Raw genomic sequence first — 109,201 nt, 5'->3', positions numbered from 1 at the left:
CGCCGCGCCACCCCCATCGCCACCGGTTCCCCCGTGGCCTTGTCCGGCTTCCGCCGTGATTGCCTGTCGTCGCCCGGAGGGGCGACAGACCGGCTTACCCCCAACCCGGCACATTCAACGTGCTGAACGTGCACGGCGGCACCGGCTATCCACAGGTTATCCACAACCTGTGCACTCGTCGGCGGTCGCTCCCCGGCCGGATGGTCGGCAGACTTCCCGGAGCCTGTGCTGGCGCGGGAAAACAGGCTCACCGTGCCGAACGATTTACCGCCTCGTCCGGTTTTGGCCGACTCGAAGCAGTACCAGCTCGACGCGGTGTGCGAACAGCGCTGAAGACCAGCAAACGGGCACGCTAACAGCGCGGCGGCTCCCGCATCAACCGCCGGTACCCACCCCGGGTCAGACCTGGCACGAAAAGATTCACTCCGTACGCAGGAGGGGCAGCCTCGGTGACGAAAAGCAGCCAGAGGCAGAGATCCATCGGCGTGCCGACCGGCCGAATGGTTGACCACCCCGGTGGCCGTGCGTAGGGTCGGGCGGTTGCTCCGCCGCGCTCTGCTAAAGTGGCGTCTTGCAGCTTTGATGCCCCCTGGACGCCCGCGGGTGGTCCGACGAAGACGGAGTTCTGACGTGAGCAAGCGCACCTACCAGCCGAACAACCGCCGGCGCGCCAAGACCCACGGTTTCCGGCTGCGCATGCGCACCCGTGCCGGTCGCGCCATCCTGGCCACCCGTCGCTCCAAGGGTCGCGACAAGCTGTCGGCCTGAGCCGACGCTGGTCGGGCCGGATGCCCAGGTAGTCGTGCTGGCCGCAGCGCAACGACTGCGGCGTAGTTCCGACTTCGCCGCAGCGATTCGCGGTGGCCGCAGGGCGGGCCGTGGCACGGTTGTCGTCCATCTGCTTATCGATGAGCCGGTGCACGCCTCTATGGCGCGCGCCGGCTTTGTCGTGTCCAAGGCCGTGGGCAACGCCGTCGTCCGCAACAAGGTCCGGCGGCGGCTGCGGCACCTCGTCCGCGAGCGCCTGGCCGACCTCCCCGGCGGCACCACTCTGGTGGTCCGCGCGCTGCCCCCCTCGGCAGCTGCGACCTACGAGACGCTCGGCACCGACCTCGACTCGGCCCTCGCGGCCGCCCGATCATCCCGGCGGCGGCGATGACCGCGCCCGTCACGCCACGCGGGCCGGTTGCCCGGGTGCTGACAGGGGCGGTCGTCGCGTACCGTCGTTACTTGAGCCCGGCACTGCCGGCCCGCTGTCGGTTCTACCCCTCGTGCAGCGCGTACGCCCAGGAGGCGCTCGCGAAGCACGGCGCTCTCCGAGGGACCGCCCTGGCGATCTGGCGGCTGTTGCGCTGCCACCCCTTCCACCCTGGCGGGTTCGATCCGGTGCCTGACCCGATCCGTCACCGTCCTGCTGATGTGACTGGAGCATGAATTGAGTCTCGACTGGATCTACTACGCCATTTCGTGGATCCTCCTCCGTTGGCATGACCTGTGGGACACCATCGGCATCCCCGACGGCCCGGTGCTGGGCACCAACTGGTCGTGGATCCTGTCGATCGTCTTCCTGGTGGTGACGCTCCGGGTCATCCTCTTCCCGGTCTTCGTCAAGCAGATCAAGTCCCAGCGGGCGATGCAGGCACTGCAGCCCAAGGTGAAGCTGCTGCAGGAGAAGCACAAGGGTGACCGCGAGACGCTCCAGAAAGAAATGATGGAGCTCTACAAGGTCGAGAAGGCCAACCCCCTCATGGGTTGCCTCCCGATGTTCCTGCAGATCCCGGTCTTCCTGGGCCTGTTCCACGTTCTGCGGCGGCTCTCCCCGACCAACAGCCAGCAGACCCTGTACGGCTGGACGGTCGAGCAGTTCGACAGTGCCACCCACGCCTCCCTGTTCACCGCGCCGCTGGCCTCGAAGTTCGGTTCCTCCGCGACCGAACTGCAGCTCCTGGGCGCGAACGGCGTCACGGTCAAGATCATCGCCGGCATCCTGGTGCTCACCATGATGGCGACGACCTACCTGACCAGCCGCCAGATGATCCTCAAGACCGGCTGGGCCGAGGACCCGCAGCAGAAGATGATCCAGCGCCTGATGCTGTACGGCATCCCGCTGTCGCTGCTCGTCTCCGGCTCGCTGTTCCCCATCGGCGTGGTCATCTACTGGGTCACGAACAACCTCTTCAGCCTGGGCCAGCAGCAGTGGGTGCTCCGCAAGTTCCCGCCGCCGCCGATGGCGAACGCCAAGGCCGGCAGCACCCCGGCCCGCTCGAACGGCTCGAACGGCACCAAGCCCGGCGCCAAGGGCCCGCAGAGCCCCGTGCGGAGCGGTCGCACCGGTGGCCTCTTCGGCCGCAAAGCCGCCGCCGAGCCGGAGCCGAAGAGCCCCGTCGTGGACACCAAGGCGCTGGCCCCCAAGCCCGGCGCCAAGCCGGTGAACCCCAAGAAGGGCGCCAGACCCGCCAACAAACCACAGGGATGACGCAGCCGCGGCCCGGGCCTTGACCCGGGCCGCGCGCGCCCCTGACGTCAGGTGGCGACAAAGACCTCCCCGCACCGGGCTGCGCTGAGCAGCCCCGGAGTGGGAACAGCGGACCGAGCAGGTCCGGCCCGAGTGAGTACGGAGATGAGACCGTGACCGACACCAGCACTCCCAGCGCAGAGCAGTCCACCGAGGAGACCGCTTCCGCCACCGCCGCGGAGTCCGCCGGTACCGAGGAGACCAAGAAGTCGGAGACCGTGACGACGGACTCCGACCTGTTCCGGCAGAGCGAGATCGCCGCCGACTACGTGGAGGGGCTGCTCGACATCCTCGACTACGACGGTGACATCGACGAGCTCGTGTCGGCGGGCCGCCCGATGGTCGAGGTTGTCGGCGGCCGGCTCCAGCCGCTCGTCGGCCAGCGCGGCGCCACCCTGGAAGCCCTCCAGGAACTGACCCGCCTCGCGATCTTCCGCGCGACGGGTTCCCCCAGCCGCCTCCTCCTGGACATCGGCGGATACCGCGCCACCCGCCGCAAGGAACTCACCGCTGTGGCCCGCAACGCCGTCGAAAAGGTCAAGGAGCACGGCGACGCTGTGCGCCTCGAGCCGATGTCGGCGTTCGAGCGCAAGTGCGTCCACGACGTGGTCAACGCGATCTCGGGTGTGCAGAGCGAGTCCGAGGGTGTGGAGCCGAGTCGCCGCATCGTGGTTCGGCCGGCTGACTGAGCTATGACTGACCCTCGCTTCGGCGCGGGGGACAACGGCCCGGGAGAAGTTGTACCCGGGCCGTCGTCGTCTCCGCAGCCTTCCGTGTCCCCCTCACCTTCTTCTTCCTCCGCGCCTGGGTCTGGTGATCCGGCGCCGGCTGGTCCGGGGGTGTCTGCGGGATCGTCGGCCGCTGCCGGTCCGGGCACTGCGGGTCTGTCGGCCCCGGCTGGTCCGCAGGCCTCTGCCGATCCTGGCTCTGTGGGCTCGTCCCCCGCTGCGGAATCCCCTGGCTCTGCAGGCTCGTCCCCCGCCGCGGAATCCCCTGGCTCTGCGGATGCCTCGACCTCAGCGGACGTCTCTAGCTCTGCGGCCTCTGCGGACTCTCCTGGATCTGGGGATGGCCCGACCTCTGCGGACTCCTCTAGCTCCGCGGACTCGCGTGGCCTTGCGGACGCCTCGACCTCCGCAGATTCTTCTGGCTCTGCCGGCGCGTCGGACCGTTCGGGACTTCCGGGCTCTGCCGCCTCCCCTGGCTCTGCGCGTTCTTCTGGTTTTGTGGGTTCGGCTGGTCCGCCGGCTGAGTTTCTGGCTGCGGCTGAGCGGGTGTTCGGTGATCGGCTTGCGCTGGCGGCTCGGTATGCCGAGCTGCTCGTCACCGACGGCGTCGTGCGCGGCCTGATCGGCCCGCGGGAGGCTCCCCGAGTCTGGGAACGGCACCTGATCAACTGCGGCGTTATGTCCGAGATGATCCCTATCGGCGCTTCGGTGACTGACGTGGGGTCTGGCGCCGGTTTGCCCGGTATCGTGCTGGCAGTGGCCCGTCCCGATCTCACGATCACGCTGGTCGAGCCACTGGCACGACGAACCGCTTTCCTGTCCGAGGCGGTGACAGCGCTCGGCCTCGACACGACCGTCACGGTCGTCCGGGGCCGCGCGGAGGACCTCGTCGGTGGACCCCCCGCCGCTGCCGATGTCGTCACCGCGCGCGCGGTCGCGCCGCTGGACCGGCTCGCTGGTTGGTGCCTGCCACTCGCCGCTGTCGGCGGCCGGCTGCTGGCGCTCAAGGGCGCCTCGGCCGCAGAGGAAGTGGCGGAGCACCGCGACGCGATCGCCCGGCTCGGTGGTGCCGACCCGGTCGTCCGGCTCTGCGGGGCCGGACTGATCGATCCGCCGACCACGGTCGTCGAGATCGTGCGGGAACGAGCGGTCGTGGCACCAAGGCCCAGGCCGTCCGGAAGGGCGGCCGACCCGGGCCGCTCCACCGGCTCAGCCGGCGGCCGCGGCTCCGGGAAAAGGAGATCGCGGAGGGGATAGATGGCCAGGCGGGGCGTGCGGAAACGAACAGGGAAACTCCCACGGCCCGGCCGAGGCCCCGGCTCAGCGGATCAGTCGCCGAGGCCGGATCCCGAAGCCGCCTCTCCGGACCAGGCCCGTCAGCGGGTCGAGGCCGGCGCTGCTCGACGGGCAGACCTGTCAGGAGTTGTCTCGGGTAGGCCTGGCAGCGCGCCTTCGAGCCGCCGCCAGGCCCCTCAACTGCCCCACCGCGGCTCAGCGCAGGCGCCGCCCAACAGCCGCGCAAGTGCCTCCGACCGTGCCCAGCCGCCGCTCACTGCAAGCCCCAGCGATCCCAGCAACCCCGACTCGGCCATCCCCGGTCCGGCCGCCCTTGGCGATGGGTCACCGGCCGTTGCCCCTTCCGGGTACGCCGGCAGATTGCGACTCGTACCCGGATTCATGGTCTTCGAGACGCCCGAAGGGTTGTTGACATCGACTCATCAGGCGGACAACCGTGGCGACGCTCGCCCGGCGGCCGTAGGCTGGCCGCGCGTCGATAGTGTGGACCGGACGGTGGGAGAGCCAGGCGCCCCGCCGCTTCCTGCCGGACCGCACGCTCGCGGTGCCGACCCACTCCAAGCAGGCAGGGACAAGACGGTGCATGAGTATGGCAGGGGCCCCGACGGCGCCCCAGGCTGGGACCGTGTTTCACGTGAAACAGATCCACACGGCGACTCCGATCGAAGCGCGAGTTTGAGTGTGAGCTTCGAGAGCGGTGAGCAAAGCGTGCCTCAACCACGTGCAGGCAATGGCGGCCAGGTGTATGGCACCCCGTTGGGCGATTCTGATGTCTCGGTCTCCGAGCCGCGTCGGCCCGCGCCGGCACCACGCTCGGGGCCGTCGTCGGCGCCTGTTTCCGGTTCTGCGGCCGTACCGGCATCGGCTCCTCCGGTCTCGGCGCAGCCGGTCTCTGCTCCTCCGGTCGGTGTGGCGGCGGAGCCGGCGCCGAACGGTGCGTCGGCAGACGAGCATGTTTCACGTGAAACGCCGGACCGGGATGAGGTCGATCCACCACTCGCCATGGAAGCGTTGCGTGCTGTGCAGATCCTCAACCCGAGTGGCGAGATCATCATGCCGCGCCCCGATCACCCGCGCGTTCTGTGCGTCGCCAACCAGAAGGGCGGCGTCGGCAAGACCACGACGACCGTCAACCTGGCTGTGGCGCTGGCCCTGCACGGAAACCGCGTCCTGGTCGTCGACCTGGACCCGCAGGGCAACGCCTCCACCGGCCTGAACGTGCCCCACCACGCGGGCGTACCCGACGTCTACGACTGCCTGATCGACAACGTCCCGCTCGCCGACGTGGCGCAACCGGTCGAGGGCATCCCGAACCTGTTCTGCGTGCCGGCCACCATCGACCTCGCCGGCGCCGAGATCGAGCTCGTCTCGGTCGTCGCTCGTGAGTCGCGGCTTCAGCGCGCGATCACGGCGCATCCGGAGAAGTTCGACTACGTCTTCATCGACTGCCCGCCGTCGCTCGGCCTGCTCACGGTCAACGCCCTGTGCGCGGCGCAGGAGGTCCTGATCCCCATCCAGTGCGAGTACTACGCGCTGGAAGGTCTGAACCAGCTCATCAACAACATCAACCTGGTGCGTCAGCACCTCAACCCGACGCTGGACGTCTCCACGATCCTGCTGACGATGTACGACCGCCGCACCCGGCTGGCCGACGCCGTCGAGCAGGACGTCCGGAACCACTTCGGCTCGAAGGTGCTCGAGGCAGTGATTCCGCGCAACGTCCGGGTGTCCGAGGCTCCGAGCTACGGCCAGTCCGTGATGACCTACGATCCGGGTTCGCGGGGCGCCACGAGCTACTTCGAGGCAGCTCTGGAGATCGCGATGCGCGGGGTCAACACGGGAGGCGCGGCATGAAGAACCGTCCACGGGGCGGCCTCGGCCGCGGCTTGGGAGCACTGATCCCCACCGCGCCGCCGGCCGGTGCTGGAGTGACAACGACGGAAGAACCACCGCCGTCGCCGACTCCCGCTGAGCACGCGCCGACCCAGTTCACTGCGCCGGCCGAGGCTCCTCCCCCGCCTGCCGCAGCTCCGGTCACTCCCCAGGCCGCCGCGGCGCCGGTCGAGGACATCGACGGTCTCGCGCCGGTCCCCGGCGCGCGCTTCGCCGAACTCCCGGTCACCGCGATCGAGCCGAACGCCAAGCAGCCGCGCCACGTCTTCGACGAGGAAGCCCTGGAGGAACTCAAAACCTCCATCCAAGAGGTCGGTTTCCTCCAGCCCATCGTCGTACGCGACCTCGGCGACGGCCGGTACGAACTCGTCATGGGCGAGCGGCGCTGGCGTGCGGCACAGGCAGTCGGCAAGGAGACGATCCCCGCGATCGTCCGCGACACCCGCGACGACGCCATGCTCCGTGACGCGTTGCTGGAGAACATCCACCGCGCCAACCTGAACCCGCTCGAAGAAGCAGCCGCCTATCAGCAGCTGCTCGAGGAGTTCGGCGCAACACACGAGGAGCTCGCGCGGCGCATCGGTCGCAGCCGCCCGCAGATCTCGAACACCATAAGGCTTCTGAACCTGCCGGCCCCGGTCCAGCGCCGGGTCGCGGCGGGCGTGCTGTCGGCCGGACACGCGCGAGCACTGCTGGGCCTCGAGGACAGCGAAACCCAGGAAAGCCTCGCTCTGCGAATCGTGGCGGAAGGGCTCTCGGTCCGCGCGACCGAAGAACTCGTATCCCTCGCCATCGCCGACGGCCCGGTCAAGAAGTCGGCCCCGACCCGCCGCGCGAAGGTCCACGCGCCGGCGCTGAACGATCTGGCGGATCGCCTGTCCGACCGCTTCGACACCAGAGTCAAGGTCGACATCGGCCGCAACAAAGGCAAGATCACGATCGAGTTCGCAACGGTCGACGACCTCGAACGCATCGTCGGCATGATCGGCGTGGAAGAGGAAGGCGCCGACTCGGACGACGAGTGACCAAAAACCGGACCCGGATGACTACCGGGACGGCAGAACAAGCGAAAGCAAGGCACGTGATGCAGCAGATCACGTGCCTTCTTCATATCTACGGTTTGATCTTGGTTTTTGGAGGGTTGTGGCGGCGCCTGCGGGGGCAAAGAACACGAGGTCAGAGGCCATGTGGTGATCCCGAGTTCTGTCAGAGCCATTCTCCTGGGATTTCTGATTCCTGAAGATCTTCAGTCGGGTTGGATTTTGACGCCCCAAACGCCCTGCTTTGTCGCTTCGAGGTCTCTCGGCCGGCAAATTGACCGCCAAACGTGAATCCAAGACGCGTTTGCTGCTGTCGAGGCGCTCCCGACGGCCTGCAGAGGACTGATGATCTAGGTCGCTCGCGTTGCGGTTTCTGAGTTTGAGGGCGGCGGGCAGTGATCGCTTCGCCGGTGTAGTTCAACTACCGGAGTTGCTGGTCCTGACTCACCGCGAATCATCTGTCTTGTGGTGAGCGGCTTAACGACTCGGCTTGCAGGTGTCCATTGGCCGCGACCGAACCATGTGGCCGCTCGGCCTGTTGCTCTGTGCCTTCCGGGTTCGAGCCAGTTTCTCGATGCTGGCTCTCTCGTCGTTCGATCCAGTTGGGTGGGGAGGCTGCACCTAGGCGGTCCGTCTGAGACCGTCGGCCCCCCGGTTTGTCGGTGCCGGCTCCTTGGACTTGCCGGCACCGACTCCATGCGAATCTGGCGATCCAACTCCACTCGACACGACGCTGGATCCATGCGCGACGGTAGTCCGGAGTCCTTCTCGGCAGAACGACGTGGTCTCGTTTCACGACGCCGCTGGGGCAGCGCCCAACGTCCTGGCAGCTCGTTTTAGACGCGCTCGCGGTTACTGCTCGCCACAACGCCACCCTCGGGCCAGCCATGTTCGTTCAGAAGATCAAGCCCTCAGGCGTCCTCGGTGGGGGTCGATTGTGACTGACCTTGTGCCAGTAGTTCGCCAGGCCCTCTTGGAGCCCAAGTACCGGCGACCGTGCCGGCGACTTTCTGGGATGGCTGCAACGTCAGCACCCAATGCCTGCGAGATGTTCGGCTGTGCCAGGCGAGAGCGAGGCTGCTGCGGTCGAGCAGCGCCTGGACTTCCTACGGGAAGCACCACGACCGACCGACGAGCTGTTCAGCAAGTGTGGTTCACGGGCCTCGCAGTGTGCCTGGATCTGAGTGGAGGTTCGAGTTCCGACCGGTCTGTTTCACGTGAAACAACTTGGCATCGGAGGTGGCTGCTTGGATCAAGAATCCCGTGCCCGGTGCCCGGTGCCCGGTGCCCTTCCCGGGTTGCAGTTGACGACTCGATCGTTCGCAGTAGTCCGTGGCCGTAGGGACGTGCGGGTCTCCGGCCGGCCACGTAATGGGCTCGGAATTGTCGGACGGCCGCCCGAGCTCAGTCGAAGTCAGCGCGAACCAGCGAGCACCCAGGTGAAGCTATTGGGGCTTGTTCGCCACTCGGCTCGTCGTTCGCGCCCACTCTCGTTGGGCGAAGTCGACGATAGGTCTTCTTTCGTCCACCGGTCAGCTCAGCCTTAGCTGGACCGCAAGCTCTACTGGGCACCTTCTGTGGCACCGCAACTAGAGCATCAGCCGTGATGGTGCGCTTGGCGGGCGGTGCTCTTCGGCGGCTCCTATCAACGGCGACCGGGGCGTAGGTACCCAAGCCAAGTTCCAGCTCGGATCTGCGGGTGCCAATGACGAGACCACGAGGCCACCGCCTACTTCGACTTGGCTTGTGTGCTCCTTGCCGGGCCGCCGGAACGATGAGCCCGCGTCGCTAGTGGCCGGGGCGGAATCCAGGGAGCCGGACCGTCGCCCTGCAGACAGGCGGTGCTCTAACTGAGCCGGCGTTGGTGTCTGTCAGGCGCTGCGATTGCCCATGGAGGATCAGCCGACCTCGGATGTGCATGCCGGTCTGGCCAACTCTGTGAAGGCGTCGATCGCCTGCCTCTGGCTCGTGGCCTGTCGCGCACGAGTGCACCCTGGACCTGCGTCCGCTGGGCACGTTCATCCCACGCTTGTGTCAGCGGCCGGAAGCTCCGTCCGACGCCGACTTCGTCAGCCACCTCGCGTGCATGGATCCGTGCCGCCGTGCATCGTTCTCAGCCTTCTTAGGCGAGGAGGCGGCGAGGTGATGGGGCGTTGGGCCGGGATGGCGCAACCCCCATAGGGAGTTTGTCTCGCTGCTCGAAAACCAGTCCGGGTGACTCGACTCCGCGACAAGTTCGATAGGCCAGTCGCCTTGTGCTGACCATGCCGCGGACACTCCATGGGTTCGGGCCGTCGGAAAGTGGTCACCAGCTCTGCGGTCTGTGGACGACAGCACAGGTCCGCCGATGGGCACCTGGCGAGTTTCGAGATGCTCGCCTGGTCGACACTTCGTTTCACGTGAAACAGGGAGCAGGGCCTCTGACCCGAAGACGGCCGGGACCGAGGAAAGTCGAGTCCATGTTCCCCGGGAAGTGAATATCGCTCGTTTTGTGGGACTGTTCATCCTGAGGGTTGGCGGTGCCTCGTTCAATTCTTGTGGGCCTCCACCGAGATTCTGTTGCGGCTCCGTCCGGCTTGGCCGAAGGATCGGTTCTTGACTTCGGGGGCCTACTTCACGGCCGGCGACCGTCAGCCCAATACTCGCTGACTATCGCCGGGGTCTCGTTCCTCCCCCCCACACCTTCTAGAACGCCAACCTCGGGCTAGTCAGGTTCCACGTGAAACCGCCCAGCCGATGACTGACAATCCTTCGGAGCCCGGAGCCCGGAGCCCGGAGCCCGGAGCCCGGAGCCCGGAGCCCGGAGCCCGGAGCCCGGAGCCCGGAGCCCGGAGCCCGGAGCCCGGAGCCCGGAGCCCGGAGCCCGGAGCCCGGAGCCCGGAGCCCGGAGCCCGGAGCGTTCCACGTGAAACGGCGCGAGAGATGTGGGGTGGGTTCCACGTGAAACGCTGAAGGGCCCGGTGGTTGTGAGTGACGCCCGGCCAGACGGCCCGGCCGTCTACGGAACCATCGCTTAGAGCGCTGAGGGGTCCTGCTCGGCTTGAGTAGCGCGATCGGCCCCAGAGGGGCACGCATGCAGGACTGTGCCCTGTGGGGCGATCTCACACGCCCGCAGGGGATGAGGCGATGCGTCGCTCGCTGAGCTTGTCGTAGCCGCTAGAGACACAGCCGTTTGGAGAGGGCCAGCTCTCAGTCCTTGACTGCCTTCCGGAGACCTTCAGCTCGCTGTCGGTCAACCAGGGCTCGCGGAGAGGGCGAGGCCCAGTTCCAATCCTCGGAGGGGGTAAGTACATGTTTCACGTGGAACTCCTCTTGCTGGCTCGCTGCCCTGCGCCACTCGGTGTACTGCCTCGCTCCCGCTCCAGATCCGTCGCGGGTTGGGGCGGCCCTGGAGCGGCGAGCAACTACGGCGGCGGCGCTGTGAGCCGGAGTTGGAACTGGAACTCCGGGTTGATCGGGCCCCGGCGGTCGCCATCAGCGCCGACGATCATGCTGTGGTGGCAGATGCTCGGGGCCTTGAGAAAGGCAAAGGCTGCAGGCATCAGATACTCGCTTCCGTGGTGATGCCTTTCGGTGTGGGACCGCCCATGAGCCGCTCGGCCCGGATCGATCCACACCTCGTCCGGGACCAAGCGCCGGACGCCAAGACCGCGGCGCTCGGCTGCGAATGCCCACGATGGCCGGCGGATGCCCGGCCAGCGACCTCGATCCAGATGAGCTCCGACGCCAAACGCCGGCGCGACGTTCGGAGCCTCTGCACATCAGCTTTCGCGATGTAGCGAGTGGCTTGGGTCCCTCCGTCTCCCCCACGCCGAGCTTCGCCCGGGGGTGGCATGACCCGAATCAACCATGCCGGCGACCAAGACCGACCATGCGGTACCGGGAGAACGCCGGTTGCGTCTCCACCCGCCGTCCCTGTCAGAGACTCGTCACCCAGTGACGGCATCGGAGCGCGTATGCCTCCACGCGCTGAAGGCTGGCTCTTGCTGAGCTGGCATGGCCATCGATGTGGCTGGGTCTCTACTAGCCCCGTCGCCCACCATTGGGGGTCGCCCGGATGGGGGTTCCACGGAAGGAGGAGTTTCACGTGAAACGGGGGTGCCGGGAGGCGGTTCCTTGGACGCTGAAGGACCGGTCGGCAGCTTGATCAGCAGGACCAGTTGGCAGGCTCTAGGGGAGGCGGAAGGACCCAGCTGAGATCGGCGAGCAGCAGTATCCACAAGCTGTGCGCACAGCCTGTGTGCAACGGCCCCGTTTTCCGTTTCACGTGAAACATCGCCGATGGATTCGGGGTCTTCCACTGCTGTATCCACAGGGGGTACAGGCGTTCTACGTCGTGTTTCACGTGAAACTGGGCTGCCTGTGGATAACTCCTGTGGATAACGTGGCGAGTGCTGATGTGCCCACCCAACGTGATGGGCGTCGACGTTTGGGGCGTTGGCTGAACGGTTGAGGGGGCCTCGGCGGCTTCGCTGGAAATTGACCCGGGACAGTGCCCTGTGAGCTGGGCTAGGGTCAGCGTCGTGCCCCAGAACACCCCCTCGCTTCCTGACTTCACGCGCTGGCCTTCGTTCCCCTTTGAGGGCGACATGCGTGTCAAGAATCTTGCCGATCCGGTCGAGGTGGAGCCCCCGCGAAGCGGTGAGGATGCCGCTGACTGCGTTGCCTGCAACACGCCTGACGACGCGTACATCTGGGTCAGTGAGCGGTGGCGGGTCCGCGGCATGGACCGGCCGACCGGGCTGCCGATTGTTCTGATCCTCGAGTGCCGTTCGCATCTCGACATCGGTGATCTCCCGAACCTCCTGGCGGCGGAGCTCGGGGTGATGACGGTACGGCTGGAGCGAGCGATGCGGTCGCTCGACGGCGTGGCCCGGGTTCACGTGAATCGCTGGGGCGACGGTTCAGCCCACCTGCACATGTGGTTCCTGGCGCGCCCCTACGGGCGGCTGCAGCTCCGCGGAACGTTCCTGTCGCTCTGGGACGACATCCTGCCGGTCATCTCGGAAGATCTGTGGCTCGAGAACCTGGCGCTCGTCGCTGCGTGGCTCGGTGAGTTCGGTGGCCGGGCGATCGCCGAGCCTCCCCACATCCACTGGCAGTCGCCGTCCACGTTCAGCAACGAGCCAACGGCCGGAGCGGACACGACCGCTGCGGCCGGCACATGGGCTGCCGACGGTGTCCCGGACTCCGAGTCCGCCACTGCAAGAAGTGGCGTCATGGATGTTGCGGCCGAGACCCGGGACCTGTCCGCCTACGCCGCTCAGGTGGCTGCTCTGGCGGCGGCCGATGAAGCGATGTCGCGCGGCAGTAGCCACCCGGCCGCTGCGCCGAGCAAGGATGCATCGATTGGCGTGACGGACTCGGAGTCCGAAACCAGCGAGTTCGCGAACACCGAGCCCGCCGGAAACGGCACCCGGATCACGTCTGATGGAGACACGGCAGAAACTGAAGAAGGCAGTGACGACGTCGCTGTGAAAGATCAAGCCGCCACGGATTCCGGCACGGACCAGGCCGGCTCTGATCCGGACCAGTTTGCATCGAGGGCTCAGCACCCGGACAGCGAGACAGACAGCGACAGCGGCGCGAACAAGCGCTCCGCCGCTATCCCGCTGCAATACCGTCCGGCTGGCGACGGGGAGACCGACGCCGACAAGACGGCAGCGACAGCAGTTCCAGAGAGCCGCTGAGCCAAGCCAAGTTCCGTAGGGCCGGGGTGGCCGGTGGCGGCGGCCTCGGCGATCTGCCTGCGGCGCGAAGCCGGGCTCGGCAGGCCTGCGGCGGTAAGCCAGGTTCCGTAGGCATGCGGCGCGAAGCCGGGTTCGGCGGGCCTGCGATGCGACGTCTAGTTCCGCAGGCCTGCGATGCGATGCCAGGTTCCGCAGGCCTGCGATGCGACGGGAAGTCCCGCACGCGTGCTCCGCGCAGCCAAGTTCCGTAGGCCCTCTCCGCGAAGCGAAGTCCGTAGGCCCGTTACGCGGAGCGGAGGTCCACAGGCCCTACGCGAAGCAAAGTTTTTGTAGGCCCGCTATGCGAAGCCGAGGTCCATAGACCAGCTGGGCAAAGCGGAGTTTCATGGGTCCGCTCCGCGAAGCCGATTTCCGTAGGCGGCTACGCGTAGCGAAGTCCCGTAGACCCGCTACGCGAAGCGCGGTTTCATAGGTCCGCGCCGCGAAGCGAAGTCTGTAGGCCCGCAATGCGAAGACAAGGTCCACAGACCCGTTGGGCGAAGCCGAGTTCCACAGGCCCGCAACGCGAAGTGAAGTTCCGTAGGCCTGCCACCGCGAAGCCGAGGTCCGCAGACCCGCTGGGCAAAGCCGAGTTCCACGGGCCCGCTGGGCAAAGCCGAGTTCCACGGGCCCGCTCCGCGAAGTCGAGTTTCATAGGTCCGCTCAGGGAAGCGAACTCCGTAGGTCCGCTACACGAAGCGAAGTTCCATAGGCCCGCCACGCGGAGCAGGGCCCGCTATGCGAGGCCAAGTGGAGTAGTGGGTAGTGAGCCGGGCCCGCTAGGCCTAAGCCAAGTTCCGCAGGCCCGGCTGAACCAAGCCGCCCAATGACAGACAGCAACGCCGGCCAAGGCCAAGAGCCTGAAGGCCTCAGCCAACCCCGCGAGTAACCGCCCGCCCCACCAACGCGGCCATCATCTTCCCGAAGTCCAACCCCTCAGCCTGCACAGCCAACGGCAGCAGCGAAGTCTCGGTCATCCCCGGCGACACATTCACCCCGAGCACCTGAACCTGCCCGCCCTCATCAACAACCAGGTCCACCCGCGAAAGATCCCGAAGCCCCAAGGCCCCGAACGCCGCCAGCGCAGTCTCAGCCACAGCCGCCGCGGCGACAGAGGACAACCGCGCCGGCGTGTGCCAAGTCGTCAACCCAGCCGTGTAGCGAGCCGCATAGTCGTACACCCCGTCGCGCGGGACGATCTCCACCGGCGGCAGCGCCTGCGGTCCGGAGCCCAGATCAACCACAGAGACCGCAACATTCGTACCCGGGACGAAGCGTTCCACCAGCGCCGTCGAGTCGTACGCGAAACACCCGACCATCGCCGCGGGCATTGCGCCGGCCTCGCGGACCACCGCAGCGCCCAGCCCCGAGCCGCCCTGCGCCGGCTTGACCATCAACGGCAACCCCAGCCGCGAGACGATGCGGTCGAGCACGGCAACCGCCCCCAACTCCGAGAAGCGGTCGTGGGGCAGCGCCACCCAGTCCGGTGTCGGGATTCCGGCCTCGCGGAGCATCGCCTTCGCCGACGGTTTGTCCCAGGCGAGTCGTGAGGCGCGTGCGCCGCTGCCCACGTACGGGATGCCGCAGAGGTCGAGGACCCCGCGCAGCGAACCGTCCTCGCCGGTTGCGCCGTGCAGGGCGATCACGACCGCGTCCGGCGGGTCTTCCTCGAGGGTCGGCAGCAGCGACACGTCCGCGTCGCGCATCTCGGCCGACAGGCCGGTGGCGCGGAGGGCGTCCAGCACGCGGCGGCCCGAGCGCAGTGACACGTCGCGTTCGTAGGACAGGCCGCCGGCGAGGACGAGGACGTGCGTTTCGGAAGGCGTACCCATGGCGGTGATCATGCCAAGTCGGGGCCGGGAGTGTCGGCACCGGCGTGCCCACGACGGCGAGGGGCCGCGGTCGGTCCGAAAACCGCGCGCAGGGCCAGCTCCTGCTCCATCACCCCGGCCAGCCTGCGTACGCCCTCACGAATGCGTTCCGGCGGCGGGAACGAGAAGTTCAGCCGGATGTTCCCGGTGCCTGTCCCGTCGGCGTAGAAGCCGGTGCCGGGCACGTAGGCGACGCGGGCGGCGATGGCGCGCGGCATCATCGCCTTCGAGTCGAGGCCTTCGGGGAGGGTGGCCCACACGAACAGGCCGCCCTTCGGCTCGGTCCACGTGGTGCCGGCGGGCATCAGGTCGCGGAGGCTGTCGAGGAGGGCGTCCCGGCGTTCGCGGTAGATCTCGCGGTAGGACTTGATCTGCTCGCGCCACGGCATGGTCGTCAGATATTGCGTGACGGCGCCCTGGGCGAACGCGCTCGGGCACAGGATGTTCGCCTCGCTGGCCATCACCAGCTTTTCGCGGACGGCATGAGGGGCCAGGACCCACCCGACCCGCAGGCCCGGCGCGAAGGTCTTGGAGAACGTGCTGACGTAGATGATCCCCTCGCGTTTGCGGGCACGCAGCGGCCGCGGCGCCTCACCCTCAAAACCGAGCATCCCGTACGGGTCGTCCTCGACGATCAGCAGTCCGTGCCGTTCGCAGATGGCCAGGATCTCGTCGCGGCGTGCATCGGAGAGGGTGACACCGGCCGGGTTCTGGTACGTCGGGATCGTGTAGAGGAACTTCACCCGCCCCGCCGCTGCAGCTATGGCCGCCTCGAGTGCTGCCGGGATGAGCCCGTCTGCGTCCATGGCCACGTGCCGCACCTGTGCCTGGGCGGCCTGGAACACGCCGAGTGCGCCGACGTAGGTCGGCCCCTCGGCGAGCACCACGTCACCCGGGTCCAGGAACAGCCGTGCCACCAGGTCGAGCCCTTGCTGGCCGCCGACGGTCACCACGACGTCGTCGGGCGAGGCGCCGTCGATGCCGGAAAGGCTCATGACCTCGCAGATGCGTTCGCGGAGTTCGATCGTGCCCTGGCCGATGCCGTACTGAAGGCTGGTCGTGCCGAGCTCGGACGCCAGGCGGCCCATCATCTCGCCGACCGCGTCCAGGGGAAGCGCCGCGATGTACGGCGATCCGCCGGCCAGTGAGACCACCTCGGGACGGCTGGCGACGGCGAAGAGAGCGCGGATCTCGGACGTGGTCATCCCGCGGACACGCCGCGCGTACCGATCGGTGTAATCGTCTTGAGTAGTGCCGGTCATAGCGGCTTCACCTCGAAAGTTGGCTGGTCACATCGGCGTCCATGCTAAACGTCAGATGCATGCCCGCGCCCGGGGATAAGCACCGATGCGCTCCCGTTCAAGGCCATTGCGGCGTAGTATCCCTGCGGGGGCGCGGACGGCACGTGAACAGGACCGTGCTTCGAGTCCGGACAAATCACCGATCTTTCAAGGGGTCCCGCATGTCGCGACGCCTGGTCAATCTGACCCTCGACACGCTCGAAGACCTGCCCCGGCCCTGCCGCCAGTGCGTCTACTGGGAGCTCGACCCGGTGTCCGCCGAGCGCGCGTGCGCCTCCGGCGATCCTGGGCTCGAAAAGGAAGCCTGGGTGTCACAGACCCTCCTCGAGTGGGGGTCCTGCGGAAAGCTCGCCTACGTCGACGGCATGCCGGCCGGCTTTGTCATGTACGCCCCACCCGCGTACGTCCCGCGGTCCATGGCGTTCCCCACGTCCCCGGTCTCGGCCGACGCGGCGCTGCTGATGACCGCGCACGTCGTGGCGGCGTTCGCGGGCGGCGGTCTGGGCCGGATGCTGGTGCAGGGTGTGGCCCGTGATCTCACCAAGCGCGGCGTGAAGGCCATCGAGGCGTTCGGTGACGCGAAGTTCGGCGAGGCCGGTGAGGGCGAGGAGGGCTGCGTCGCCCCGGTCGACTTCTTCCTGTCGGTCGGCTTCAAGACAGTCCGCCCGCACCCGCGCTACCCGCGGCTCCGGCTGGAGCTGCGCACCGCGCTGTCCTGGAAGTCGGACGTCGAATACGCGCTGGAGAAACTCCTCGGCTCGATGAGCCCCGAGACGCTGCTGCGCCCGGTCCGCCCGGTGCCGGCCACCACCTCCACCGAAAGCTGAGCCGCCGGCAGCTCGCCGATCGAAGCCGACACGCCGGCACCTCGCCGGCCGAAGCCAGCACGCCGGCACCTGGCGGCGGCATTTCGGCCGGAACGGAAACGGCGGCCCCGAAGGGCCGCCGTTCACCGAGCTTGAAGGTCAGGCGTTGCGCGAGGCCAGAGCCAGGCGCAGCTGCCGCACGTCGATCGAGCCCGTCGGCACGTCCGCCTCGACGGGGAAGTACATCCGCTGCACCGCCGCCAGGATCGCCTCGACGATCTGTTCGCGGAAGGACGGATCGATCAGCCGCTCCCGGTCGACGGGCGAGGTCAGATAACCCAGGTCCACGCGTACGGCGGGCATGCGCGTCAGGCGCAGCAGCTCCCACGTCTTGGAGTGGATGCGGCAGTCCCGCATGCCCGTCCGCACGACGATCTCGCGCTGGACGAGGTTGGCCAGCCGCTCCCCCACCGTCGAGGTGAGGCCGTTGCCGGTGCCGTAGTGGTAGCTCGCCACGCCGTCGGCGGCCGGTGACTCCTGGCCGTCGAGGTGCAGGGAGATCAGGAGGTCGGCGCCGAGGCTGTTGGCCAGTGCCGCACGTTCCTGGCCGGTCATCGGCTGGGCCGGCGACGGGCCGCGGGTCAGGTGGACGCGCATGCCGGCGGCGAGCAGCCGGCCCTCGAGCCGCGTCGCGATGTCGAACGACAGGTCGGCCTCGGTCCAGCGCAGCTGCCCGTCGGGCACGACCACACCGAGGTCCTCCGCGCCGCCGTGGCCGGGGTCGATCACGATCGTCTTGCCGACCAGGCTGGAACCGGACTGGCGGAACGCCTCGGCCTCGCGCAGCCACTGGGGTCGGCCACCGACGACCTTGCGGCCGAGCCGGCGTAGCCCCTTCATGGTCTGCGGTCCGCACGAGCCGTCCGGGGTCAGGCCGACCTCGCGCTGGAACTGCGCCACCGCCCGGGCCGTCCGCGGTCCGTAGATGCCGTCGGCGCGGCCGCTGTCGAAGCCCATCTCCAGGAGCCGCTCCTGCAGCGCCCGGACATCCTCACCGACCAGTGACGTCGGCACCGAGTGGTAGAGCGTCCGGGCACCGAGCTTCCAGCGGGCGCCGTCGAGGGCCTGCCAGGTCTCCGGGCCGACCATGCCGTCGACACCGATGCCGCGGCTCTGCTGGAAGGCTCGGACGGCATTCTCGGTGGCTTGGTCGAAGGTCTCGCCCGGAGCCGGAAGCAGCTCCAGGCCGACCAGGATCGACTGGATCTCCTCCACGGCCGGTCCGGTGTCTCCACGTCGGATCGAACGCACGCGCGGCTCCCTAACGACTGAGGGGTAGAGCAGAGGGCAACTAACGGAGCGTACTCCTCGGCGTCCGGGGTGGCCGGACGTCGATGGGCGCTCCGTGCGGGGAATCACGAGCGGGGTGGACAACTACCCCGGCAAAGAACAACGCCCCGCATCCGGATCGATGCGGGGCGTCATCAAGAGCAGGTCAGAGCGCCGACTCGATGAAGTTCACCAGGGCACCCTTGGGCTTGGCGCCGGCGACGGAGTTGACCGCCTCGCCGCCCTTGAACATGGTCAGCGTCGGCACGGACATCACCCGGTAGGCGCGGGCGGTCTCCGGGTTCTCGTCGATGTTGACCTTGACGATCTGCACCTTGTCGCCCATTTCGGTGGCGATCTCGGCGAGCAGCGGGTCCACCTTTTTACAGGGGGCGCACCACTCGGCCCAGAAGTCCACCAGAACCGGCTTGTCGGACTGCAGCACGTCGGTGACGAAAGTCGCGTCGGTGACCGCCTTGGTTGCTCCCACGGAAACTCCTCCTGATTTACAGCTCTACGAACGAGGCGATGAAGCGTTCTGCGTCGAGGGCGGCGGCACAACCCGTGCCGGAGGCCGTGATGGCCTGGCGGTACGTGTGGTCGACGAGGTCGCCGGCGGCAAAAACACCCGAGAGGTTGGTGCGCGTGCTCGGCGCGTCGACCTTCACGTAGCCCTCGTCGTCCATCTCGACCTGACCCTTGAACAGCTCGCTGCGGGGGTCGTGGCCGATGGCGACAAAAACGCCGGTGACGTCGAGAACCTTGGTCTCGCCGGTCTGCAGGTTACGCAGCCGGGCGCCGCTGACCTTGCCGTCGTCACCGAGGATCTCCTCGACGACGCTGTTCCACTCGACCTTGATCTTCGGGTTGCTCTGCGCGCGCAGCTGCATGACCTTGCTGGCCCGGAACGAGTCGCGGCGGTGCACGATCGTCACGGTCTCGGCGAAGCGGGTGAGGAAGGTGGCCTCCTCCATCGCGGAGTCACCGCCGCCCACCACGATGATGTGCTGGTTGCGGAAGAAGAAACCGTCACAGGTGGCACACGACGAGACACCGTGACCGAGCAGCTCCTGCTCGCCGGGCACACCCAGCGGACGCCACGCGGAGCCGGTGGAGAGGATGACCGCGCGGGCGAAGTATTCCTTCTCGCCCACCCAGACGGTCTTCAGACCCTCGGTGCCGGCCTCGGTGGGCCGGTCGCCCAGCTCGACGCGGGTGACGTCGTCGGTGATGAACTCGGCGCCGAACTTCTCGGCCTGCTTGCGCATGTTGTCCATGAGCTCGGGGCCCATGATGCCGTCCGGGTGACCCGGGAAGTTCTCGACCTCGGTGGTGGTCATCAGCGCACCACCGGACTGCACACCCTCGATGACCAGCGGCTTGAGGTTCGCCCGGGCCGCGTAGAGCGCTGCGGTGTAACCGGACGGACCCGAGCCGATGATGATCAGGTTTCGGACCTCGTCCACTGCCGACTCCTCAGTCTGGTTTCGCCGGTTCACCGGCGACATCGCATGCTGGAACGTCATCGTATGAGGGCGCATTCCCACGCGTCACGGCATGTGTGGGAGGGCATAGGTGGCCGACCTCACGCCGGGCGGGACGCCGTCTGCTCAGCCTACCTGCACGGAACCGAGCTTGTCGGCGCCGACTCCGCGCGTGCCGCACTCGGGACCGACGGCCCAGACCCAGGTGCCGCCGGTGGAGGTGAAGTTGACGATCACGGCAGGCGCACCCCGATAGCGCGCGAAATCCGCACTCTGGGCGGTGATCGGCGCCAGCCCGCTCTCGTCGGCGATGGCATTGATGCAGGCGAGCAGCGCCTCGTTGACCCGCAGCCGGCTCAGTGCGTCCTTGGCAGCGGTATCGGACATCACACCGGCGGTGGGCTCGCTCTTGCGGACACTGCCGGCGTCCTCGGGCAGTGACGGTGCAGCCATCGCCCGGGCGCCGGCCTGGCCGAGAGTCTCCAGCGTGTAGTCGGTGCCTGTCGCCTCCAGCACCGCGACCACGCCGGGAACAGCAAGATCCTTGCCCGCCGCGGCACGAGGCGCCGCCTCGTCCGCCGCCGAACCGGCCGACGAGGTCTGCGTGTCGTCCGAGCCGCCGGTGAAGCCCTGAGCGCCGAAACCGATGAACGCGATCACCCCGGCGGCGATGCCGATCGGCGCGGCCCACCGCAGCCGGCGGGCACGCTTCCGAGGAGCCTCCGACGGTACGGCGACCAGGCGCGTAGCAGGCGCAGCACCGGCATCACCGGTCCCCGTCTCCTTCCGGGGCGCCGTGGCATCCCGGAAAGCCCGGTCGATCGGAATGACATCGGCGGGCGCATCAACAGCAAGCAATGCGGCGTCGAGCCGCGCGATGACGTCGGCGGGCATCGGCTCGGGTGCCGACCCGAACTCAGCCAGCTGGGACGTGACCGTGACGACGCCACCGGAGAGCAGCTCGTGCGCCTCGCGCCAGGCGGGATCGTCCGCGATCAGTGCCGCGACCACAGCCTCGTCGGGGGTGCCCTCCAGCGCGCCGCCGACATAGTCGGCCAGCAGGTCGACATCGACCCCGCTGAACTCTGCCCCGGTCACTGCTGGTCCCCTCTGTCAGGCACGGACGGGTGCTGCGCTGCCGCTCCCGACCCGGATGGGACGCGCGCGGCAGCCCCTCGGTTCCCGGCGTGACCACCGTCTCCCCTACCCGGCGGCTCGTCGGAACCCGTACGCAGGTGTCCGAGAGCCAGAGCCATCCGGGCGCGGCCGCGGGCGCAGCGACTCTTGATGGTGCCCTCGGCGACCCCGAGGATCTCGGCGGCCTCGATCACCGGGTAACCCTGGACGTCGACGAGCACCAGGGCGGCACGCTGCTCGGCCGGGAGGGCCGCCAGCGCCGCACGCACGACCAGAGCGGTGTCATGGTCGGGCGCCGGGGCGGTGGGCTCGGTCCCGCCCACGCCGCCGTCGTCGGAGTGCCGGCCGTCGGGCAGCGGGACGGTGGGGTGAGCCTGCCGCCGGCGGATGCGGTCCAGGCAGGCGTTCACCACGATGCGGTGCATCCAGGTCGTGACGGCCGAGTCGCCGCGGAACCGCGCCGCACCGCGGTGAGCGGAGAGCAGCGCGTCCTGGACGGCGTCGGCGGCCTCCTCGCGGTCGCCGATCGTGCGCAGGGCCACCGCCCAGAGACGGTCACGATGCCGGCGGACCAGCTCGTTGAAGGCGTGCGGATCGCCGTCGACGTGCGAGCGCAGCAGCTCGGCGTCGGTCGGCTCCGGGCTCTCGCCCGGGCCGGTCGCGTCGGTCTGCGCGTCACCCGTGGTCACGCCAGCAATCTAGCCGAACCGGGCGACAGCACGCGGACCGCCGCCGTCAGTTGCCGTAGACCTCGACCTTGCTGATCTCGGCGCGGTACTTGCCGTCGGTGTCGCGGGGCAGCTCGGTGATGAAGACCAGGATGTACTGGTACTTCTGGTTCTCGTCGAAGACCGGGAAGACCGCGTTGGTGCCGTCCGTCTTCTCGGTGTCGCCGTCGCCGAGCTTCTTGTAGTTCTTGACGATCTGGTCGTCGCCGTCGGAGCTGTTGCCCGGGTCGCTGGTGCCGGTCCGGATGTCCATCGCGATGCCCGGCGCCGAGGTCTCGACCCGGACGTCGGTGACGGTCCGCGGGCTACCGAGGTTGATCAGCAGGCCCATGCCGGGCTTGTTGTAGAACTTCGACTCGCGGAAGCCCGAGGTCTTCCAGACGGTGTCCTTGTTGTCGTCGACGGTGTAGGCGGCCTCACCCTCGTCGGTGCGGTCACCCTCCGGCGGGTCGACGATGCGGACCATGTCAGAGGTCAGGGCGATCTTCTTCGGCGCGGCGGCGGGAGGTTCCTCACCCGTACCGGTGCCGCTGCCGTCGTCTGACGTGTTGCCCTGAGGTGCGGTGTTGGCCTGCGTGGTGTTCTGCGGGGTGTCCTTGCCCGAGTTGCTGATCGCCTGGATGCCGAAGATCAGGCCGAGCACCGCGATGACGGCGAGCGCACCGACCCCGATAACGATCTTGCGGGTGCTGCGCACCGGCTCGGACGACGTGCCCTGGGCGAACCGCAGCGGGCCGACGTCCTCGTAGTCGTCGTCGGCCGAGTCCAGGCGGGCGAGCTCGGCGGCGAGCGCGTCGGCCTCGGGGGTCGCCACCCGCTTGTCGAGCAGGTCCATCGTCAGATCGTCGAGATAGGCCGGGATGCCGGCCCGGATCTGCCGGGGCGCCACGATCGCGTCGTTGCCGTCACGCCGGGCGTCGGGCAGCGACGAGCGGCCGATCTCGGTGTGCGGCCAGTGACCGGTCAGCGCGAAGTAGAGGATGCCGCCGACCGCACGGACGTCGGTCTCGGTGCTGTCGGCGGAGTCGGCGCGCGCGTCGGCGAGCACCACCCGTCCGTCGTCGCCGATGAGCGTGGTGCCGGGGTGCACGTTGCCGTGAACCATCCCGGTCGCGTGGACCGCGGCCAGTGCATCGGCGATGGAGTGCGCGATGGACGTGGCGCGGGCGGGGTCCAGCGGACCCTCCTGCGCGATGAGCTCCCGCAACGCCTCGCCGTCGACCCACTCGCGGACGACGTAGGCACGGGCGTCCTCGTCGATCGCGTCGTAGACGCCGACAAGATTGGGGTGGATGACGCGACTCGCGTCGACCGCCGCCTGCAACATCTCGGTGGCCGAATCGCCACCGGGGTGCCGCAGCACGACCGCCACGGGGCGTCGCAGGATCACGTCGATGCCGCGCCAGACCTGTCGCCCGGCGCTGTCGTCGTTGACGTGTTCCTCGAGCTGATAACGCTCGGCCAGGATCTCACCGACGGTGGGTGCACCGAAGGTGATGACCGGTCCGGCCTCATCGGCCGCGGTCTCGTGGCCTTCGCCGACCTGGGTCACCCGTCCTCCCTCGGTGAGTCCGCACGTGTCGAGCACGACCTTACCCGGCCCGGGCCAGCGACCTACAGGTCATCCCCTGGCGCGGCACCCGTCCGGGGCCGCCCGCCAGGACTGTTTCCGCCGGTCGGCGGCCATTAATTACCTGATCAGAGATTTATCCACAGGTTTTCCACAAGATTTAGCGGCCGAGCTTGCGGCGAACCATGCCGACCACCTGATTGACCTCGTGAACCCGCAGCAGCGCCGCCGTGAGGAGGTACACAAGCATGATCACACCGCCGCCGACGACCACCTGAAGTGCCGCTGTCAATCGCCCGGGCGTGTCACCGCCGGGGAGCAGGAGCATGACGAGCAGCCCGGCGCCGGCGGCCACTGCGGCCGCCACCAGCACCTTCATCAGTCCCTTGGCCACCGAGCCGAGATTGAGGCGGCCGATCCGGCGGCGCAGGACAGCGAGCGAGATCACCGCCGAAAGCAGATAGGAGACCGCGTTCGCGGCGGTCATGCCGGCCGCCGCAAAAGAATCCGAAAGAATTTCTGCGAGGACGAAGTAGCCGGCGATCCGCAGCAGGACGACCGGGATGTTGATCAGCGCGACCGTCTTGTTGCCCTGCAGCGCGTAGAAGGCATAGGTGCACAGGTAGCTGATCGACAGCGGGATCACGGCGAAGGAGGCCACCACCAGCACTGTGCCGGTGTTGAAGGCGTCCTGATAGGTGAAGGCGCCACCCTGGAAGAGCGTGACCGCGATGGGTACGCCGAGCACGCCGTACGCGACTGCGATCGGGGCGAGGGCTGTGGTGGTCAGGCGGATGCCCCGGCTGAGGTCGGCGCTGACGTCGGCGAACCGGCCCTCGGCCGCGGCTGCACTCATCTTGGGCAGCAGCGCCGTCATGACCGAGACGCCGATGATGCCGTGCGCCATCATCGTCAGCAGGTAGACGTTGTTGAACGCGAGCACGCTGGCGTTGTTCTTGCCGGAGACGCCGTTGAGCACCCGGACCACGACGAACACCGCGAGCTGGTTGGCGCCGACGTAACAGAGCATCCAGCCCGCGAGGCGGCCCACCTCACCCAGGCCGAGCGCCCGCGGCGCCCACTTCCACCGCCAGGCGAAGCCGACCTTGCGCAGCGCCGGCAACAACCCGGCGGCCTGCGCGACGATGCCGAGCAGCGTGCCTCCGGCGATCAGCGCGACCCGTCCCGGCGTCATGTCCTCGGGGCGGAAACCGTTGGTCGTGCCGAAGACCACGATGAAAACGCCGCAGGTGGCGATGACCACGAGGTTGTTCAGGATCGGCGCCCACATCGGCGCGGCGAAGTGCCCGCGCACGTTGAGCACCGCACTGATCATCGCGGACAGGCCGGTGAAGAAGATGATCGGCAGGATCAGGTACGCGAACTTCGTGACCAGATCCCGGTACGCCTCGGGCGTACCGCTGCTGGACTGGATCGCGGTGATCCACGGGGCGGCCGCCACCACCAGCAGCGTCGCGGCGCCGAGGGTCACGACGGCGAAGGTCAGCAGCCGCTGCGTGAAGAGCTCGCCGCCGTCGGGATCCGCCTTGCGCCGCCGCACCAGCAGCGGGATGAGCACGCTGGAGAGGATGCCGCCGAGCAGCAGCTCGTAGATCTGACCCGGCAGGAACTGGGCACTCGTGTACGCGTCACCGATGCCGGCGCCCAGCGTCATGCCGATCAGCATGTTGCGGACGAAGCCGATCACCCGGCTGACGAGGCTGCCGGCCGCCATGATCGCGCTGTTGCCCGCGGTGCTGCCGCCCTCGGTGCCGCCACCCGTCGGCGGCACGTCCTCCGGCGGCAACGCCTGGTCACCGGCCGCGGTTGTCCCCGGGGCGTCGTCGACCGAGATCAGCATCGCGCCGTCGGACTGCTGGGGGGCACCCTCGCTCCCGGCGTGCGCGCTCCGGTACAGGCCGCCGTTCACAAGACCTCCCAGGGGTACGGATTACAGACGTCACCCTAGCCAGGCCGCGCCTCAGAGGTGACGGCGCAGCAGGCTCCCGGGCACCGCCCCGGCCAGCGTCTCCACCATCCAGCACGCCTCGATGGGCACCAGCGGCTCGCTCAACGCGTCCAGCACGGTCGGGTGATCACAGCCGGCCTCGGTCAGCACACCGAGCAGGTCGTTGACCGGGCGCAGATCACCCGTGTCCGCTATGTGCCGGGCCAGCGGGCGGACCTCCGCGTACAGCTGCTCCTCCGGGAGGCGGGACAGGCGCTGGGCTGCTTGCCGTACCAGCTCGGTCAGGCCCTCACGCGGGAAGCGGGAGCCGCCGCGGACCTCGAGCTGCACGGGCGCCGGGACGGTGTAGGCCGCCACCGCGGCCTCGTCGATCACCTGGGGTGACAGGGCCGGTGGCCGCGGCCACCAGGCCTCGGCCGTGAAGAGCGGGAGCGGCGCCTGCTCCGGACCGGCCGCCGCGACGGGCGGCACTTCACGGCGCAATGACCGGTACGCCGCCTCGCGCACCGCCGCGACCGCGTCCACGTCGTCGTCGGGTGTCAGCGGCGCGAACGGGGACAGCAACGCCACGACCAGGCCCGGATGCGGCAGGGTCGGGTCCTCGAGGGCGATCACCCGGGCACAGAGCTCGAGCTCGTGCCAGCGCAGTGCGGCCGGGTAGGGACGGCCGGGACCGGTCCAGCCCAGCTGGACCGGCTCGCTGCTGGCCGGCTCGCGCAGGCCGAGGGTCTGCTCGCCGGTGACCAGGTCGAGGTCGAGCACGAGGCCGTAACCACCGGTGACCGGCAGGCTGACACGCACCTCGGCGGGATCGGGGTCGGGATGAGCGCCGTCGTTCACGAACAGGAACGACCAGAACCGCGGGTCTTCGCTGAGGCGACGCAGCGCCTCGGAAACGGGCACGACGACCATCCTGCCCGCTGAGCTGCCGAACCGCCACGGCGGCCATCCGACCACCCTGCCCACCACCCATGACCGGACTGAAGGCAGATAGGCTGGTCGTCCCATGTCTGAGTTGAACAAGGCCCAGCGCAACGCCGTCGCGGAGCTGCTGCGGGTCTCCCCTGTCGCCGACGAGCTGGGGCGCCGTTTCGGTGCCGCCGGCCATGAGTTGCACCTCGTCGGCGGTTCGGTGCGCGACGCGCTCCTCGGGCGGCTCGGCGACGACCTCGACTTCTGCACGGATGCCCGGCCGGAGCAGACGCTTGCCCTGGTCAAGGGCTGGGCCGACGCGATCTGGGAGACCGGCCGGGAGTTCGGCACGATCGGGATCCAGAAGGACGGCCTGCGGATCGAGATCACCACGTTCCGGGCCGAGGCGTACGACGGGGTGACCCGTAACCCGGTCGTGGAGTACGGCGACAACCTGCTCGACGACCTGCGCCGGCGCGACTTCACGATCAACGCGATGGCGGTCAGCCTGCCGGGTCACGACTTCACGGACCCGTTCGGTGGACTGGAGGACCTCGCCGCCGGAGTGATCCGCACGCCGGACTCCCCCGCGCTCTCCTTCGGCGACGATCCACTTCGGATGCTGCGCGCTGCGCGTTTTGCCGCCAAGCTGCGCTTCACAGTGGACAAGCCGGTCGTCGAGGCGATGACCGAGATGGCCGCCGACCTCGACCGCATCACCGCCGAGCGGATCCGCGACGAGTTCACCAAGCTGCTCTGCGGTCTCGACCCGATCGCCGGTCTGCGGCTGCTCGTCGACACCGGGCTCGCCGACCGCTTCATCCCGGAGATCTCCGGGCTCAAGCTGGAGATCGACGAGCACGCCCAGCACAAGGACGTCTACGAGCACACGCTGATCGTGGTCTCCAACGCGATCCGGCTCGAGGGTGACGCCGGCCCGGACTTCGTGCTGCGGATGGCCGCCCTGATGCACGACGTCGGCAAACCGGCCACCAAGGCGGTCGGCCGGGACGGGCGGGTCAGCTTCCACCACCACGAGGTGGTCGGCGCCCGGCTCACCAAGCAACGCATGAAAGCCCTGCGCTACCCCAAGGACGTCACCTCGGAAGTGGTCGAGCTGGTCGCGCTGCACCTGCGCTTCTACGGGTACGGCCGGGGTGAGTGGACCGACTCGGCCGTCCGCCGTTACGTCACCGACGCCGGTGAGCTGCTCCCCCGCCTGCACAAGCTGACACGGTCCGACTGCACGACCCGCAACAGGCGTAAGGCGGCCGCGCTGTCGGCCGATTACGACGCCCTGGAGGAGCGGATCGACCGGATCGCCGCCGAGGAGGACCTGGCGCGCGTCCGCCCGGACCTGGACGGCAACGCGATCATGGAGCTGCTCGGCGTGCCGCCGGGACCGATCGTCGGCCAGGCCTGGCGCTTCCTCAAGGAGCTGCGCCTGGACCGGGGACCGCTGGACCGCGACGAGGCCGAGGCGGAGCTGCAGCGCTGGGCCCGGGAGCACGGTCACATCTCCTGACCCCGGGCACGGTCACATCTCCTGAGCTCAGGCACGGTCACATCTCCTGACCTCAGGCCGGGCCGACGGTGAACTCGCGCCGGGCCAGGAAGGTCGGCAGGATCACCTTCTGCAGGGCTCGGCCGGACGCGTCGTAACGGGTCACGGCGCCGTCGTCGAGACCCAGGATCGAGCCGTCGCGCAGGAACTGCCCGGACCAGGCCCGGAACGTCCCCAGCACCCGACCGGTCTCCACCTCGGCGATCCGCAGATCGCTGGAGTCGAGCCGCTCCGGCTCGATCAGCACCAGCCGTCCGTCCGGTGACCAGGCGTCCTGTCCGACGGGAGCCCCCGGCACCGGAACCGTCCGGACCGGAGCGCCCGTCGCCGCGGCGAAGATCGCCAGCCCTTCGACCCTGTCCCGCTCGGCCTCCGAGACATGACCGGCGGTGAGGGCGATCGCCACCTGATCGCCCTGCGGCAGCCACGAGTATTGGCAGCTGTCCGTGCAGGCGAACTTCGACTGGTCGACGGAGTGCGTCTTGACCGCGGCGGTCGCGGCAGTCACGACGGCGAATCCACCCTCCTCGGTCGTCAGCAGCAGCCGGTCGCCGTCCGGCGACCACGCCGGACCCGACAGCTTCTCGCCCGGCAGCCACTGGATGTTTCCGGTGCTGACCCGGCGCACCCCGATCTGCCCGGCCCGTTGGTCGTCCTGCACCGCCACCCACCGCCCGTTCGGCGAGGGCCAGCTGGCCGTTGTCGAGGCCGGCAAGGCCTTGTACTGCTTGGCGTTGCGCTCGAGCACCAGACTCTGGCCGGTGCCGGTCTCGGTGCTGACACCGCCGACGCCGGTGATCACCGTGCCACCGGGCAGGCCGAACGGCTCCTTCGCCGACCACCGGGAGGTCTGCGGCACGGGTGCCGACGAGATCCCGGTGCTCGGCGGCAGCGGCGGAAGAGCAGTGTCGCGGAGCACCGCATAAGGAACAGTGGTCAGGGCCGCGAGCAGGACAACCGCGACGACGTAACCGGCCTGCCTGCGGCGACGCAGGCGACGACCACGGACCCGCGCCCCCGTGGCGAGGTCCGTGGCCGTCCTGGCCTCTCCAGCGAGGTCGTGCACGGTCTCGCGGAGCAGTTCTTCCATCGGGCGGTTCATCGCAGCACCTCCGCGGCCTCGTCCGCCGAGCCCAGCTCGGGCACCAGCTCACGGAGCTTTCCCAGGGCCCGGGAGGCCTGGCTGGCGACCGTGCCGGGCCGGCAGCCCAGCACCTCCGCGGTCTCCTCCACCGAGCGGTCCTCCAGATAACGCAGCACGAGGACGGCACGCTGGCGGGGTGGGAGCGACAGCAGTGCCTGGCGCAGCACGAGTCGCAGAGCGGTGTCGTGATCGTGGTCGCGGGACTCGGCGACCTCCGGCACGTCGGCCATCGGCAGCTCACGCTGCCGGGCCTGGCGGCGCCAGCCGGAGACCTTGTCGTTGTAGATGATGCGGCGCACGTAGGGCTCGGCGTCGCCGTGGATCCGGGACCAGTGCGAATAGGCCTTGGCCAGGGCGCCCTGGACCAGGTCCTCCGCCGCCCGCTGATCGCCGGTCAGCGTGTAGGCGACACGGATCAGCGCATGCGAGCGTTCAGCCACGAATGTGGTGAACGCTGCCTCCACCGTTTGCTCCACCGGCCACCTCCGCCCCCATAGACGTCGATCGAGCCGGAATGTTTGCACGGGGCTCCGACAGTTTTTTCGCACTGTCGTACCCGCGCGGCAGAATCGGGGCATGCAGCTGCTCGTGGAGTCACCCATCGGCCCGCTGGGCGTCCGGCTCGACGGTGATGTCGTGGTCGGCGTGCGCTTCGGCGCCACCACGGGTGAGACCGGCGACCATCCGGCGGTCCAGCAGCTCGAGGCCTACTTCGCCGGCGAGCTGACGGACTTCACGGTGCCCGTCGAGCTGCCCGGCGGGTCGGATTTCGAGCGGTCGGTGTGGGGACAGATCGCGCAGATCCCGTACGGCGAGATGCTGACCTACGGGGCGATCGCGATTGCCTTGGGCGATCCGGGGGCGGCACGTGCGGTCGGCACGGCGTGCAACCACAACCCGGTGCCGGTGATCGTCCCGTGCCACCGGGTCGTCGGTGCGGGCGGCAAGCTGACCGGATTCGGCGGCGGGCTGCCTCGCAAACGGCAGTTGCTCGAGCTGGAGGCCCGGGTGGCGCTGCAGCGCGCCTGGAGCTAGCCGACCAAGAGACAGGTGCCGTCCGGTGACTGCGGCCCGATGCTCAGCTCCGGACCGTCTGTGCTGAAAGTGCCATGAACGCAGGCGTCGCCGATCGCGCCGGCGAAGGACGAGCGGGTGTCAGTCGTCACACCTGTCAGGCCCTTCGCGGTCAGGAGCCGGTGGACGGAGGAGCTGTCGGGCACATTGCCGGCGTTCGCGGCGAGCAGCTTCAACTCGAGCGAGAGCGCCCGGGCGCAGGACTCCGCCACGACGGCCACGTCCTCCGGCAGCGGGCCACGGCGCGGCAGCGGTGGGTTGGCCGCCTCCAGCGCCCGTCGGGCCCGAGCCTGGGCTTCCGGTTCGAGGCCGGGATTTGTGATCACCGACTGGGGCCGGCCGGCCTGCTGCTTGTCGCAGGTCCAGCCGCGCGGTGCGATCGCCACTGCGCTGCCACCTCGTGGGGCGGGGACGGCGGTGATCTGCGCGGCCGGGCGGGACTGTGCTGTGGGCGTACCGGAAGGGGTGTTGCCCGGGCGGGCGCAGGCTGTCAGGGAGACGGCGAGGCCGAGCACGACGGCGGCCGGGTAGGGGCGCACGTCGATGAGTTTAGAGCAGGAAGGCCGGACCGAGGTGCGGTCCGGCCTTCCGTCGAGAGCTGGATCAGCGCTCGATGTCGCCCTTGATGAACGCCTCGACGGCGTTCTTCGCGTCGTGGTCGTTGTACTGCACCGGCGGGGACTTCATGAAGTACGAGCTCGCCGAGAGGATCGGGCCGCCGACGCCGCGGTCCAGGGCGATCTTCGCCGCGCGGACCGCGTCGATGATGACGCCGGCCGAGTTCGGGGAGTCCCACACCTCGAGCTTGAGCTCCGCGTTCAGCGGGGTGTCGCCGAAGCTGCGGCCCTCGAGGCGGATGTAGGCCCACTTGCGGTCGTCGAGCCACGGCACGTGGTCCGACGGGCCGATGTGCACGTCGCTCTTGACCATCTCGTGCGGGATCTGAGAGGTCACCGACTGCGTCTTGGAGATCTTCTTGGACACGAGGCGCTTGCGCTCCAGCATGTTCATGAAGTCCATGTTGCCGCCGAAGTTGAGCTGGTAGGTGCGCAGCAGCTCGACACCGCGGTCCTCGAACAGCTTGGCGAGCGCGCGGTGCACGATCGTCGCGCCGACCTGGCTCTTGATGTCGTCACCGACGATCGGCAGACCGGCGTCGGTGAACTTCTGCGCCCACGCAGGGTCCGAGGCGATGAAGACCGGCAGCGCGTTGACGAAGGCGCACCCGGCGTCGATGGCGGCCTGGGCGTAGAACTTGTCGGCCTCCTCCGAACCCACCGGGAGGTAGGACACGACGACGTCGACCTCGGCGTCGCGCAGTGCCTGCGCGATGTCGACCGGCTCGGCGGACGACTCCTCGACCATCTCGCGGTAGTACGTGCCCAGACCGTCGAAGGTCGGTCCACGCTGGACGGTCACGCCGGTGGGCGCGACGTCGGTCAGCGTGATCGTGTTGTTCTCGCTGGCGACGATCGCCTCGGCCAGGTCCATGCCGACCTTCTTGGCGTCCACATCGAACGCCGCGACGAACTTCACGTCAGAGACGTGATAGTCGCCGAAGGTGACGTGCATGAGACCCGGGACGCGGTCGTTGGGGTCGGCTTCACGGTAGTACTCCACGCCCTGCACGAGGGACGAGGCGCAGTTACCCACACCGACAATGGCGACGCGGACGGAGCCCATCGCGTTTGCCTCCTTGTTCATCACGGCCGGTCCTGATGAGGACGCGGGTCTTCGGGGGGTGTCTCCCCTGCTGGGGAGCGGCCGGAGCGCTCGTTGGTGATGAGCTCCTCCAGCCAGCGGACCTCGCGCTCGCACGCATCCAGTCCGTGGCGCTGCAACTCGAGGGTGTAAGCATCGAGGCGGTCGGAGGCGCGTGAGAGAACCTCACGCAGTCCTTCACGACGCTCCTCGATCCGGCGGCGGCGACCCTCGAGGATCCGCAGCCGCGTCGCCCGGTCGGTCCGGGAGAAGAAGGCGAAGTGCACGCCGAAACCGGCGTCGTCGTACGTTTCCGGGCCGGCCTGGGCGAGCAGTTCGGCAAAACGCTCCTTGCCCTCGGCCGTGATTTTGTAGACAACCCGGCCCCGGCGACTGGTCATCGGCGGAATGATCTCTTCGTCGGGCGTCTCGGCCGCGCCGATCCAGCCGACGGTCTGCAGGCGCTTCAGCGTCGGGTAGAGCGTGCCGTAACTGATCGCCGCCCGGATCGTGCCGAGCTTGGTGGCGAGCTCCTTGCGCAGCTCATAGCCATGCATCGGGGATTCCTGGAGCAGGCCGAGGATCGCCAGTTCCAACATCGTGCTCACCCCCTTGCCGACTTTCCGCGATGTATCGGGCCGATACATCGTCACCGTAGATCGGGTTGCGTCCGGCCGCAAGGGGAGTCATGGTTGTGCAGTCGCCGCGCCACGCTGCGTGATGGCTGTCGCCGTACCGGTGTGGACCGCGTACTCTCTTCGCCATGCGCACGCAGCGGCAGGTGGTCGACTACTCGCTTCAGAAGCGAGCTGTCCTGCGTGACGTGCACAACGGCAAGGTCGGGACCCTCGAGGTCTGCGATGCGTCGCCGTACCTGAAAAACGCAGCTAGGTTCCATGGCGAGCCGACCGACGACCGTTGTCCGGTCTGCCGTCGCGACAATCTCACCCTGGTTCACTACATCTACGGTGATGAGCTCAAGCAGTCTGCCGGGCAGGCCCGCAAGCTGGCCGAACTCCCCGTGCTGGCGATGACGCTGCGTGAGTTTCAGGTGTTCGTGGTGGAGGTGTGCCAATCCTGCGCGTGGAACCATCTGATCGAGCAGTACCTGCTCGGCCGGGACGCGCTCAATGCCGACGAACTGGACCAGGGCGGGGCCGTTGCCTCGTCCGCCTCGGGCCGCCACCGCGAGACAGGGTCGTCGTCGCAACGCCGGGAGGGCCGACAGTGATCGGCCTCAACGTCGCTAACGTTGACACGACCTCGACCGATACGGGCATCCAGCGCCGCAGTCGGTCATTCTTGACATCCGACAGGGCGGCTGCGGAGATGCAGCCCAGAATCGTCCGCCCGTGGCGCAGCCTCCGAAGCCCCTCCAGGGCTTCTCTGGCGCGCCACCGCGACCGGTAGGTGTGACCGAATGAACTCGTACGGCGATCCGCAGTCTGCGCGTGCCCGGGCCCGAGTGCCCGGGCCGTCCGCTGCATCCACGCCTGACGACGACCAGTCCGGCTACGACGATCGACAGGCCCCGGACGCTTACCGGCGTCCGGCCGGCGGTCGAGCGAGCGTCGGCGGCTCCGTGCCGCGTGGCGCCGCCTCTGTCGGAGCTGCACCGGTCGGCGGCCGTGCTTCCGTCGGCGCCGGACGTGCCTCCGTCGGAGCGGGGACCGGCTCTGTCGGCTCCGCCCGGGTGGGCGGCCGCGCGTCGGTGGGCGGGCCCGAGGCCGGCCCGGCGTACGGCGGTGGTGGCCGTGCTGCGGTCGCCCGTGCCGCGGTGCGCCCGGTGTCCCCGGCAGTCGGTGGCCCCGACGGACCCGAGGGGCCGGAGCACGGCAAGCGGGGCAGCGCCGGCAAGATCCTCAACAAGTCGGCCAAGCGCCGTCGCCGCACCAACATCCTCACCGCAGCGGCGGCCGTACTGGTCATCCTGCTCGGTGGCGGTGTGGTCGGCGGCACCTACTTCTTCGACAGCGTCAGCTTCGAGGAGCCGGCCGCCGAGTCGCAGACCACGCAGCTGCTCGCGAGCGACAAGAAGACGGTGCTGGCCTCGCTGGGTCAGTTCAACCGCTCGATCGTCCCCGACGCCAGCATCAACCCGCTGATCAAGCTCGCGGTGGTGTCGGCCGAGGACAAGGGCTTCTACAAGCACAACGGCATCGACATGAAGGGCATCGCCCGCGCCGCGTGGAACAACTTCACCGGCGGCGACACCCAGGGTGCCTCGACGATCACCCAGCAGTACGCCAAGTACGCCACGAAGCGTAAGGAGATCACGTACAACGTGAAGCTCCGCGAGGCTGTGATCGCCCGCAAGATGGAGGACGAGTACTCCAAGGACCAGATCCTGGGGCGCTACCTCAACTCCGTGTACTTCGGCCGTGGTGCCTACGGCATCGAGGCCGCGGTGAAGGCGTACTTCGGCCCCAGTCGTTCGGCGCTCACGCCGCCCGGTCAGAAGGGCGCGATCACCGCCGGCGAGGCAGCCATCCTCGCCTCGGTCATCAAGCAGCCCGAGCCGACGGCCACACACCGGGGATACGACCCGCAGAAGAGCCTTCCCGACGCCACCGAGCGCTGGAACTACACGGTCGGCAACATGCGCGAGCTCGGACTTCCTGCCGGCAACGCTGATGCGGGTGTGCCTGCCGGCATCGCCCCGCCGACGGCGTACCCGACGTCGTGGAAGAAGTTCAACCCGGAGAAGTGCCTCACCTGTAACAACAACACGCCCAGCGCCAAGATCGTCAAGTACGTGAAGCGCGAGCTGCGTGACATGGGCATCACCGACGCCCGGCAGAACCAGGGCGGTCTGCAGATCCTGACCACGATCGACCCGAAGGTCCAGGAGGCGGCGGAGAAGGCGGCCAACCGCGCCAAGAAGTCGTCGCCGCTCCACGACATGGCCGAGACCTACAAGTCGGCCCTGGTCTCCATCGATCCGGACAACGGCCGGGTCCTGGCGTATTACGGCGGACCCGACGCGGCGAGCTGGGACTACGCGGGCCCGAACTACGACGACACCGGGCAGAAGTTCCTCGGCGGTGGACGCCCGCCCGGCTCGACGTTCAAGATCTACACGTTGATTGCGGCCCTGAGTGCGGGCTACGGCATGGACACCATCTGGGACTCCACGCTGAAGAAGGTCGACGGCGGCGGCAAGATCAGCAACTCCGGCCGTGAGGGCGGCAGCCTGCAGTGCCCGGAGAAGGCCTGCGACCTCGAGACTTCCGTCGAGCAGTCGTACAACTTCACCTTCTACTGGCTCGCCGACGCGCTCGGCCCGGAGAAAGTCATCGAGCAGGCTCACAAGGCCGGCATCCAGCTGATCGGCGACCCGGAGACGACCGCCCGCTACGACCTCAACAAGCTGAGCGAGTCGGACCTGAAAGAGAAGAACTACGGTCGCGAGGTCGGCTTCGGTCAGTACGCCATCACGGCGCTCGACCACGCCAGCGGCGTCGCGACGATCGCCAACAACGGCGTCTACAACAAGGCGCACTTCGTCCAGAGGGTGTCCGAGCGCGACCCCAAGACCGGTAAGTTCACCGCGATCAAGGGCAAGGGCGAGAAGCTCAAGGGTGTCGAAGCGTTCACGCCGGACGTGGCGGCCGCCGTGCAGAACGTCATGCAGAAGATCCCCGGCATCAACGGGATCTCGCTCGACAACGGCCGCAAGGCGATCGGCAAGACCGGCACCTGGGAGTTCACCGGCAAGGGCGGCAAGAGCGGTGACAACGGTGACGCCTGGATGGTGGGCGGCACCAAACACCTCGCCACTTCGGTCTGGGTCGGCCGGGAGAAGGTCAACAAGAAGACCAAACAGATGGACCTGCTCCCGATCTACAAACCCGGTGGCAAGCCGATGAACGGTGGCTCGGTCCCGGGCCAGATCTGGAAGCAGTTCATGGACGCGGCGTCCAAGGCGATCGATGCCAAGAACGACGACTTCCTGCCGAACTCGACGGCGTTCGTCGACCCGTCCAAGCAGGGCAACGGCGTCAAGCCGCCGCCGCCCCCGCCGGAGCCGGAGAACCCCGCCTGTCAGGGCATCCCGCTGCTGTGCCAGGACAACGGCGGCAACGGCAACGGTGACAACGGCGGCAACGGCAACGGCGGCAATGGAAACGGCAACGGGAACGGCAACGGCGACAACGGTCAGGAACAGGGCACGCCCGGCACCTTCCCGACGTTCCCCGGCGGTGATGCCGGCAACGACACCGGCACCGGCGGCGGGGAGAACGACGGCGACAACGCCGACGACGGCGGCTGACCCACAGGCATGACGGAACGGCGTCCTCTCCTCGCGGAGACGGGCGCCGTTCCGGTTTTATGACCTTGTGGCCGGACTGTGCCGGAGGGTGTCGCCTGTCCGGGCCGGCGATGCGGCATGATGCCAAAGCATGAGCGCGCCTTCGTCCCCGGAAGCCGACCGGCCTGACCTGCCCGCCGAATCGGACGGCTTCGTCCGGGGGCTGTCACAGGCGATCGGAGGACCGCTCGGCGACCACGCCGTCCGCCCCGGACCCCGGCCCGGCCGGTTCTGGAACGCACAGCGGATCATCCTCGCGCTGGTGTGCATGACGCTCGCGCTGAGCTGGGTGCAGAAGTCGCCCTGCCAGGACGGCGACTGGCAGAAGAACGTCCAGTACACGAGGTTCTGCTACACCGACGTGCTGGCCCTGTACTACGCCGAGGGACTCAACGAGGGCAAGGTGCCCTACAAGGACCACCCCGTCGAATACCCGGTCGTCACCGGGTACTTCATGGGTGCGCTCGGTCTGCCGGTCCACGCCCTCGGCGAGAAATACCCGGACATCAACCAGGGCAAGTGGTTCTACAACATCAACGCCCTGGTCCTCTCCATCCTGGCGGTCGCCTCCGCGGCGATGATGCTCGCCCTGCGGCGCCGCAGACCCTGGGACGTGGCGATCTTCGCGCTGTCACCGATCCTGCTGGTCACCGCCACAGTGAACTGGGACTTCCTCGCCATCGGCCTGGCCCTGTTCGGCCTCTATGCCTGGGCCAGACGCTGGCCGATCCTCGCCGGCTTCCTCCTGGGCCTGGGCGGCGCGGCGAAACTCTGGCCACTGTTCATCCTGGGCCCCCTGCTGGTCCTCGGCCTGCGCTCCAAACGAGTCCCGCAGTTCCTGCTGGCGACCGGCGCGGCGATCGTGGCCTGGCTGGCGGTCAACCTCCCGGTCGCGATCCTGTACCGCGACAGCTGGGATCGCTTCTTCAACCTGAACCGCGAACGGCCGATCGACTGGGGTACGTCCTGGTACATCGGCCGCTACCTCGACTCGAAATGGAACACCGGCGTCGCCGGAGACCAGGGCCCCTTCCAATGGCTCAGCGACCACGTCCCGGTCCTCAACAACATCTCGTACGCGCTGACGTTCCTCGCCTGCGCCGCCATCGGCGTCCTCTGCCTGCTGGCACCCCGCCGGCCGCGCCTCTCCCAGGTGGCGTTCCTGGTCGTCGCCGCCTTCCTGATCTTCAGCAAGGTCTGGTCCCAGCAGTACGTCCTCTGGCTTCTGCCCCTGATCGTCCTGGCCCGCCCGCGCTGGGGGGCGATCATCGCGTGGTCGGTGGCGGAGATCGGCTACTTCACGGCCTTCTACGCGGAGTTGCTGGGCGCCGGCGGCAAGCCGGTGATCCCCGAGGGCACGTTTGTGCTGGCCTCCAGCCTGCGCCTGATCACGGTGGCGATCCTGTGCGGTCTGGTCATCCGCGAGATCTGGCGGCCTGAGCTGGACCCGGTCCGCCAGACCTACGCCGACGACCCCGACGGCGGGGTGTTCGACGGGGCGCCGGATGCGGGATGGTTGTCGTCGCTGCGACAGCGGCTGCGTCTCGAACCGCGGCCGGCTGCTGTGGAATCGGCGTCGGAGAGTGCGCCGCCGCCTCCCCCGCCGCCGCCTCCTACTCCGGCGCCGGTCGGCTGATCAACGCTGGTTGGCTTCGGTCAGCGTGCGGCGGTCTTCACGCCTCGCCTCCCCTTTGCCCGGCCTGGCCTGGCGCTGGCCGGGCATGGCGGCTGCCTCGGGTGGTGTCCTTGGGGGCGTCAGTTCAGGCGGAAGACCACCGAGTTGTCGTCGAGGTCTTCGCGGCGGATGCCGAGAGCGTCGACCGGGACATCGCCGGCGCGTTCCCAGGGGGTGCCGGTGACCTCGGAACGCAGCAGCAGGACCGTGGTGATGCCGAGAGCTCGCAGGTACTGAACGCTGGCGGCGTCCGGGAACGCGGCGACGGAACGGCGTAGCTCGGACTGGCGCTGCGGGGCAAACCCGCCGCTGCCGTTCGCCACCTGCTGGAAGCGGGAGGTGGACCAGAGCATGACGGTCTGATCGGTCAGGCCCGCGGTCGGCAGGACGAGCATCGGGCCGGTGACCGTCCGCATCGAGGCGGGCTGGTCCGGCACGACCGGATGCGCGGTGGCGTTCCAGGTCTCGACCAGGACCAGCAGCAACGGAATCAGCGTCGCCAGGCGCAGCCACGGGCCCGGCCACGGCGGCATGCGATGCGCGGCCAGGTGCTCGGCCCGGCGGACGAACTCGGCGACAGCCCCGGCAGCCAGGATGGCGAGCAGCAACGTCACCCACACCATGAGCCGGCCCGGGATCCGCACACCGAACGAGGCCGGCAGGTGCCCGAACAGCGGCAGGTAGGTCCAGCGGCCGTCGAAGAACGTGGTGCCGAGCGTGAGCAGCACGCCGAGGATGACCGCCGCGAGCAGGATGAGCCGCTGCCAGATCCGCCAGACCGAAAACACCAGCCCGACCAGCGCGAACGCGTAGAGGACAAAGCCCGGCAGCAACGCCATCTCCGCCGGCCAGCCCAGCGATTCGCGCGGCACGGCATGGGGAGCGCCCCAGATGCGTGACTCGGCCGGGCCGATCAGCAGGCTTCGCAGCGGCGGTGAGAAGAATTTGATCTCGGTCCCGGCCGGGCCCGTGTCCGGCACCCGCAGGTACGGGAGCGCGATCATCGCCCCGACACCAGCGAAGATCAGAAGACCCAGCCCGTCGGTGACCAGCAGACGCCACCCGAGGACAGGGCGGGGCGAGCGGCGGCGCAATCGGCGAACCAGGACGGCGGCCGCGACAACCACAAAGATGGCGCCCAGCACGTAGGCGAACGGCAGACCCAGCGAGAACCCGAGACTGACCTGCCAAGTGGCGATTATCCAGCCGGTCGCCGCCCACCCGGCATGGCGGCGGTCCGGGCGGAACCCGTACCGCATGGACCAGCCGTGCCCCCGCGCAAGCATGGCCAGCGCCAGGGGAATGCCGCCGGCCGAAATGATGTCGAGGTGGCCCTCCTGCGCCAGGCGCCACGGCGCGTACGCGAAAGCCACCGCACCGACCAGCGCACCCGTCCGCCCGGCGCCGAGCTGGCGAATCAGGGCGTACCCGCCGATGGCCAGCAGCGCGTGCGCAAGGACAAAGAGGATGTTGTAGCGCAGGACCGCCGCCAGCGGTCCTTCACCGATCATGCCTGCGGGTGCGTAACCGAGCAGGCTGTTCCCGAACGCGAAGCTGTAGGCCTCGGGGAAGAAGGCGTTCGACTGCCACAGCCGGGCCGGGTCGGTGATCAGGATGTGCCCGGCCCAGGACACCTGCCACGCCTGCCGCGACGGATCCCAGTTGTCCTGCGGGAAGGTGTGCAGCGGGTAGCGCAGGGTGGGCCAGGTCAGCAGCACCGCAAGCAGCAGCGAACCGTAGACGACCAGGGCGTATTCGTGAATCAGCCCGCGCCCGGTCGCTCGTGTCGCCCGGCGGATCCGGCCCGGGGCGCGCTCCGACGTCTCGGCGAAGGCGGTCCAGGGATCCGGCGGGGCGCCGGGCGGACGGGTCGAGGGCAACTTCGACTTCCGGCGGCGGCCGGGCGGCGTTGCCTTCTTGTCCTCGCCGTTCTTCTCACCGGGCGTCGCCGGATCAGCTTTGGCCCCTGCAGGGTCGCCGGCCTTCGGGCCCGCGGCGCCAGCTTTGAGGTCCGCGCCGGCCGCAGCAGCAGCTTTCGGGTCTGTGGTCGAGGCAGTGCCGCTCTTCGGGTCCGCGCTGGCCGCAGCAGCGACCTTCGAGCCTGCACTGGTCGCGGTGACGGCCTTCGGATCTGTGCTGGTTGCGGTGCCGGCCTTCGGGTCTTCGCCGATCGCAGCGCCAGCTTTCGGGTCTGCGCTGGTGGGAGGGCCGGTCTTTGGGTTCGTGCTTGAGGCAGCGCTGGTCTTCGGGTCCATACCGGTCGCCGAGCGGGCGGCGGGGTCAGTGCCGGCCTGAGAGGTGGAGCTCGCCGCCAGATCTGTGCTGGTCGCGGTGTCCGTCTTCGGAGACGTTCCGGAGGTAGCAGCTTTCAGGCCTGTGCCGAGCGCGGCGGCTTCGGACGCCGCGGCGGAACCCGGATCGCTCTTGGGGGCGAGGCCAGGGCCGTTCGCAGCACCGGAAGCGGGCGCCGGACCGCCGGGCATATCGATCGTCGAGCCGTTGGAAGGAAACTCGGTCTCTGCCGCGGTCGCGCCCCCGGCGGAACCTGGCTTGTCCTGGTTGGACAAAAGAGCCGCATCGGCACCCTGCGGGACTGCCGGGCGCAGCGTTCCGGGCGTCGGCGGTGTGGCCTTCGCAGCACGGCCACGGCGGAACCCTGCCCACCTCCGCACCCGCTTGGGCACCGCCTCGTCCTCGCCCACCGCCGAAGAGCCGGCCGCCGTCACAGAACCGCCCACCGCCGGAGAGCCGGACGCGGCCCGCGAACCCGTCGCGCCCGGAGGCCTGACCGCCGCCGAAGGGTCGGCAAGCGGCGAAGGGCCGGCAAGCGGCGAAGGGCCGGAAGTGTCCGGAGAGCTGACCGCCGGCCGAGAGCCGGACGCTTCCGGAGAGCCATCTGCCGGGCGAGAGTCGGACGCTGCCGGAGGGCTGCCCGGCGATGCGGATTCCGAGGACGCAGCGGGCATGACACCGGGAGCTGCCGTGGATTCGGCAGCCGGCACGGGCTCAGTGGCGCCGGCTTCGGTTGCCGGGACCTCGGAGGTCGGGCTGGCGGGCCCAGGCGGCGGAGTCTCCCGGGATGCTGCGGGATCGGCGCCGACCTGCGGCTGCTCGGTCGTCATGCTGCTCCCTCGTGCCGGTGGCTAGCTGCCCGCCTTCTCGCGCAGGAGAGCGATGTCGGCGGTCTGACCTTCCACTCCGCCTGGCGTCTCGACGATTGCCGGGGCGTCCGCGGCGCGGATCGCGGCCACGACCAACTCCGGGTCGATCTTGCCATTGCCGAGGTTGTCGTGCCGGTCGCGGCCCGAGTCGAAGGTGTCCTTGGAGTCGTTGGCGTGGATCAGGTCGATGCGGCCGGTGATGGACTTGACGCGGTCGACGATGTCCAGGAGCTCTTCGCCGCCGGCGTGCGCGTGGCAGGTGTCCAGGCAGAAGCCTGCTCCGAACTCACCGACGGCGTCCCACAGCCGTTTCAGGTTGTCGAAGCGGCGGGCGATCGCGTGGTCACCGCCGGCCGTGTTCTCGATCAGGATGGGGAGGGGCAGGCCGCCTTCTTTTTCCGCGTACGCGAAGGTCTTGCGCCAATTGTCGAATCCGACGGCGATGTCGTCGCCGGCGTTGACGTGGCCGCCGTGCACGATCAGGCCTTTGGCGCCGACCGCGGCGGCTGCGCGGGCGTGGGCGAGCAGCAGTTTGCGGCTGGGGATGCGGATGCGGTTGTTCAGCGTCGCCACATTGATCACGTAGGGCGCGTGGATGTAAACGTCCACGTCGGACGTCTTGAGCGCCTCCGCGTCCGGGCGGGCCGCCGGGGACTTCCAGCCCTGGGGATCGGCGAGGAAGAACTGGACGGCGTCGGCGCCGCGTGCGGCTGCCGCGTCGAGGGGTTCGGCGGGGTCGACATGGGCTCCGATGCGCATGGGTCCGAGCCTACGACGTGGGTACGACGCTCACCCGCCGTTGCCGTGCCGCAACGGTCCGCGTCACCGTGCTTGTCGGCGGGTCGTTAATCGAGAGGATCACACATACCTACGTACCGGTGCGAATCGGTCGAGCAGGGAGATGGTGCATGTCTCGGCAAGTCCGACACCGTGTGACGGCGGTGGCGCTGGGCGGGTTTCTGCTCGGTGCCGCGCTGCTGACGACCGGCACGGCGAACGCCGATCAGCTCGAGGGCGGCGCCCGGCAGGTGGTTTTCGCGGGCGGCGGGGTGCTCGGCCTCTCCTGCAAGTCCACGCCCTCCGTGGAATCGATGACGGTTCCCGCCGATGGCACCGTCCGCGTCGTGAACCGGACCGGTCACGGCGCAAAGTTGCTGATCAACGGCACTTCGAAGGGTTCCATCCCGGACGACGGTGCGACCGAGGTCGTCTTCCGCCGGGGCACCACCGCGGTCACCCTCGACCCGAACTGCACGATCGCCGACCAGGCCACGCCGGTGCTGGTCACGGCGACGCCGTCACTGACGGCTCAGCCCGATCCGATGCCGGCGCCGACCGACACGGCTGCCGCCGAGACGCCGTCGGCACCCTCGAACACCCCGGCGACCTCGGACGGCAGCGGTTCCTCCCTGCCCGACTCCGTCTCGCCGGCGACACAGCCGCAGCGCCCGTCGACCTCGGTCGCGGGCCGGCCTTCCGAGGTTCGGCCGCAGACCTCCCGGGTCAACAGCGTCGCCGCCCAGGCCGCGACCACGGCCGCGCAGGCGATGCCGCACGGTGGTGCGGCCCCGAGGGTCAAGACCAAGGCCACCACCCTTCGGGGTACGGGCGCAGCAGTCGCACCCGCGTTCTCCGGCATGCCACCGGGGGACGAGAAGACGATTCTTCCCGGCGTACCGAGTCTGGAACTGACCCCGCCCGAGACGCAGGCTGCGCCGGTTGTCCCGGTCGTGCCGCCCACGGACGTCGTGGCGGCGGAGCCGGTGGCGGCAGTGCGGCCGATGCCGGAGTCGCAGCCGATCGGGCTGCTGGCTCTGATCGCCGGCGTCAGTGTGGCGGGCGTCGCAGTAGCCGCAATTCGGGCAATTGTGTCGCAACGTGCATCTCGGGCATCTGTCGCGTAGACTTCTCGGCAGATGCTCCGCGGGGCGGCCGTTCCAACCTCATCGGTGTGGTCGTTCCTCCCCAGGTCCCACCCAGCGAATGCGGACCGGACGCCCCGCGGCTTCCACCTCGAAGGGCCTCGTCCACAGGACGGGGCCCTTTTTGGGCACACGGTCGCTCGCGGGTATGCTGACTCGGTTCGCAGTGTGTCGACCGTGGGCTTCAGCTCACGGTTTTCTGCTGCGAGCGACACAAGACCTCCTGCCACGGAAATCCCGTGGCCGCCAAGCCCACAGGAGGTGAGAACGTCTTGCGTCATTACGAACTCATGGTGATCCTCGACCCCAGTCTCGAGGAACGCACCGTAGCCCCGTCGCTCGACACGTACCTGAACGTCATCCGCACCGCGGGTGGCTCGGTCGAGAAGCTCGATGTGTGGGGCCGTCGCCGGCTCTCGTTCGAGATCAACAAGAAGGCCGAAGGCATCTACGCCGTCGTCGACCTGCAGGCGACGCCGGAGGCCGTGGCCGAGCTGGACCGTCAGCTCCGTCTCAACGAGTCCATCCTGCGTACCAAGGTCATCCGGCCCGAGACCCGCTGACGGTCGTTTTTTGTCAGGGGGCTCTGGGAGCCTCCTTGCAGAAACGCATGAAGCGGCGAGGAGAAGATCATGGCAGGAGAAACCACCATCACGGTCGTCGGCAACTTGACCGACGACCCTGAGCTGCGCTTCACCCCTTCGGGGGCGGCAGTCGCCAAGTTCCGCATCGCTTCGACGCCGCGGACGATGGACAAGCAGTCGGGCGAATGGAAAGACGGCGAGCCACTCTTCCTTGCGTGCAACGTCTGGCGTGACGCTGCCGAGCATGTCGCCGAGTCGCTGCAGCGTGGCGCTCGGGTGATCGTGCAGGGCCGGCTGCGCCAGCGGTCTTACGAGACGCGTGAGGGCGAGAAGCGCACCGTCTATGAGCTCGAGGTCGACGAGATCGGCCCGTCTCTGCGCTACGCCACGGCGAAGGTGCAGAAGATGTCCCGGTCTGGCGGCGGCGGAGGTGGCGGCTTCGGCGCCTCCGGCGGCGGCGGTGGTGGCAACCGGCAGCCCAGCAACGGCGGCGGGGGTGGAGGCGGCAACAACTCCAACTTCGACGACCCGTGGGCGACGGCGGCCCCGGCTTCCGGTGCTCGTTCCGGCGGTGCCAGCAGCAACTCCTCGTTCGACGACGAGCCACCTTTCTGAGCCCCCGCGGGGCTTCGTGATTTCAGGAGTTAAGAGCTATGGCTAAGGCTGCGGCACTTCGCAAGCCGAAGAAGAAGGTGAACCCGCTCGACAAGGACGGGATCACCTACATCGACTACAAGGACACCGCGCTGCTGCGCAAGTTCATCTCCGACCGCGGCAAGATCCGCGCTCGGCGGGTCACCGGTGTGACCTCGCAGCAGCAGCGGCAGATCGCCCGCGCGGTCAAGAACGCCCGTGAGATGGCGCTCCTGCCGTACACGGCCACGGCGCGCTGAGGGGAGGCACCGATATGAAGATCATCCTCACGCAGGAGGTGTCGGGCCTCGGCACCCCCGGCGACATCGTCGAGGTCAAGAACGGCTACGGCCGCAACTACCTGCTTCCGCAGGGCTTCGCGATCCAGTGGACCAAGGGCGCCGAGAAGCAGGTCACGGTCATCAAGCGGGCGCGTGACGCCCGCGAGATCCGCGACCTGGGCCAGGCCAACGAGGTCAAGGGCCAGCTCGAGGGTCTGAAGGTCACCCTGACGGCGCGCTCCGGCACCGGTGGCCGCCTGTTCGGGTCGATCACGCCGGCCGAGATCGTCGACGCGGTGAAGACCGCCGGTGGTCCGGTCCTGGACCGTCGTCGCCTCGAACTGCCGACCACGATCAAGACCACGGGCGCTTACAAGGTCCAGGTCAAGCTGCACCCCGAGGTGACCGCGTCGTTCCCCGTGAACGTCGTCGCCGCCAAGTAACACGGCTCACGAGAAGCGCGCCGGCCCTGCGGGGTTCGGCGCGCTTTTTCGTTCTTCTGGTCTGTGGCTTGATTTTGCCTGTCAGCTGAGTGATTGGCCGGTGATGGCCGAGGTCAGCACCGTTGCGAGGCCGCCGCCCATGACCGCCGCCGCCAGGCCGACACTGGCCGCCTTCCAGGCCCCGCTGGCCCGGCGCAGACCCACTGCTACAAGCATGCTCAGCACCAGTGACAGGCCGAACTGCGGTGCCGCTCCCGCGAGCGTGCTCAGCGCGTGCGCCTGCTGAGCACCGTTCAGCACCAGCATGTAGAGGACAAAGAGGACGACCGGTACGCCGTACCAGACAACGGTGTAACCCACGGCCGCGAGCGGACCGCCGGTGTCCTCCTCGATGTCCTCATCGGGCTCAAGGAGATCGTTCTGCCGTGCCGAAGGCGACGGCAGCGTGCTGACCGGCCGACGCTCGTAGGTGCCGGCGGAGGAAGCCACCGCACCCCGCGGCGGCCAGGTCGTGTCCGGCGGATCCTGCCAGCGCGCCCCGGTGCGCTGAATGACCTCGGTGGCACCCTCGGACGCCGAGTTGGCCGCCGGGACCTTGACGGAGGCGGCAGCACCGTTCTTGGACGGCGGCCGGAACGGGACGAAGTCCGACGTGCTGATCCGCCGCGACTCACCGTCGGCAAGATCGCTGCCCGTCTGAAGCTCACGCCGCCAGTCACCGGTGTTGCCCTCGCGGTAGGTCGCCGAGCCGCCGGCGCCCTCTTCGCGCTCGGCTTCCCGCCAGGCGCCGGGCTCGATCCGCTGCCGAATCTCGGTGGTGGCCGCCTCGGCGGGCAGTGGGGGCTCGCCGGTCTCGGCACGGAGCTGGTTGCGCCAGGAGTCGGTGCGTTCCGCGGCCTGGGCCTCGGCGCGCCAAGCGCCGGGCTGGGAGGAGACCGGTCGCGTCGGCGTCTGAGGCTGCGCGGAAACCGGCCGCTGGTCCTCGTCGCGCTCGACGTAGCCCGTTTGGCCCGCGCCGCGCTCGGCGTAACCGGGACGGTCGTCGTTGCGCTGAGGGAAGCCGGGTTGTGCCGAGACGGGACGGTCGTCGTCGCGTTGCCAGGCGCCGGGCTGCGCCGAAACGGGCCGAACCTCGTCGCGTCGCCAATCCGCGGCCGGCTGGGCCGAGACGGGTCGGTCGGTGTCACGCCGCCAGTCCGCGGCCGGCTGGGCCGACACCGGCGCGTCAGCCGTGGGCTGCCATGTCGACGGCTGGGCCGAGATGGGCATGTTGGCTTCGCGCTGACGGGCGGCCGGCTGCGGGGAGATCGGCCGGGTCGGGGCATCACCGTCGAGCCGCCACACCTCGGGGTCGAGCGCAGGCTCGGCACTCGCCGTCAGCTGCAGACGGGCCGGACCCGGCTCCGGCGCACGACGGCGACCGCCGCCACCACCGGTGTCACCGGGCTGGTCGATGCCCCGGCGCATGCTCTCGTCGCCGTTGCGACGTGCGACAGCTTCGCTGCTCTCGATGGCAGCGCGTCGCCCGCTACCACCTCCGCGAGGGCCCCTGCGAGGGCCTCGGTCATCGTCCTCGTCTTCGTCGTCCTCGAGCTCTTCGCGATGCCACTGGCCGGTGTCGCTGTCGCGCAGCCAGACGTCGGACTCGGGATCACGGTGCCAGGCACCGGATTCGAGCTCCCGCTGCCAGCTGGTGTCGCGCTGCCCCCGCCGGGCGCCGTAGTCGCGGCCGGTCTCCGGGCCGCGGTCGGAATCCGGACGGCCGCGCTGCACTTCGGGACCACGCGGCATCCCACCGCTGCGCTGGCCGCCTTCCACGCCGCGGCGCGGTTCGGGACCGCGAGGCATACCCTCGCTGCCGCGTCGTGGCGGCAGATCGGATTCCTTGCGCCGCGGCGGCATGTCCGTCTCGCCACGCCGAGGCGGCATGTCGGTCTCACCGCGCCGGGGCGGCATGTCAGTCTCACCGCGCCGGGGCGGCATGTCCGTCTCGCCGCGCCGAGGCTCGGGTCCTCGGAAGGCCTCCGGGCCGCGGCGGGGCTCATCGTCGCGCGGTGCGCCCTGCCACCGCTCGATCTCGCCGCCACGCTGAGGTTCGCGGAACGTCTCGGGCTGCCGGAACTCCGGCTCTCGCTGCCAGGACCCGGTGTCGGACCGCCGGCCGGACCGCGTGCCGTTCTCAGCGTCGCGCTGCCAGGAGGCCGCGCCGCCGTCGGCGTCGCGCTGCCAGGGGGCTGAGCTCGCGCCGTTCTCGGATCCCCGCTGCCAGGGCGCCGCGCCTGCACCGTTCTCGGCGTCGCGCTGCCAGGACGCCGGCGCTGCGCCGTTGTCGGGCTCGCGTTGCCAGGAGCCGGTGTCGGTTCGCCGGCCGGGCTCGGCGTCGCGCTGCCAGGAGCCGGTGTCGCGTCGGGCGCCGCCGTCGGGCTCGCGCTGCCAAGATCCGGTCTCGGTGCGACTGCCGAACTCCGGCCGTGCCGCGGCGTCGGGCGGACCGCCGATCTCCGGGCGGCTGCCGATCGCCGGGCGCCCACCGTTGGCTCCGCGTTGCCACGAACCGGTGTCCGGCAGTCCGCCGTTCTCAGGCTCCCGCTGCCAGGAGCCGGTGTCGGTTCGCCGGCCGGGCTCGGCGTCGCGCTGCCAGGAGCCGGTGTCGCGTCGGGCGCCGCCGTCGGGCTCACGCTGCCACGAACCGGTGTCGGAGCGCCTGCCGGGCTCCTGCTCGGTCTGCCACGAGGGCGGGTCGATCCGGGACTGCCGGGCGCCGCCCACCTCGGGCTCGCGCTGCCAGGAACCGGTGTCGCTGCGGCTACGCCGGCCGCCGGTCTCGCCCGCCGGCGGACCACTGGGCGTGCCGGTCTCGCGCTGCCAGCTGCCCGTGTCGGTGCGGCTCTGCCAGCTGCCGGCGTCACGCTCACGCGGCTGCAACGGCAGCGGAATGACGCCCGTCTCGGACGCGGTCTGCGCCCACGGGTCGACGGGCGGCCCAGGCTCGGGGTCACGCCGCCACGAACCGGAGTCACGCCAGCTGTCGCCGCGCGCCTCATCACCGCTCCGCCAGCCGTCGGCGGGCGGAGACGACGTGCGCCAGCTGTCCGTCCGCGGCTGGTCGCGCCGGGCTTCGTCGCCGCTGCGCCAGCTGTCGGTCGTCGGCGGGCTCTGCCAGCTGCTGGTGGTGGTGCTCGAGCGCCAGCCGTCACCGGCGGGCGGTTCCGGCGTGTCACGGCGCCAGGTCGGCTCGACAGCCGCCGGGTCCTGGAACGCGGGCATGCTCCCGGTGTCGGTGTGCCCCGCCCAGTTGTCGGCGTCGGAGCGGACCGTCCAGCCCGTGCCGCCACTCGTGCGTGACCCCACATCGGGCGCGCGCCGGCGACCCACCTGCGGCGAGCCGTCGCTCAGACCGGCCTGGCCTGCGGCCGACTGGCGCCAAGCAGCCCGGTCATCCTCACGGACCAGGTGGCGGCCGTCGTCGACCGGCGTCGACCAACTTCCCGAGTACGAGGTGGGCGCGCTGGGCGTCGCTGATTCCGTACGCGGGGATTCGGCGAACTGTTGCCAGCTCGGACGGGTGTCCCAGGCGGGGCGGCTGCTCTCGGGCTCCCGCGGCCGCGGCGGCGGGGCGTCGGCGGCCTGCCACGGGGTCGCCGGGTCGGTGAACTGCTGCCACGCCGGGCGCTCCTCGCCGCGTGACGACTCCCACGGCGGGGTCGCGCGTGGCTGACCGCTCTGCCATGTCTCGGCGGGAGGCTGCTGCCACGACGGTGTTGCGTCTGCGGGCTGCCAGGTGGGCGTACCGGAGGAGGTCTGGTCGTCGGTCTGAGGGGTCGGCCAGGCGGTGCCGGAGATGGCCGGGAGTTGGGTCGGCAGCTCGGGCTGCGGCGGGGTGGCGGCCGCGTCACCGGCCTGCCAGGCCTCCGTGGTCGTGCGCCAGCCGTGCGTGCCCGAGGCCGAACGCCACTCGGTGGTCTGCCGCCAGCGCGCGCTCTCGGTCGTGGAGCGCCATTCGGACGTCTGGGTGCGCCAGCCGACGCCTTCTGCCGGCAGCGCGGGGCGACCGGTGGCTGCGACATCGGACCAGCGACTCAGCGTGCCGGACTGCTCACTGGGCGTTTCGGGGTTCTGCTGAGCCCAGGCATCGGCCCGTAGCGACCAGGCGACGGCTTCAGGGATCGGCTGCATGCTGCCCGTGTCGGCGGGCGAACCCGTGCCCCAGGTCCCCGAAGTCGGCTGGACTTTCTCGGACGAATCGGGATCATCCGGGCGGTTTGTGGGTGTCCAGGAGTCCGGCGCGCTCCTTTCGCGCGGCAGGCGGGCGCCGTAGTCCCACTCCCGTTGGTCCACGTTCAAAAGCGTGACGTGCAAAGGACCGATCTGCAACGCCCTGGAGCGACTGCTTGGTCACGGAGGCCAGGTTTTTATCTCTCCACATGGTGGGGACGACAAATCCGCTGGTCAGCAACCCCGCCCCCGAACCATCCCCAGGGGTTTTACACAGCCTGTGCACAGGGCCACGCACAGGAGGAGCCGAGTTGTCCACAGGTTGTCCCGAGGCTCGTCCACCGGCCCGCTTGGGCCGATGACGTGCGGGTTCGTATGGTTACCCGCGCCGGATCAGGTCGTCTTCCGGGCTCGTACCGACTTTTTCGGCGAATTTGTGGTCCCGGTCACCCGTGCGGGGTCGCGCTCACCCGAAAGTGTCGTACCCGGGCTGTTTGATCACGGTGCAGGAACGACGATGGAGGGGTAGGTCGGCATGTCGATCACCGACGACGCACGACCGGAGTCCCGGCCGCAGTCACCACCGGGGGGCAAGGGCCCTGGTGGCCGTCCGCCCGGAGGGGGCGGGCCGCCGCCGCAGACCGGGGGCTTCGACAAATCCCCGCCGCAGGACATCGCGGCCGAGCAGAGCGTTCTGGGCGGCATGCTGCTGTCCAAGGACGCCATCGCCGACGTCGTCGAGATCCTCAAGTCCCACGACTTCTACCGCCCCATGCACGCGACGGTCTTCGACACGATCCTGGAGCTCTACGGCCGGGGTGAGCCGGCCGACGGCGTCACCGTGGCGGCGGCGCTCTCCGACTCGGGCGACCTGCAGCGCATCGGCGGCGTGCCCTACCTCCACACCCTCATCGAGAGCGTGCCGACCGCGGCCAACGCCTCCTACTACGCCCGCATCGTCTCCGAGCGCGCGGTCCTGCGCCGCCTCGTCGAGGCAGGCACCAAGATCACACAGCTCGGGTACGGCACCGGTGGCAACGGCGGCATGGACGTCGACGACATCGTCGACCTGGCCCAGCAGGCCGTCTACGACGTGACGGAACGCCGGGTCAGCGAAGACTTCGCCATCCTGGCCGACATGCTCCAGCCGACGCTGGACGAGATCGAAGCCGTCGGCGCCACCAACGGCATGATGACCGGCGTCCCCACCGGTTTCTCCGACCTCGACCGCCTGCTCAACGGCCTCCACGCCGGCCAGCTGATCATCGTGGCCGGCCGCCCCGGTCTCGGTAAGTCGACGGCGTCGATGGACTTCGCCCGCAACGCGGCGATCCGCGCCAACTGCGCCAGCGCCATCTTCTCCCTCGAAATGAGCAAGATCGAGATCGTGATGCGCCTCCTGTCCGCCGAGGCCAGGGTCCCGCTCCACATCCTGCGCTCAGGCCAGCTCTCCGACGACGACTGGACCAAACTCGCCCGCCGCATGGGCGAGATCAGCGAAGCCCCGATCTTCGTCGACGACACCCCGAGCATGAACCTGATGGAAATCCGCGCCAAGGCCCGCCGCCTGAAGCAGCGCCACAACCTGAAGCTCATCGTGGTCGACTACCTCCAGCTGATGTCCTCCCCGAAAAAGACGGAAAGCCGCCAGCAGGAAGTCGCGGAGCTGTCCCGTGGCCTGAAACTGCTGGCCAAGGAAGTCGAATGCCCGGTCATCGCGGTGAGCCAGCTGAACCGCGGCCCCGAGCAGCGGACGGACAAGCGCCCCCAGCTGTCCGACCTGCGTGAGTCCGGCTCTATCGAGCAGGACGCCGACGTCGTGATCCTGCTCCACCGCGACGACTACTACGACAAGGAAAGCCCCCGGGCCGGCGAAGCCGACTTCATCGTCGCCAAGCACCGAAACGGCCCCACCGACACCGTCACGGTCGCCGCCCAACTCCACCTGTCCCGCTTCGTAGACATGGCAATCGTCTAGCGCGCCTCAACAACATAAGAAGACCCAGCTTCAGCGGGCGACCAGTAAAGCGGAGACTCCCCGAACAGCATCAGCGTGGTCTGATCAGCGCGGATCGACACGGTGAAGAGATTCTGCGATGCCTGGTATTCGGCCTGCTCGGGATCGGGCTCCTTCAATGCCCATCCGCGTCTCGCCAGCGCGGTACCTACGCTGTTCAGAGCCTCGGCGGGCGACGTGTCGACGAGGCCTGCCTTGAGTCTGATCTCGAAGCCGAACTTCTCCTCGCTCCAGTCGACTGAACCCGGTGACCGCCGGAGAGGACCCCGATCCCAGGTCACCGCTATCTGTCCGCTGGGCATCGCTTCCGCGAGCAGCTCCATCAGCTCGGCCCGGAACATGTGGTACGCGGTGTCGACGGCCTCGACCATCGCGTGCCAGGACGGAGGGATGGTCAGTTGCTGCTGCATGGGCCGCACGGGCAACGGCACACCATCGACGAAGTGGCGCTGCTTGAAAGCTTCCCAAGTCGGGACGCCGATGGGCCGGGTGGCATGGATGCCGGAAGTAACTTCGACTTCGTAGATGACGCCGGCCCGCGTCATCGCAGCCTCCGCTGATTCCAACGCAGATTCGGCAAGCTCGGGATCGTTGTAGTCCCGCTCATCGATGAAAAAAGCCGTGCGGAGGTCGTCGTACGCCTCGCCGTACTCGTAGACGTAGACGCTCGACCTCGAACCCTTACCGCCCATGACCATCCCGCTCGATTGTCTCAAGCTGATCCAGCGCCGCGGCCTCTTCCATCGCGGCCTCCACGGCCTCGCGTTGCAGGCCGTTCACAGCGACGTAGGGCTTGTAGATCGTGTTGTGCTCGATGTCGGCCGCCACGGAAGCTCGCTGGGTAGTCAACTGAAGCTCGTAGGTGCAGGGCAGTCCGTCAGTTTCGATCGAGATGATCACCGGGATCACCCGGTAGGACGGGGCTTGAGCCTTCGGCTGGGCGTACATGTTCTCGATCTCCAGAATCCGGTCGCCGAAGTGAGTCTTCACCAGTTCCAGCGCCGCCGAGAGCGTATCCATGTCGGGCACGGTAAGCCGCAGACCAACCGCATCGATGACGTCACCGACTCGATAATCCAGCCGCGCCGGCCGGTTCGGCCGTTCAGAGGTCATGCGCCTGACCTTGTCGAGAAGGTCACCGCTCCGCTTGGAGCGGCCCGAGACCAGTGCATCACCACCCAACTGGCTGGCCAATTCCTCAACCTCGAGCGTCGCCGCAGGCAGCACCCGCCTCCGAAGGCGAATCCCGTAGTCGTCCAGCAGAGTGAGCTCGGCCAGGGTCGGAGCAGGCCCAACACCCCGCACCGGATCACGCCGCCGCGCCTCTGCTTCGAACGCCTTCTTCCGCGACAGCCCGTCCGGCGTCGTGTTGACCTGGTGCTCGACCGGCTCGAAGAGATCTCCGACCCCAGGATGGCCTGAGAGAAACTGCTCCAATGTCCCGAACTCGGTGATGACCGCTCGCCTGGCGACCTCGACGAGCAACTCCAAAGCCCGCGGTCGACGATCAGCATCTACAAGCGCCTCGGTGAGGTTGAGCCGATGATCGTTGGCTTGATGATCCTCCAACAGCCGGACCACAACATCCGCAAGCTCCGCTGAATGCGGCGCGACACTGACACGCACGCCTTCCTGAGCCGCCGCAAGTTCGACGGGGTCGATCGATCCGCGCGACTCGGTCTCTGCTGCCGGCGTTACGGGCGGGGTGGGCCGTAATTCCAGCCCATCCTCTCGCCCTCTTCGCACATGCTCTGCAGGGTCGCCTCCGAGGGCAGCTCCGTGCTCAGGCTTTCGCGGGAGATCTTCTCGGCTTTCGCGCGGTCGATCACTCGGGTTCGATCCTGGTACTTGTCGTCGTAGAGCATCGGCACCGCGAGACCCGGAGCGTAGATCCATGCTGTCCGCCGGACGCTCCACAACACTGCTTGGAACGGCTTGTCCGGCAGGGCCTGGTAGGCGATCAGGCTCGTGATTTCGCCCGACAGGTCGGCCTTGAGGACCAGCTGATAGTCGATCCTCACCAGGACCATCTCCGATATCCGATCTCGTCCCGCCGAGTGTTTCTTCCTCGATCGCTCGAGAAGGGAGATCATTTGCCGATTTATTTGGTGCGACCAGGTCGCCCGAAGGGCCAGCATCGGGTTGAATTGTTGAACCGCTGTCTACTCGCGCGGTGGCGGGCCGTAGTCCCAGCCCATCCTGATGCCCTCGTCGCTCATCTCCATGAGCTTCTCCGGACTCGGGAGCTCCGACTGGAGGTACTGTCGGGCCATCGATTCGGCTGTCATCCGATCGACCTCCATCGACTCGTCCGCGTACTCGTCGCTGAACAGAAGTCTCGCCGCTGTCGCTGGAGCGTAGATCCATTCCTCCCTGGTCGCGTGCCAGACCACCGCTCTCAGCGGCTCCTGGTGGGGCATCGAGTACGCGATGAGGCTGGTCACTTCGGGTGACCCCTTCGCCTCCAGGAACGCCCGATAGAGAAATGTCGGCTCTCTCATCGCCAGCATTAAGCCTTTCCATCTCAGTCAAATCTGAGACATCCAAGGTCCACGAATTCAGCTCTTGGGCGAGACTGCGGTTCTCTTGATTCAGGACTTCCGAGAAGTGTAGCCAAAGGGACGTATTCTGACTTGTCCAACGGCCAAACGAGGTGTTGATCGTTACGAGGCCCTCAATTTGATCGACGCCAGGTGGCTGGTGAAGATTCATTCTGGCGTATTTGCTGAGAGCCAAGATCGCGAAGAATGCCTCCACGCGCTCCTTGGCGCTGCGTGAGGGCAGTCGGACAACCTCGTACAGATGATGGGTGTCCTTGCCAAGCTTTCGGGACCTCGCTGTTGGGAACTGGAGTTCCATCGTGAAGCCCGAGCTATTTTTCATTGTTACGTTCAGGCCGTTATGGCGCCCTTTTCCGTCGTTCCAGAAGCTGAGGATGTCGAGAATTTGATAGCCATCTCGGCGAAGGCTGTGTAGAGCCTCCTGAATGGTTTCAACGTAGCCGCGCTCCGGAACGACGATGGAGAATCGCACACGGTCGTTGGACTCGTCGAGGAATCTCTCGAACGAGAGCTTCTTTGTCGTCGCGCGGTCTTGGTACTTCCGTGCGAGCGACTCAACAGATTTGACTCGATACTGATCGTCAACCAATGCTGGGCGCTCCTCGTCCTCGAAAGTGGGGAGCGATGAAGCGAGGTCGCGCATTCGGATCAGCTCGAGTTCAGCTGTGGAGCGGGCGTCGGCGACCGCCTTGATCAGCGTCTGCTGTTGCGCGCGGGTCAGTGATTCCAGAACTTGTTGTTCTTCGGCTCGAAGATCCTCGGATCGAAGTCGATCTACCAGCTCGATGGCGCGTGAGGGAATTCTTTGAGGGAGGTCCGCTTGATCTTGCTGCGACCCGCCATTGGTATCTGTCGCTCGTTCTTCGGTCGTCGGTGGATCGACCTGTTCTCCCGCCCCAACCTCCAGTCCATCCGCTGAAACGAGGTCAGGTTCGTTCGTTGGGAGCCTCGAATCGCTTTCCGAGCGTCCGTCATGGGTCGGCTCGTGTCCGGCTGCGCTCAGCGGCTGCAGGGAGGAGCGGCTCCAGAGGCCGGCTTGGTGGTAGGGGAGGGGGGCTGGTTCGCCGTGGCTGTTTACTACGACGGCGTCCATGGAGACGACGTTGCCGTTGTTGGGGGTGCCTTGGTGGGAGTAGAGGGGGGTGGATTCGGATAGGCGGCCGGTTTGGGGGTCCAGGAAGAGGATTGTTCCGTTCTGGTTCACCGCCGCCCAGGCGTGGGCTGTTCCTTGTTCCGAGTCCGTGACGATGAAGGCGAAGGCGCCGTGGCCGGCGTTGTACAGGTGGTTCTGCAGGTTGGTCATGGCTGTGTCGACAGCCTGTTTGGCTTGCTGCGGGTCGAGTCCCCCGACGTACGGGCACAGGCCTTGGAATTCGCCTTGGACTGTGGTTTCGATTCTGGCGAGGCCTTGGTCCTCGGCGCCCATTGGTCTGGTGGGGTTGCCTTGGGCGTACGAGTCGAAGGTTCTGGGGGCTGAGACTCGGGGGCGGCCGTGAATGTAGGTGTCGAACAGGGAGAGGACGCCGTCTACGCAGTTGATGCCGCGGGTGGGGTCGGCGGTCGGGCCGCCGTCGTTGGCCAGGCCGAACCATTCTCCCGAGCGCGGATCGGCCAGGCGTTGCACCTTGCCGTCCGCCTCTCGCGGCATTGCCTTTTCCAGATCCAACTGATGTACGGCCAGAGGCGCCCGCAAGCCGCCGCGTTTGCCGTAAGGGCGGGACTGGTCGATCGGGGGTGGGATGTCGTTGCCGGTCAGGGCCGACTGGTCACCGGTTTCGACGGCGCCGGACGCCAGGGTGCCGACGTCGTTGTTGATGCGGATCCAGTCGGCCGGTTCGACGTCGACGCGTTCGGGAGCGAGTTCGCCGGCGCGTACACGGTCGGCCTTTGTCTCTAGATCTGTCGCGTCGGTGCTAGTCAGCCTGGCTTCCGCGCGCAGGTGGTCGCCTTCGACGGTTGCGCCGATGGCGAGGGCGGCGTCGGCTTGGCGGTTCAGCTCGACGGCTTTGGCGCGGTAAGTGTCGGCCGTCTGGATCAGGTAGTCGGCGTATTCGTCGCGCCGGTTCTGTTCGTGAGTGGTTCGGGCGCGCTCCAGGTATTCGCTGTAAGAACGGCGTTCCAGGGCGGACTGAGAGGGCTGCTCGGGTCGCTTGGGAGGGCTCGATGAATCCGGCGACGAAGCCAACGCATCGGCGATGCGGTCTGGCGCCGGTTTGGGCTCGAAGGCCTCCGCGATGCGGTCGACCGGTCGGCGCGGCGACGGGATCGGTTGCGGAGGTGGCGCCGGCTGGACCGGTTCGGGTGTGGGCGGCGTCGGATCCGGGCGTGGCGCAGGTTCGGGAAGCGGATCCGGGTCGGGGTGCTCGGCCAGCACCGGCTGATCAGTCGGCGCTGCGCTGTCGGTCGACTGATAGGCCGATGAGTAGTAGATCGGGGTCGGCCGCGGCGGTGGGGGCGCGAGTGTTGTTTGCTGGGGATGCCACAGGCCGTCGGGGCGGTTCAGGAATGGCATCGGGTTGCCGTGACCATCGACCACCAGGGCGTCCAATGCCACCATGTTGGCGCCGTTGGAACGGCCTTCGTGTTTGTACGGCGGCATCGATTCCGTGACGACACCCGATTGCGGGTCCACGAAGAGGATCTGGCCGTTCTGGTTGACCGCCGCCCAGGCATGGGCCGCGCCGCTCTCCCAGGCGTTGACCAGGAAAGCGAAGGAGCCGTGACCGCCCGCCAGCAATTGTGCCGAGACGTCCGTCAGTGCCTGGTCGACCTTTTGTTTGGCTGCGGCCGGATCCTCGCCGTCGACCATCGGGCACAAGGACTGGAAGCGGCCGCCCGTTGCATGTTCAACGCGTTCCGAGCCGAGATCCTCGCCGTACAAAGGATTTTGGGGATTGGCGACACCGTAGGCGTCGAAAGTCCGCGGCGCTGAAACACGCGGTCGGCCGTGCATGTAGGTGTCGAAAAAGGACAGCACGCAGTCCTGGCAATTGATGCCGCGGGTCGGGTCGGCCGTCGATCCGCCGTCGTTGAGCAGCTGAAAATACGGCGATCGAGGATCGGCCAGACGCGCGGGATCGCCGTTGGCGTCGCGGGGCATCGCATTTTCGAGCTCGAGCTGATGCTGGGCGAGCGGCGCGCGCAGCCCTCCCCACGAACCGTATTGCCGCGTGCCGTCGATCGACGGCGGGTGGTCACTGCCCGTGAGCATCGACCGGTTACCCACCGATATGGCGCCGGGCGCCAGGTGACCGCGGTCCGTGTTGGTGCGGTGCCACTCGTGCGGCGCAATCTCGGTCAGCGAACCCGGTGGCGGCGTCCAGTTCGGATCCCGCAGGGCTGCTACGTGGGATTCTGCCCGCTCGGCATCGGCTGTCGCAAGATCTACGTTGGCTTCGAAGAACGCCGCCAGCCCCGCGTCGAACTTCAGGAAGCGGGCCACCCGCGCCGACCGCCGCGAACTTCGGACCCGTCGGCGGGCACTCTCCGCTTTCCCCTCGAACGCCTCAATCGCATCCTGACGCCGCGCGTTCGCATAGGCGATGCGCAGGTCACGGACATTCCTGAGATAGTCGTCCACTTCGGGCGCGACCTCGGCCGCCGGCGGCGCCGGATGACCCCCACCGGTCACGCTCGCAACAAAAAGCGCCAGGTCAGCGTCCGATGACTGTACGTCCGTAGCCCCGTCCCGTGGCCCACCGCGCCGGCCGTCGGACTCCGACGACGGAGTGAAATCGGGATGTCCTGGAATGACTCCTGGATCAGTCGGACGGACCGGTGGCAGTGGTGAAGTCGCCGTGTTCGGCGGTGCGAGACTCGCACTCACTCCGGTAGGCGGCGTTCTGGGTGACTGCGAAAGCGGCGCAACGGGTTGGGAGGTGTCACCCGGCCCTGGCCGCACTCCGAACGGCGGCGCCGAATCGACTCTCGGAGACGCCCCATCGTCCGGACCGACTCCCGGCGCCGTCCCCTGCGGCGAACCGATTCGCAGCGTCGTCTCCTGCGGCGAACCGATTCGCGGCGTCGTCTCCTGCGGCGAACCGATTCGCAGCGTCGTCTCCTGCGGCGAACCGACTCCCGGCGCCGTCTCGAGCGGCGAGCCGACTCGCGGCGTCGTCCCTTGCAGCGGAACGACGGACGGTGTCGTCTCCTGCGGTGGAACGACTGACGGTGTCGTGCCGTCGGCCGGTCCGACGCGGGGTGGCATGTCCTGCGGTGGACTGGACCGTGGTGTTGTGCCGTCGGCCGGGCTGGGCTGCGGCGATGCTTCGTCTTCGGGTCCGTCGATCAAGCCAGGCTTGGAATCCGTTCCGAACGGCGACCACGGGCTCAGCGCCGGCCCTGAGGGACGAACGTCGAGAACTACATGATCATTTGTGTAGGGAGGCGTGGAAGGTCTGGACGAGGCAGGCCCGGCGTCAGTTGCGCGGGTGAACGGCGGCCGGGTATCAACCGGCTCTGAAGACCTGGGCCCGGTGCCTGAACCCTCAAGGGACCCAGGGCTGCCGCCGGTCGGTTCTGCGGACTGAGGATGTCCGGCGGAGGAAGGGGCAGGTGTCTGACGTTCGGCCGAGGAAGGCTCGGGTGTCTGACGTCCCGCAGCGGAAGGATCAGGCGTCTGGAGTTCAGCGATGGAGGGATCCAGGGAGAAAGGATCGGCGGCGCTGGTGTCTTGAGGTCGATTTGCCGCGGCGGACGGCATCGAAGATGGCGGCCCTGCAGCCCAAGGGCTGGGGGATCGCGGCAGGGTGGCCGAAGGCCCGGCTGACGTCGCTTTCGCGACCGACGGCTCGACACCTGCGGGTGCGGTCGGCGCCCCACCCGGCGAAGGACTAACAACCGATGGCCCGGCTGACGCCGATCCAGAACGGGGAGGCCCGGCCGGCAACAGCCCAGCGCCAGCTGGCACGGTCGAGGTTGGGCCGGCACCTGCAGGTCCGGCTGGCAGGGGCCCGGCCGGCAACGGCCCAGCGCCAGCTGGCACGGTCGAGGTTGGGCCGGCACCTGCAGGTCCGGCTGGCAAGGGCCCGGCGGGTAGCGGCCCGATACCGGCGGGTCCGCCTGGCAACGGCCCAATACCGCTGGGTCCGCCTGGCAACGGCCCAATACCGGCGGGTGCGGCGGGCAGCGGTCCAGTGCCGGACCCAGTGGACATCGGTCCGGGCGGGAAACCGGTGGCGGAGGATCCGGGCAGTGGTCCGCCCGAGGCAGATGTAGATCCCAGAGCCGGATCCGATGGCAAGGCAGTCTGCAGCGGCGCAAGGCTGGACAGGTTGACTTCACCAGCGCTCGCCGACGAGTAGAGGCCGGTAGATCCGGTCGTGGACGGGCCTGATGACTCCGTTCGGCCGACAGATCCCGGGTCTCTCGAGCCAGACGCAGTATCTGAAGAAACGAAGTTCGGCTCACCGGCTGTGAAGCCAGTATCTGCCGAAACGGACACCGGCCCGCTGTCGACCCCGATGGGTCCAGCCGCCAGCCCTGTCGGTCCGGAAAGTGAGACCGGCCCGGAGGGTGAGGCGTGGCTACCGGTGGAGGAAGCGGAGCCGCCGACAGCGTCAGATGTGGCATGGCCCGACGACGCGGCCCCCAAAAAGTCGGACCCAGAAAAGTCGGACCCTGGCGACGCGGCGCCTGACGACGCGGAGTCCAAAGAAGCGGGCCCCGAGAAGGCAGCCCCCGAAGAATCAAGGCCGAAAGAAGCAGGCCCTGACGAGTCAAGCGCAGAAGACCCGACCCCAGAAAACCCGTCCCCAGATGACGCGGGCCCGGACAACGCAGGCCCAGACGACCCGAACACCGAGGATGAGGGTCCGGATGACCCAGGTCCGGAGGACCCAGGCCCGGAGGACCCAGGCCCGGAGGACCCAGGCCCGGAGGACCCAGGCCCGGAGGACCCAGGCCCGGAGGACGCAGAGCCTGAGGACGCAGAGCCTGAGGAAGCGGGGTCAAAGGAAAGAGAAGAAGGCGAGGCAGGCGCCCCTGACTCCCCACCACCAAGATCCGAAGACCCACCCAACAGATCCGACCCGGGCAGCGCCCCCACCCGCCCCGTCAACCCATCAGCCAGCCCATCAGCAACCCCAGCCGAAGCCCCATCCATCAAGGACCCGGCAGCCCCAGAACTAGCAGACTTGGCCACGCTTTCGAGGTCAGGCAGATCCCCACTGACAGCAGCCCCGCCGAACTCCCCCAGCACCTCGGCCCCGACGCCCCGAGTAACCCCGCCACCATGCGAGCCCCGGCCGATCCCGGCCCCGCTAGCTGCGAAGCCGCCGCCGAAGCCACCTGCGGCTGACATTCCCAGGTCTTTGACGTCGAAGCCGTCAGCCCGCCCGGTCGAGTTCTGATACGCCTGGATGGCCCCGTTGGTCAGGGCTTCTTCCTTGGCCTCGTCCAGACCTTCCTTGAGCCCTTCCTTACCGAGCTGCTTCAACCCGGCCTTGCTGGTGAGCTGTTTGGCCGCCCGCTCCCCCGCCTCTTTCAGCGACTTCTTGATCGCCTTTTTCCCGAGCTGCGCGATCAGGCGCTTGAAGATCTGCTGGATGGCGAAGCGGGTTGCCGCGATCAGCCCACCGGCAGCCGGCGACGCAGCTCCGAGCGTCAGCGTGACCGCAACAGCCATGCCGATCAGTTCGATCAGGAAGAGGCCGATCTCGATCCAGGCTTCGAGTTTGGCGCCTTCGATGTCGCAGCCGCATTCTTCGACGAGTTTGCCCAGCTCGTCGGCGATGGCCAGCAGCGAGTTGAGCGGCGCGTTCTCATCGGCCGAGAGCTGATGCCACGCACCATTGAATGCCTGCGCGCCGGTGCCGCCGTAGCCGGACAGGACCTGGCCGGCGGCGTCGTAGGCCTCGGCTCGGGGTTCGTCCAGGAGGGCCGCGATGGTGTACCAGCGGTCGGCGACGTCCCAGGTGGTCTTCTCGTTGCCCTCGGGCCAGTCGAAGCCGACGACCCATTCCAGTGCTTCGTAGGCCCATTGCGGGACGTCGAACGGGCTGTAGTCCAGCGGGTGGGGGATCGGGCTGGGGAGCAGGGTCACGAGCGTTTCCCGTACGTCCGCTCCACGCGTACGGCTGAGTGGTGGTCTGTCTGGGTGGCTTCTTGGACGGCCTCGACCACCGCGTCGCCGAGGCCTTCGACGTAGAGGCCGAGTTTTTCCCAGGCTTGGAGGACCTGTTGTTCGATGGGGCGGTAGTTGTTCTCGAAGGTCTGGCCGATGTCGTCGGTGCCCCACGGGGGTGCCGCGCTGAGGGCAGCGACCTCCGCGCCGGGGCCGGTGCGCTGCCGGGTGAGGTGTTTGCCGGCTGCGGCGAGGTCGCGCCCGCCGCCCGCCACGCGGTCGAGGTCCAGCCAGAGCTCGGGTTCAGGCATCGCCGCCGGCCTCACGCATGATCTTGTCCTGGCGGCGCAGCAGTGAGCCGAAGTTGTTGTCCTTGAGGAACTGCATCGGGCCGGAGTCCGCCGGCAGATAGTCAGCCATCAGCTGCTCGACCTGCTGCGTGGCCTTGGCGGTCGCTTGTTCGACCGTTGTGACGATTTTGCGGCTGAGCTCGGCGGCGTCCATGTCGCGGTAGATGCGGCGGTCGAGGCGCAGGTCCAGGAGCTGGCCGCGGGGGCCGACCGTCGCGCGGATCAGGCCGTCGTCGGAGTCGGCGCTGGCGCGGAGCTCGGCGAGGCGGCGCTGGACGTCGTCCATTCCGGACCGGAGCCGGTTGTACTGCCCGTAGACATCGTCGAAGCGCGCCCGTAGCGCGTGGTTGGCATCGCGGTCCGCCATGTCCGCCACGGTCGTCCTCCCCAGCACCCGACCCATCGATCGGGGGTGACCCTACCGGGCGGCGCCACACGACGTGGTCCGGTAGTTTCACCCCGCACAAGGATCGCGGCGACAGGGGGTCTGATGATCACGCGGGAGGACGCCGAGGAGATCGCTGCGAGCTGGGCGCGGGGCGAGTCCGAGGTTCGTGGATACGAGTGCCAGCCGATGATCTCGGAGTTCGACCTCGGTTTTGTGGTGTGGACCAAGCAGCCGCCGGCGGTGCTGCCGATCCCGGGGGACGGCGCCCGCACGGTCATCGATCGGGAGACCGGTGCGCTGTCGACCTATCCGGGTGTTCCGGCCGAGGTCATCGCCGAGATGTACCGCACCCATCAGCCTTCCGTGGCCGCTCGCCGGCGGACGGTCGACCCGCAGGTCGAGCTGCGGCGCAACGCGAAGCGCCGGGCGTCGCCGACCACTGCCGCGCATCTGACCGTCGACGGGCACCTCTTCATCGCGCGCGGTGCCAAGGGCGATCAGGAGATCAACCACCATCCGCTGGTCGCGGCCTATCTGTCCAGCCTGGAGCCGGCCCGCACGGTACGCGGAACCGACCGTCACGCCGAGCTGATCGTGCTCTCCGACGTCCTGCACGAGGCGGACAGGCAGCGCGACGTGGCGATCACGCTGGACGAGGCACGCGCCTGGCTGCGTACGGCGGATTTCGAGTCGTTTTTTGTGCGGGACCAGGGCGACCCGCTGGGCGGTACGTCCGCACGCCCGTGCGAGTCGTGCATCCTCACGCTGGTCGACTTCGCGGTGTTGCCATGGTCACAGTTGGCGTTCACCGAGCCGTTCGTGCCCTATTCGGACAACATCGCTCAGCCGGGGCGCTTCCCCGATCATGTGGCCGGTGCGCTGGCCGATGCGGGCTGGCGGCCGATGCAGCAGGTGGTCGCCGAGGTGCTGGCCGACGGCATGATCGAGGACGTGGTGAACGTCCCGGGTAAACGATTCCAGCACCGGGTGTTCCCGGCGGCGCGGGAAGCCGTCATGGCGTTCCCGGGGATCTTCTGCGGTCTGCGCGGGCCCGGTGTGCGGCGGTGGGTTCGCTGGCTCAATCTGGAGCCGGCCGCGGCGGCGCACAGTGCGGATGCGCTGGGTGAACTGGCCGCGGTGATCGGGGCGCCGCTGTTCCCGATCGGGGTCGAGGCCAAGGGTGACACGATCGTGGCGATCGACGAACGCGGGCGGATCTTCGCGCTGGACCAGGGCGGCGAGTGGTTCCTCGGCAACACTCTCGACGAGGGCCTGCTCAGCCTGCTCACGGGCGACGGTCCCGCCGAGCGTCTCCGGGACGACGGCACCTGGTAGGCGCGAGTTCAGCCGAGCAGGGGAAAGGTGAGGCCTTCGACGGCGCTCCGGTCAGCCGCGGTCAGCTCTTCGCGGCCCGTTCCCTTGAGCAAGGTCTCGTGCTCCGACCAGTGCGCCGGCAGACCGACCGGCGCCGCCAGCCCGTCCAGGGTGGACAGGGCGATCTCGATCGCCTCCGGTGGCGGTTCGGGGGCGTCGGGCAGTGACACGATCAGGTCCAGGTGGTGGATCACGGCCTCGGTGACCAGCGTCGCCGTGAAGTCCGGGACGGCGAGCACGTGCTCCTGCGTACCGATGAAGGAGCCGGGGTCGGCGCGGTGGGCGACCGAAACGGCAGCGGCCGAGGTTTCGGTCCAGCGCTGGACGACTCCGGACGGCTGGTTGAAGGCGGCGGCCGTGCGGCGCACCCACTGCGCGTGCGCGCTGGCGGCGGAGGCGTCACCGACGCCCGCGAAGGATCTCCAGTAGGAGACGAAGTCGACGTCCGCCGGCCCGTCGACAGGAACGGCAAAGGCGACCAGTGCGCGCTGCGCGTCCAGGCTGACGTGCAGCAGCAGGTCGCAGATCGTCCAGCCGCGGCAGCCGGACGGCAGCAGCAACTCGAGGTCGTCGAGGTCGGCGACCACGTCGGTCAGGCCCGTGTAGGCCGCCTCGAGAGCCGTGGCAACGTCGGGAAGTCTCACGAGGAGACACCCTGCCACGGCCCTCGGGAGGCGGCAGGATCAGTCGAAGAGCTCGTTCAGGAAGCTCTTCTTCTTGCGGCCGCGGTAGTGACCGTGGTGACCCTGGCGGTAGTGGCCGTGATGTCCGGCACCGTACTGCGGCTGGGGTGCACCGTAGGGCGCGGCGGGGTACGCCGGCTGGCCGTACCCGGGCGGCGGCGGTGACGCATAGCCACCACCGTGAGGCGGCGGAGGAGGCGGCGCGGCGTAGCCACCGGGCTGGGGCGCCTGGGCCGGGCGGGGCGCCGAGGACGCCTGGCGGCTGTTGAAGTTGGCCTCGGCCTCGAAGAGCCTTTCCAGCTCACCGCGGTCGAGGAAGATGCCGCGGCACTCGGTGCACTGATCGACCGTGACGCCGCTGCGCTCGTAAACCCGCATCTCGCCATGACACTTCGGACAGGTCATCTGCATCTCACAAACGGTACAAGGCCGCGTCACTCCGTGGTGCCGTTGTTCCTGTGGGTCTGCTGAGTGCTTGGCTCAGAGCGGGTGCCCAGACGAGCAACGCCAGCGGGTAGAGGAGGTACCCGAAGCGCGTCGTGGGCATCAGGAGGATCGCGGCGAGCAGGCCGTACCCGCAGAAGAGGGCCGCGCTCGCGGCCGTGCGGGGCGGACGACGGGTGAGCAGGACGGCGATCGCGAGGGCGACCGCGACCAGCAACGCAGCCGCGACGATCCGGCCGCCCGGAATCCACTGGGAGATCAGGTAACCGGGGAAGGGTGACTGGGCCGGACTGGTCACCAGACCGTGACCGAGCGGGAAGCGGATCACGTTCTCGACGAACGCGTCACCGTCGACCATGAACGCCGGGAGCAGGGCCAGCACGGGCAGGCCGAGCGCGCCCGGCAGGAAACGGCGGGCGTTGCCGGTGACGATCGCCAGGACCGCGAGCACGGCGACGATCGGGAACGCAAAAAGCTTGAGCGCGGCCGCTGCCCCGACGGCGAGGCCGGCGGCACCGAAACGATCAGTGGCGCAGCAGGCCAGAGCCAGCAGGGCCAGCGCGAGCACCGGCAGGTCGTCGCCGCCGGTCGCCAGGGTCAGCGCGCAGATGGGCAGCACGGTGGCGAACTGCACCGCGCGCACCGGCTGGGTCAGCATGCGCGCGGCCACGATCAGGGCCGCGGCCGTGACCACCGCGAACCAGACACGGGAGTCCGTCCACCACACGTCACCGAAGGCCGCCCGCGGCAGACCAAAAACGGCCATGCCGGGCTGGTACGGCGCGTAACCCAGCAACTGCTCACCGGGCGGCAGGGCGGCGATCGCATCCGGTCCCAGGTACGGGGTGCCGGTGCTCGCCAGCCGTTCGCCCATGTGCTCGACGACCAGCACCTCCTCCTGCGCCCGATCGGTGCGGCCGCCCGCACGCTGCACCGACTGGACGATCAGCGGCAGGATCGTGGTGCCACCCCAGGTCACCCAGGTCAGCGCCATCCGCCACCGCGGCCGGCGCAGCACCAGCTGCACGACGACGATCAGGAACGCACCGAGGTACGCCCACGCGGCCCAGGCGCCCCACGCCCGGTGCGGCAGCAACGTCGAGGTCAGGGCGGTGACGAGGGCGAAGATCGCCGCGAGGGCGTACAGCGCGGCGTCGGCGGCGAGGCCATCGCGGGCCCGGTCGAGACGCGCAAGCAGGGTCACGCGGGCAAGTGTGGCAGAGAAGATCTGCCGTGCCCCGGAGACCTGCGGTGCGGCATCCGAACCACCGAACCGGCCGTGTGCAGGGCACTCGCGAGGGCACCCGGGCGCCCGCCCGAGCCGCGTTGCAGGGCGGCGAGCATCCGTCCGGAGCGCATCGGCCGCGAGAACAGGTGCCCCTGGCCGGCAACACAGCCGAGCTCCCACAGCGCGTGCCGCTGCGGCTCGCTCTCGACACCCTCGGCGATCACCGTGAGGTGCAGGCTGCGCGCGAGGTCCACGGTCGAACGGATCACGGCGGCGGCCTCGGACGAGGTCTCCACCGCCGTGACGAACTCACGGTCGATCTTCAACTGGTGCACCGGAAGGCGCGACAGCACCGACAGTGACGACACTCCGGTGCCGAAGTCGTCCAGAGCCAGACGCACACCGGCGTCCCGCAGCTCACTGAGCGCGCGGTCGACCACCTCGAGCTGACTCAGCGTGAGCGTTTCGGCCAGCTCCAGCACCAGCCGGTCGGCCTTGACGCCGTGAGCCGCCAGCCGCGCCAGCACGGCATTGGGGAACGTCGCGTCCAGCAGGCTGCGCGGCGACACGTTCACGGCCACGGGCAGATCAAAACCCGCTTCGCGCCACATCCCGTACGCGGTGAGCGACTGCTCCAGCACCGCATCGGCAAACGCGGGGAGCTGCCCCGACCGCTCGACCGTCTCGAGGAACTGCATCGGGCTGAGGCTGCCGTGCTCCGGGTGATGCCACCGGGCGAGCGCCTCCGCAGACACCACCTCGCCGCTGCCCAGGTCGACGATCGGCTGGAAGTCGACCACGAACTCGTGCTCGGCGACGGCCCGCGACAACTGGCCACCCAGCATGAGCCGGCCGATGTCCGCGGTGTCGCGCGCGTGCAGATAGGTCGCGGTGCGCTGCCCGGAGCGTTTGGCCTGGTACATCGCGACGTCGGCGCGGCGCATCAGCTCCTGCACACCACCGCTGGCGGGCGCCATGGCGATGCCACCGGCAGCCTCGACGGTGAGCTGCATACCGTCGACCTCGATGTTGCGTTCCAGGTCGGCGAGCATGGTCTCGGCCCGATGAGCGGCGACCGCGGGGGTGGGCAGGCCGGTGAAGAGCACCGCGAACTCGTCACCGCCGAGCCGGGCGACCAGATCACCGGGCTGCGCGGAGTCCTCGAGACGCTTGGCGACCTCCCGCAACACCTGATCGCCGGCGCCGTGGCCCAGGGTGTCGTTGACCTCTTTGAAGTGGTTGAGGTCGATCAGCAGCATCGCGCACAGGCCGTCGGCGGCGCGCGCCTTGAACACCTCGGCGGCCTGTTCGAGCAGCTCACGGCGGTTGGCCAGTCCGGTCAGAGGATCGTGGGCCGCCGCGTACGCGTTCTCGGCGTTGATCCGCTTGAGCTCGGCGTACGCCCGGGCATTGCGGATGGCCGTGTAGAGCGACGAGGCGAAGGTCTGCAGCTTGTAGCGTTCGGAGTCGCTGAGCTTGACCGGCTTGCGGAAGCGCAGCCGCAGCGTGCCGACCGCCTCGGTGTCCGGCCCGGCCAGCTGCGCCTCGATGGCCGGGCTGTCCCGCAGGGGTGCCGTGGCGAGCCGGCCCTCGTAGACGAGACCGCCGGCGGAGCCGCGGATCAGCCGGGGCGGATCGGTGTCGGACAGCTCGATCTCGGCCTCGTCGGCGGAGAAGAGCTCCGGCGCGCGGGTCACGGCGGCGGTCAGCACCGAGGTCAGCTCGGTGACGTTCAACCGGTCGGTGCTGGACGCGAGACGCTGCCAGGCCTCCTGATCGGCGCGCTGGCGGATCCTGTTCTTCGTCGCGAACTGCAGGGCGAGCACGGCCGGGATCATCGCGACGATCAGCAGCTGCTCGAGGTCGATCACCAGGGCGACGAGGAGGGCGAGGCCGACGTTGGCCAGCCGGACGGTCGCCACCACGTCCCAGTTACGGCTGAAGGACTGCCGCCAGGACGTGCGGGTGGCCATCGCCACGACGGTGTGGCCCAGCAGGTCGTCGACCACGGCGTAGGCAACAGCGGCCAGCGTCAGACCCAGCGCCAGCAGGGGTAGATCATCAACCTCGAGTGTCAACGCCGCGGTGGGACGCACGCCGATCGCGTACGCGGTCGCAACCGCAGCGGTCGCCGCGGCAGTGTCCTTGGCGACGTTGAACACGATCTTCATCGGGTCGCGCACGAACATCTTCGAGGCGAGCACACCGATGGCGGTGCAGATGATGACCCAGGGCAGCGGCACGGTAGCCACCGCGATCAGGATCGAGCCCGAGGTCGAGGAGAAGGAACGGTGGTCCGAACGCACGCGCAGCTCGATCAGCGGTCCGCTGGCGGCGGCGATGATGACGGTCAGAGCAGCCAGGTAAAAAAGCTTTCCCGGCGCGACCGCGGGTGCGGTGGCAGCGGCCCAGAGCAGGCAGACCGCACCCCCAGACGCGACTAGACCGACATACAGCCGGAGCTGCTTGTCGGTCTTCGCGTCGTTCACTGCGGACTTCCCATGCGTCCATGGTGACCCGCTGCCCGTACGGGCTGTCAATGCTTCGTTGGCCTTCTGTAGTCGGGGACGTGCGGGGTCTCAGGTCCAGTCGGTCTCGCGCATGTCACGCCTCCCCTCGCTCAAAATGGCGATTGCAAAAATCGAAGGCGACTTCTGGGATAAATCCCCGCCGGCCTCGTACCTGCTTGCTGACAACAGGTTAGGAAAAGAACGAGCTGACGGGAAGAAGGATTTGTCGCTCGTTTCAGGAATTGCGAGGATAGGGCGGTTTGTACCGAATGCGTGACGGATTAGCAACACTCCGCAACCATTCGGCGATCGGGCTTTCCCCGTGCCGCCGGACCCCAAACGACCGCAAATGCCCTGCTGCGGGCCGCTGTCCGGGTCGAACTGCAATGTACGTCCAATCGCATTGCCGTGCTCCCGGTATAAAGCGGCCGATGGCTCAATTCACTGCGTAGAACGGATTGCCATCTGAAATGGCTACGGAAAGTGGGAGATCGCTGACGATGCGCCGCGAACGCGCGTCGGAATGCCAAGACCATCTGCGGCGTGGATACGCTGTCGCATGTGACGAACGCAGCGAAAATGACTCATGTCGACGCCGAGGGTGCCGCCCGCATGGTCGACGTGTCGGCCAAGGAGATCACCGTCCGCCGCGCGGTCGCGGCCGGCCGGCTGGTCACCACCGCCGAGGTGGTCGCCCTGCTCCGTGGTGACGGCCTGCCGAAGGGTGACGCCCTCGCCGTGGCCCGCATAGCCGGGATCATGGGCGCCAAACGCACGCCGGATCTCGTGCCGCTCTGTCACCCGATCGGGCTGCACGGTGTCACCGTCGATCTGCGGATCACCGACACCGGCGTCGACATCACCGCGACGACCAGGACAGCCGACCGTACCGGCGTCGAGATGGAAGCGCTGACCGCGGTGGCCACCGCCGGCCTCACCCTGATCGACATGGTCAAGGCCGTGGACCCCGCCGCGAGCATCGAAGCCGTCCGCGTCCTGCACAAAGAGGGCGGCAAGACCGGAGATTGGGTACGCCCGGAGAACCGTCCGTGATCCGCGCCCGAGTGATCGTCGCCTCGAACCGCGCCGCTGCGGGCGTCTACGCCGACACCAGTGGCCCGTTGCTCGTCGCCGGTCTGCGTGAGATCGGCTGCGAGGTGGATCCGGAGCCGGTTGTCGTCCCCGACGGCGAACCCGTCGCCGAGGCGCTGCGGACAGCCCTCGCGGAAGGGATAGCAGTGATCGTCACCAGCGGCGGAACGGGCGTCACTCCCACGGACCGGACTCCCGAGGCGACACGGCCGCTGCTCGACTTCGAGGTGCCGGGCATCGCGGAGGCGATCCGGGCGTACAGCCGCGACAAGGTACCGGCGGCCGCACTCTCCCGCGGCTTGGCCGGTGTCGCCGGTCACACCCTGATCGTGAATCTGCCCGGGTCAAGCGGTGGAGCCAAGGACGGACTGGCGGTGCTCGGCCCGATACTTGTCCACACCGTCGACCAGATCCGCGGCGGCGACCATAGGCTTTCCTCGTGAGCGCACAGCATCTCCCGGTCGACTGGGACAAAGCCCGCACCCTGGCGTACGAGGCCGGGCGAGCCGCCGCGGGTCCGGCCGAAACCGTGCCCCTGGCCGGCGCCGACGGCCGTACGCTCGCCGAACCGCTCGTCACCCTCACCGACCTGCCGGCGTTCCCGACGTCGAGCATCGACGGCTGGGCCGTCCGCGGCCCGGCGCCGTGGCGTCCGACCGGCCGGGTGCTGGCCGGCGGCACCGCCGAGCCCCTGACCGGCGACGGCACCTGCGTCGAGATCGCCACCGGCGCGATGGTCCCGGCCGGCACCGAAGCCCTGATCCGCGTCGAGGAGTCCACACGCGACAGCGACGGTCGCGTGAACGGCACACCCCGGCCCCTGCCCGAGTGGCGACTGCCCGGCGACGAGGCCCACCAGGGCGAAGAGCTGCTGCCGGCCGGCACACCCGTCGACCCGGCCGTGCTCGGCATGGCGGCGACCTGCGGATACGACACGATCGTGGTGCGGCCACTGCCCCGCGCGGCGCTGCTGGTCTTCGGCGACGAGCTCCTCACCAGTGGTCCACCGGGTGCAGGCCGGGTCCGCGACTCGCTCAGCCCGCTGGTCCCGGCCTGGCTGCGCCGCTACGGCGCGACGGTCGACCCGTCCGCCGTCCGCGGTCCCGTGCAGGACACTCTCGAAGCGCACGTCGCAGCGATCCGCTCGGCGCTCGAGGTCGCGGACGTGGTCTGCACAACCGGCGGCACGATGAACGGGCCCGTCGACCACCTCCACCCGGCCCTCGCCGAGCTCGGCGCGGAATACGTCATGAACACCGTGGCGGTGCGCCCCGGCTTCCCGATGCTGCTGGCCCGCGTCCCCGGACCGGCCGGCCGGCCGCGGTTCCTCGCCGGGCTGCCCGGCAACCCGCAGTCCGCCGTGATCGCCCTGATCTCGCTGGTCGGGCCGCTGCTGGCCGGCCTCCACGGCCGCGACCTGCCGGTGCTGCCCCGCGTCGAGCTGACCGCCCCGGTCCCCGGCCGCGGCGGCTTCACCCACCTGGCGCTGGCCGCCCTCGACCAGGACGGCCGCAAGGCGACACCGGTCGGCCACGTCGGCTCGGCGATGCTGCGCGGCCTCGCGGGCTCGCACGGTTTTGTGGTCGTCCGCCCGGACACCCAGGCGGCCGCGGGCGAACTCGTCCCGTTCCTGCCCCTGCCGCTCTACGCCGGAGAACGCCCATGACCACGATCGAATCGGTACGCATCGCCGACATCCGCGACGCGACCCTTTCCCTGGCCGCCCACGAGGAAGCCGTGTCCGACCCCCGCGCCGGCGCGGTCGTGTCGTTCCAGGGTGTCGTCCGCGACCACGACGGCGGCCGCGGCGTGACCCTCCTCGAATACGAAGGCCACCCGACCGCAGCCGCCATCCTCCGCGAAGTCGCGGACGAGATCGCCGCAGATCCGGACGTCTACGCGGTCGCGGTCTCCCACCGCGTCGGCGTGCTGCAGATCGGCGACGTGGCGTTGGTGGCCTCGGTCAGCACGGCCCACCGGGCGGCGGCGTTCGCGGCGTGCGCCCGTCTGGTCGACGAGGCCAAGGCCCGCCTCCCGATCTGGAAACGCCAGGTCTTCGCCGACGGCACCGAAGAATGGGTCAACTGCCCCTGACCCCACGCACCACACAAGGCCGATCCACGCTGGTCGGGCCGCCGCTGCGGCATTGCGGTGCCGGGCGTCAGCGGCCTGGGTCGCGGGGCGGTGGGATGGATGCAGCTGGCAGCGGTCCGCCCGGAACATGTGAGCGGCCCGGCGGGTCCCCGGCCGCCGGCCGATGCCTGTCGGCCCCGCGATCACCGCCCGGCAAAGTGCCGGCTGCACGATCCGCGCCTGAACCTCGACCAGTGCCCGGGGCACGCCCAACTCTGGCCTCGCGCAGAACCGGGCGCCCCAGCCACCGGTTGATCGGGAAAGCCGGCGCCACCCCAGGCCGCCAAGGCAACGCGTTGACCAGCAGAATCAACGCCAGCGCGTAAGCGTTCCCGGAGAACGCGTCGTGCAGGCTCCACATCGGAGCGAGCACGAAGAGCAGATATGTGAGCCCGGCAAAGATCGCCGAGCCCAGGCCGGGCCACCGGTTCCGGCCCGGCATCGGACGCCCGGCTGTCACTCGCAGCCGAGCGGCGGAGTCGATCAGGATCAGGGTTGCCGGAAGCACCCAGATGAGTTCGTGTGTGTCGGTCACCGGCCCGACGATCGCCGCGGTCAGGCCGATCAGGGTGAACGCCGCGATCTCGTCGCCGTCCGCGTGGGCCGCTCGCGCCCGGATGAAACCGACCGCGATCAGCAGCAGGGAGAACGACAGCCAGAGCAGCACCGGTGTCGTCGCCGAGTCGTAGATGCGCGCCAGCACACCGGCCAGCGACTGGTTGCCGATCGCGTCGACCGGCCCCGACCGGTCGATCCGCCACAGCACCTCGCTGAACCAGGCCGTGGTCTCCCGGGGCGTGATCACCAGAGCGGCCAGGGCGGCGCTCAGCGCCGTGCCGACAGCCAGGCCTGCGGCTCGCCACTGTCGGGTGACGACCAGGTAGGCGATGAAAAATGCCGGGGTGACCGCCAGCGCCGTGGCGATTCCGGTGCCGAGGCCGGCCCAGGCGCCGGTTGCCCAGGCGCGCCGGGTCAGGTCACCGGCCGTTCGTCCTGGTGGGGCGGAGGCGGATCGGCCCGGCCACCAGGCGGCCCGGCTGCGGGCCCAGGCGCCGCGGCGCAGGGCGACGATGTCGGCCGTGATCAGCCCGAAGACCAGCAGGTCGAGGGCGCCGATGCCGAGTGCGGCGCGTACCGGCTCGGCGGTCAGCGCCAGTGCGCTTGCTGCGAGGACGACGGGCCAGCGGCGGCGGCCGTACCGCCGGGCGACCGGTCCGACCAGCGCCACCAGTGACAGGCCGAGCGCGGCGACACCGGCCAGCGCGGTCAGCCAGCCGGCGAGCCCGAGCGGCAACAGCACCGCCGGCGAGACGAAGAACAGCGCCGGTGGCGGCAGCGCGGTGCCCAGCTGGGTACGCGTCGACCGGTACGCGTACAACCCGTCGCCCGCGAGCCAGCTCTGCACCGCCGCACGGTCGATCGCGAGGCTGCTGAACCCGTACCGTTGGGCGATCGTGGTTATCGCGGCCAGGACACCGATGCAGGAGAGAACGACCACGACGGACCTGGTCGTGACAGGACGCGCAGCCGTCCGCATCGCGGGCATGGCGCGACCTCCCCGTTACTCGGTCCCGGCGCCGGTCGAGAGCGCTTCGACCACTTAACGGCGGGCGAGCCGGTTAGGTGATTTACCCGGGGATCTTGCGTGCGGCGACCGCCGACCGCCGGGCGATCCGGGCCTCCCGCTTGGCGGTCCGCACGGCCCGGCGCACCGAGCGCTGCGAGCGTTCCACGGCGTGGCTCGTCCGGTAGCTCAGCCCGGGCCGTCCCTCGGTGTCGGCCGCCGCGAGCAGCAGCCCGCCGAGCAGCGCAAGGTTCTTCAGGAAGTGCGTCTCGTGCTGCGTCCGCTCCGGCTTCGGCATCGTCCAGAACGGATGCCCGGCAAACGTCGTCGGCACCAGATTGGCCGCCAGCACCAGCGCGGCCGGACGTGTCATCCGCCCACTGGCCAGCATCAACCCGGCCACGACGTCGGAGGCAGCCTTGGCCTGCACCAGCGTGCGAGCGTCGCTGGGCAGCCGCGGATCAACCCGCTGGAGCATCGGCCCGACCTTGTCGGTGACACGCTTGGCCGCGTCGACCTTCGCATCGGGGTCGAGGACGATCCGAACTCCGCTCACGACGAAGATCGCACCGAGCATGGCGCGGGCTGCAGTACGCACAGGCTTCATAGCCCGTTTATACCCGCGCTCAGAGCCTCAAGCGCCCGTCCGGGGGTAAATCCTGGAACTCCCCGACCTCAAAATCAGAAGCCTGTCGTGCCTGGTTGCCTGGCTCCGGCCGTCGCTCCCGCCGAGACCGGGCGCGGGCGGCCACTCGCCCAGGGGCTCGTGAACGGCCGCCCGCACCCTGCCAGGTCCGTGCGTGGCCGGCCCGTAGGGTTGGAGGGTATGAGTGACGTTCGAGAAGAACGGGACGACGACATCGAGGCCGTGCGGCAGATGCTGACGGCCGCCTTCGAGTCCGACGCCGAAGCGCGGCTGGTGGACGCCCTGCGATCCACACACGCCTGGATGCCCGAGTTTTCCGTGGTCGCGGAGGAAAACGGCGAGGTGGTGGCGTTCGCGCTGCTCAGCCGCATCATGATCGGCGGTGAGACAGGTCTGGCGCTCGGCCCGGTGGCCGTCCTTCCCGACCGGCAGAAGCAGGGTCTCGGCGCGGAGGTCATCAAGGATGCGCTGCGCCGGGCCACCGAGGCCGGCGAGCGGCTGGTGCTCGTCCTCGGCGATCCGGCCTACTACAAGCGGTTCGGTTTTGTGCCCGCAGCACCGTTCGGGATCATCAGCGACTGGTCGTCGGCCGGTGATGCCTGGCAGGTGCTCGCCCTGAACAAGGTCAAGGCGCGCTACCCCAGCCCTTGGCGCAACCTCTAGGGCTGAGTGCGCAGGTAGCGCCCGAAGTGCGGCACGGTGAACGCCACCGTGCCGCGTTCGCCGGAGTAGATCAGGCCCTTCTTGATCAGGGCGTCGCGGGCCGGGGACAGGCTGGCCGGGCGGCGGGACAGCGCCGCCGCGATGTCCGACGTGGGCACAGCCGCGTCCATGTCGTTGTCCGTCTCGCCGGAGAGGGACGCCATAGCGCGCATGTACTCGCGTTCCGCCGGTGTTGCGCGTTCGAACCGCGACCCGAAGAACCCGACGGCCAGCTCGGCCTCCGCCTCGGGTGCCGCCACCAGCACGTCCTCGGCGGTCACCGGCGACGTCGGCGCGTGGTCCCAGGTCGCCTTGCCGTACGCCTGAACGAAGTACGGATACCCGCCGGACTTCTCGTAGAGCAGGTCCAGCGCCTTCGCCTCGTATTCGACGTCCTCGCGGGCGGCCGGCGCGCACAGCGCCAGATCGGCGGCGATGCGGTCGAGACGGTCGATGCGCTGATAGCGGAAGAGGCGCTCCGAGTAGGACTTCGCCGCGGACAGCACCGCCGGCAGGTGCGGCAGACCGGCGCCCACCACGATCAGCGGTGCCCCCAGCTGGGAGAGCTCGTGGCAGGCCGCGCACAGGGCGGACACGTCCGCCGGGCCCAGGTCCTGCATCTCGTCGATGAAGAGGGCGATGCCCGTGCCGACGTCCGTGGCCAGCGACGCCGCGTCCGTGAACAGCTCGACCAGGTCGATCTCGATGTCGCCCGAGTCGGCGCGACCGCGGGCCGCGGGCACGTCGATGCCGGGTGTCCACCGGTCACGCAGCTTCGCGGACGAGTCGTTGGCCCGCAGCGCGAACGCCTTGAGCACGGCCAGGACCTCGTCGACACGGTCGGGGTTGCGGTGGTGCGGGCTCAGCTCGCGGATGGCCATGTGGAGTGCGGACGAAACGGGGCGGCGCAGCGACTGATCGGGACGGGCCTCGATCTTGCCGGTGCCCCAGAGCCGGCCGATCGCCGCCGACCGCAGGGTGTTGAGCAGGACGGTCTTGCCGACACCGCGCAGGCCGGTCAGGACGAGGCTGCGCTCGGGCCGGCCGCGGGCGACACGCTCGAGGACAACGTCGAAGGCGTCCAGCTCACGGCCACGTCCAGCCAGCTCGGGCGGCCGTTGGCCGGCGCCGGGCGCGTACGGGTTCCGGACCGGATCCACGGATAGCACCGTATCGGGCTCTCTAGCCAAAAAGCTAGAGACGGGATTCGAACGTCTTCTACGACTATCTAGCAAAAATGCTAGATCTTGCTAGTCGACGCCATACTCCTTGAGGCAGAGCACAAAGTCGAGGCTGTCCAGCTCGCTGTCGTAGAAGTACCACTTGGTGTACTTCGCCACCTTGCCGCACTTCGACTCGGCGTCGGCCTCACCGGTGGTGCGCCCGTCGACCCGCTTGAGAACCTCGTAGGTGCCGCTCGCACAGGACACGATCTTGAGATCGGGGCTGTCGTCGGCGTTGCCCTCGTTGCGGACGCACTGCCCCTTGGCCACAAAACGGGCGTCCTCGCTGCTCTGCGGCTCGGGCACGGTCCCGTTGGTGGTCGCAGAAGCCGTCGGAGAGCCGGTGCGGCCCGCGGTCGGGTCGTTGTCGCCGCGCTGGACCAGCCAGGCCGCGGTGCCCAGACCTCCACAGATCAGCAGGCCGAGCACGATCACCAGGGCGATGATCGGGGTGTTCCGCCGCTTGGGCGGCAGTGGCGCGGCGGGCGGCGGCTGCCACATCGGCGGAGCACCGTTGGGCACGGCCGCCGAATAGGGGTGATAGCCGGTCGAACTCTCATTGGCCGGCGGCACCGACATCGGCTGACCACCCCAGGCGACGTCGGGCGCCGGGGACGAGTGCGTGGCGGCGTCACCCCAGGGGTCGGCCGGCTCCGTGTACGGCTCGTCGGAACCCGACGATCCGCCGGCCGACCAGCCTTGGCCGGGGTAGGGGCCGTTCTGCGACATCGGGGTTCCTCCAGGCGCGGGTTCGCTGTAGGCCACCGTAGCGTGGACCTCCGGCACGATCCCTCCCGGAATCGCGCCGTCCCGGGCTCAACTCGGCGACAACGGTGCTAATCGCCGCCACTGTCGGCAACGCGACCCGCGGACCGCCGGCCGGACCACTACCGTTCAGCCCCGTGTCGCTTCCGGTCGCGGTCCTCTCCGCCCTCTTCGGCGGCGCGGCGGCAGCCTTCCTCCCCCGCGTCACCCACCGCCTGTCGGTCCCCCGCGGTTCCCCGCCCCGCGCGGTCTGCGCGACCTGCCAGACCTCTTTCTCAACCTGGGTAAGCGTCGGAGCACCGTGCCGATGCGCCCCGCCCCCGGTGTGGACAATTGCCACGGGTGCCCTGGTCACGGGTCTGCTGGGTGCGACCGTCGGCCCGACGCCGCTCCTGGCCGTTCTGCTTCCGGCGGCGGTGCTGGGCATCCTTCTGGCTGCTGTCGACCTGCGGTGCCTGCGCCTCCCCAATCCCCTGGTGGCGGTGCTGGCTGCGGTCACCGTCGTCCCTCTCGGCCTGAGCGCTCTCCTCATCGGCGAACCGGACCGCCTGGCCCGCGCCGGGCTGGCCGCGCTGCTGACCGGGCTGGTCTACCTGCTGGTTGCCCTCCTGCCCGGTGCCGGGCTGGGCCTCGGCGACGTGAAGCTGGCGGCGGTCCTCTGCTTCACCTTGGGCTTCGCCGGCTGGCCCGCGGTAGCCATCGGCCTCCTGACCCCGCACCTGATCAACGGCCCGATCGCCCTGACCCTCTTACTCACCCGCAGAGCAAAACGCCGAACCGCCCTGCCTCTCGGCCCAGCTCTCCTGATCGGTGCTCTCGTCGCCCTCGTGACCACTTGACCGCCGTCAAATTCACCGGATCGAGAGTCGTTGCAGACCTGCGACCGCCTGCGCTGACCGGCCTACCCGCCGGCCGACCGCTGATGCAACGATCACCGGCATGGATGCACGGCCACTGACGCAGCGAGAACAAGCGGTCCTCGAGGCGCTCCTGAGCATTGATTTCCCGAACGTCGAAGCGCTGCGCCGCCAAGCCGCCGACGTACTCGTCGTCGGCACCTGCGGATGCGGATGCCCCTCGATCGACTTCGAGCGCGGCCGTGGCGAAGGCATGACGATCGAGGTCAACGCCGGTGTTCGAGACTCCTACGACGGGCTGTTTCTCTACACGATCGGGGACCCCCAACGCGGAGACGTCCTCGGCGGCATCGAGTGGACAGGCATCGAAACGCCAGGCCTCACCGAGCTTCCGTCACCCGACCTGCTCACCATCCGACCTGCCTGAGTCGTCGGGGTTCGGGGAGCACGAAGCCGGCAGGGTGCGGGCGGCTGTTTACGAGCCCTGGGCGAGTGGCCGCCCGGGCCCGGTCTCGGCGTGAGCGACGGTCAGAACCCTGCAACCAGGCACGACATGTTCCAGAATTTGATCTTGCGCGGTCAGAGGAGCCGCAGCTGCCGGTCCTTGGGACGGGACGGCACGCGGTCGCCCATTTTTTCGAAGAGGCCGGTGTCGATCGCGTCGAGGAACGGGCTCGGGACCTGTTCGCGTTCCTTGCCGTGGCGGAAGCGGCGGGCCGCGTGGCTGACGTAGAGGCGGTCCTGGGCACGCGTCAGGCCGACGAAGAAGAGGCGGCGTTCTTCGGCTGTTTCGTCGTCGGTGGGTTTGGTGCCGGGCCAGCGCAGCGGGAGGAGGCCATCCTCGCAGCCGACCAGGAAGACCACGGGGAATTCGAGGCCTTTGGCGGCGTGGAGGGTGAGGAGGTTGACGGCTTCGGCGCGGGGGTCGAGGGCGTCGACTTCGGCGCCGGTGGCGATCTCCTGGAGGAAGCGCGTCATGTCCTCGCCGATGCGGTGGGCGAGGGGCATGAGCAGGTCAGCGGCCGTCCAGATGTCCTCGGGCGCGAGTTGTTCGGCGTCGAGGGTCGGCGCGGCGTAACGCTGCGCCAGGACCTGAGCTGTCAGCTTGACGCGCGCGGCCAGGGAGCCGCCGAGGCCGTCGGCGTGTTGCAGCTCGTGGGCGATGATCTGGACCCCGGGCCGGTCGCGCAGGCGGTTGTGTGACCGCTTCTGCACGGGTACGCCGGCACGCGACAACGCGTCCACCACAGCTTGTGCCTGCGCGTCGGTGCGGTAGAGGACGGCGATGTCCGCGAAGGACAGCGTGCCGGGGGTGACCGCGCGGGAGTCGATGCGGCCGGAGTCGAGGGATCGGTGGGAGAGTCCGCCGACGAGTTCGTCGATCGTGCGGACGACAAAGTCGGCCTCGTCGGCCACACTGCCGGCGAAATAGCGGCCGACCAGCGGGGACTCGGGGTTGACCCGGGCCGGGTCGAGGCGGCGGCCGGCGACGAGGGTGGTCGGGGCGATCGCCTGCACGGCCGCGGCGAGGATCGGCGCCGAGGAGCGGTAGTTGCGGGTCAGGCGGACCAGGCGGGCGTCGGTGAAGTCGCGGGAGAAGCGCAGGAAGTAGCCGACGTCGGCGCCACGGAACGAGTAGATCGCCTGGTCGGGGTCGCCGATCGCGCACAGGTTGCCGGTGGCGGGCGAGAGCAGGCGCAGCAACTCGTACTGCACGTCGTCGACGTCCTGGTACTCGTCGACGAAGATCCACTGCCAGCGTTTGCGGTAGCGCTCGACCAGGTCGGGCTCGTCGCGGAGCAGCGCTACCGGCATCGTGAGCAGGTCGTCCAGGTCGACCAGGTCCTGCTGGCGGAGCAGTTTGGCGTACGCGTGGTCGTCGTCGCCGGCCTGCTCACGGGCCGCGGTGCGTTCGGCGTCGTCGGCGATGCGCCAGTGGGCGCCGAGGCCGGCGGCCTTGGCGTTCTCCTTGAGGATGGTCAGCCCGACCGAGTGGAACGTGCCGACCGTGATGTCCTCGGCGACGTCACCCATCAGCGCGTCGAGGCGGTGCCGCATCTCCTCCGCGGCACGACGCGTGAAGGTGATCGCCAGGCAGCGTTCGGGGAAAACGCCCAGCTCAGCGCAGAGGTACGCGATCCGGTGCGTGAGCGTACGGGTCTTGCCGGTGCCCGGGCCGGCGACGATCAGCAGTGGCCCGCCCGGCGCCGAGGCCGCGACACGCTGCATGGCGTCGAGGCGGTCCAGCAGGCCGGTGCCGACCTCTTCCATGCCGGCGAGCATCGGCTCGAACGGCTCGTGCGGGCTCGCCGGAGGTGGCAGCGGCGGCGCCTTCTTCTTCGGCTCCTTGACCGCTTTGGGCACGGTCGCGCGGCCGATCGCGGGTTCGGCCTTGCGCTGCTGCGGGACCGGCACGGGCAACATGTCGAACAGTGTCTCGGCTTGCGGGGCACTCTGCTTGTTACGCAGCTCGCCGGGTTCGAAGAGCGTGATGACGCCGTACTCGCCGTCGTACCCGGAGATCCGGCGCACGTCACCGCGCCGCAGCCGGTCGATCGCCTCGCGGAGCTGCTCACCGCCGGTCTGGCCGATGTCGTCGAGCGGGACTCTGCGCAGGATGTCGAGCTCGGCGCCGAGACCCGCGACGAGGTGGTTGAGCTGGCCGTCCACGGTTTTCGACTTGGGGCCGACACCGTTGATCTCACCGAGGATCTCGGCGAGCTGGATCAGGTGGACGACGTCCTGCGGGCGTTCGCCGCCGGTGGTCCGGTCGGCCAGATCCTCGACGCGGCTGAGCACCCCGACGGTCAGCGGCTTGCCGCACTCCGGGCAGCGGCCGCCGTGGTCGCGGGTTTTCTGCGGCGCCCAGTTGATGCCGCAGACCCGGTGCCCGTCCGCGTGGTACTTGCCTTCCTCGGGGAAGAACTCCAGCGTGCCGGCGAGTGTGTGCCCGTCCTTGATCGCGAAGTAGTCCGGCGTACCGGTGAAGAGTGTCGCCTCGCGGGCCAGCGCGGCGGGCGAATGCGCGTCCGAATTGGACACCAGGCGGTAGCGGTCCAGGCTCGAGACCCGCCAGTTCATCTCCGGGTCGGAGGAGAGACCGGTCTCGACGGCCGTGATGTGGTCGGCGAGGTCGGCATAACAGTCGGCGATCGCGTCGAAGCCGGACTTGGAGCCCAGCGCCGAGAACCATGGCGTCCAGATGTGCGCCGGCACCAGGTAGCCGTCCGGGCTGGCCTCGAGCACGATCTCCAGCAGGTCGCGGGAGTCCAGGCCGAGGATGGGCCGGCCGTCGGCGGTGAGGTTGCCGATGCGGCCCAGCGCGGTGTTGAACCGGGCGGCGGCGTCGAGGTCCGGCATGTAGATCAGGTGGTGGACCTTGCGCGTGCGGTCGTCGCGCTTGTAGATCGTGGAGATTTCGACACTGAGCATGAACCGCGCGTTGTCGGTGCCCTGCAGGATCGGCGGCAGTTTGCGGCTGACCTCCTGCTCCGCGTCGCCACTGAGCCGGTAGAGGCCGGGCTCGTCGGCGGGGTGCAGGTTTTCGCGGAGGTGGTCGAACCAGGCCGGGTGCGTGAAGTCACCGGTGCCGAGGACCGCGATGCCTTTGCGGCGCGCCCACCAGGCCAGGTTCGGCAAGGTCAGGTCGCGGCTGCAGGCACGCGAATACTTGGAGTGGATGTGCAGATCCGCGACGTATGTGTCCGCGGTGACCGAGGACCCTGCGCTGTCCGAGGGCACGCTGCATCCTGTCACGAGCGCGGTGCGCGCCACGAGCCGCCACGCGCGAAGTGACATAACCGATCCACGATTGAATCCTGCGGAGATCCGGTCCGTGGCTCAGCAGAACCCCCAAGATTCACTTCTAAGGGGTACGCAACTCGATGACACTGACCTGCGGCGGCGCCCCGACCCGAACCGGTGGCCCCCAGAAGCCGGCGCCGTTGGTGACGTACACGGGCACGCCGTCCACCTTGCCGAGCCCGCTGACGACGGGCTGCTCGAGCTTGACCAGCAGGTTGAACGGCGCCATCTGCCCACCGTGCGTATGCCCCGACACCTGCAGATCCACCCCGAACGGCGCGGCGTCCTGGGCGATGATCGGCTGGTGCGCCATGAGCACGACCGGTCGTGTGGTGTCCCGGTCGCCCAGCGCACGCTGCAGATCGGGCCCGTCGTCGAACTCGGTGCCACCCAGGTCGTTGACCCCGGCCAGGTCCATGCCGTCGAGCTCGAGCCGCTCGTTGCGCAGCGGCCGCACGTTCAGCCGGGCGACCTCGTCGACCCACTCCTGGAAGCCGGAGTAGTACTCGTGGTTGCCGGTGACGAAGTAGGCGCCCCGCCGCGACTGGATATCGGCCAGCGGTGCGGCGTATTTGCCCAGCTCGGCAACTCTTCCGTCGACGAGGTCACCGACGATGCAGACGACATCGGCGTTCACGGAGTTGATGAGCTGGACGATCCGGGCGGCGTGGTTCGGCCCGGTCAATGGCCCGAGGTGAATGTCGGAGACAACGGCCAGCCGGGTGCCGTCCATGGCGCGCGGCAGTTTGGCCAGCGGGAGTTGCACCCGATCGAGCTGAGGCGGGCCGAGGGCGGTCTTCACGCCGTAGCCGGTGATCCCCGCGGCGGTGAGGCCGGCGAAGATCGCAGCGCCCCGGGCGAGCAGGAGGCGACGGTCGATCCCAGGCTGGTCGTTGTCGGGCTCACCTTGCTGAGCGGCCGCCGTCGGTTGTTCTTCGCCTCGATCCGACGCTGACGGACGGCTGTCATCCGGGTGCGGCGCTGCCGTGCGGCCAGTCGCGAGGTCCGGTGCAGCCGTGGGGCCAGTTGTGAGGTCCGGCGCTGCTGTGCGGCCAGTCGCGAGGTCCGGTGCAGCCGTGGGGCCAGTTGTGAGGTCCGGCGCTGCTGTGCGGCCAGTCGCGAGGTCCGGTGCAGCCGTGGGGCCAGTTGTGAGGTCCGGCGCTGCTGTGCGGCCAGTCGCGAGGTCCGGTGCAGCCGTGGGGCCAGTTGTGAGGTCCGGCGCTGCTGTGCGGCCAGTCGCGAGGTCCGGTGCAGCCGTGGGGCCAGTTGTGAGGTCCGGCGCTGCTGTGCGGCCAGTCGCGAGGTCCGGCGCTGCCGTGCGGCCAGTTGCGAGGTCCGGGGCTGCCGTGCGGCCAGTTGCGAGGTCCGGAGAAGCCGTGCGGCCAGTCTCGAGGTCCGGCGCAACCGGCATCGCCGGTGCCTCGGCGGGCGCGGACAACCCTGCGTCCGTGGACGACCCTGCGTCCGTCGCGGAGACCGAACCGGACTTTGCGCCGGCGGCCACGGTTGCGGGCGCCGCTGCTGAGCGCTTCGAGGTGACGCGGATTCCCAGGCTGATCACCAGGCGCGGGATCTCGAGCACCACCAGGACGACGAGCAGGTAGAACATCAGCGCGACCCAGAGGTAGCCCGGCCAGGCCAGCCACATCAGATAGCCGGCCCGGACCCCGATCAGCGTGACCGGCACCAGGATCGCCAGGCCGACGGTGATCCAAGCACCGGCTTTTCGCAGTCGGCCGGGACGGATCGTGTCGCGCACCAGCCGCTTCCACAGATAAAAGTGGATCAAGGCGATGACCACGAAGATCAGCCCGACGAATGCCAACAAGGTCAACCCCCAGCGAACGGCGGCAGGACGTCCACCGTCGCCCCGGCGGGCAACGCCGCCTGTCGATCATGACAGGCAAGCCCGTCGACCAGGAAACTGGCGGCTTTCAGCACCAGGGCGAGCCGCTCCCCGTGCCGGTCCGCCAGCAGGCTGGTGAGGTCGTCGAGCGAGTCGGCGGCGATGCGCTCGGTCGAGAGGCCGGCGGCAGCACGAGCTCCGGCGAAGTACCGAACTTCCAGCAGCCCGCTCATCGCACCCCTCCAGCTCTCGAACGTTGACGCCTGGCCGCCGCGATGTGGCGCGGGTGCATCTTCAGCCGCCGATGGCCGACATCGGACGGGTGGGTTGCAGGAACAGCGGATCGTCGATGCCGTGGCCCGCGCGCTTGCCCATCATGGCGGTCTGCCAGGCGGCGGCGATGTCCGCATCGGCCGCGTCGGCGCGCAGCAGCCCGCGCAGGTCGGACTCGTCCGTGGCGAAGAGGCAGTTGCGGATCTGGCCGTCGGCCGTGAGTCGCGTGCGGTCGCAGTCACCGCAGAAAGGCCTGGTCACGCTGCCGATCACGCCGACGCGGGCGGGGTTGCCCGCCGCGTCACGGTAGCCCGGGACCAGCCAGGTCTCGGCCGGCGCTGTTCCACGTGAAACCGGATCGGGCATCAACCCGAACGGCTCCAGCGACGCCAGGATCGCCTCCGCGGTGACCATCTCGTGCCTGTCCCACTGGTGCTGGGCATCAAGAGGCATCTGCTCGATGAACCGCAGCTCGTAACCATGGTCAAGCGCAAACTGCAGCAGTGCCGGTGCCTCGTCGTCGTTGACCCCGCGCATCAGCACCGTGTTGATCTTCACGGGTGTCAGCCCGGCCCGGGCCGCGCCGGCGAGCCCTTTGAGCACGTCGGCGTGCCTGTCCCGGTGGGTCAGCGCGAGGAACCGCTCCGGCAGGAGGGTGTCCAGGGAGACGTTCACCCGGTCGAGTCCGGCCTCGAGCAACGGCCCGGCCATGCGCTCGAGGCCGATGCCATTGGTCGTCACGGACAGTCGCGGCCGGGGATTCAACGCCGCCGCAGCCGCGATGATGCCGACCAGGCCACGCCGGATCAGCGGCTCACCACCCGTGAACCGGACCTCGGTCACGCCCAACTGCTCCACGGCGATGCGGATCAGCCGGCCGACCTCGTCATCGCTGAGCTGCTGCTCCTTCGGCATCCACGCGAGCCCTTCCTCGGGCATGCAGTAGGTGCAGCGCAGGTTGCAGCGGTCGGTCAACGAGACCCGGAGGTCGGTCGCCACGCGCCCGAACCGATCAGCGAGCACACTCACGTCGACTCCTGACCCCGCCGCAGAGCTGGGAGCCGCGCGTCATGCCCGGTGTGGTTGCTCACTGATCGAACCTAGCGCTTGAGTATGACAATTGCCCCTGCCCGAGATCGGGTGGGACGCAGCCCACGGATCAATCGACGAGTGCTGAGTCGGCTGCGGCACGCACGGCGCCCCGGTAACTGCCACCAAAAGCGGCCGTATGCAGCAACAACAGGTGCAACTGATGCCACGCGACCCGGGACCGCCAGCCGTCGGCCAGGGGCCACTCCTCCTCGTACGCGGAAATGATCCTGTCCAGGTGCGGCGCCCCGCCGAAGAGTGCGAGCTGCGCCAGGTCCGTCTCGCGGTGCCCGCCGTGCGCGGCCGGGTCGATCAGCCACGCCCGTCCGTCGGCCGCCCACAGCACGTTGCCCGGCCACAGGTCGCCGTGGATGCGCGCGGGTGGCTCCTCCCCGGCGTACCCCTCGATCTTGTGGATGACCTGCTCGACAACCGCGATATCCGCCGCCGACAGGGCGTTGCTGTCGGCCGAGATCTTCAGGTACGGACGCAGTCGCCGTTCCGCGAACCAAGCGCCCCACGGCCCTTCGGACGGCGTGTTGTCCTGCGGCAGCGGACCGAGAAAGCCGGGCCAGGACGCGCCGAACGAATCCGCCCCGCTGCGGTGCATCGCGGCCAGCTCCCGCCCGAACCGCTCGGCCGCCCCGGGTGTCGCTGGGCCGGAATCGATCCATTCGAGGGCGAGCATCTCCGGAAGCGCGACCAGAACCTCCGGGACGGGCACCGCACCCGCCTCGCGAAGCCATTCCAGGCCGGCTGCCTCGGTGGCGAAAAAGTGCTCGGGAGCGCTTCCGGACGGCCAGGTCTTCGCGAACAGCGAGGCGCCATCGTCCAAGGTCAGACGCGATGCGGTGCACACGTCACCGCCTCCGACCGGGGTCTCCCGGATCCGCTGGTGCGTGAGAAATGTCGGGAGATGCTGGGGGTGCGCGCGCAGGTACGCCAGATCCACCGCCTTATCTTCCACTTCGGGTTACGAGGTGCCCGAATCGGAGTCAAAATGTCGGCATGACACCTGTCGCGGTGCGTTCGTACCGGCCGAGCGACCACAGCGCTGGTCGCCGCCTGTGGTCGGAGCTGACCAATCAGCACAACCAGATGTACGGCGATGCCGCGGACGACGGCGGGGCCGGCTTCGAGGAATACCTCACTCGGCTCGACCTGAGCGGCCTCTGGGTCGCCGACCACGCGGACGACGGGGTGATCGGGCTCGTCGGCCTGATCATGCGCGGCCGCGGCGGCGAGGTGGAGCCGGTGGTCGTCACCAGCTCGCACAGGCACAAGGGCGTCGGCCGCAAGCTGCTCCGGCACGTCGCTGCCGAGGCGAAGAAGCGCAGCATGGTGTCGCTGACGATCTCGCCGTCGTCGCGCAACGTCGACGCCATCCGCAGCCTGCACGCCGCGGGTTACGACGTGGTGTCGTCGATCGAGCTGACCATGGACTTGGACAGGCATGCCCACGAGTGGCAGCAGGACGGGCTGGAGTTGCATGAGTTGCAGTTTCGGTCCTGACGGGCTTCTGCGCTCGACCCCCTGTGGATAACCGGGTTATCCACAGGTTCGACTTTTGGCACTCGACGGCCGGGCCGGTTTCGCCACTCTGCACCGCATGACGAAGCTGAAGGTCTCCTCGCCCGCCGAGCTCATCTCCGCCGTGCCGTTCCTGATCGGGTTCCACCCCGAGGACAGCCTGACCGTCGTGGCGATGCGCGGCCCCGTGGTGGCCTTTTCGGTGCGAGCGGACCTTCCCGAGCTCGACACCCCCGTCGAGGAGGCCCGGGCGGCGATCCTCCATCTCGCGGACGTCGTGGTCAGGCAGCAGGTCCAAGCCGTCGTGATCATCGGGTACGGCGAAGAGAAGCGCGTCGCACCGGCCGTCCTGCGGATCTCGGACATCTTCACCCTGGCCGGCCTCGTGGTGATCGACGAGCTCCGGGTCGAGGACGGCCGCTTCTGGTCGTTCCTCTGCGCCGACCCGTCCTGCTGCCCCGAGGATGGCGTGCCGTGCCTGCCCCGCGACAGCGTGATGGCGGCGGAGGCGACCTTCGCGGGTGCGGTGGCCCTGCCGAGCAGGGAGGTGTTCCTGGCCCGGGTCGCACCGGTGACCGGCGACGACCGGGAGGCCATGACCGCGGCGACGACCCGAGCAATGAAGCGTCTCTCAGTGCTGGCGCCGGCTGAGTCTCCCTTTCTTCACCAGGTGCGCAGGGCCGGTCGGGAGGCGGTCCGAGCGGCCGAACGCTGCTACCGGGTGGGTGGACGCCTCACTGATGACGACGTTGCCTGGCTGGGCCTGCTGCTCATGCACGTGCCGGTCCGCGACTACGCCTGGATGAGAACAGGCACCAAGGAGTGGGAGCTGTCCCTCTGGTCCGACCTGATGCGTCGCGTGGAACCGATCTACGCCCCGGCCCCGGCTTCTTTGCTGGCCTTCGTGGCGTGGCGCTCAGGAAACGGCGTGCTGGCGAGCGTCGCGGTCGAACGAGCGCTGGACGAGCAGGAGGACTACGCCCTGGCCAGACTGGTCGACCGGGTCCTGACCGACGGCGTCCACCCGGCAATCCTGGACGGCTGGCCCGCCCTCGCCGGCGGCCCCGACCTGGCCACCTTCGCCGAAGACCCCGAGCCCGAAGACCCCGAGCCAGAAGACCCCGAGCCCGAAAGCCCAACCGACCCGGCCACCACCGACCCGGGAGTTCACGCTGACTCGGCCGCCGGCGAACCAGAAGCTGGCCCCGATCCGCTTGCCCAAGAACCAGAGGGCCCACCTGACCCGGTCAGCAGTGAAGTAGGAACTCGACCCAAGCCGATCGACGAAGTTCCGGAATCCGGCTTGGAACCGTCCGAGACCGAGCCTGGGCCTTCCTCCGAGCTGGGTGACCAGAGCAAGCAGCCCAGCGTGCCCATGGCACCGGATCAGCAGGCCGCGGCGTCCTGCATCCGGCCCATGGGCCGGACGCTTACCGGGCAGGGTGATGTGGTGCACGGGCAGGCGACCCGGCCGAGGACTGCCTCGCGCCGAGCCGCCCGCCGTCGCATCTGATCCGGGGTGAAACTACGGCCGCTCGGTTTCCTGACGGACCGTTTCCGAGCCCAGGTCGCCGGTTCGCAGGGCCGGGTTGCCACCCGGGGTCGGGTTGTCCGCGGTCTGGTGGAGCCCGGGCACCCGGTCCTCGATCACGAACGTCGCGCGGGTATGGACTGGTGCGCCGGGGCGGGTCACGTACGGGAGGACCTGGAAGTCGGCTGTCAGTGCGTCCTTCGTGATCTTCGTGCGGACGTAGCCGCGCTGGTTGTTGTAGAAGCGGAGGTGGGGGTTCCAGGGGGTCCAGGGGTGGGTGCCGGTGGGTACGTCCGCGCCGTCGCCCGTGGAGGTGATCGAAGAGCAGACGAGTTCGGTGCCGACTGTGCGGGAGGTCGGGTCGGCGTAGTCGAGTTTCAGCTCGTCGGCCCAGTGGGCGTGGACGTCGCCGGTCAGGACCACCGGGTTGCGGACGCCCGCGTCGACCCAGCCGCGGGTGATGCGGTCGCGGGAGGCCGCGTACCCGTCCCAGGAGTCCATGCTGACCACGGTGGCCGGGCCCGAGTTGTTGTCGCGCTGGCCGAAGAAGACCTGCTGGCCGAGGATGTCCCAGCGGGCCGTCGAGCGGTTGAAGCCGTCGAGGAGCCACGCCTCCTGCTCGGCGCCGGTGATCGAGCGGGCCGGGTCGAGGGCGGCCGGGCAGTCCTTGTAGCCGTCGCCGCAGCCCTGGTCGTCGCGGAACTGGCGGGTGTCGAGCATGTGGAACGTCGCCAGGCGACCCCAGTGGAGGCGGCGGTACAGCTGCATGTCGATGCCGCGCGGGATGGAGGTACGCCGGAGAGGCATGTTCTCGTAGTACGCCTGGAACGCGGCGGCGCGGCGGGCCAGGAACGACGGGTCGGGCTGCTCCGGCACCTCGTCCGCCCAGTTGTTCTCGATCTCGTGGTCGTCGAAGACCACCGCCCAGGGCGCCACGGCGTGGGCCGCCTGCAGGTCCGGGTCGCTCTTGTACTGCGCGTGGCGCTGCCGGTAGTTCGCCAGCGTCACCGTCTCCGGGCCCTCGTGGTCGCGCGGGTTGCCACCGGGGATGTTGTAGGTGTCGGGCGCGTACTCGTACTGGTAGTCGCCCAGGTGCAGGATCAGCTCCGGCTCGTCCTCGGCCAGCCGCCGGTACGCCGTGAAGTAGCCGTGCTCGTACTGCGAACACGACACGAACGACATCGCCAGCGTGCCGCCGGTCGCCCACGGCGGCGGTGCCGTACGCGTGCGACCCGCCGGCGACACGTACCGCTCGGCCTTGAAGCGGTAGAAGTACTCGCGGGCCGGGAGCAGACCGTTCAGTTCGACGTGGACGGTGTGCCCGGCCGCCGCGCGGGCCGCCACGACACCACGGCGCACGATCCGCCGGAAGCCCTCGTCGGCCGCCAGCTCCCACTGCACGGGCACGTCGCGGGACGGCATGCCGCCGAGGCCGTCCTCCGCGAGCGGCGTCGGGGCGAGCCGGGTCCACAGCACAAAACCGTCGTGGTCGGGGTCGCCCGACGCGACGCCGAGGGTGAACGGGTCGCTGCGCAGCGGCCCACGGTACGGCGCGGCCGAGGCAGCCAGCGGCCACGTGGTCACCGCGGTTGCGGCACCGGCGGCGGCACCGCTGAGCAGGAGGGTACGTCGTGAGACAGCCATGTGAGGCTCCCAGCGCTTCCGGGGGTACGGACGCTGAAAGCCTCATGACCGTGAATGTCCCGGCCGCGTGACCGGGGTGAAGTGCCGCCGAAGACCGGGCGAACTAGACGGTTACGCGTTCGGCCCCGGCGTAGACGTTCATCGACGGGCCGCGGAGGAAGCCGACGAGTGTCATACCGGCTTCGTCGGCGAGTTCGGCGGCCAGGGTGCTGGGGGCCGACACGGCCGCGAGCAGCGGGATCCCGGCCATCCACGCCTTCTGGGTCAGCTCGAAGCTCGCCCGGCCGGAGACGAGCAGCACGTGACCGGTGAGCGGCAGCCTGCCCTCGCGCAACGCCCAGCCGATGACCTTGTCGACGGCGTTGTGGCGGCCGACGTCCTCACGCAGCACGAGCAGTTCCCCGGCGGCGGTGAACAGGCCGGCCGCGTGCAACCCACCCGTACGGTCGAACGTGCGTTGCGCGGCCCGGAGCCGGTCGGGAAGGTCCGCGAGCACCCGGGCCGGCACGGTGAACGTGTCGGCGGCGACGTCGAACTGCGAACGGGTCCGCACCGCGTCGATGCTGGCCTTGCCGCACACGCCGCACGAACTGGTCGTGTAGAAGTTCCGGCTCGGGTCCGTCACCGGCGCCGGCACGTCGGCACCGAGCACCACGTCGACCACGTTGTACGTGTTCGGCGTGTCCGTGCCCGCGCACAGCTGGGCCGTGACGACGTCCTCCTGCGTGCGGATGATGCCCTCGGTCAGGAGGAAGCCCATGGCGAGGTCGATGTCGTGGCCGGGGGTGCGCATGGTCACGGCCAGTGGGGCCTTGCGGAGGCGGATCTCCAGCGGTTCCTCGGCGGCGAGGTCGTCGGGCCGCCGCCTCGGGTCGGCGGTGGAATCGAGGTTGATCTTCACCACGGGTCGCCGGTTCATCGTGCGCGCCATGGAGCAGAGCGTATGCCGCACCCCGGCAGAACGCCCCGCTCGCAGGCCTGGACCGGGCGCAAAGCCGTCCGCCCGGTCACGCTCGCGCCCGCAACGGGATACGGTACTCACGTGGGGGGATTCGCGGCGGTGGTGTTGGCCGGCGGTGCGGCACGTCGGATGGGTGGTGCGGACAAGCCCACCATCCCGGTTGCCGGACAGTCGATGCTGACGCGTGTCCTGGCCGCGGTGCACGACGCCGACCCGCAGGTGGTTGTCGGGCGTGTCCCTCCGGACCTGCCCGTGCCCGTCGCGTCGACCAGTGAGCAGCCGCCCGGCGGTGGCCCTGTCGCGGCGACCGCGGCCGGTCTCGAGCTGGTTCCCGACAACGTCAGTTTCACGGCGCTGCTCGCGGCTGATCTTCCGCTGCTGACCGGTGAGGCCATCGACGTGCTGCGGCTGACCGTCGAGTCGGCCCCGATGCAGGGTGCGATCTACCGGGATTCCGAGGGGCGCCGGCAGATGCTCTGCGGGGTCTGGCGGACGAGTGCGCTGCGCCAGGCCCTGGGCAAGGTGGCCGAGGAACGCGGCAGTCTGCACGGCGCCTCGATGCAGACACTGCTGGAGCATCTGCGGTTCATCGAGGTCTCGTGGCGCCGGCCCGGCCCGCCGCCCTGGTTCGACTGCGACACCGACGACGACCTGCGGACCGCTGAGGAATGGGCGCGGTGAACGTTCTCGACGCGTGGGTCGAGGCGGCCTGTGCCGAGCTGAACCTCACTCCCGCCGACGTCGACACGAAGGCGGTGCTGGACGTCGCCCGCGATGTTGCGCACAACGTCGTGCGGCCCGGCGCGCCCGTCACGGCGTACCTGATGGGTGTGGCTGTGGGTCGCGGCGCCGATCCGGCCGACGTGGCCGAGCGGCTCGCGGCGCTGGCCCTGGGGTGGCCCTCCGACGGTCGGGAATGAGACGCGGCCGATGAGCCGGCCGTTCGCTCGATAGGGTGGCGGAGCGGAGGTGACGATCATGACTGCGGAGAGCACTGCGGACCAGCCTGAGGGCGTCCTGCTCGACGAACCGACCACGGCTGACCTGCGGGCGAAGGTGACGGAGGCCTGGCGGGAGTTCGCGGGGGCGCTGGCTGCGCTTCTGCCGACGCTGTCCGAGGGCGCTTATGTCGACATCACGCTCGACCCGACGGCGTCCGGCACGGGCACAGCCGTCTACTCGGTGAGCATGCGTGTGGTGGCCGACGGCGTGATCGAGGCGCTCGCGGTCGGCAACGCGAGCCTGCCCGAGGGCTTCCGGATGAACAGGGCCTCGGTCGCCGACCTGGTGGCCCTGGGCTGGTCGCCGCCCGGCGTGCTGCCCGACTCGGGTGACTCGTTCGGCCTGCGGTCCAGCGCGGCCCAGGCCAAGCAGCTCGCGGCGATCGTCTCCCGCACTCTGCGTGACGTCTACGGCGCGCCGCACCCGGCCTTCCTCGTCTACCTCGTCCACGACGACTCCGACGAGCCGATCGCGACCGCCCCCATCGGTACGGCCCGACACGAGCCCAGCATCGACGAGGAGCTGAGCCTCGACGACCTGGCCGAGGACGGTGTGCTCTCCGAGGCGCTGGCGAACGCCGCCGACGAGGTGATCCCCCTCGAGGAGCGCGTACGCACCGTGGTCGCGACGATGTCGAAGACCACCATCGACCAGCTGCAGGTCGACACCGACGGTGACGTCGGCATCCGGGCCGGTTCGGCGATGGTCTTCGTGCGTGTCCGCGACAACCCGCCGCTGGTCGACGTCTTCTCGCCGATCCTGACCGAGGTCGAGCCGACCGAGCAGCTGTACGTGAAGCTTTCCGAGCTCACGAACAGGATGCCGATCGGCCGGCTCTACTGCGCGCAGGACACCGTCTGGGCGTCGATCCCCGTCTTCGGCCGCAACTTCCAGGCGACCCACCTCATGCTCGCCGTGCAGGTCATGACCGGCCTCGCCGACGAGCTGGACGACCGGCTGCACGGCGAGTTCGGCGGCAAACGCTTCTTCGGCGAGGGTGACAAGCCCGCACCGAAGAAAGACGACAAGGACGGCGACGACCACCGCACCGGCATGTACCTCTAGGAGAGCGGCAGCCAGCTCAGCCGGTCCATGGTGGACATGTCGGAGGCCTGCAGGCCGGAGTCCGAGAGTGTCCACAGGACGTTCCCGATGACCAGCGATCGCTGGATCATGGGCTGGTATCCGGCGGCCGTGGGCTGCGTGACCCGGTCGGCGAGCTTGATGGTGCTGCCGGTCACGGTCAGTGCCAGGGCCTCGCTCTGCCCGCCACGGACGGTGTAGGTGTTCACCGGCACGACCAGCAGGTTCGAGGCCGGCCACCAGAGCAGCGAGTGCGGGTCGTACTCGGCGTCGGAGTAACCCTGCGGCAGGTGGTACTGCGACAGCCGCTTCGGCTGGGCCGGGTTCGAGACGTCGAAGAGTGACACCTGCAGGCCCTGGGTGCGGCCGTTCGTGTCGGCCTCCTGGCCGATGCCGATCAACCGGTCCTCGCCGACCGGTTGCAGGTGGGCGGAGTAACCGGTGATCTTCAGCTCGCCGGTGACCTTCGGCTGGGCCGGGTTGCTCAGGTCCAGGCTGTAGAGCGGGTCGGTCTGCTTGAACGTGACGACGTATCCGCGGGCGCCGATGAACCGGACCGAGTAGATCCGCTCACCCTTGCCGAGCCCGTCGACGATCCCGGTCTGGACGAGTTTGTCACCCTGCTCGGTCAGCACCCGTACGGCGGAACGGTCCGTCTTCGCGTCGGTCGTGGCCACCCGCAGATGGTCGTCCCAATCGGACAGCGCGTACTGGTTGATCAGGAAGCCAGGGACGGTGCCGGCAGCGCGGTACACGGGTGGCTGGTTGCTCTGGATCGTGAACTTGTAGAGGTCCGTCTCCTGGCGCACGGGCACGTCCGCGCGCCCCAGGAAGCGGTCGAGCTTCCAGCGCTGGTCGCTGGCCAGGTAGAGGCTGTCGGCCGTGCCGTAGACGGTGTCACCGTCCGCGACGATCGTGACGGGCTCGCCGCTGCCGAGGGTGGGCTTGGTCAGGTCGAAGGTGAGGACGCTGACCAGCGCGCCGCCCGAGTATTCCGTCGGCCGGCTGACCCGGCCGCAGTCGACCTGGCCCTTGGTGGTCTGCGTACCGTCGGTGACCTCCCAGCCGGGCAGCCAGGCCGAACCGGGAGCGCTGTCGATCGCGCCGCGGTTGGCCGAGAGGCGCTTCTGCTCGCTCGCGTCGGGGTCGTCGGGGAACTTGATCCGCGGTGTCGTCCGCAGCACGACCCGTGCCGTGGTGCCGGTCATCCGGGCGTCGACGAGGTTGCCCTCACCGCGGTACCGGCTGACGATCTTCGGTGCGCCGGTGAGATCAACCAGGAGGACCTGCGGACCTTCTGCCGCCTGTGCGGCGGCCTGGCGCTTGTCGGAGAAGTACCGGTGGACCAGGCCCGAGGGCACCAGGACCAGCGCGCTGTCGCCGGAGAGCAGCAGCTGGAGCTGGGCTCCCTGCACGTCGAGGTCGAGCTTGCCGGTCTCCTTGCGGGTCGCGGCGTCGACCACCCGCAGGTACCCCGCACTGATCGTGACGATGCGCCGCCCGTCGGTCTTGACCACGTCGGGCTCGTCCGCGCCCTGCTCGTGCACGTTGGTGCCGGAGAACGCTGGCGGTGCCACCGACTTCTCCGCGCCGGCCGCGGCGGAGTCCGCCATCGTCCGCGCGCCGCCCCTGAGCACCTCGGGCATTGCGTCTCCGCCGAAGCCCCACGGCCCCACGTTGGCTTTTGCCGCCCGGCGCAGATCGGTGATGAGCTGCTCGCACGAGTCGAACGCGACGAGCCGCATCGCGGTGGCCGCACCCGCGATCGGCGTGGCCGGCGGGGGTGCGACAGGCTCGGGCTCCGGCGCGGAGGTGCAGCCAGCGAGCGGGATCGTAAGGGCCAGGACGGCGCAGAACAGCAGACGGCGCGACATGGGGGGTGGGACGCTGCGTGACCGCTTCCGGTTCCGCGCTAATTCGGCGCGGGCACCGGCGTCGGCATCTCCACCAGCCGGGAGAGCACCACCATGCTGCGCGTGGAGGTCACAAAAGGCTCCGCACGCAGGCGTTCGAGGGCCTGCTCGAGGTGCCCGATGTCGGCCGCGCGCAGGTGCACGAGCGCGTCCGCCTGACCCGACACCGTGTAGGCCCCGACCACTTCCGGGTGCCGCCGGGTGGCCACGGTGATCTGCGCAGGGGTGGTCCGGCCGGTGCAGAAGAGCTCGACAAAAGCCTCGGTCGTCCAGCCCACGGCGGCCGGCTCGATCACGGTCGTGAATCCCTTGATGACCCCGCTGGAGCGGAGCCGATCGACCCGTCGCTTCACCGCCGGCGCGCTCAGGGAGACCTTCGCGCCGATCTCCGCGTACGACGCGCGGGCGTCCGCAACGAGCAACGCAATGATTCGCTGGTCAACGGCGTCCATCTGCAACGATTCGCCTCCGACGAGCAAGACTTCGAGCTGTTTCGGTCGTGCCAGCCTACCTACCCTTTACGTCATGAGCCACACGGAGCGCTTGCCGCGTAACCGGACATATCTCATGTGTCCGCCCGAGCACTTCACGGTCGACTATGTGATCAACCCGTGGATGGACACGACCGTCCCGGTTGACGCGGCGCTCGCGGTCAAGCAGTGGCAACTGCTCCACGACACCCTGACGGACCTCGGCCACGCGGTCCACGTCCTGGACGCCCGTCCCGGCCTCCCCGACATGGTGTACGCGGCCAACGGCGCCTTCTCCGTCGACGGCACCGTCTACGGCGCCCGTTTCAAGCACCCGCAGCGCTCCGCCGAGGCGGCGGCCCACCAGCTGTTCTACGCCGGTGGACCGTGGACCTTTGCCGACCCGGTGCACGTCAACGAGGGTGAGGGCGACTTCGCGTACCTGCCCGGGGCGTACGGCGGTCTGATCCTGGCCGGGCACGGTTTCCGGACCGAGCCGGCGGCCCACGTGGAGGCGCAGGAGGTTCTGGGCCGCCCGGTGATCTCCCTCAAGCTGGTCGACCCGGCGTTCTACCACCTCGACACCGCGCTCGCCGCGCTCGACGACCGGCACATCACGTACTACCCCGAGGCGTTCTCGGCGATGTCGCAGCGGGTCCTGCGCCAGCTCTTCCCGGACGCCGTCATCGCCGACCGGTCGGACGCCGAGGCGTTCGGCCTCAACCTGGTGAGTGACGGACACCACGTCATCCTCAACACCGAGGCGACAGCGATGGCGGACAAGGTCCGCGCCGCCGGATACACCCCGGTCCACGTGGAATTGAGCGAGCTCAAGCGGGGTGGCGGCTCGGTGAAGTGCGCGGTGGCCGAGCTACGCCCCTGACGGTTGACTGGTCAGCGTGCGGGAAGATGGATCCCATGACCGACGACACCCGTACCCCCGACCAGCAGGAAGACGGCTCCGTCATCGTGGTGGGCCCCGACGGCCGCCCGCTGGGCACGGTGGAGTCCGACGGCACCCTCAGCCCCGAGGAGCCCGGCAACCTGATCGAGCAGCCCGCCAAGGTCATGCGCATCGGCAGCATGATCAAGCAGCTGCTCGAGGAGGTCCGCGCGGCGCCGCTCGACGAGGCCAGCCGGACCCGGCTGCGGGAGATCCACCAGCGCTCGATCAAGGAGCTCGAGGACGGCCTCGCGCCGGAGCTGCAGGAGGAGCTCGAGCGGCTCTCCCTGCCGTTCGAGGGTGAGACCCCGCCGAGCGAATCCGAGCTCCGGATCGCCCAGGCCCAGCTCGTGGGCTGGCTCGAAGGCCTCTTCCACGGCATCCAGGCGGCCCTGGTCGCGCAGCAGATGGCGGCCCGGCTCCAGCTCGAGCAGATGCGCGGTGGCAACGCCGGGCGTCCCGCACTCCCGATGGGCCCGAACGGCGTCATCCCCGGCATGCCCGGTCAGGGCGGCGGCGACGGCTCCGGGCGTACGGGTCAGTATCTCTAGAGGTCGAAGAGCTTTTCGAGGTAAACGGCCACGCCGTCCTCGTCGTTCGTGAGTGTCACCTCGTCGGCGACCTCGCGGACGGCGGGGTGGGCGTTGCCCATCGCCACGGACCGGCCGGCCCAGGCGAGCAGCGGCAGGTCGTTCGGCATGTCACCGAAGGCCACGACGTCCTCGGCGGTGAAGCCGTCCCGCTCGCAGAACCAAGCCAGCCCGGCAGCCTTGGTGACACCGGCCGCCGAGATCTCCACCAGCGCGGACTTGGACGAGTGTGTCGCCACCGCGACCTCGCCCAGGGTGCTGCTGATCAGGGCGGCGAACTCGTCCGGTTCGTAACTCGCCGAGCGCGCCAGCAGCTTCACCGCGGGCACCGACGTCAGCTCCTCCGGGGACGACAACACCCGCACCTGCTTGTGCTCGCCGTCCCAGTGCAACGGCCACTTCTCCTCGTACCAGAAGCTCCTGCCGTCCTCGACCTCGACGGCGAGCGCGACGTCCGGAACGGCCTCGCGCAGCTGCTGGGTGACATCGAGCAGCAGCTCGACGGAGAGCGGCGCGGCCCGGAGGATCTTGTCAGCGGCGGGGTCGTAGACCACGGCGCCGTTGGCACAGACCGCCGGCAGCGGCTCGGCCATCTGGTCGTAGAGCTGGCGCAGCCAGCGCACCGGACGCCCGGTCACCAGGACCGTCGGCACCCCGCGCGAGTGCAGCTGGTCGAGAACGCCGATCGTGCGGGGGCTGAGCGTTCCGTCGGTCCGGATCAGGGTGCCGTCGATGTCGGAGGCGACGAGGCGAAAAGGTGGCATCACCTCGACAGTAGCTGGTCCAGATAGACGGCCACGCCGTCCTCGTCGTTGGACAGAGTGACCTCGTCGGCGACCGCCAGCAGCGTCGGATGGGCGTTCTGCACGGCCACCCGGCTCCACCCCGCCCAGGCGAACATCGGCAGGTCGTTGGGCATGTCACCGAAGACCAGCACGTCCGCCGGATCAACACCGACAGCCTGCGCGACCACGGCCAGCCCGGTGCCCTTGTCGACACCCGGCGGGCAGATCTCGACGTAGTCCAGCCCCGCCTGCGTGACCGAAGCCACGTCCGCCGGCACGATGCGCTGAGCCGCGGCGAGCAGATCGTCCACGTGGTGGTCGAACGACCGCGCGAACGCCTTGATCACATCGCCGGTGAGGCACTCGGCCCGCGACCGCCGCTCCAGAACAACCGGGTAACGCCAGGTCGGGTCGTAGTCGCCCCAGAGCGGCGCGTCGTTGTGCTCCAGCGCCTCAACCATGACCGAGAGCGGTCCGACCTCGGCCTCGAGGTTTTCCAGCACGACGCTGAGATCCCGCCCGGGCAGCCGTGCACTGCGCAGGACCTGATTTTCGCCCTGGTCGATGACCCACCCACCCTGCGCCAGCACCAGAAAATCAGCGGCGCGGATGTCGTTGCGGGTCAGCTCGGTCAGCCGCGGCCCCCGCCCGGTGGCACCAACGATCCGGATGCCCGCGGCCCGCACCCGGTCCAGCACCTCATGGGTGTACGCGGACACGGTGTCATCACTGCGCACCAGGGTGCCGTCGAGATCGGTCGCGATGAGCTTCGGGAGACCAGGCTTGGTCATCAGAACCTCCGAGGGTGTGACAACCCCCGCGGAGGGCGGAAGGAAAACGTTACACCGGCCCAGCTACCAGCGGCTATGACTTCAGGTAGCGGGCCGGTGTATTAACCGTTAGCGGGAGGGTTCGAGGACGTCGCGGCCGCCGAGGTACGGCTGGAGGGCCTTCGGGACGCGGACCGAACCGTCGGGCTGCTGGTGGTTCTCCAGGATCGGGATCAGCCAGCGGGTGGTGGCCAGCGTGCCGTTGAGCGTCGCCGCCGTCTGGGCCTTGCCGTCCTCGTCGCGGTAGCGGATGTTGAGGCGGCGGGCCTGGAAGGTGGTGCAGTTCGACGTCGAGGTGACCTCGCGGTATCGGCCCTGCGACGGCACCCAGGCCTCGCAGTCGAACTTGCGGGTGGCGCTCGAGCCGAGGTCGCCGGCGGCCACGTCGATCACGCGGTAGGGGACCTCGACCTTGGCGAGCATCTCCTCCTCCATGGCGAGCAGGCGCAGGTGCTCGTCCGCGGCCTCCTCGGGGCGGCAGAAGGAGAACATCTCGACCTTGTCGAACTGGTGGACGCGCAGGATGCCGCGAACGTCGCGCCCGTGGGAGCCGGCCTCGCGGCGGAAGCACGACGACCAGCCCGCGAAGCGTTCGGGGCCGTTGGCCAGGTCGAGGATCTCGTTGGAGTGGTACGCCGCCAGCGCCACCTCCGACGTGCCGACCAGGTAGAGGTCGTCGGCCTCGAGGCGGTAGATCTCGCTGGCGTGCGCGCCGAGGAAGCCGGTGCCCTCCATCGCCTCCGGCTTGACCAGCGCGGGGGTGATCGACGGGATGAAGCCGTGCTCGACCGCCTGGGCGATCGCCATCTGCAGCATGCCGAGCTGCAGCAGCGCGCCGACACCCGTCAGGAAGTAGAAACGCGAGCCCGAAACCTTCGCACCGCGCTCGGTGTCGATGGCCCGGAGCGCCTCGCCGATCTCGAGGTGGTCCTTCGGGTTGTCGATCTCGGGCCGGTCGCCGACCTCGCGCAGCACGACGAAGTCGTCCTCGCCGCCCGGCGGGACACCGTCCTGGACGAGGTTGGGCACGGCCAGGTGCGCCTGACGCAGTGCCTGGTCGGCCTCCGTCGTGGCCGCCTGCGCTTCCTTGACCGCGGCCGAGAGCTCCTTGGTACGCGCGAGCAGCGCCGTCCGCTCGTCACCCTTCGCCTTCGCCACCAAGGAACCCAGCGACCTCTGCTCAGCTCGGACGGACTCGAACCGCTGGGTGGTGGCCCGGCGTTCCTCGTCGGCGCGCAGCAGGTCGTCCACCTTCGAGGCGGACTCGCCGCGCAGCTCTTGGCTGGCACGGAAGAGGTCGGGGTTCTCGCGGAGGAGACGCAGGTCAATCACGCCGTCGAGCCTACCGGCGACGATGTCCTGCTTTCACCCCGATATGCCTTCGCTGGGCTTGTCGCGGTTGTCCTGGGACGCCGTGAACGGTTTGGTCGACGTGACGGTGAGGTCGAACGGCGCGTCGGGCGGGCCTTCCTCGGCTGCCTCGGGGCGGCGCCAGGACCAGATCGGCGGGGGCTCCGGGGCCGGCTCGTCGTCGTCGGAGAGCGGCGGCGGCACGTCGGTGTCGCGCCCGGCCAGGTACATCGCCAGCACCACCAGCACCGTGCCGGCGACCGCGCACCACAGGCCCCGGCCGTACGAGATGGTGACCTGGTCCGCATCGAGGCCGCTCAGGCCGGGCTGGCCGATGATGCGGCTGACGTCGCCCAGCTCGGAACCGGTCGCTGCGAGCATCGCCAGGAGGACACCACCGACGCTGAGGGCGCCGAGCCGGGTGTACCGGCGGCCGGCGAAGGGTCCGAACAGCGTCAGGACGACCAAGGGGACGAGCAGGAAGAGCGCGGCGAGGTAACCGCCGCCCCAGCTGCCCAGGTCGGCGAGGCTGGTCTCCAGCGGCCGGGTGCCGACCTCGCCGTCGCCGAAGACCGACCGGTCGACCTCGGTGATCTGCCACTCGGAGACGAACGAGCCGAACAGCGCGACGGCGCCGAGCACGGCGGCGATCGGCACGAGCCGGCGGTCGGCCGCCAGCCCGGTCAGGAAGCCACCGGGATTGAACCGGCGCGGCTCACGGGCCGCGTCGTCATCGGGGCCGAACTCGACCACGGCCTCCATCGGTGTCTCCGGCATGCGATCCATCATTGCCTGCCTCCCGTCCGCCGACCAGCGCTCACGGACATGGACTAGCGTCAGACCTATGCCTATTCGCACCGCATCTGCCCGCTGGTCGGGCAACCTCACCGAAGGCTCCGGAACCATCAAGACCGGGAAGGGCGGGTACGAGGGGAACTACTCCTTCAAGTCCCGCTTCGAGGAGGGCGAGGGGACGAACCCCGAGGAGCTCATCGGCGCCGCGCACGCCGGCTGCTTCTCGATGGCGTTCTCCAAGGGCCTCGCCGACGCCGGCTTCACGCCGACCTCCGTCGAGACCACCGCCAAGGTCCACCTGGACAAGGGCGACGCCGGCTTCGGTGTCACCCGCATCGACCTCGAGACCGTGGGCGACGTCCCCGGCATCGACGAGGGCACCTTCCAGAAGATCGCGGAAGGCGCCAAGGAGAACTGCCCGATCTCCCGCCTGCTGTCGCCCGGCGCCGAGATCACCCTGAGCGCCAAGCTCGCCTGACGCACGACGTGCTCCACCCGTGAACGTTCACGGGTGGAGCACAATGGGTTGCGTGCCGGTCGAGATGAGCCGTGAACGCTTCGAAGAACTGGTCGGCGAGGCGCTGGACGAGGTGCCCCCCGAACTCCTCAAGGTCATGAACAACGTGGTGATCCTCGTGGAGGATCTGCCCCGGGACGGCGGCATGGGTCTGCTCGGCCTCTACGAGGGCACGGCGCTGACCGATCGCGGCTGGGACTACGCCGGTGTGCTGCCGGACCGCATCACGATCTACCGGCTGCCGACGCTGCAGGTCTGCGACACGGAGACGGACGTCATCGACGAGGTGGCGATCACCGTCGTCCACGAGATCGCCCATCACTTCGGCATCGATGACCAGCGGTTGCACGAGCTGGGATGGGGCTGAATGGCCGAATCGCGCCGTTGCTGCCTGCGCCTACCCTGATACTCCACGCAAACAGGAGGACCTTCATGCGCAGCGAACTGTTCTCGGCGGACAACCTCGAGAAGGAGTCGAACCAGCCCGGGCTTCGGCTGCAGAATTCCAAGCTTCTCAAGGCCGAGCTGAACGGCGAGTTCATGGCTCGCGTCGGCTCGATGGTCGCCTACCAGGGTCAGGTGCAGTTCGAGGCGCTCGGCTCCGGTGGCCTCGGCAAGTTCCTCAAGCAGAAGCTCACCGGTGAGGGCGTGCCCCTCATGAAGGTCACCGGCCGCGGTGATGTTTTCCTCGCCGAGAACGCCGCCGACATCCACATGATCGACCTCGAGCCCGGCGACGCCCTCTCCATCAACGGCGCGAACGTCCTGGCCTTCGACTCGACCCTCAACTACGACATCAAGATGGTCCAGGGCGTCGGCATGATGTCCAACGCGGGCCTCTTCAACTGCGTCTTCTCCGGGTACGGCCGGATCGCCGTGACCACCAAGGGCACCCCGGTGGTCCTCAGTGTCGACCAGCCCACCTACGTGGACCCGCAGGCGGCGATCTGCTGGTCCGCCAACCTCCAGACCGGTTACCACCGCGCCGAGCAGATGGGCCTGGGCACACTCCTCGGCCGCAGCACCGGCGAGCGTTTCACGATGAGCTTCGCCGGCCAGGGCTTCGTGGTCGTGCAGCCGTCGGAGGAGCCCCCGGGCGGCCTCGCGGGTGCGGCCCAGGGCCAGCAGCAGAGCGGCGGCATCCTCGGCAACCTGATGGGCAACTGACCGGCATTCGGACCGACAGCTTTCAGGTGCGGGCCCGCGCCCGCACCTGGAGTGGTCAGCTCGGTTCGCCCGAGCGCAGCCGGGTCAGCCAGGCGGCGCTGTCCGCGAAGTCCGCGTTGGTGAGACCCGGCTGGGACGGCGCCGGCTCCGCGGCCGCGGCTTTCGACCAGCGGTGGCGGGGATAGGACCCCAGGAAACGCACCTCGGCGCAGATCCGCCGGAGCCCCTGCAGGGCCTCGCCCAGCCGCGGCTCGGCGACGTGGCCACCGCAGTCGAGGAAAAAGACGTAGACCCCGAGCTGCTCACCGGTCGGCCGCGACTCGATGCGGGACAGGTTGATGCCGCGGACCGCCAGCTCGGTCAGCACCGACAGCAGGGCGCCGACACGATCGTGGTCGATCATCACCGCGAGCGAGGTGATGTCGTCGCCGGTCGGCGGTGCGGGCGCGGCCGGGCGGGAGAGCAGCGCAAAACGGGTCACCGCGTCCGCGTGGTCCGCGATCTTGTCGGCCAGCACGGTCAGGTTGTTGCGGGGCACGCCGATCGGCGCGCAGATCGCGGCGTCGTGCTCCCCCGAGGCCGCACTGATCGCCGCCGCGGCGTTGGACAGGACGTCGACCACCACCGCGTCGGGCAGGTTGGCCAGGAGCCAGTTGCGGCACTGCGCCGACGCCTGGGGATGCGCCGCCACCGACCGGATTCCGGCCAGCGGTACCAGCGCCGGGGCGGCCAGCACGAACTCCACCGGCAGGACCACCTCGCGGGTGATCACCAAGGGGCTGCCGGTGCCGAGCTCGTCCAGGGTGACCGGGACGGCGCCACCCACGGAATTCTCCAGCGGCACCAGCGCGGCGTCGGCTTCACCGGTGCGTACGGCCTCGAGCGCCTCGGGCACACTGCGGGCCGGCGTCCGGATGCCGTGCTCGGCAGCGGAAATCGTCCGCAGTGCCTGCTCGGTGAAGGTGCCTTCGGGGCCGAGGTAGACAAAACGGGTGGGCGGGGTTCCCGGCATGCCACCCACCCTAGAGCCCGCTCCCCGTCACGCCCCGCAGGCCCGTACGCGGATCCCCGGCGGCGACTCGTTCTGCACCTTGACGCTGCACACGTCCGTACCGGCCTCGACGACTTTGATCGTCGCGGGTGGGCCGTTAGTCACGACGAGCAGCGCTTCGTCGTCGTCATCGGCCCCCGCGATCTGAACGATCGAGAACTGCCAGGTGCCGGAGCAGTAGGGCCCCTCGACGACCTTCAGCTCCTCCTGGGGCACACCGGGGCGCCCCTTGACCACGGTGAGCACCTGCTGCGCGGTCGGGCCGTTCTTGCACCTGGGTGCCGGCGACGGCCCGGCCGGCCGGGTGGTGGTCGGTGTGACCGGCGGCGTCGTGGTCGTGAGGGGGTAGGTCGGCACAACCGCGGTCGGGTAGGTCGGGACGCCCACGGTCGGCAGGCCCGTGGCGGGCACACCGCCGGTGGGAAGGCCGGCGGTCGGCAGACCCGGCACCAGGCCCGACGGGGGAAGCGCCGAGGCCGAGCCGCTCCCGGGCGCCTCGGGTGGTGCCGTGAGGGCCGGTTGCGGCGGCTTACCGCAGGCGGCGAGCAGGGCCACGCCGGTCAGGACGACCGCCAGCGCGGACATCCTGGTCGAGGAGCGGGGGACGAAGCGAAGCACGCGAACATGGTATGGCGTTCACGACTCGAGGCAACCTGTCCTCAGGCGGCGACGCGGTGCCCGGCTGCGGTGAGGGTGTTGACGGCTTCGCTGAGGCGCACGGCCGGGATCAGGAGATAGTCGGTGTCGTAGGTCGAGAACGCCACGATGTTGACCCGGGCGTCGGCCAGCGGGACGACCAGGGACGCCAGGACGCCGGTCAGCGCCAGGTCCAGCGGGCCGACCACCCGCAGGCAACGCCAGGACGCCTCGACGGTCGCATCCTCCGGCACACGGTCGGCCGGGCAGATGATCGAGAGCTCGTCGGGCGCCCACGTCACCGAGATGACGCTCTTGTCGTCCGGACCGCTGCTCAGGGAAGTGGGCAGGGCGGAACCGGCCGGCAGCCGGCACACCGCGTACTCCTCTGGTAGCAGATCTAGATCGAGCATGAGGGGAACACTACGGTCCGGACCCCCACGATCCCAATGGGTAGCGGGTGCGTTGATCGCCACACGAACGGGTGACTAGTACCGGATCGCCGAGAAGAACGTCAGTGACGCGGCCACCCGGCCGGCCTCGGACAGGGGCGTGGCGATCGCGTCCACCGTCAGGTGGCTCTCCTCGCCTGTCGGCTGGACCCGCATCAGACCCCGGGCCAGGCGTTCACTGGTCAGCGCGAGCAGGGGCGGGATCTTCTCGATCTCCTGCTCGGTGAGATCACCACCGCCGGCGGTGAAGTCGATCAGGCGCAGTGCGCCCTCGCCACCCAGCAGTGGCTGTCCGACAGCCTCGAGGCCCTTGCCCAGGCCGAGCAGATCGCTCGCCGAGGGCGACACGGCCACGATCCTGAAGGCCGTATCGATGACCAGGCAGGGCTCCACGGCCTGCCACACCGTCGCCGCCCAGCGGTCGACGCTCGAGACGAACTCGGACTCGTCCGGCGTACGCGCCTGCGGCACAAACGCTCCCGAGAGTGAGAGCTCGACGTGCGCCACCCGCACCTCCCTCATCATCCGTGCCGTCGACCCGACCTGACCTGACTCCGGCCGGACCTGCCCGGGGTCCGAAGCTTAGCCTCGGTGCCTCGAGTGTCCGGCCGGCGTCGCTCACGTCAAGTCGCGACGGCAAGCGGTGCTCTGGAAGGAACGTTACCGGCGGGTCGGCCGCTTGTCAGCGGCCGTTTGGCCGCCGGCGTACCACCGGTAGTCGCCGGCGGGCCGATAGGGCGCGTTTGCCCAGGTAGCGGGCCGTTGTGCCACTGCTGACAGTTTGCTGGCGGTCGCGGGTGAAATCCGCGCACCACCGGCGATCAGCAGTCGGTCGAGCTCCTTGTGGGTGGCCACGAGACAGTCCTTCGGCAGGCCGTGCACGCTGATCACGCCGGAGCCGACAAAGGCCAGCACGGGGGTGACCGGCACGCCCAGACCGACGGCAGAGCTCATGGCCTTGCCGGCGCGCTTGGCGTCGCGGCGGGCCTCGGCGACGTACGCCGGGCGCTTCCCGTTGATCTGCACGACGTCTCCGGCGATGAGCACGCGGGCCCGGCCGTGGTCGGCGACCGTGACGGCGTAGACGCCACCCGGGCCGATGGCGAGGAACCCGGCGCGGTCGTCGCTGGGGTCGTGTTCGTAGCCCTGCGAGTCGGTGCGGGGCCAGTCGACGATGTGCCAGGCGGGTCCGAGACGGTCGAGGCGGGTCAGCGCACGGGCGCCTGCTGCCTCGAGCCTCCGCGCGTCACGCTCGGCGCGACGACGACGGGCCCACTCGACGGGATTTTGACGAGGCTCGAGCGCCGCGGGCGGTGCGGTGCGTCGAGTGTCGATGGCGGGGGGATAGTTGCGGGACGGAACGGGCAGGGCGGGACGTGCGGGGAAGACAGTCACTGCGACCTCCGGCAAAAGGTCCATCGGGCTCTCTTTCCACTACGGTAAGTGTTGGACCCGGTACTCAGGCAAGTCATCGGACCGGAAAGAAAGCGGAATGAGTGGGGATGAATGCCGCATTCACGCACAAGTTCTTTTTCCGTATGGTGCATCACGCGACCTAGGGCTCCCCAGAAATCCGAAACGTCCCCGCCAAGTTAGCCTCACCTACCTTGCTCGCGCAGCAGTGTCTCAAAACTGTGTGCACAAGGTCACGGCCCGTGCGGCCGACGGGCGATCACCCTAGGCTCGTCCCGTGGCCCACTACGTCGACAGCGAAGTGAGCCGGCTAGCCACGGTCATGTTGCACCGGCCTGGCGCCGAGCTTGCAAGGCTGACCCCGCGCAACAACGACTCCCTCCTGTTCGACGGCATCCCCTGGGTGGGTCGCGCCCAGGAGGAGCACGACCGCTTCGCGGCAGCCCTGCGCGACCGCGGTGTCGAGGTTCTCTACCTGGGTGAACTCCTCGAGGAGACGCTCGCCGTCCCGGAGGCGCGAGCCACGCTGACCGACAGCGTCCTGGTCGACGTGCGGCTCGGCGAGACCCTGCGGGACCGCGTCGCAGCCCACCTGACCGACCTCGGCCCGCGCGAGCTGGCCCACGTCCTCATGGCCGGGCTGGCCCACGAAGAGGTCAAACCGGGTCCGGGCCGTCCGGGCGGCCTGGTCTACCAGCTCATGGACCCGCACGACTTCGTCATCGACCCGCTGCCCAACCTGCTCTTCACCCGCGACTCGTCGGTCTGGGTGCGCAACCACGTGGCCGTGACCAGCCTGGCGATGCCGGCCCGCAACCGCGAGACCACGCTGACCCGGGCCATCTACACCCACCACCCGCGCTTCGCGGGCACGCCGCTGCTCTACGAGCCCGGTCTCGAGCACGTCGAGGGCGGCGACGTCCTGCTGCTCGCCCCGAACGTCCTGGCGATCGGCGTCGGCGAACGCACCACCCCGGCCGGTGCCGAGCGCCTGGCCCGCCGCGTCTTCGCCGCCGGCCTGGCCCACACGATCCTGGCCGTGCCGATCGCGCAGGAACGCGCGACGATGCACCTCGACACGGTCTGCACCATGGTGGACGTCGACGCGGTGGTCATGTACCCCAACATCGCGGACACCCTGCGGGCCTACCCGGTGACCGCCGGCTTCGACGGCGAACCCGTGGTGGCCCCCTCCCGGCCGTTCCTGGACGCCGCGGCGGAGGCGATGGGCATCGACCGGCTCCGGATCATCGACACCGGCCTCGACCCGGTCACCGCCGAACGCGAGCAGTGGGACGACGGCAACAACACCCTGGCGATCGCTCCCCGGCTCTGCGTGGCCTACGAACGCAACGTCGAGACCAACGCCCAGCTCGAACGCGCCGGCATCGAGGTCATCGCGATCAGCGGCTCGGAACTCGGCTCCGGCCGCGGCGGCCCGAGATGCATGAGCTGCCCGATCGAACGCGCACCCCTCTAGAAGACCATCATGTCGTGCCTGGTTGCCTGGCCCTGATCGTCGCTCCCGCCGAGACCGGGCGCGGGCGGCCAATCGCCTGGCGGCTCATGAACGGCCACCCGCACCCTGCCAGGTGCGTGAGCGGTCACCCTTCACTTCAAAGGCCGACCGAGCACATGGGACACGATCAGCTCCGGGACGTCGTTGTCGTCCGGGGTGGCTTTGTCGGGGAAGTCGAAGACGGCGAGCATCAGCTGGACCGGATAGTTCGGTGACTGGCCGATTCGCTTGACCCGCTCACCGTCCACGGTGAACACCAGGGAGCCGGGAGCCCAGTCCACGGCGTACGTGTGGAAGTCGCTGACGTCGAGGTCCAGCGGCTGCGCGGACCAGTCCTCCGTGAGGCCCGGGTCGCGGAACTTGTGCAGTCCGATGCCGACGTCGGTGGAGTCCGGCCGGACCGCGTCGCCGAAGACCTCCATCACGCAGATCTCACCGGAGTGCTGCGGCTTGTCCTCGATCCCCGACAGCCAGAACGCCACCATCGACCGCGGGCTGATCACCCCACGGGCGCGGACCTCGACGTGGCCGTAGAGCGGTGTGTAGCCCCAGAATTCGGGCTCCTCGCTCGTGACCAGCAACCCGTCCTTGAACGGCTGGCCACCCACAGGGCTGCCCACCGGACCCGAGAAACTCGCGCTCTGGACGCCCGACACCCGCAGCGGCCCGTCGTGCCGGTCCTCGCACCACAGCCCCTGCTCCGGCGGGATGCTCAGCCGCAGCTCGCCCCCGGAGACCTCGTACGTCGCCGCCGACGACGCGCGCGAACTCCAATGCGGAAGGTAGTGAGGCACCCACACATCAAGGTCGAGCGCGTCGCCGCCGAAAAGGTCCTCCATTACCGCAACGTGAGCTGGCGTCCTACGAGGCCCTGCTTGGCGCGGCGGGCTGCGGCGTCGAGCGGGCCGGTCTCGGCCAGGATGTCGGTGTAACGCTTGGCGAAGTCGGCCAGCGGCGCCTCGAAGTCGACCGCTTCCGGCTCACCCGGGATGTCCCAGACCGGCACGAGCAGGCCGTGGGCGCGGAACATGCCGGCGAACTTCGTGTTTTCACCTAGCAGCAGGTCGCCGCTCGCCGAGAGGCGGGCCAGGGCGTCCAGCGCCGGGTCCTCCTCCTGCGGCAGCACCCAGCGGACGTGCGACTTGTCCGGCGCCACACGGCACCAGTACGCCGCCGGGATGCCGAGGCGTGCCGTCGGGTAGATCGACGCGTTGGCGCGCTCGAGGGACGCCTTCACGTTGGCGTCCTCGGCCTGCTCGGCGTCGAGCCAGTATTCGAAGCCGTCGTGCATCGAGATGTCCAGCGGGGCGTCCACGAGGATGTCCTGGAGGCGCGGCCCCTCACCGGGGAGCGCGGGGACGGCCACGGTGTCACCCGGGTCCGTCTTGAGCGCGCAGAGGATGGCCACGGCGATGTCGCGGGAGACGTCGCCCGACTGGACGTGCCGCTGCAGCCCGACGAAGATCCGGCCGTCCTGGCGGGTCATCGCGGGCCACGCCATGGGAAGAACGGTCGAGAGCGTGACGGGGCGGTCCCCGTACTCCTCGATGATCTCGGGCTTGAGGGTCAGCGGCGCGGAGGCGGCCGGGACCAGCTCGCGCAGCGCGATCCACTCGGGTTCGTCGGCCAGGCCCTCGAACGGCCGGGCGACGAAGATGTCACGCACCTTCTGGCGCTTGGGGGCCGCGTTCGCGGCGGACCGGGAGTTTCGACGCTTGCTCACGGCGAACCAGCCTAGGCGGTCCCCGGTCGATCCGGGCACTCCGGTCCGTCCGTGTCGATTCCGATCATCGGGGTCAGGCCCGGGGGAGCCGGACCTCCGCGACCGTTCCGCCGCCTTCGCGGGGGCGCAGCGACACCCACCCGTGCTGCCGTTCGACGATGCGTCGCACCAGGTAGAGGCCGAGTCCGGCACCGGGGTTCCGGCCGCGGTCGGTCGAGTCGCCCTGCCAGTACCGTTCGAAGGCGCGTTCGACGTGCTCGGGTTTGACACCGATGCCGCGGTCGGCGACCCGGAACGTCACGGTGGCCTCGTCGGCGGCCGCGGTCACCTCGACCGGGGTCTCCGGCGCCGAATACTTGTCGGCGTTGGTGGCCAGCTCGGTGACGATCGTGGCCAGCGAGTCGCGGTCGCCGAACGCCTTGGGCAGCTCACCCGGCAGCTGGTCGAGCACGAGCCGGCGGCGCAGGTCGGCGGGCAGCTCACCGGCCGCGGCCCGCAGACCGTCGACCAGGTCGAACGGTCCGGGTGGCGAGCCACCGACCTCACCGTCGTCGCTGGTCGCGGAGAGCAGGCGGTCCACCAGCCGGGCGAGCTCGCCGGCCCGGGCGCCGATCACGCGTACGGCCTCACGACGCCCGTCCTCACCGAGGGACTCCCAGTGGTTGGTCAGGGTGTCCGCGTAACCCTTGATCACCGTGACGGGGGTGCGGAGCTCGTGGCTGGTCACCGCGACGAAGAGGTCACGGTCCTCGTGCCGGCGGTCCTGATCGGTCGAGTCCCGGAACGTCACGACGCGCATCGCCGGGGTGTGCGGCAGGTCCCCCGAGGTGACCTTGAGCCAGCGGCCCGACGGAAGGCGGTGCACCAGCACCTGGCCCGGGGGCGGCACGGGGAACTGCAGCGCCCGGTGCAGCACCTCGGCGGCGCTGCTCCCGGTCAGTTGCTCGGCGGCGGGGTTCCACAGCTGGACGATGCCTTCACGGTCGACGATCGCCAGCCCGTCGGAGAGTGCAGCCACGACCGGACCGTCACCGTGCACGGGCAGACCCGCCTGGTCGCCGTACATGTGGCCGACGTTGGCGGCGAGGAGCTCGAGCACCGCGTGGTGCTCGGCGGTCGGCTCGCCGGCGTCCTCGCCGTAGTAGACGTGCAGGGAGCCGACGATCAGGCCGCCGATCTCGCACCGCGCGCCGAGCATCCGGTGCAGGTCGCCGCCCTCGATCTGGCTGGCGAACTCGTCGTTGAGCGAGTCGAGGGAGATGACCAGGGTGCGGTTGCCCTCGGTGAGGCGGGTGTCCTCGCGGTCGACGCGGCGGCCCACGGCCCGCTCGCAGACCCCGCTGCCGGCGATGATGCGGCCGTGCCCGGGGCTGTATTCGGCGAAGCCGGCACCCTTGCCGCCGAGGACGTCCTGCGCGAGCTGGACGAGCTGATTGAGGACGGCCAGACCCGCCTCGCCGGCGTTGATCCGGTCGAGCAGCGCGATCTGTCCTCGCGTCAGCGCGGCGTAGTCGGGTCGATCCGGCATGTCTGCGAGTCTGCCTCGCTTACGGCCGTTTGGGCAGGGCGGTTGGTGTGGATCTTGCCCCCAACCGGGCCAGGAGTGGTCGGAGTCACACAGGGGGTACCTTCTCGAGGTGCTCGAGCACCAGACGCGGACGGTCGGT

91 protein-coding genes and 2 pseudogenes (1 of these 93 running past the window's edge) are annotated in these 109,201 nt (G+C 69.2%); 40 read left to right on the top strand and 53 right to left on the bottom strand.

The annotated features are described in order from the left end of the window. Window positions 1–630 precede the first annotated feature (630 nt). The 9 genes from rpmH to AFR_RS48315 all read left to right on the top strand — a co-directional run bounded on the left by rpmH (window position 631) and on the right by AFR_RS48315 (window position 13,162). On the top strand, window positions 631–768 hold the full coding sequence (rpmH, locus tag AFR_RS43225; RefSeq protein ID WP_023563184.1) for a 50S ribosomal protein L34: 138 nt from the start codon (window positions 631–633) through the stop codon (window positions 766–768). A gap of 34 nt (window positions 769–802) precedes the next feature. Next, window positions 803–1,159 (top strand): ribonuclease P protein component, encoded by a 357-nt coding sequence (gene rnpA, locus AFR_RS43220; RefSeq protein WP_041841614.1) that lies wholly within the window; start codon window positions 803–805, stop codon window positions 1,157–1,159. After that, entirely contained in the window at window positions 1,156–1,434 is a 279-nt protein-coding gene (gene yidD, locus AFR_RS45730) for a membrane protein insertion efficiency factor YidD (protein WP_084298306.1), read from the top strand. Before rnpA ends, yidD begins: the two co-directional genes overlap by 4 nt. Window position 1,435: 1 nt before the next feature. Beyond that, window positions 1,436–2,476 carry a membrane protein insertase YidC gene (gene yidC, locus AFR_RS43215; protein WP_023563181.1) on the top strand — a complete coding sequence of 347 codons (1,041 nt, stop codon included), beginning with the start codon at window positions 1,436–1,438 and terminating at the stop codon, window positions 2,474–2,476. A 152-nt stretch (window positions 2,477–2,628) separates the two neighbouring features. Further along, on the top strand, window positions 2,629–3,204 hold the full coding sequence (locus AFR_RS43210) for a Jag family protein (protein ID WP_023563180.1): 576 nt from the start codon (window positions 2,629–2,631) through the stop codon (window positions 3,202–3,204). A 537-nt stretch (window positions 3,205–3,741) separates the two neighbouring features. After that, window positions 3,742–4,500 (top strand): 16S rRNA (guanine(527)-N(7))-methyltransferase RsmG, encoded by a 759-nt coding sequence (gene rsmG / locus AFR_RS43205; protein ID WP_041841613.1) that lies wholly within the window; start codon window positions 3,742–3,744, stop codon window positions 4,498–4,500. A gap of 618 nt (window positions 4,501–5,118) precedes the next feature. Then, a complete protein-coding gene (locus AFR_RS48560; RefSeq protein ID WP_274519475.1) occupies window positions 5,119–6,393 on the top strand; it encodes a ParA family protein in 1,275 nt (424 codons plus the stop codon). Continuing rightward, window positions 6,390–7,457 carry a ParB/RepB/Spo0J family partition protein gene (locus AFR_RS43195; protein ID WP_023563177.1) on the top strand — a complete coding sequence of 356 codons (1,068 nt, stop codon included), beginning with the start codon at window positions 6,390–6,392 and terminating at the stop codon, window positions 7,455–7,457. The genes AFR_RS48560 and AFR_RS43195 overlap by 4 nt, the downstream gene beginning before the upstream one ends. Window positions 7,458–12,220: 4,763 nt before the next feature. Next, on the top strand, window positions 12,221–13,162 hold the full coding sequence (locus AFR_RS48315) for a hypothetical protein (RefSeq protein ID WP_338012121.1): 942 nt from the start codon (window positions 12,221–12,223) through the stop codon (window positions 13,160–13,162). A gap of 908 nt (window positions 13,163–14,070) precedes the next feature. On the opposite strand, the gene AFR_RS43185 is transcribed toward AFR_RS48315, so the two are convergent. Further along, window positions 14,071–15,045: a D-alanine--D-alanine ligase family protein gene (locus AFR_RS43185; RefSeq protein WP_041841612.1), complete on the bottom strand. Its 975-nt coding sequence runs from the start codon at window positions 15,043–15,045 to the stop codon at window positions 14,071–14,073. Further along, window positions 15,042–16,334, bottom strand: a complete 1,293-nt coding sequence (locus AFR_RS43180; protein WP_023563174.1) for an aminotransferase-like domain-containing protein — start codon at window positions 16,332–16,334, stop codon at window positions 15,042–15,044. Before AFR_RS43180 ends, AFR_RS43185 begins: the two co-directional genes overlap by 4 nt. 200 nt (window positions 16,335–16,534) lie before the next feature. On the opposite strand from AFR_RS43180, the gene AFR_RS43175 reads away from it, so the two are divergent. Continuing rightward, the gene (locus AFR_RS43175; RefSeq protein WP_023563173.1) at window positions 16,535–17,200 is read left to right on the top strand and encodes a GNAT family N-acetyltransferase; all 666 of its coding nucleotides are present in this window, start codon (window positions 16,535–16,537) and stop codon (window positions 17,198–17,200) included. Window positions 17,201–17,338: 138 nt separating this feature from the next. On the opposite strand, the gene AFR_RS43170 is transcribed toward AFR_RS43175, so the two are convergent. The 8 genes from AFR_RS43170 to AFR_RS43135 form a co-directional block, all read right to left on the bottom strand. Next, window positions 17,339–18,490: an N-acetylmuramoyl-L-alanine amidase gene (locus AFR_RS43170; protein WP_023563172.1), complete on the bottom strand. Its 1,152-nt coding sequence runs from the start codon at window positions 18,488–18,490 to the stop codon at window positions 17,339–17,341. A 184-nt stretch (window positions 18,491–18,674) separates the two neighbouring features. Next, window positions 18,675–18,998 (bottom strand): thioredoxin, encoded by a 324-nt coding sequence (gene trxA / locus AFR_RS43165; protein WP_023563171.1) that lies wholly within the window; start codon window positions 18,996–18,998, stop codon window positions 18,675–18,677. 16 nt (window positions 18,999–19,014) lie between these two features. Continuing rightward, complete coding sequence (gene trxB, locus AFR_RS43160) at window positions 19,015–19,974, bottom strand: thioredoxin-disulfide reductase (RefSeq protein ID WP_023563170.1); 960 nt, start codon at window positions 19,972–19,974, stop codon at window positions 19,015–19,017. Between the two features lie 144 nt (window positions 19,975–20,118). Continuing rightward, window positions 20,119–21,090, bottom strand: a complete 972-nt coding sequence (locus AFR_RS43155) for an RsmA family anti-sigma factor (RefSeq protein WP_023563169.1) — start codon at window positions 21,088–21,090, stop codon at window positions 20,119–20,121. Continuing rightward, window positions 21,087–21,818 carry an RNA polymerase sigma factor SigM gene (gene sigM / locus AFR_RS43150; RefSeq protein WP_023563168.1) on the bottom strand — a complete coding sequence of 244 codons (732 nt, stop codon included), beginning with the start codon at window positions 21,816–21,818 and terminating at the stop codon, window positions 21,087–21,089. Before sigM ends, AFR_RS43155 begins: the two co-directional genes overlap by 4 nt. A 46-nt stretch (window positions 21,819–21,864) precedes the next feature. Next, a complete protein-coding gene (locus AFR_RS43145) occupies window positions 21,865–23,409 on the bottom strand; it encodes a protein kinase family protein (RefSeq protein WP_023563167.1) in 1,545 nt (514 codons plus the stop codon). Between the two features lie 178 nt (window positions 23,410–23,587). Next, window positions 23,588–25,357 carry a murein biosynthesis integral membrane protein MurJ gene (gene murJ / locus AFR_RS43140; protein WP_023563166.1) on the bottom strand — a complete coding sequence of 590 codons (1,770 nt, stop codon included), beginning with the start codon at window positions 25,355–25,357 and terminating at the stop codon, window positions 23,588–23,590. Window positions 25,358–25,408: 51 nt separating this feature from the next. Further along, window positions 25,409–26,308, bottom strand: a complete 900-nt coding sequence (locus AFR_RS43135; protein WP_023563165.1) for a hypothetical protein — start codon at window positions 26,306–26,308, stop codon at window positions 25,409–25,411. A gap of 94 nt (window positions 26,309–26,402) precedes the next feature. On the opposite strand from AFR_RS43135, the gene AFR_RS43130 reads away from it, so the two are divergent. Continuing rightward, window positions 26,403–27,833 (top strand): CCA tRNA nucleotidyltransferase, encoded by a 1,431-nt coding sequence (locus AFR_RS43130; RefSeq protein ID WP_023563164.1) that lies wholly within the window; start codon window positions 26,403–26,405, stop codon window positions 27,831–27,833. Window positions 27,834–27,885: 52 nt separating this feature from the next. Here the strand turns inward: AFR_RS43130 and AFR_RS44445 are convergent, their stop codons facing one another. Together AFR_RS44445 and AFR_RS43115 are read right to left on the bottom strand one after the other, a co-directional pair. Further along, window positions 27,886–28,974 (bottom strand): WD40 repeat domain-containing protein, encoded by a 1,089-nt coding sequence (locus tag AFR_RS44445; RefSeq protein WP_148308238.1) that lies wholly within the window; start codon window positions 28,972–28,974, stop codon window positions 27,886–27,888. Next, window positions 28,971–29,492, bottom strand: coding sequence for a SigE family RNA polymerase sigma factor (locus AFR_RS43115; protein ID WP_023563162.1), 522 nt, complete (start codon window positions 29,490–29,492; stop codon window positions 28,971–28,973). The genes AFR_RS44445 and AFR_RS43115 overlap by 4 nt, the downstream gene beginning before the upstream one ends. 100 nt (window positions 29,493–29,592) lie before the next feature. Between AFR_RS43115 and AFR_RS43110 the strand changes: the two genes are divergently transcribed. Beyond that, window positions 29,593–30,051, top strand: coding sequence for a methylated-DNA--[protein]-cysteine S-methyltransferase (locus AFR_RS43110; RefSeq protein WP_023563161.1), 459 nt, complete (start codon window positions 29,593–29,595; stop codon window positions 30,049–30,051). Here the strand turns inward: AFR_RS43110 and AFR_RS43105 are convergent. The 3 genes from AFR_RS43105 to AFR_RS43095 all read right to left on the bottom strand — a co-directional run bounded on the left by AFR_RS43105 (window position 30,048) and on the right by AFR_RS43095 (window position 32,390). Beyond that, window positions 30,048–30,629: a hypothetical protein gene (locus AFR_RS43105; RefSeq protein WP_148308237.1), complete on the bottom strand. Its 582-nt coding sequence runs from the start codon at window positions 30,627–30,629 to the stop codon at window positions 30,048–30,050. The genes AFR_RS43110 and AFR_RS43105 overlap by 4 nt on opposite strands. 64 nt (window positions 30,630–30,693) lie before the next feature. Next, a complete protein-coding gene (locus tag AFR_RS43100; RefSeq protein WP_023563159.1) occupies window positions 30,694–31,773 on the bottom strand; it encodes an inositol-3-phosphate synthase in 1,080 nt (359 codons plus the stop codon). Window positions 31,774–31,793: 20 nt separating this feature from the next. Beyond that, complete coding sequence (locus AFR_RS43095; protein ID WP_041843452.1) at window positions 31,794–32,390, bottom strand: PadR family transcriptional regulator; 597 nt, start codon at window positions 32,388–32,390, stop codon at window positions 31,794–31,796. A 164-nt stretch (window positions 32,391–32,554) separates the two neighbouring features. Here AFR_RS43095 and AFR_RS43090 point away from each other — a divergent pair, with 164 nt between their 5' ends. The 3 genes from AFR_RS43090 (at window position 32,555) to AFR_RS43080 (ending at window position 37,739) form a co-directional block, all read left to right on the top strand. After that, entirely contained in the window at window positions 32,555–33,022 is a 468-nt protein-coding gene (locus AFR_RS43090) for a DUF5318 domain-containing protein (protein ID WP_023563157.1), read from the top strand. A 462-nt stretch (window positions 33,023–33,484) separates the two neighbouring features. Then, window positions 33,485–36,064 carry a transglycosylase domain-containing protein gene (locus AFR_RS43085; RefSeq protein WP_052359606.1) on the top strand — a complete coding sequence of 860 codons (2,580 nt, stop codon included), beginning with the start codon at window positions 33,485–33,487 and terminating at the stop codon, window positions 36,062–36,064. A gap of 130 nt (window positions 36,065–36,194) precedes the next feature. Next, window positions 36,195–37,739, top strand: a complete 1,545-nt coding sequence (locus AFR_RS43080) for a glycosyltransferase family 87 protein (protein ID WP_023563155.1) — start codon at window positions 36,195–36,197, stop codon at window positions 37,737–37,739. A 119-nt stretch (window positions 37,740–37,858) separates the two neighbouring features. Here AFR_RS43080 and AFR_RS43075 read toward each other — a convergent pair whose 3' ends face one another. Continuing rightward, window positions 37,859–40,033, bottom strand: a complete 2,175-nt coding sequence (locus AFR_RS43075; RefSeq protein ID WP_041841608.1) for a hypothetical protein — start codon at window positions 40,031–40,033, stop codon at window positions 37,859–37,861. An 888-nt stretch (window positions 40,034–40,921) separates the two neighbouring features. Further along, window positions 40,922–41,698: a deoxyribonuclease IV gene (locus AFR_RS43070; protein WP_023563152.1), complete on the bottom strand. Its 777-nt coding sequence runs from the start codon at window positions 41,696–41,698 to the stop codon at window positions 40,922–40,924. 149 nt (window positions 41,699–41,847) lie between these two features. Between AFR_RS43070 and AFR_RS43065 the strand changes: the two genes are divergently transcribed. From AFR_RS43065 to rplI, 5 genes are all read left to right on the top strand, one after another. After that, window positions 41,848–42,843 (top strand): hypothetical protein, encoded by a 996-nt coding sequence (locus tag AFR_RS43065; protein ID WP_148308236.1) that lies wholly within the window; start codon window positions 41,848–41,850, stop codon window positions 42,841–42,843. 290 nt (window positions 42,844–43,133) lie between these two features. After that, entirely contained in the window at window positions 43,134–43,424 is a 291-nt protein-coding gene (gene rpsF, locus AFR_RS43060) for a 30S ribosomal protein S6 (protein ID WP_023563150.1), read from the top strand. 69 nt (window positions 43,425–43,493) lie between these two features. Further along, window positions 43,494–44,060 carry a single-stranded DNA-binding protein gene (locus tag AFR_RS43055; protein ID WP_023563149.1) on the top strand — a complete coding sequence of 189 codons (567 nt, stop codon included), beginning with the start codon at window positions 43,494–43,496 and terminating at the stop codon, window positions 44,058–44,060. Between the two features lie 38 nt (window positions 44,061–44,098). Beyond that, window positions 44,099–44,338 (top strand): 30S ribosomal protein S18, encoded by a 240-nt coding sequence (rpsR, locus tag AFR_RS43050; RefSeq protein WP_007073789.1) that lies wholly within the window; start codon window positions 44,099–44,101, stop codon window positions 44,336–44,338. A 14-nt stretch (window positions 44,339–44,352) separates the two neighbouring features. Then, complete coding sequence (gene rplI / locus AFR_RS43045) at window positions 44,353–44,802, top strand: 50S ribosomal protein L9 (RefSeq protein WP_023563148.1); 450 nt, start codon at window positions 44,353–44,355, stop codon at window positions 44,800–44,802. Window positions 44,803–44,883: 81 nt separating this feature from the next. Here the strand turns inward: rplI and AFR_RS43040 are convergent, their stop codons facing one another. Next, the gene (locus tag AFR_RS43040) at window positions 44,884–48,978 is read right to left on the bottom strand and encodes a hypothetical protein (RefSeq protein ID WP_023563147.1); all 4,095 of its coding nucleotides are present in this window, start codon (window positions 48,976–48,978) and stop codon (window positions 44,884–44,886) included. A 574-nt stretch (window positions 48,979–49,552) separates the two neighbouring features. On the opposite strand from AFR_RS43040, the gene dnaB reads away from it, so the two are divergent. After that, the gene (gene dnaB / locus AFR_RS43035) at window positions 49,553–50,995 is read left to right on the top strand and encodes a replicative DNA helicase (RefSeq protein WP_023563146.1); all 1,443 of its coding nucleotides are present in this window, start codon (window positions 49,553–49,555) and stop codon (window positions 50,993–50,995) included. On the opposite strand, the gene AFR_RS43030 is transcribed toward dnaB, so the two are convergent. The 5 genes and pseudogenes from AFR_RS43030 to AFR_RS42990 all read right to left on the bottom strand — a co-directional run bounded on the left by AFR_RS43030 (window position 50,992) and on the right by AFR_RS42990 (window position 61,375). Continuing rightward, window positions 50,992–51,732 (bottom strand): hypothetical protein, encoded by a 741-nt coding sequence (locus AFR_RS43030; protein ID WP_023563145.1) that lies wholly within the window; start codon window positions 51,730–51,732, stop codon window positions 50,992–50,994. The two genes, dnaB and AFR_RS43030, sit on opposite strands and share 4 nt — an antisense overlap. Continuing rightward, entirely contained in the window at window positions 51,716–57,175 is a 5,460-nt protein-coding gene (locus AFR_RS46595) for a toxin glutamine deamidase domain-containing protein (protein ID WP_158510598.1), read from the bottom strand. Before AFR_RS46595 ends, AFR_RS43030 begins: the two co-directional genes overlap by 17 nt. Before the next feature lie 3,060 nt (window positions 57,176–60,235). Then, window positions 60,236–60,637, bottom strand: a pseudogene (locus AFR_RS48895) (WXG100-like domain-containing protein); the annotation flags it as partial. Next, window positions 60,634–60,969 (bottom strand): hypothetical protein, encoded by a 336-nt coding sequence (locus tag AFR_RS42995; protein WP_041843450.1) that lies wholly within the window; start codon window positions 60,967–60,969, stop codon window positions 60,634–60,636. The pseudogene AFR_RS48895 and the gene AFR_RS42995, both read right to left, overlap by 4 nt. Then, window positions 60,962–61,375, bottom strand: coding sequence for a YbaB/EbfC family nucleoid-associated protein (locus AFR_RS42990; RefSeq protein WP_023563138.1), 414 nt, complete (start codon window positions 61,373–61,375; stop codon window positions 60,962–60,964). The genes AFR_RS42995 and AFR_RS42990 overlap by 8 nt, the downstream gene beginning before the upstream one ends. A gap of 123 nt (window positions 61,376–61,498) precedes the next feature. Here AFR_RS42990 and AFR_RS42985 point away from each other — a divergent pair, with 123 nt between their 5' ends. After that, complete coding sequence (locus AFR_RS42985) at window positions 61,499–62,731, top strand: SUKH-3 domain-containing protein (protein ID WP_023563137.1); 1,233 nt, start codon at window positions 61,499–61,501, stop codon at window positions 62,729–62,731. A gap of 8 nt (window positions 62,732–62,739) precedes the next feature. Here the strand turns inward: AFR_RS42985 and AFR_RS42980 are convergent, their stop codons facing one another. Genes AFR_RS42980 through AFR_RS42965 form a run of 4 tightly spaced genes read right to left on the bottom strand, consistent with a single transcriptional unit; the run spans window position 62,740 to window position 67,614 of the window. After that, window positions 62,740–63,414: a maleylpyruvate isomerase N-terminal domain-containing protein gene (locus AFR_RS42980; protein ID WP_023563136.1), complete on the bottom strand. Its 675-nt coding sequence runs from the start codon at window positions 63,412–63,414 to the stop codon at window positions 62,740–62,742. Window positions 63,415–63,453: 39 nt separating this feature from the next. Further along, window positions 63,454–63,864 (bottom strand): TFIIB-type zinc ribbon-containing protein, encoded by a 411-nt coding sequence (locus tag AFR_RS42975; RefSeq protein WP_041841604.1) that lies wholly within the window; start codon window positions 63,862–63,864, stop codon window positions 63,454–63,456. A gap of 1 nt (window position 63,865) precedes the next feature. Beyond that, the gene (locus AFR_RS42970) at window positions 63,866–65,101 is read right to left on the bottom strand and encodes a glycosyltransferase 87 family protein (protein ID WP_023563134.1); all 1,236 of its coding nucleotides are present in this window, start codon (window positions 65,099–65,101) and stop codon (window positions 63,866–63,868) included. Next, the gene (locus tag AFR_RS42965) at window positions 65,098–67,614 is read right to left on the bottom strand and encodes a putative bifunctional diguanylate cyclase/phosphodiesterase (protein WP_023563133.1); all 2,517 of its coding nucleotides are present in this window, start codon (window positions 67,612–67,614) and stop codon (window positions 65,098–65,100) included. The genes AFR_RS42970 and AFR_RS42965 overlap by 4 nt, the downstream gene beginning before the upstream one ends. A 633-nt stretch (window positions 67,615–68,247) precedes the next feature. Here AFR_RS42965 and moaC point away from each other — a divergent pair. The 4 genes from moaC to AFR_RS42945 are packed head-to-tail and all read left to right on the top strand — an operon-like array spanning window position 68,248 to window position 70,821. Continuing rightward, window positions 68,248–68,688, top strand: a complete 441-nt coding sequence (moaC, locus tag AFR_RS42960) for a cyclic pyranopterin monophosphate synthase MoaC (protein WP_438829966.1) — start codon at window positions 68,248–68,250, stop codon at window positions 68,686–68,688. Beyond that, on the top strand, window positions 68,685–69,170 hold the full coding sequence (locus AFR_RS42955; protein ID WP_023563131.1) for a MogA/MoaB family molybdenum cofactor biosynthesis protein: 486 nt from the start codon (window positions 68,685–68,687) through the stop codon (window positions 69,168–69,170). The genes moaC and AFR_RS42955 overlap by 4 nt, the downstream gene beginning before the upstream one ends. Then, complete coding sequence (locus AFR_RS42950; protein ID WP_023563130.1) at window positions 69,167–70,393, top strand: molybdopterin molybdotransferase MoeA; 1,227 nt, start codon at window positions 69,167–69,169, stop codon at window positions 70,391–70,393. The genes AFR_RS42955 and AFR_RS42950 overlap by 4 nt, the downstream gene beginning before the upstream one ends. Next, a complete protein-coding gene (locus AFR_RS42945; RefSeq protein ID WP_023563129.1) occupies window positions 70,390–70,821 on the top strand; it encodes a molybdenum cofactor biosynthesis protein MoaE in 432 nt (143 codons plus the stop codon). Before AFR_RS42950 ends, AFR_RS42945 begins: the two co-directional genes overlap by 4 nt. Before the next feature lie 67 nt (window positions 70,822–70,888). On the opposite strand, the gene AFR_RS42940 is transcribed toward AFR_RS42945, so the two are convergent. Together AFR_RS42940 and AFR_RS42935 are read right to left on the bottom strand one after the other, a co-directional pair. After that, window positions 70,889–72,406: a glycosyltransferase 87 family protein gene (locus AFR_RS42940; RefSeq protein WP_023563128.1), complete on the bottom strand. Its 1,518-nt coding sequence runs from the start codon at window positions 72,404–72,406 to the stop codon at window positions 70,889–70,891. A gap of 82 nt (window positions 72,407–72,488) precedes the next feature. Then, window positions 72,489–73,031: a DoxX family protein gene (locus tag AFR_RS42935; protein ID WP_041841602.1), complete on the bottom strand. Its 543-nt coding sequence runs from the start codon at window positions 73,029–73,031 to the stop codon at window positions 72,489–72,491. 219 nt (window positions 73,032–73,250) lie between these two features. Between AFR_RS42935 and AFR_RS42930 the strand changes: the two genes are divergently transcribed. Further along, window positions 73,251–73,733, top strand: coding sequence for a GNAT family N-acetyltransferase (locus tag AFR_RS42930; RefSeq protein ID WP_023563126.1), 483 nt, complete (start codon window positions 73,251–73,253; stop codon window positions 73,731–73,733). Here AFR_RS42930 and AFR_RS42925 read toward each other — a convergent pair. Both AFR_RS42925 and AFR_RS42920 read right to left on the bottom strand, forming a co-directional pair. Further along, on the bottom strand, window positions 73,730–74,932 hold the full coding sequence (locus tag AFR_RS42925) for an ATP-binding protein (RefSeq protein ID WP_023563125.1): 1,203 nt from the start codon (window positions 74,930–74,932) through the stop codon (window positions 73,730–73,732). The two genes, AFR_RS42930 and AFR_RS42925, sit on opposite strands and share 4 nt — an antisense overlap. Before the next feature lie 90 nt (window positions 74,933–75,022). Further along, entirely contained in the window at window positions 75,023–75,724 is a 702-nt protein-coding gene (locus AFR_RS42920; RefSeq protein WP_023563124.1) for an LppU/SCO3897 family protein, read from the bottom strand. A gap of 173 nt (window positions 75,725–75,897) precedes the next feature. On the opposite strand from AFR_RS42920, the gene AFR_RS42915 reads away from it, so the two are divergent. Both AFR_RS42915 and AFR_RS42910 read left to right on the top strand, forming a co-directional pair. Further along, window positions 75,898–76,599, top strand: coding sequence for a prepilin peptidase (locus tag AFR_RS42915; RefSeq protein WP_041841600.1), 702 nt, complete (start codon window positions 75,898–75,900; stop codon window positions 76,597–76,599). Between the two features lie 100 nt (window positions 76,600–76,699). Beyond that, window positions 76,700–77,044 (top strand): hypothetical protein, encoded by a 345-nt coding sequence (locus tag AFR_RS42910; protein WP_023563122.1) that lies wholly within the window; start codon window positions 76,700–76,702, stop codon window positions 77,042–77,044. A gap of 152 nt (window positions 77,045–77,196) precedes the next feature. Here AFR_RS42910 and AFR_RS42905 read toward each other — a convergent pair whose 3' ends face one another. From AFR_RS42905 to AFR_RS42885, 5 genes and pseudogenes are all read right to left on the bottom strand, one after another. Then, entirely contained in the window at window positions 77,197–80,358 is a 3,162-nt protein-coding gene (locus AFR_RS42905; protein ID WP_023563121.1) for a UvrD-helicase domain-containing protein, read from the bottom strand. A 124-nt stretch (window positions 80,359–80,482) separates the two neighbouring features. Continuing rightward, window positions 80,483–81,424, bottom strand: a pseudogene (locus AFR_RS42900) (metallophosphoesterase); the annotation flags it as partial. Between the two features lie 827 nt (window positions 81,425–82,251). Then, a complete protein-coding gene (locus tag AFR_RS42895; protein WP_023563119.1) occupies window positions 82,252–82,500 on the bottom strand; it encodes a MoaD/ThiS family protein in 249 nt (82 codons plus the stop codon). A gap of 61 nt (window positions 82,501–82,561) precedes the next feature. Further along, on the bottom strand, window positions 82,562–83,569 hold the full coding sequence (gene moaA / locus AFR_RS42890) for a GTP 3',8-cyclase MoaA (RefSeq protein ID WP_041841599.1): 1,008 nt from the start codon (window positions 83,567–83,569) through the stop codon (window positions 82,562–82,564). 130 nt (window positions 83,570–83,699) lie between these two features. Further along, on the bottom strand, window positions 83,700–84,581 hold the full coding sequence (locus AFR_RS42885; protein WP_023563117.1) for a fructosamine kinase family protein: 882 nt from the start codon (window positions 84,579–84,581) through the stop codon (window positions 83,700–83,702). Between the two features lie 56 nt (window positions 84,582–84,637). Here AFR_RS42885 and AFR_RS42880 point away from each other — a divergent pair, with 56 nt between their 5' ends. Together AFR_RS42880 and AFR_RS42875 are read left to right on the top strand one after the other, a co-directional pair. Further along, complete coding sequence (locus AFR_RS42880; RefSeq protein ID WP_023563116.1) at window positions 84,638–85,141, top strand: GNAT family N-acetyltransferase; 504 nt, start codon at window positions 84,638–84,640, stop codon at window positions 85,139–85,141. Window positions 85,142–85,238: 97 nt separating this feature from the next. Further along, window positions 85,239–86,672: a DUF4192 domain-containing protein gene (locus tag AFR_RS42875; RefSeq protein WP_338012106.1), complete on the top strand. Its 1,434-nt coding sequence runs from the start codon at window positions 85,239–85,241 to the stop codon at window positions 86,670–86,672. A 12-nt stretch (window positions 86,673–86,684) separates the two neighbouring features. On the opposite strand, the gene AFR_RS42870 is transcribed toward AFR_RS42875, so the two are convergent. Beyond that, on the bottom strand, window positions 86,685–88,334 hold the full coding sequence (locus AFR_RS42870) for an alkaline phosphatase D family protein (protein ID WP_023563114.1): 1,650 nt from the start codon (window positions 88,332–88,334) through the stop codon (window positions 86,685–86,687). Window positions 88,335–88,437: 103 nt separating this feature from the next. Beyond that, window positions 88,438–89,265, bottom strand: a complete 828-nt coding sequence (gene fdhD / locus AFR_RS42865) for a formate dehydrogenase accessory sulfurtransferase FdhD (protein WP_041841598.1) — start codon at window positions 89,263–89,265, stop codon at window positions 88,438–88,440. Window positions 89,266–89,376: 111 nt separating this feature from the next. On the opposite strand from fdhD, the gene mobA reads away from it, so the two are divergent. The 3 genes from mobA to AFR_RS42850 are packed head-to-tail and all read left to right on the top strand — an operon-like array spanning window position 89,377 to window position 91,362. Next, complete coding sequence (mobA, locus tag AFR_RS42860; protein ID WP_238547213.1) at window positions 89,377–89,976, top strand: molybdenum cofactor guanylyltransferase; 600 nt, start codon at window positions 89,377–89,379, stop codon at window positions 89,974–89,976. Further along, window positions 89,973–90,215, top strand: coding sequence for a DUF6457 domain-containing protein (locus AFR_RS42855; protein WP_023563111.1), 243 nt, complete (start codon window positions 89,973–89,975; stop codon window positions 90,213–90,215). The genes mobA and AFR_RS42855 overlap by 4 nt, the downstream gene beginning before the upstream one ends. A gap of 58 nt (window positions 90,216–90,273) precedes the next feature. Then, on the top strand, window positions 90,274–91,362 hold the full coding sequence (locus AFR_RS42850) for a T3SS (YopN, CesT) and YbjN peptide-binding chaperone 1 (RefSeq protein ID WP_041843445.1): 1,089 nt from the start codon (window positions 90,274–90,276) through the stop codon (window positions 91,360–91,362). On the opposite strand, the gene AFR_RS42845 is transcribed toward AFR_RS42850, so the two are convergent. Together AFR_RS42845 and AFR_RS42840 are read right to left on the bottom strand one after the other, a co-directional pair. Beyond that, window positions 91,359–93,254, bottom strand: a complete 1,896-nt coding sequence (locus AFR_RS42845; RefSeq protein ID WP_023563109.1) for a beta-propeller domain-containing protein — start codon at window positions 93,252–93,254, stop codon at window positions 91,359–91,361. The genes AFR_RS42850 and AFR_RS42845 overlap by 4 nt on opposite strands. 38 nt (window positions 93,255–93,292) lie before the next feature. After that, window positions 93,293–93,751 (bottom strand): Lrp/AsnC family transcriptional regulator, encoded by a 459-nt coding sequence (locus AFR_RS42840; RefSeq protein ID WP_023563108.1) that lies wholly within the window; start codon window positions 93,749–93,751, stop codon window positions 93,293–93,295. A 67-nt stretch (window positions 93,752–93,818) separates the two neighbouring features. On the opposite strand from AFR_RS42840, the gene ddaH reads away from it, so the two are divergent. Both ddaH and AFR_RS42830 read left to right on the top strand, forming a co-directional pair. After that, window positions 93,819–94,646, top strand: a complete 828-nt coding sequence (gene ddaH, locus AFR_RS42835) for a dimethylargininase (RefSeq protein WP_084298304.1) — start codon at window positions 93,819–93,821, stop codon at window positions 94,644–94,646. A gap of 26 nt (window positions 94,647–94,672) precedes the next feature. After that, window positions 94,673–95,257, top strand: coding sequence for a bacterial proteasome activator family protein (locus tag AFR_RS42830; protein WP_438829920.1), 585 nt, complete (start codon window positions 94,673–94,675; stop codon window positions 95,255–95,257). Here the strand turns inward: AFR_RS42830 and AFR_RS42825 are convergent. The 4 genes from AFR_RS42825 to AFR_RS42810 form a co-directional block, all read right to left on the bottom strand. After that, window positions 95,254–96,060 (bottom strand): HAD family hydrolase, encoded by an 807-nt coding sequence (locus AFR_RS42825; RefSeq protein WP_023563105.1) that lies wholly within the window; start codon window positions 96,058–96,060, stop codon window positions 95,254–95,256. The two genes, AFR_RS42830 and AFR_RS42825, sit on opposite strands and share 4 nt — an antisense overlap. Next, a complete protein-coding gene (locus AFR_RS42820) occupies window positions 96,060–96,872 on the bottom strand; it encodes a Cof-type HAD-IIB family hydrolase (RefSeq protein ID WP_023563104.1) in 813 nt (270 codons plus the stop codon). The genes AFR_RS42825 and AFR_RS42820 overlap by 1 nt, the downstream gene beginning before the upstream one ends. A gap of 108 nt (window positions 96,873–96,980) precedes the next feature. After that, window positions 96,981–98,243, bottom strand: a complete 1,263-nt coding sequence (serS, locus tag AFR_RS42815; protein ID WP_023563103.1) for a serine--tRNA ligase — start codon at window positions 98,241–98,243, stop codon at window positions 96,981–96,983. 33 nt (window positions 98,244–98,276) lie between these two features. Beyond that, on the bottom strand, window positions 98,277–99,038 hold the full coding sequence (locus tag AFR_RS42810; protein ID WP_023563102.1) for a hypothetical protein: 762 nt from the start codon (window positions 99,036–99,038) through the stop codon (window positions 98,277–98,279). 67 nt (window positions 99,039–99,105) lie between these two features. On the opposite strand from AFR_RS42810, the gene AFR_RS42805 reads away from it, so the two are divergent. From AFR_RS42805 to AFR_RS42795, 3 genes are all read left to right on the top strand, one after another. Beyond that, the gene (locus AFR_RS42805; protein ID WP_023563101.1) at window positions 99,106–99,534 is read left to right on the top strand and encodes an OsmC family protein; all 429 of its coding nucleotides are present in this window, start codon (window positions 99,106–99,108) and stop codon (window positions 99,532–99,534) included. Window positions 99,535–99,577: 43 nt separating this feature from the next. After that, entirely contained in the window at window positions 99,578–99,940 is a 363-nt protein-coding gene (locus AFR_RS42800; RefSeq protein WP_193786342.1) for a metallopeptidase family protein, read from the top strand. A 65-nt stretch (window positions 99,941–100,005) separates the two neighbouring features. Further along, window positions 100,006–100,740: an AIM24 family protein gene (locus AFR_RS42795; protein ID WP_023563099.1), complete on the top strand. Its 735-nt coding sequence runs from the start codon at window positions 100,006–100,008 to the stop codon at window positions 100,738–100,740. A gap of 55 nt (window positions 100,741–100,795) precedes the next feature. Here the strand turns inward: AFR_RS42795 and pheA are convergent, their stop codons facing one another. The 5 genes from pheA to AFR_RS42770 form a co-directional block, all read right to left on the bottom strand. Further along, window positions 100,796–101,752: a prephenate dehydratase gene (gene pheA, locus AFR_RS42790; protein WP_023563098.1), complete on the bottom strand. Its 957-nt coding sequence runs from the start codon at window positions 101,750–101,752 to the stop codon at window positions 100,796–100,798. A 27-nt stretch (window positions 101,753–101,779) separates the two neighbouring features. Further along, window positions 101,780–102,409, bottom strand: a complete 630-nt coding sequence (locus AFR_RS42785; protein ID WP_148308233.1) for a hypothetical protein — start codon at window positions 102,407–102,409, stop codon at window positions 101,780–101,782. A gap of 41 nt (window positions 102,410–102,450) precedes the next feature. Continuing rightward, complete coding sequence (locus AFR_RS42780) at window positions 102,451–102,840, bottom strand: ACT domain-containing protein (protein ID WP_041841597.1); 390 nt, start codon at window positions 102,838–102,840, stop codon at window positions 102,451–102,453. Between the two features lie 75 nt (window positions 102,841–102,915). Next, window positions 102,916–103,401, bottom strand: coding sequence for a hypothetical protein (locus tag AFR_RS42775; protein ID WP_438829919.1), 486 nt, complete (start codon window positions 103,399–103,401; stop codon window positions 102,916–102,918). A 138-nt stretch (window positions 103,402–103,539) separates the two neighbouring features. Then, window positions 103,540–104,274 carry a hypothetical protein gene (locus AFR_RS42770; protein WP_041843442.1) on the bottom strand — a complete coding sequence of 245 codons (735 nt, stop codon included), beginning with the start codon at window positions 104,272–104,274 and terminating at the stop codon, window positions 103,540–103,542. 295 nt (window positions 104,275–104,569) lie between these two features. Between AFR_RS42770 and AFR_RS42765 the strand changes: the two genes are divergently transcribed. After that, window positions 104,570–105,772 carry an arginine deiminase gene (locus AFR_RS42765; protein ID WP_041841596.1) on the top strand — a complete coding sequence of 401 codons (1,203 nt, stop codon included), beginning with the start codon at window positions 104,570–104,572 and terminating at the stop codon, window positions 105,770–105,772. Between the two features lie 131 nt (window positions 105,773–105,903). On the opposite strand, the gene AFR_RS42760 is transcribed toward AFR_RS42765, so the two are convergent. The 4 genes from AFR_RS42760 to AFR_RS42745 form a co-directional block, all read right to left on the bottom strand. Then, a complete protein-coding gene (locus AFR_RS42760; protein WP_023563092.1) occupies window positions 105,904–106,650 on the bottom strand; it encodes a glycoside hydrolase family 16 protein in 747 nt (248 codons plus the stop codon). Next, on the bottom strand, window positions 106,650–107,534 hold the full coding sequence (locus tag AFR_RS42755; RefSeq protein ID WP_023563091.1) for a DUF5926 family protein: 885 nt from the start codon (window positions 107,532–107,534) through the stop codon (window positions 106,650–106,652). The genes AFR_RS42760 and AFR_RS42755 overlap by 1 nt, the downstream gene beginning before the upstream one ends. Before the next feature lie 73 nt (window positions 107,535–107,607). Continuing rightward, on the bottom strand, window positions 107,608–109,062 hold the full coding sequence (locus AFR_RS42750; protein ID WP_023563090.1) for a sensor histidine kinase: 1,455 nt from the start codon (window positions 109,060–109,062) through the stop codon (window positions 107,608–107,610). An 85-nt stretch (window positions 109,063–109,147) separates the two neighbouring features. After that, window positions 109,148–109,201, bottom strand: the end of a protein-coding gene (locus AFR_RS42745) for a glycerophosphodiester phosphodiesterase (RefSeq protein ID WP_023563089.1). 735 nt of this gene lie beyond the right edge of the window; 54 of the gene's 789 nt are visible here — the last part of the coding sequence; the start codon falls outside the window, past its right edge; the stop codon is at window positions 109,148–109,150.

Source organism: Amorphoplanes friuliensis DSM 7358 (assembly GCF_000494755.1).
Classification (GTDB): domain Bacteria; phylum Actinomycetota; class Actinomycetes; order Mycobacteriales; family Micromonosporaceae; genus Actinoplanes; species Actinoplanes friuliensis.
Note: the sequence above shows the minus strand (reverse complement) of the source record. Positions and strands in the feature narration are given on the sequence as shown.

Bases quoted from the DNA above. Each gene is read 5' to 3' on its own strand.
- AFR_RS43095 (WP_041843452.1), bottom strand. From the start codon at position 32,390: ATGTTGGAACTGGCGATCCTCGGCCTGCTCCAGGAATCCCCGATGCAT.
- dnaB (WP_023563146.1), top strand. From the start codon at position 49,553: ATGTCGATCACCGACGACGCACGACCGGAGTCCCGGCCGCAGTCACCA.
- ddaH (WP_084298304.1), top strand. From the start codon at position 93,819: ATGAGCCACACGGAGCGCTTGCCGCGTAACCGGACATATCTCATGTGT.
- pheA (WP_023563098.1), bottom strand. From the start codon at position 101,752: ATGCCGGGAACCCCGCCCACCCGTTTTGTCTACCTCGGCCCCGAAGGC.
- AFR_RS42795 (WP_023563099.1), top strand. From the start codon at position 100,006: ATGCGCAGCGAACTGTTCTCGGCGGACAACCTCGAGAAGGAGTCGAAC.
- AFR_RS43130 (WP_023563164.1), top strand. From the start codon at position 26,403: ATGTCTGAGTTGAACAAGGCCCAGCGCAACGCCGTCGCGGAGCTGCTG.
- AFR_RS43175 (WP_023563173.1), top strand. From the start codon at position 16,535: ATGTCGCGACGCCTGGTCAATCTGACCCTCGACACGCTCGAAGACCTG.
- AFR_RS43080 (WP_023563155.1), top strand. From the start codon at position 36,195: ATGAGCGCGCCTTCGTCCCCGGAAGCCGACCGGCCTGACCTGCCCGCC.
- AFR_RS42940 (WP_023563128.1), bottom strand. From the start codon at position 72,406: ATGCCCGCGATGCGGACGGCTGCGCGTCCTGTCACGACCAGGTCCGTC.
- AFR_RS43030 (WP_023563145.1), bottom strand. From the start codon at position 51,732: ATGGTCATGGGCGGTAAGGGTTCGAGGTCGAGCGTCTACGTCTACGAG.
- AFR_RS42800 (WP_193786342.1), top strand. From the start codon at position 99,578: ATGGGTTGCGTGCCGGTCGAGATGAGCCGTGAACGCTTCGAAGAACTG.
- AFR_RS42930 (WP_023563126.1), top strand. From the start codon at position 73,251: ATGAGTGACGTTCGAGAAGAACGGGACGACGACATCGAGGCCGTGCGG.
- AFR_RS42775 (WP_438829919.1), bottom strand. From the start codon at position 103,401: ATGAGGGAGGTGCGGGTGGCGCACGTCGAGCTCTCACTCTCGGGAGCG.
- AFR_RS43180 (WP_023563174.1), bottom strand. From the start codon at position 16,334: ATGACCGGCACTACTCAAGACGATTACACCGATCGGTACGCGCGGCGT.
- AFR_RS42820 (WP_023563104.1), bottom strand. From the start codon at position 96,872: ATGACCAAGCCTGGTCTCCCGAAGCTCATCGCGACCGATCTCGACGGC.
- AFR_RS43040 (WP_023563147.1), bottom strand. From the start codon at position 48,978: ATGCAGCCGATCCCTGAAGCCGTCGCCTGGTCGCTACGGGCCGATGCC.
- AFR_RS43110 (WP_023563161.1), top strand. From the start codon at position 29,593: ATGCAGCTGCTCGTGGAGTCACCCATCGGCCCGCTGGGCGTCCGGCTC.
- AFR_RS42945 (WP_023563129.1), top strand. From the start codon at position 70,390: ATGACCACGATCGAATCGGTACGCATCGCCGACATCCGCGACGCGACC.
- AFR_RS43075 (WP_041841608.1), bottom strand. From the start codon at position 40,033: ATGGACCCGAAGACCAGCGCTGCCTCAAGCACGAACCCAAAGACCGGC.
- AFR_RS42895 (WP_023563119.1), bottom strand. From the start codon at position 82,500: ATGAGCGGGCTGCTGGAAGTTCGGTACTTCGCCGGAGCTCGTGCTGCC.
- AFR_RS42810 (WP_023563102.1), bottom strand. From the start codon at position 99,038: ATGCCGGAGACACCGATGGAGGCCGTGGTCGAGTTCGGCCCCGATGAC.
- AFR_RS43135 (WP_023563165.1), bottom strand. From the start codon at position 26,308: ATGGTCGTCGTGCCCGTTTCCGAGGCGCTGCGTCGCCTCAGCGAAGAC.
- AFR_RS44445 (WP_148308238.1), bottom strand. From the start codon at position 28,974: ATGAACCGCCCGATGGAAGAACTGCTCCGCGAGACCGTGCACGACCTC.
- AFR_RS42875 (WP_338012106.1), top strand. From the start codon at position 85,239: ATGACGAAGCTGAAGGTCTCCTCGCCCGCCGAGCTCATCTCCGCCGTG.
- fdhD (WP_041841598.1), bottom strand. From the start codon at position 89,265: ATGGCGCGCACGATGAACCGGCGACCCGTGGTGAAGATCAACCTCGAT.
- AFR_RS42830 (WP_438829920.1), top strand. From the start codon at position 94,673: ATGGATCCCATGACCGACGACACCCGTACCCCCGACCAGCAGGAAGAC.
- AFR_RS42805 (WP_023563101.1), top strand. From the start codon at position 99,106: ATGCCTATTCGCACCGCATCTGCCCGCTGGTCGGGCAACCTCACCGAA.
- AFR_RS42845 (WP_023563109.1), bottom strand. From the start codon at position 93,254: ATGTCGCGCCGTCTGCTGTTCTGCGCCGTCCTGGCCCTTACGATCCCG.
- AFR_RS42995 (WP_041843450.1), bottom strand. From the start codon at position 60,969: ATGCCTGAACCCGAGCTCTGGCTGGACCTCGACCGCGTGGCGGGCGGC.
- AFR_RS43090 (WP_023563157.1), top strand. From the start codon at position 32,555: ATGCGCACGCAGCGGCAGGTGGTCGACTACTCGCTTCAGAAGCGAGCT.
- AFR_RS43100 (WP_023563159.1), bottom strand. From the start codon at position 31,773: ATGGGCTCCGTCCGCGTCGCCATTGTCGGTGTGGGTAACTGCGCCTCG.
- AFR_RS42990 (WP_023563138.1), bottom strand. From the start codon at position 61,375: ATGGCGGACCGCGATGCCAACCACGCGCTACGGGCGCGCTTCGACGAT.
- AFR_RS42935 (WP_041841602.1), bottom strand. From the start codon at position 73,031: ATGAAGCCTGTGCGTACTGCAGCCCGCGCCATGCTCGGTGCGATCTTC.
- AFR_RS42975 (WP_041841604.1), bottom strand. From the start codon at position 63,864: ATGCAGATGACCTGTCCGAAGTGTCATGGCGAGATGCGGGTTTACGAG.
- AFR_RS42750 (WP_023563090.1), bottom strand. From the start codon at position 109,062: ATGCCGGATCGACCCGACTACGCCGCGCTGACGCGAGGACAGATCGCG.
- yidD (WP_084298306.1), top strand. From the start codon at position 1,156: ATGACCGCGCCCGTCACGCCACGCGGGCCGGTTGCCCGGGTGCTGACA.
- AFR_RS42910 (WP_023563122.1), top strand. From the start codon at position 76,700: ATGGATGCACGGCCACTGACGCAGCGAGAACAAGCGGTCCTCGAGGCG.
- AFR_RS43195 (WP_023563177.1), top strand. From the start codon at position 6,390: ATGAAGAACCGTCCACGGGGCGGCCTCGGCCGCGGCTTGGGAGCACTG.
- moaC (WP_438829966.1), top strand. From the start codon at position 68,248: ATGGTCGACGTGTCGGCCAAGGAGATCACCGTCCGCCGCGCGGTCGCG.
- AFR_RS42985 (WP_023563137.1), top strand. From the start codon at position 61,499: ATGATCACGCGGGAGGACGCCGAGGAGATCGCTGCGAGCTGGGCGCGG.
- AFR_RS42780 (WP_041841597.1), bottom strand. From the start codon at position 102,840: ATGCTCGATCTAGATCTGCTACCAGAGGAGTACGCGGTGTGCCGGCTG.
- AFR_RS42850 (WP_041843445.1), top strand. From the start codon at position 90,274: ATGACTGCGGAGAGCACTGCGGACCAGCCTGAGGGCGTCCTGCTCGAC.
- AFR_RS42880 (WP_023563116.1), top strand. From the start codon at position 84,638: ATGACACCTGTCGCGGTGCGTTCGTACCGGCCGAGCGACCACAGCGCT.
- AFR_RS43185 (WP_041841612.1), bottom strand. From the start codon at position 15,045: ATGATCACCGCCATGGGTACGCCTTCCGAAACGCACGTCCTCGTCCTC.
- AFR_RS43065 (WP_148308236.1), top strand. From the start codon at position 41,848: ATGTCTCGGCAAGTCCGACACCGTGTGACGGCGGTGGCGCTGGGCGGG.
- AFR_RS42870 (WP_023563114.1), bottom strand. From the start codon at position 88,334: ATGGCTGTCTCACGACGTACCCTCCTGCTCAGCGGTGCCGCCGCCGGT.
- rplI (WP_023563148.1), top strand. From the start codon at position 44,353: ATGAAGATCATCCTCACGCAGGAGGTGTCGGGCCTCGGCACCCCCGGC.
- AFR_RS42760 (WP_023563092.1), bottom strand. From the start codon at position 106,650: ATGGAGGACCTTTTCGGCGGCGACGCGCTCGACCTTGATGTGTGGGTG.
- AFR_RS43055 (WP_023563149.1), top strand. From the start codon at position 43,494: ATGGCAGGAGAAACCACCATCACGGTCGTCGGCAACTTGACCGACGAC.
- AFR_RS43070 (WP_023563152.1), bottom strand. From the start codon at position 41,698: ATGCGCATCGGAGCCCATGTCGACCCCGCCGAACCCCTCGACGCGGCA.
- AFR_RS42920 (WP_023563124.1), bottom strand. From the start codon at position 75,724: ATGTCGCAGAACGGCCCCTACCCCGGCCAAGGCTGGTCGGCCGGCGGA.
- rpsR (WP_007073789.1), top strand. From the start codon at position 44,099: ATGGCTAAGGCTGCGGCACTTCGCAAGCCGAAGAAGAAGGTGAACCCG.
- AFR_RS42825 (WP_023563105.1), bottom strand. From the start codon at position 96,060: ATGCCACCTTTTCGCCTCGTCGCCTCCGACATCGACGGCACCCTGATC.